Origin of the sequence: Shewanella sp. 4_MG-2023 (assembly GCF_030548015.1) — a bacterium.
Classification (GTDB): domain Bacteria; phylum Pseudomonadota; class Gammaproteobacteria; order Enterobacterales; family Shewanellaceae; genus Shewanella.
Map to the genome: position 1 here is coordinate 1 of NZ_JAUORL010000005.1, position 115,343 is coordinate 115,343.

Genomic DNA, 115,343 nt, shown 5'->3' on the forward strand with positions numbered 1-115,343 from the left:
TTTATTATTGAGTTCGAAGACAGAATTGTGAAGCATATTAACTAAATTGCAGTTACACAGAATCTGTTACACCCTCACATTGATCGCAAATAATAAAGACTATCATCCCCTTAATGCGTCCGAACAAATGAATACTTTCGCGCGTTTTAAAGGAGTTATTAAGAATTAAAAGGCGGCACTTCAGAGTTTAATTCGGCCTAAATCTAGTCAAGTGTATATTCTCATCTATCGCAATCAGTCAATACCACCGATGCTGATCACTTTTAGGTCAAAAAATTATCGTGAGTGATCGGCATCATGATATTACTCAGTTAAGGCCTTTATAATTAAAGCTACTGCTCTTGATATCTTTTTTTTATTTCGATTATATTTTTGGGCGTAATCCCAAGCATTTTAGCCGCAGATTTGATGTCGCCACTGTGAAACTCAGCTGCTTGGACAAGTTTTGCTTTAAACTCATTAGTCATTGCTTTAATTGATAGATGATTATTCTCGTTAAAAAAGTTTTCTATAGTATCTTCTTTTTCATTCAATTTTTCACGCCAGTTAGCTTGGATATAGTTAACTAACGAAGTTCCTTTATGTATAAGATCTGAATTGTTTTTGCATCGCTGATAATCCGCACATAAAATTGAAATTTTTTGCAAATCTCGATAATTACCACTAAATACTCGATTCCTGTCAGTTAACCAATTTTTAAATTCTAAACCCATGTCTTCCAGAGGATTATTGTGCACCCCTTTAAAATCCATTTCATTCCAAACATGTGTAAATCTGTCAGCAATTGCCGGCCCTGCTATAAGCGGGCTAAAGGTTAGTAAACGCTGGCTGATACGATCTAGTAGGTCGTTAAGAATATTCCCTTTTAATTTATTTTCTTCTAGGTTACTGGCTACAATAAGTTGGAACTTTGATGCCTTTGGCCTGTCCGCGCCTAAAGGTGTGTAATGAAAATATCCTTTATTATCAGTTTGTAAGGCGGTTAATAACATTGATTGAGTTGCTTTATCTAGATGATGGATTTCGTCTAAGAAAAGCACTTTTCCATTTGCTTGTGTAAATGCCCCATCTTTTGTTGTATTCGCTCCCGTAAAAGAGCCTTCCACATGTCCAAATAGTTCACTACGTGCGAGTTCAGGGTTGCTTTGAAATTGAGCACAGTTGACCGAGATAATACAATCAAGCTCACTACCGTAAACTTCTTTTACAACTTTAGTTTTACCTATTCCTCGAGGGCCAAGCAGCATAATCGTAAAGTTGTCTTCAAATTCTTTATATTGCTTTAACCACTTAAATGTATCTTGTTGCTGAGTAGAAAGGCCAGTTAACTTGTGATTCATTGATTCTAAATCAGCTAATAAATCTTTATTTACGGGAACAATGTTAAGAGGAGTAAACCGCTGCTCGATATTAGATATTTTATGCGTACAACATTTTAAAAAGTGGACGTTCTTTAATCGGGTTGTTGACCAAGACAAGCAGTAAAGTGCAATTTGAAAAGATGTAGCGACTCCCCATAAATTAACATAAGTATGAATATCAAGATCTTGATGACTTAACCATTTCTTTAATGCAGAGGTCGTTTCAACTTCCTCTTGAAGCTGATTGTATTGAATATCTAACTCAACGAATTCAAATTTTATTGATGCATTATTCTTGTATATAGGGGAGCATTTTTTATACCAATCAATTTGGGTCTTAAGACTGAACTCATTGATGATGTGCAATAGATCTTGGTGGTTACCCCAATTTGTTTCTAGCCATTCATAATTGGGGAAGTGTTTATCTTTACTTTCATTTAAATAAGTCACTAATTTGCGTAAATCCGCAATACTTTCATTAGGTCTAATAGACGTCTTAATGATGCTTTCTTCAATAGCAGCCAGTTTTGCTTCTGACGTAAATTCTTTCCATAAAGAGACAATATTGTTGCTGTCTAGATAATTACCTGGAAGTAAGTAGATTACTCTTTCTAGATTATTAAGTTGGCCATGCTTTAAGGTTTTACACATTAACTCATATTGTTCAATTTGAGATAACTGTTGACTAACAATCCCATTATTGTCATCAATCGCTTGTAATATTACATCTAAAAATCCAATTCCATGTCTTTGAAAAAATGGGGTAATAAAAGTGAATTTTGATGACATGGTCTGAGTACGCCCATTTATGTTTAAATGTATATACTATCATTTGTTAACAAAAAGGTTAACTGTAATTAACCTAAAGGTTTGCGTTTAATTTCCCTTTGACTTTTCTTATTTATTAAATATTCTCAAATGCGCGTATAATGTTGTTTTTTAAGGGATTTAGTTAAATGGCGGTTGTTTTTTGTCTTGGCATGCTCATTGCTAGATTAACATCATATAACCAATAAAGAGAGGGAACTTGAAATGAATGAACAACATAGGATGAGCTTTCATTATCCTGAAGGCGTGGCGGCAATATCCGATTCTTCTGGTGCTTACCATATAACGACAGATGAAGTTCAAGTGTATTCACATCGGTTTATTAAAACATTTGGGTTTTATGATGGTGTAGCTACAGTTGTTGATGCTTTGGGATATTTGCATATTAATCTGAGTGGCGAAGCATTAAACAATAATCGGTTTATTTGGTCTGGTAATTTTCAAGATGGTTTATGTGTTGTTGAAGATCCATCAGGCTTCTATCATGTGAATAAAAAAGGCTTAGAGGTTTATCGTAGTCGGTTCACATATGTGGGAGATTTCCGTTATGGATTAGCTGTTGCATATCAAGGGGAGTCTGCGTTCCATATAAATCAGAAGGGTGAAAGAGTTTACTCATGTACCTTTACTTATGCAGAACCATTTCATAAGGGGTTTGCAGTTGTTAGAGATCGCAATGGTTTTTATCATATTGACCAAACAGGTCACCCTATTCATAACTTAAGGTTGAAGAGAGCCGAGCCTTTCTATAACAACTTTGCTTTTTGTGAAAACACATCAAACAAGGGGATTAGACTACAAGAGAATGGCCATTATACATATTTATGCCATAACAAAAATGCTATTACCTTTGATGAAATAGCTGAGAAAGTTGAAGGTGGAAGCCAAGTTGCATTTCTTATTAGGCATTCAGACCGCCATGCTATAACTGAAGATACGCCTAATTGGGGGAATGAGATTACTCTAAGTAAACTCGGTAAACAAAGAGCTGAGTTGTTTGGGAGAAAGCTTGCAGGCTTAGGGCGTATACAGCTATTTTCAAGTCCTTTAATTCGATGTCTTCAGACGTGTGAGAATATTCAACAAGAGACGGATTCAGTAACGTTACCTCTTCAAAAAAACGCTATGTTGGGCGATCCTGGCATCTATTTCGATGGTTCATTTGAACATGAAACTGACATGGCAAAAGACTTCCATGGTTTTGTTGATAAATATTTAGAAACTGGATTTGCGAACGGGATGTTGCCGCTAGCACAAGCATCAGAAGAGCTAAATTCTTTTATTGAAAAACAGATGTCTAATGCAACCATTTCTGTGCTAGTGACACATGATTTACATGCTGCTTGCATGATGCATTTCTTGGGGCTTAAAACATCGAATAAAAGTGATTGGTGCGACTATCTAGAGGGCATCTGCTATATCAAAAATAAAGGGGAGGTAACCGTGAGACGCCTTGCCCCTATTAAAGAGGTATAGCATGTTAACTATAGGTATTTATGGTGATAGTGACCCATTAAAAGAGCATCGTTCACATGACCATGGTGTCGCAGTCTTCAGAAAAGGCAACCTGCTATTTTGCTGTGAATTAGAAAGGTTTACTGGTATCAAACATGATGGTCGGTTGAATCATTATCTAAAGAGCTTGTTGGAGCCATGGCTAAGTTCTGGTGAAAGTATCCAATGGGTGCTCGTTAATTCATTTATGGGCAATCAATTCATAAGTCATGATGGGACACTTATCATCGATGTAAATGTGACTCTACCTGTGGAGGATGTGTTTTATAAAGTTGATGATAACCATAGCATTATGACACATGAAATGGCTCACATAGGTACATGCTTACCATTTTATGGAAATTTCAAGCCAAATAGTCTCCTGATCCATATTGATGGTGGTGCATCAAATTCGTGTGCTTCTGCATGGTATTTCGATGGAAGTAGTATTAAGCACCTTGATCATGCTTGGCATCCAAAACTAAAGGCGTCTGTTAATAATTTCAATGCCAACTCTTTAACTGCCAAAATACTCAATGTTGAGCTTACTGAACATTTATCTATGCCTGGAAAATTAATGGGCCTTGCAAGTTACGGTAAATACTCGAGCGATTTGCATCGCTCTTTAAATGAACATCATTGGTTTTCAGAGGATGCTTCATCTGTAGACCTTTCAGGATCAAAAGGAGCTGATATTGCCAGTTGTATGCAACGAGAGCTCGAAGAGCAGGTTCTTGAATATATTGGTAAGTACCAAGAGGCAACTGGGGCTAAATCGCTTTATTACTCAGGTGGGGCAGCGTTGAACATACATGCTAATGTCAGGATAGAGAACGAGCTTGGTTTTGATGTCGTCAATATTCCGCCCGCACCAAGCGATTGTGGTTTAGCTTTAGGCGCTGCAGCTTATATGGAATGGATGAAAGGGAATGATATAAAGCTTTGCTCGGCATTTATTAATTCACATTCAAAAGAAAACTCACTAACAGAATCTTCTGATGTTGTTTTGTTAGATGATTTTAATCAAGTGGCTAAAACGATTGATGCTGGTGAAGTTGTAGCTGTCTTTTCTGGAGATAGTGAAATTGGACCCCGGGCACTTGGTCATAGAAGTTTACTAGCAAGACCTGATTCTATTTCAATTAGGAAAAAGCTTAGTGAAGATATGAAAAAGCGTGAATGGTATAGGCCAGTAGCACCAATGATACTTTCGAGTATTGCTCAGTCAGCTTTGATTAATTATAACCCTAACTCAAACTTATCGCGCTATATGTTGGGGGCTTGGGGTGTAAAAAAAGAATGGCTAGAATCATTTCAAGGTAGCATTCATGCAGATAACACCTTACGTGCTCAGGTTATTGATGAGGACTCTGGTATAAACCACATTTACCAACTTCTATTAATACTCAATAAAAAATATCAAATATCCGGACTAATAAACACATCGTTTAATAGTCGAGGTGTACCGATTGTTCATACCTATGATCAAGCACTTGTACAGGCTAGAGAGCTTGGCATTAAATACCTTTGGTGTCCAAAGCCGATTTAGGTTTTCGAGTGACAATAATAAAAATTTCATCTAGGAATTAATGTGAAAAAAATACTTATTACAGGTCATCAGGGCCTGGTTGGGCGACATTTATGGCCTCGACTTAAACAAGCGGGTTTTAATCCAGTGGGATTAGATCTACGTTCTGAAAATATTCAGTTTATTGGAGATATTGTTAATACTCAACGCTTAAAGCTGGCTATGAGTGATTGTGACGGAGTTATACACCTTGCTGCTGTATCGAGGGTCGTTTGGGGACAAAATAATCCTGAGCTATGTAAGTTAACAAACTCTACAGCAAGTAAACAATTATTAAAATTAGCAATTGAAAGTAAGAAGCGACCTTGGGTATTAGTATCAAGTAGTCGAGAGGTATACGGTGAGTCAGCAATAAAACCTGTAGCAGAAGACGCAAATTTACAACCAGTTAATGTATATGGAGAATCTAAACTTGAAATGGAACAAGCTGCTATGGTTGCTCGTAAAACTGGATTACAGACTGCTATCGTCAGACTTGCAAATGTATATGGCTGTATAGAAGACCATCATGATCGAGTGCTCCCAGCTTTTTGTCGTGCGGCAGTGCTTGGAGAAGACTTAAGGGTTGATGGTTTAGCTAATACGTTTGATTTTACACATATATCAGACACCGTCGATGGCCTTATGAAAATAATCGCCAAATTAGATGCGGGTGTAGCTGATTTACCTCCTATTCATTTATTACCAGGGCTCCCCACAACATTAGAAGAGGCTGCGATTCTGGCAATCCAAGCTGCAGGAAGTAAGTCGAAGATCCTGCTGGCTCCAAGTCGAAATTATGATGTCGCTAATTTTGTTGGAGATGCAAGTCGAGCGAGATCTCTATTAGGTTGGGCTGCTAAAGTGACACCAAAGCAAGGTATCTGCCAGTTAGTTACTGATTTTGAACGCGAATTAAACAATAAAAAGGTTACTGTATGAAAATCCTAAAAGTCATTCATGGCTATCCAATGCGTTACAACGCAGGTTCTGAAGTCTATTCTCAAACACTATGCCTTGGGCTTGCAGCGCGGGGCCATGAAGTTCATGTTTTTACTAGAGAAGAAGATCCATTTCGTCCTGACGGTGAATTACGATATGAAACGGATATCGATGATGAACGCATCAAGTTGTATATTGCGAATAACCCTAGACATAAGGACCGCTATCGCTTAGAAGTTATCGATCAACAATTTGCTAAGGTACTCGAGCAATTTAATCCTGATATTGTACATATTGGCCATCTGAATCACTTATCAACATCCTTGGTATTTGAAGCGAAAAAAAGAAATATTCCGATTGTTTATACCTTGCATGATTATTGGTTGATGTGCCCAAGAGGGCAGTTTATGCAAATGCATTCTGATGACAGCAACTTATGGGCTGCATGTGATGGTCAGGAGAATAGGAAGTGTGCAACGCGCTGTTATGCTCGCTATTTTTCCGGAGCAGCTGAAGAGTTAGAACATGATATTGCTTATTGGGAAAATTGGGTAGAGAGAAGGATGACGCATATTCGTGAGGTAGTTAAACAAGTCGATTTATTTATTTCGCCCGCCAAGTACCTTAAAGAAAGGTATGAGAAAGATTTTGGATTACCAAAAGATAAAAGTATTTATTTAGATTATGGGTTTGACCGCAAAAGAATGAATAGTCGCAGTCGAATAAAAGAACAATCTTTTTCATTCGGTTATATAGGCACACATATTCCCGCTAAAGGGATCCATCAGTTAATTGAAGCCTTTGGTATGGTTCAGGGAAATGCAACGTTACGTGTATGGGGTCGTAATAGAGGTCAAGAGACGAAGGCATTGAAAGATATTGCGAATAGCTTACCTCAAGGGAAATCTGCACAAATCGAATGGATGGCAGAATATAAAAATCAAGAAATTGTTGATGATGTATTTAATCATGTTGATGCGATAGTGGTTCCTTCTGTGTGGGTAGAGAATTCGCCTTTGGTTATACATGAAGCTCAACAAGCAAAAGTGCCAGTTATTACTGCTAATACAGGTGGAATGGCTGAGTATGTTCATCATGAAGTCAATGGCTTGCTATTTGAACATCGCTCTGTTGAAGATTTGGCAAAACAGATGCAACGGATGGTAGACAATCATGCATGGGCAACCAGTTTAGGTGAGCGAGGTTACGTATATAGTGATGATGGTAATATCCCTGATATATCTAAACAGATACTGGATATTGAAGAAATTTACAAGGGACTTCTGTGATGAAAAGCAATGAGAAATCCCTTTGGCGGATCACCATTGATACTAATCCAGACACTTGTAATCTTAACTGCATTATGTGTGAGGATCACTCCATCTTTGCTGAGCCGCAAAGTACGAGAAAGCGCAATGGAACACAGCGACCAAATATGTCTCGGACACTACTTGAACGTGTGGTAAGAGAAGCTGCTGAAATGGGAGTAAAAGAGCTCATTCCGTCAACAATGGGGGAGCCTTTGCTGTATCGTCATTTTGATTTGATTTTAGATCTTTGTGAAGAATTAAACCTAAAGATTAATCTCACCACAAATGGCACTTTTCCTAGTCCTGATAAAAGTAAAAATGTCGAGTATTGGGCAAAGCGCATTGTGCCTATCGGGAGTGATGTAAAGATCTCTTGGAATGGTGCGACTAAAGAAACTCAAGAGCAAATAATGCCCAGAGCGAGTTTGGCACAACATATTGAGAATACTAAGAGATTTATCTCCATTCGAGATTTGGTTGCAAAAGAAGGTGGTAACTATTGCAAACTAACAATGCAACTGACTTTCTTAGAATTAAATATTAATGAGATCTCTAAAATGGTTGAGATGGCTATTGAATTAGGGTTCGATCGCGTAAAAGGCCATCATTTATGGGCTCATTTTGATCAAATTAAATCACAATCTTTACGTAAAAATCATGATTCGATAAAGCGTTGGAATGAGGTTGTGAGGCATTGCCATCAAATTGCCAATGATCATAATAAGATTAGCTTGCACAAATTATGCTTAGAGAATTTTTTTGAACTTAATCCTGATAACGTTGATGATATTGCTGATGAAGGAGAGTGTCCTTTCTTAGGTCATGAGATGTGGGTTGATCCTAGTGGACGATTTAATGTGTGCTGTGCCCCTGATCAGCAAAGAAAAAGCCTTGGTGATTTTGGCAATCTTGAAGAAAGGTCAGTGAAAGAAATATGGCAGAGTGATGAATATCAAGCATTGTGCGAAAATTACATGGACCATACTTTATGTCAGGGATGTAATATGCGTAAGCCGAAAGCTATGAATTAACATTGCAAATTGAGTACGATATTTTCGACATGCAAGTCATAAATATCGTACTAATTTTTTGTTAAAGTAATTTGATTTACCTAGGCAATATGAGTGATGATTAAGCGGTGATTTTACTGACTATCAACATAAAGTAGTATAAATATTACACTGCGAATGGTGACCAAAATATGACTCATGGTGACCAAGTAGTCATTAAATGGTGTAAATTGGATATTTTTATAACTCTATTTTGTTTGAGTTATCATTATGTTTTAAAAGGAAAAGTTGATTGATGTTGATGGTGTTCAATTTATGTCGATTAACAACATTTGGTCTTTAAGCGGTCTCCAAAACCGATGGTTTGCGAGTTCGAGTCTTGCTACCCCTGCCAAATTTAGAAGGCCTAGCAGAAATGCTAGGCCTTTGTCTTTTCTGGTTTTTAATTTTTTAGATATAGCCAAATCCCTTTCAAAATCTGTATTGCTTATATTTATCCCTTTGTCTCCTCGCTTATGGCCAATTGTGCCTATACTCATTGATGTTTTTTGTCTAAATTGGTTTGAATAATTAACATGCTAGTGACTGACTGGAATGCTACTAATGTATGACTCCTGTGCATGTGTGGCATGCAAAGTGTGCAGTGTATTCATGGTGGTTTTTACACTATGATAATTTTATCTAAAATGTAAGGAGCGCCACCATGTTCAACGCACTTGTATTAACCCAAAATGATAAGCAGACCCAAGCTGAGGTTCGCCAATTATCTGTTGCAGATCTTCCTGAAGGTGAAGTGTTAGTTGATGTAAGTTATTCATCGCTAAATTACAAAGATGGCTTAGCTGTTACTGGGTTAGGCAAAATTATTCGTCAGTTTCCTATGGTGCCTGGGATTGATTTTGCGGGTGTGGTGAGTGAGTCTGCAGCTCCGCGTTATAAAGCAGGTGATCACGTTATCCTAACGGGTTGGGGCGTTGGTGAAAACCATTGGGGCGGTATGGCCCAGAAGGCTCGTGTTAAAGCTGATTGGTTAGTGCCTATGCCACAAAATGCTGATGCTGCTAAAGCTATGATGATTGGTACAGCAGGGTTAACAGCGATGTTGTGTGTGCAAGCATTACAGCAGGCTGGTGTTACACCTGAGCAAGGTGAAGTGCTAGTAACGGGTGCCAGTGGCGGCGTGGGTTCAGTTGCTGTGACGTTACTGTCAGCGCTTGGCTATCGCGTTGTGGCAAGTTCTGGCCGTGTTGAGTCTAATGGTGAGCTGCTTAAACAGCTTGGTGCCAGTGAAGTGATTGACCGAAGCGAGTTTGAACAAGCGGGTCGTCCTTTAGATAAACAACGCTGGGCTGGGGTGGTTGATACCGTCGGCAATCAAGTGTTGGCTACCGCGTTAACCCAAATCAATTATGGTGGTAGTGCCGCTATTTGTGGTTTAGCCGGTGGCTTTGCTTTACCAACCACTGTGATGCCGTTTATTTTACGTGGAGTTAACTTGTTGGGTGTTGATTCTGTTGCTTGCCCGTTCGAAAAACGCGTGAAGGCATGGGAGCAAGTCATAGCCTTATTGCCAGAAAGCTTTTATCAGCAAGCCTGTCAAACTGTTGCTCTTGAGCAAGTACCAGAATTTGCACAGCAGATTGTTAAAGGTAGGGTGACTGGTCGGGTATTGGTTAATTGCCAATAATTTATTAACTTAAAGCTATTCATGTAAAGAGTATTTTTTAGCTCAAGCATTTATTTAAAAGATCGTAAAGAGGCTTTAATAGCCGCTTTTTTGTGTCTTTTTTTAGTGCTCATTTTTGCCTGTTAGTGATAAGCAAAGGCTTAATTAAGTCGACTATTTTATCCCTTAGCCAGCACTGGCCTTTATCTAACTCACAGCGTGCATGCCAAAATAAATTGTAGTTTAGTGGTGCTATTGCAAATGGCAGTGGCTTTACAATCAAATCGTGTTTGGCTGCGGCGATTTCAGCCATGCCTTCGGGCAAGGTAACAATTAATGGATGCAGCTCAAGCAATGCCAGTGCACTGTCTAAATTCGGCGCCCTTAATAACTCTTTACGTTGTGGGAACTGCGCGATAGATGAGTCGACAATGGCTTTAACACCATCACTAATGGCAATGGTGGCGTGGGGAAAGCGTAGGTAATCTTCTAGTGATAGGGCTTTATTTGCAGCAGGGTGGTGATTGGACACTAAACAGCTAACGCCCACTAAACCTAACCTTGTTTGTTGTAATTGCTCTGTTTGCCCTATGGCGCGGCAAATTGCCATGTCAGCGCCTTGTAAACTCAGTTGCGATAGAAGGTATTGATGCTGCACCGGAATGACCTCAATGCCAATATTGGGTGCCAGTTGATAGAGTTTAGGCAACACCAGCGGCAGCAGACCTTGTGCGGCAAAGTCGGTGGTGGCAATGGTGAATTTCTGCTGACATTCTTTGGCAATAAATTCGCTTGGGGTAAGTAGTTGCAGTAATTGCCCAGTAGGGCCTTGCAGCTGTTGATAGCAATCTAGAGCATATTGGGTTGGTACTAATTGTTGGCCAACGCGTGAAAAGAGTGGGTCGTTGAGCATTTCCCGCAAGCGACTTAAGATTCGACTGGTGGCAGATTGACTCAAGTGCAGCCGTTTTGCCGCTTTTGTAACACTGCACTCTTCGACTAAGATTTGTAATGCGATAAGCAAACTAAGGTCTTGTCGGTAAATTTCTTCAAGTTTCATAAGATTATTAGCAATTATTAGTCGATTTAGGTTTGATGGTTAAGCTATCACGTTAATGATTTACTGGTTTTGAAAGACTTCTATAGATAAGCAAGAAATAGCTTAATTTACGCCTAATGACGGCTTAATACATTGTATTACTATGTTTTGATTCAGCAGGTATTTGTTGAATAGAGTCCCAATGTTCGACTATCTTGCCTTGGTCATCAAATCGAAAGAAATCCATGGTGACATACTGATCGTTACCTGGCCACACTTGATGGGTATGCAGCGCCACTAAATCATCTTCTGCTATGGCCCTGACAAACTCAATTGTTTTTCCTTTATATTCAGCCATCTCAATGAAGTAATCGATGAAAGCCTGTTTACCATCTGCCACAATCGGATTGTGCTGAATGTATTCTGCGCCAACATATTTTTCAACGGCTTTAACTGGATAGCCTAAATAAGCGCTGCGGTAAAATGCGATAGCATTGTGTTTATTGGCTTGAAGATCTTGGGGCATTATTCGCTCCTGAGTTTGAATGGTTTTAAGTATCTTTCATGCATGGTATTAAATCGCCATTGCCAAAGCCTAGTTTGCCGCTGTTGTTATCGCAAGATGACGTCATAGTATTGAAATAGGGTGGCTACTTGTTAACTTGCCACAATGAATCAATGAAATAGTCGCGCGGATCTGAAAAGTGTTTAATGACCTCAAAACCGGTATGTTGGCTAATAAAGTCAATATCACTTTTGAGAAACTTAAAGGAGTACTCTAAATGAATCGGTTCAAAGGCGTCGAAATGAAATTGTCTTTTTAGCGCCGAGATATACACATTTTGAGGCTTTGAGGCGATGACGTAGCTTTCCATAGCGCCCAGAAGGGGGCTGTAAATGCCAAAGTGCTGAAAATTATCCACCACAAAGTTAGCCCCAAGCTCGTTGTTGATCCGTGTTAATAAATTCAGGTTAAAGTCTTTGGTGAGTCCACTGGAGTCGTTATAAGCTCGGGTCAGTACATCGACATCTTTTTTTAGGTCAAAACCCACCAGAGCGTAGTCGCCAGCATTCATGCTCATCCACAAACGACGTAAAAAGCCTTGGTTTTGAACTCGATCAAAATTGCCAATATTGGAGCCTAAAAACAATACCAGTTGTTTGTTGGTCGATTTTTCTCTCACCAGCCTTAAGCCTTCAAAGTATTCCGCTACTATGCCGTGACATTCAACATTAGGGTGATCGCAAATGTTGTCTTCTAACATCAGCATGGCTTCTTCTGAAATGTCGATGGGGTAGTAATTGACTTTGCAGTTGTGATCCACGAACCCATCAATGATTAATTGGCTTTTATGACCGTCGCCTGCTCCGAGTTCGATAATATCAATTTCCTGTTCACCTATAAGCTCCGCCAGTTCATGTTTGATGGTGTTTAAAATTTCAAACTCAGTGCGAGTGGGGTAGTAATCTTCATGTTGGGTAATTTGCTGAAAAATCTTACTGCCAGTATCGTCGTAGAAGTATTTAGCTTGTAAGGTTTTTGGGCTAGCGCTGAGGCCAGTTAATACATCAATCGCAAATTGCTCTTTATTTATTGCGTCAATATTGTCACTTTTATAATCAATTTTAGAAATTTTCACACGATATCCTTTGCTAATCTGATCCCTGAAAACATCCATTGCTGGTGTGGTTGATAAAAATTTCTATAACTATGTCGATAGTGATGTGGCGGTGTGGCAATACAGCCGCCTCTAAGCACAAACTGATTACACATAAACTTGCCATTGTATTCTTCTAACTTGCCTTCAAAGGGCTTATAGCCGGGGTAGGCTGAATAATGGCTTTGGCTCCAACACCAGACTTGACCTGAAGTATCACCTGCATTGATGGGGTGTAACTGAGGTTGATGATAACTTGCTGGTGGCAGGCCTTGGGCTGAGATTAAGGCTTGATTGTCGCTACTGCGTAAATAATGCTCTAGCTCTTGCTCTGTGGGTAAGCGGCATTGGCGCCAATTGGCAAAGGCGTTGGCCTCAAAATAACTGACATGAACCACAGGGGCACTTAAGTCTAAAGGTGTTAGGCCATGAAGGGTGTATTCAAACCATTTTCCATCGAGATTTCGCCAATACAAAGGCGATGTAATACCGTTCTCGTTAAGCCAATCCCAGCCCATGCTTAACCAGTATTTTGGCGTTTGATAGCCTGCTGACTCAATAAACGCTAAATACTCACCATTAGTGATAAGAGTGTCAGAGATTGAGAAATCTGTCAGGTAAGTTTTATGAGGCGGTGATTCATTATCAAATGCGTAGCCTTCGCCACAATGACCAATTTCCACCAGTTGCTGAGTATAAGTGTGCCATGAGCCAGTGACCGCTTGTGCGCTCATTAACGGTGTTTTGCTGTAGCGAGGACTGCTGGGATTGCAATGCAGAATATACTTAATGTCCATATACAGAAGCTCTTGATGCTGCTGCTCATGATGAATACCAATTTCAATAATGGTAGCAATTTCTTCTGATATCCCAGCATTGAGTAAGCTTAGAATTAGCTCATCAATTTGCTGACGGTATTGGGCTATTTGCGCTACCGTAGGCCTAGACAAGTTACCGCGATCTTTTTGGGTCCAATGCAGGCCTGCTGATTTATAGTAAGAGTTAAAAATTAAGCTAAAATGCTCATCAAAGCGCTGATAACCTGCAACAAACTGGCGTAATATTAGCTCTTCAAAAAACCAAGTAGTATGTCCCAAATGCCATTTAGGTGGACTGACGTCGGCGCAGGGCTGAATACACAGATCTTCTATTTCTAACGGGGCGCATATTTCGGTTGTGGCGGCTCTGGTGGCAATATAGCGTTTAATTAGCTGGTTACACTCTAAGCTCCCCTTGATATCCATCTATAAATCCCTTTCTGCAACGATATACTTAGAAGCACTATGACAATAATTTCTTTCAAGCTGATGACAGGCAACAGCAATAGGCATCTATAATTCATCTTTTGGCTTTTATGTGTCTTTTAAGACTTATCAACTGAGCTGGTTGTTTTTAATTTTTTCTAATTGGTTAAAATAACTACTAATGTTAAGCCTAGTCAAAATAAACCAAGATGAAAGTTTTTTATCATAAAATCATCTAGGTAGCATTTTACTAAGTGGTTAAGTTAAATCTGAAAATATTGGCTATAGGCTGTTGACGCGTGCACATTAAAAACTAAGGCTGAAGTTTTGCTACTAACACGACAAAGGTTTACTCCCTAATTAAAATAGCCTTAGCAATGGCTACTTTGCGATCTTATTCAGTGTAAAATAAGTCATCATATTTTTTTAAGGTTGTTGCATGCAGTTAATGAAGGTTGATAAGGCGCTATATCGTCAACGTTTGAATGTGGTTCTAGTGTCATTAGTGGCGAGTTTAACCCTATTATCCCTCGGTTTTGGTACCGTGCTAATTGAATTTTTTGGTAATAAAACGGTGGCCAGTGGTGAATCTACTGGGCACTTTCACCTAAACTTGTTAGGCGTTATCCTCGCGGTACTCACCTGCAGCTTAGTAATGAACTTTTATAAGAAGCATGAATACCTAAAAGAGATTTACTGGGTATGGAAGTTAAAACAACTGCATAATCGAATTTATCGCAAACTGGCTAAAATCAAACTGGCCGCTAGGGACAATGATCCAGATGCGTTAACGGTTTTATTGTTTTATTTGACGACTCAAAAGCAAGTGTTTGAGTTAGACAATAACACCCTGACACTGGCCACACTTCAAGCTGATATCAGTGCTATCGAATCAAAACTTGCCGATTTAAACCTTGAAATAACGACAGCGGACTTCTCTGAAAATTTACTCGAAAAGTTCTAAATCATTTAAACAAAAAGCCCCTAATTACGCTATAAATGAGTAATTTGGGGGCTTTTTGATCAGTGTTTAGAGCAATAGTCTCAACAGCTGTTTATGCTTAAACCAGTGACAGCTCAACGCGAATGTTACCGCGAGTTGCATTGGAATAAGGGCAAACTTGATGAGCTTTTTCGATTAAGGCTTGCGCTGCTACTTTATCCATTGCTGGTAAATCAATGCGAAGTGCCACCTCAATGGCAAACCCAGCGCCTTGGGTATTTGCGCCAATGCCCACGGTTGCTTCTACTGACAAATCAGCACTGAGTATTTTCTTATCTTGGGCCGCAACAAATTTCATCGCGCCAATAAAACAGGCTGAATAACCAGCAGCAAAAAGTTGTTCAGGGTTGGTTCCTTCTCCGCCTGCGCCACCTAATTCTTTTGGCGTGCTTAACTCAACAGAAAGTTTGTTGTCTGAAGATACTGAGCGTCCATCACGCCCGCCGGTAGTTTTTGCTGATGCTGAATAAATGATGTCCATTATTACTCCAAATTACATAATTAAAATCATTATCTTGATACGCACACTTGAATTTAGGTTGTGCGCAACTTAACTGGGAGTAACAATAAACCTAAATTATATTGCGCGCAACCTAATTGTGGTTTATTTATTTTTCCCAAGATTATTTTGAAAATGATATGGCGCTAAATAGCTGGCGCTAGATTTACTCACAGTGGGTGGATGACTTGAGTATGCTTGAGATAATTGATTCGAAAGTCGTTGAATCACGAGCTGGTTTCAAGTAGGTGGCTAACTCTTTCTAGGTATAGGGTAAATGTTGAAAGCCTATAATTTTATTGGTTTTTATTAAAACTGAACATTTCTACATGTTTGAATAAATGTAGCTTGCGTGTTAATGTTTTTAGGCTATCTTAAAGTATAAACATCAGGGAGGATTGACAATGACTTCAACATTAACCAAAGAAGAGTTAGCCTGTTTCAGTGAACTTTTTGCCAAGCAGTCTCCTATTGTTAGTAAAAGTGATACTGATTCCGTTGCTGTGACCACTGAAATGCCCGAGGCTTTAGCCAGCCTGTTAGGGAAAACTCAGATGACGTTACTAGCTGAAATTGGTCACTACCGTTTATGGTTTCCTTTCTCTTTAAAAATGGATGAACTGGGCCAATTTGTGTCTCAACTGGGGATCCCTGAAGTCGTGGATACCCGAGGTGCAGATAGAAGCTGGCGCATGAAAGAGTTAGATAATGTCAGAATTATTGATTTTGATACAAATTTAGCCATTGATGTGTTGTCGCTTTCAAGCACTGGCGTCACTTTAGATGCACCGCAGATTATCGAGTCAAGCAAACCTAGGCGTGGCACCTTGGTGCTTACCCATGAAATTAGTTTTGATATTGAATATAAAAAAGTTCGCTCAGACAATGGCGTTATTGCAGCAACAATTATTGTCGGAGAAGACTCAAGAGAAACCCTCAGACAATTTTTATTTTCGATGCATAAAGCTCAGCATTCTTCTCTTTATGAGCATGGTGAGACGCAAGCGGATGTTCAAGCCACAGTCGCCTCAACTAAAGACTTTAAATAGTCTCGCATCTATATAGCTGCTATTAACTTTCTACCTTAAAGTCTCTGCTAAGTAGTGCGGTTAAATCCTTTACAAAAGCACTATCAACCTTAGGATGAACCAATTGGCTGAGTTCATCTCCAATGGGGGTAAAACGGTAATAACTGAATAGTAAGTTATTGCTATTAGGCTCAATAGCTATTTTGTTGTCTATCATATTTAATTGAATTTTAACGCCTTTGTCTAAGGTGCCAGTTTCAAATTCACTGCTGTGAAGTATTCCCGCATCAATTAAGGTCAATATACTCGAATAGGGCAAACCATATTTCGATAGCCCGAAATTCATCAGAGTTGATTTTCTAAAATATTGTTTGATACCGCCATGTATACGGTAGCCACTGAGCAGTTTATAACGGCTTTCGTGATTAAGTTTTACTGACATTCCCAAGGCTTTTTCAAGAATATGGGCTTCTCTTTGGGTCAGTTGTTTAAGGGTTGCCAATGTTCTTAGGCTAAAATTACCCGGTTTAACTATTTCACTGGCTAAAATGCGTGCCCATAAATCTTGCATTCTGCGGCTATTAATTTGCTCAGCCATTTGAAAAAACTGGTAACTCCAATCAGGGTCTAAATCTTCTCCTGTCACATCTGTAGGCGTATAAGTGAGAGCCAATTTAAAGATGGTTTCCAGATTAAGCTGATGCTGAGAGTGTAGTTTTCGTAGTCGAAACTCAGCTCGCTCAGCAATGGATGCACTGGAAGGGCGATAATCTTCTTCACTGGCTAATCCCAGTACTTTACCCAGCAAAAGCGCTTTTTTACTTGCTGAAACCTTAGCGCCGTTGTCGTTTGCCTGTGCTGAGTTTAGCGGCTTAGTCGAAGCTTTAGTTGAGGCCTTAGTTGTGGCCTTAGTTGAGACTTGGGCTTCAGAGATTTGCGGTTGAATGTTTGCCATTTTTTTATTCTTATTGTTTATTCTTATTGTTTATTCTTATTGTTTATTCTTATTGTTTTATGGTGTTTTGAGTTTTGATGTTTTTGTTACAAAACGCCAATTAGTTTCATTGCCAGCAGCAGGAGATGTCGGGATGTTTAATGCCAATATTAACGAGCATATAGCAAAGCCGACTCCAATCATAAATACCCATTGAGGCGAGCTTAACCATAATATGCCTAACAGTGCCGGAATAATCACTGCGGCAATATGATTAATGGTAAAGCTTACCGACATACTAGCGGCAATATCTTTAGGATCGGCAATTTTTTGAAAGTAGGTTTTCATGGCGATAGCCATAGCAAATAATAGATGGTCAAAAACATACAGCGCAGCAGCTATGGTGGCATGTTCAACTACGGCGTAGCTAGCAAAAACAATAATTAATCCAAGGTACTCAATTACTAAGGCGTTACGTTCACCTATGCGGCTAATAAAGCGGCCGATAGCTGGGGCAAATAGCAAATTAACCACGTAATTGATTAAAAACAGTGAGGTGATTTGGGTGACTGAATAGCCAAACTTTTCCACCATCATAAAACCGGCAAAGACCATAAAGATTTGTCTTCTGGCGCCTGATAAAAACGTCAGTGCGTAGTAAAGCCAGTAACGCTGTCTAAAGATAAGCTTTTTGTGCTGCGGCTCAGCAATAGGGAAATGTGGGTAATACAGACTCATCATGATAACCGCAATTAAGCCTAAGCCGCCAATGATGGCATACATCCACACATAATCGAGTTTAAGCCAAGTCATTACCAGCCAAATACTGCCATAACCCAGTAATGCAGCCGCAGATCGCCACGCTAATGCTTTACCTAAAAACTCTGCGGTGTGTTGTTTATCGACCCATTGTAGTGTCAAAGATTGATTAACGGTTTCAAAATAATGAAAGCCAATCGACATTAAAACTGTGGTGATATAAAGCCCTAATACACTGGGGAAAAAGCCAGTTATAGCAATGCCAATGGCTAATACCGCCAGTGACAACAGCGCGAAGGTTTGCTCTCTAATTAGCAGTAATACAAATATAGCGGTAAAGGCTAAAAAGCCGGGTACTTCACGCAAACTTTGCAGCATGCCAATTTCAGCCCCAGTAAATGCCGCTTTCTCGATAACAAAGTTATTGAGTAAGGCTTGCCATACGGCAAACACCATCGACATGATGAAGGTCACCCACAATAATAATTGCTGCGGATTTTTGTCTGAAACTGCGGGCATTAAGGTCACTTTTCCTTGTCTCTCAATCTTAGCCACATAGTTACATAATTTGCCGTTTAGCGCTAAGTGTAAAATGCTCTCTATTAGGAAGCTATCGCTTGGGCTTTAGCGATATGCGTGCCTTAGGTGGTCAGTTTGAATAGGTGTCGTAGTGCTAATAGCAGCTAACTTCGATTTGTATTTTTTACAAATTAAAAAACATAAGTGAGTGAAGCTTAGACTTTATCCCGCATTTTGTGAGCCAGCCAAAAGTCTTGATTATTAATGGGTGTTGCGACTAATTTGTCGTGATCTGATCCATGTAATTGTTGCGCCAATTCAATTAAGATGAAGTTAATGACAGATAACACTTTTTAAAATTGAGGTTAACGTGAGTAGCATTTTAATTATTTATTCAACGGTTCACGGTCAAACCCGTAAGATTTGCGATTACATGCAGCAAAAGCTCATCGCTAAAGGCAACACAGTCACCTTAGCAGCGCTGCAAGATACGCCTGATATCAGTGCATTTGATAAAGTATTTATTGGTGCCAGTATTCGCCATGGTAAGCACCGTCCCGCACTCTATCAATTTGCTGCCGACAATAAAGCAGTCCTTGATAGTAAACCCAATGGTTTTTTCTCTGTGAGTTTAGTTGCTAGGAAACCGGGTAAAAACACCCCAGACACCAATATGTATATGCAAGCTTTTTTAAAGCAAAGTGACTGGCAACCTAAAGTACTGGAAGTGTTTGGTGGTAATTTAGATTATCAAGGTTATGGCCCAATGGATCGTAATATTATTCGCTTTATCATGTGGATGACCAAAGGGCCTACGGATCCTAATACCCAAGTTGAGTACACCGACTGGGAAAAAGTAGATGCCTATGTAGACCAAATTCATAGCGCTTAACGAGCTTAAGACTGAGAATAAGTTAAGTGCTTATCATTGCAAAAGGAAGGTAAATTCATGAGTCAAAAGTCATCTGCTTTGGTTAGTGCTATTGCCGAAAAACTGCATGTCATTGTGATAACCCTAAGCGTATTTTTGGTGGTAACTAGCCCATGGATCCTAATCGGTCGGCAATTAAGAGCCAATGCCAGTATTTGGGACAGTTTGCATGTGTATCTAGGCTTAGTGGCAGCTATATTTGGTTTGTTATTTATGCTGAAGAATCTGTTAAATGGCCACTGGCGTCAGTTCTTTCCGTGGTTAAGATTAGACTTTTCCCAATGTGTAGATGAAGTTAAACAGTTAAAAAAGGGCACTTTACCGAGCTCTGGAGGCAAAGGTATCTTCAGTATTGTTGAAGGAATAGGGCTGATTTTAATGGCGCTAGTGAGTATTACCGGCATCGCATGGTTTGCCACTCAAGGTAGCAGTGATGCATTAATGTGGCGTAAATACCACATTCTTTTTGCCCAAGGCTTTGTGGGTTTCTTGATGGTACATATCGTGTTTGCCATGTTTCATATTATTGATATGGTGAGAAATTCTTAGTCATTAATTCAATCTATATACCATTGGCTAGTGACAATTTTACGTTATAACAAACCTAAAAAAGCCCAAGCATGATTATCATGATTGGGCTTTTTAATACGCTAAAGATTGTACTTAGACAATGATTCTTTGTAGCTTATTTCTTTTCTAATGCTAAGTAATTCATCACGTCAATTAGATCGCCAAGAGTACGCATTTCATTCATGTTGATAGCATACTTATCGTTAACGATGAAAGTCGGTACGCTTTGAACGCGGTACATGATTTGCTGTTGGCGCCATAAAGCTAGCTTTTTGTCAGTTGCTTCGCTGTCAGCAATTTTGTCATAAGCGGCGCTATCGATACCGTGAGCTGCAAACACTTGTTTGATATCGTCACGATTGTTGATTTCTGGCTCGTCATGGCTATGACCTGGAGCACTGTGGTCGTGGTGTCCGCCTTCGCCTTGAATCGCTTGGAACATGGCTTTATTTAATACATCCGCATTACCCACTTCATGAATAACGGCTAAAGCGCGCATGACTTCAGTACCAATATCACTGTTCATAAAGTCAACGTGCTTGGTTTCAAAGTTAATTTCTTTATTCAAGTTACCTTTAATTTCTGGCAGGTACTGGGTTTCCATGTTGTAACAGTTATGGCAGTAGAAAGAGAAAAATTCAGAAATCTTAGGTTCAGTTGATGCTGGTGCATCAGAAACTTGAGTGTAATGTTGACCTTCAACAAACCTAGATGGAGTTACAGCAGTTTTTTCAACAGTTTCTCCAGCCGTTTCAACAGCAGTTTTTTCTGTAGTTGTAACCGTTGTATCAGCAGGTTTGCCACAGCCCGTTAGGGTTAATGTGAATGCAGCAACAGCCAGAGTGAATGCAATATGTTTAATCTTTATCATGTATGCCTCGACAAAGTGGGGTGATTTTGGCGATATATCGCGAGAGATAATTAAGCTTACGCAACTTAAATAACTCAAGCAACTTAAGCACTTGCTTAATTGCCATAAAGTTAGCTGCGATTATGACTGAATCCGTTAGCAGTGTCAGTGCTAAAACTGTGATGGCCTAGTGCTTTTTAGTAAAAAGCACTGCAATTTAAACTAGCTTTTATAACGACTCAGTAAGCAGAATTTGCCAAGCTTCACAAACTTGCCGAAATTGCTCACTGTCGTCACTATTGTCTCTTTGCCACTTTTGTCACTATAGCCCGCTTAATTGTGACTATTTACACTGGCACTTTGATGAGTGGCAGTTGAGACTTATTATATTTTGGTGATTTTATACCAAGTCGTCATTGTGCGGTTTGAGGCTTATTTGATAAATATTTCTCTTCCTCACAGACAAGTTACCTATAATTGGTATAAAATCCGCCGCAATAAAATAATAGGGGCCTTATCCAATGACAGAGAAACATTATATTAGCGCACAGCAGTTGCTTGAAGACTCATTCAAATTAGCAGCACAAGTGTACGATAGTGGCTTTAGACCGCAATTTATTGTGGGGATTTGGCGTGGCGGTGCTCCAATCGGTATTGCAGTGCAAGAATTTTATGATTTTAAGAATGTTGAAACCGATCATATCGCAGTAAGAACGTCATCTTATTACGGTATTGGCACTGATAAGCAAAGCAAGAAAATCAAAGTTCATGGCCTACATTACATCATTGAAAATGCAAATGCTGACGATGGGCTATTAATTGTGGATGATGTATTTGATTCTGGCCGCAGTGTTGATGCATTAATTGATAAATTGCAAAAATTTATGCGCAAAAATATCCCGACAGATATTCGAGTGGCTTGTCCTTATTACAAACCAAAAAATACCGCAGTTGATTTAAAACCGGATTATTTTATCCATGAGTCTGAAGAATGGCTTGTTTTTCCTCATGAAGTGTCAGGTTTAAACCCGCAAGAAATCGCTGAAGGTAAAACAGATTTTAAGAATATTCAGCATTTGTTTAAGTAAAAGCATCGATATTGGTTATTTTTTGCTAAACTAGCAGCTCAACAGTGCGTCAAGAGAGTGCCTGACACGTGGTTATTGTCCGTGTTTAATTCACCTTCTTGATGCATTTTTTATTATTACCCTGAAAAGATACTGCCCATTATGAGCTCTGTTGAGATATTTTCCCCACAACAAACCACTGATAAGCCTCTAGATACTCAATCTTTAGGTTCTCAATCTTTAGCGAGCAAGTCGCAAGAGAAAAAGCAGCTTGAACTACTGGCACCCGCTAAAAATGCTGATTACGGCATTGAAGCTATTCGTCATGGTGCTGATGCTGTATATATTGGCGGACCTGCATTTGGTGCACGCCATAATGCCGGTAATAGTGTGGAAGACATTGCCAGACTGGCAGAGTTTGCTCATCGTTATCATGCTCAAGTGTTTGTAGCGTTAAATACCATTTTAATGGATGACGAAATTGCCAAAGCGCAGGCACTTATTTGGGAATTATACGAAGCAGGTGTGGATGCATTAATTATTCAAGATATGGGCTTGTTGCAGTTAGATTTACCGCCAATTGCACTGCACGCGAGTACCCAAATGGATAATCGCACCCCAGAAAAAGCAGTGTTTTTAGAACAGGTCGGTTTTTCACAGGTGGTATTAGCCCGTGAGCTGAATTTACCGCAAATTAAAGAAATTGCAGCCAGTACGCAACTTAAGCTTGAGTACTTTGTTCATGGCGCATTGTGCGTCAGTTATAGCGGCTTATGTAATATCAGTCATGCGTTTTCTAATCGCAGTGCTAACCGTGGTGAATGTTCACAAATGTGCCGTTTGCCTTGCGATTTATCCACCCGTGATGGTGAAGTGTTAGCTGAAAATCAGCATTTGTTGTCATTAAAAGACAACAACCAAACTGAGAATTTAGAAGCATTAATTGATGCAGGCGTAACATCATTTAAAGTGGAAGGCCGTTTAAAAGATATTAGTTATCTTAAAAACGTCACCGCCCATTATCGCCAGCAGTTAGATGCGATTATTGATCGCCGCAGCGATCTTGAGTCAATGTCTCATGGTCGAAGCGAATTTACTTTTACGCCAGATCCTGAAAAAAGCTTTAACCGCGGTAAGACAGATTACTTTATTAATCAACGTACTGAGCAAATTGAGCATTTTAGCTCGCCAAAGTACATTGGTGAAAAAGTGGGGGTTATCACCAGTGTTGGCCGCGATTTTATTAAAGTCGATAGCAGTAAAGCGGGTAAAGCCGTTGAGTTTAATAACGGTGATGGCTTGTGCTTCTTTATTGATGGTTATCAAAAGCAGCGTTTATCTGATAACAAAACCAAAGGCTTAAGGGTTAACCGCGCTGATGGTAATACTTTATATCTGACCGATGTGTCGAAAGACTTAAAAGTCGGTGTGGAGTTATTTAGAAACTTCGATCATCAATTTGATGCTTTGCTATCAAAAGACTCTGCTAGCCGTAACATTGCGGTTGATATGGTATTGGCTGATACGCCGCAAGGCATTTCACTGACCATCAGTGACAAGCATGCCCATAGCGTTACAGTAGAGCTTGAGTGGGTAAAAGAGCCGGCGAAAGATTACGCTAAAGCAGATGCAAGCCTGCGAACGCAGCTCGGCAAACTGGGTAACAGTGACTATCAGTTACAGCAGTTAACGATTGAATGTGCTAATCGTTGGTTTTTACCAGCGTCAGTGATTAATGGTTTAAGGCGAGATGCCATTGCCGCCTTTGATGACGCCAGAGTAAAAGGCTACCAGCGACCACAGCGAGCTGAGCATGATAAGTCAGCGCGTTTCCCGCAAAAGTATTTAAGTTTTTTATCTAATGTTGCAAACGATAAGTCTCGTGAATTTTATGAGCAACACGGTGTGGTTCAAATTGAAGACACTTACGAGAAAAACAAACTATTAACCGATGCACCATTAATGGTGACTAAGCATTGCTTACGTTACAGCTTTAATTTATGCCCTAAAGAAGTTGAAGGCATTAAAGCTGACCCAATGGTGCTCGATATTGGCAAAGACCGCTTAAAGCTGGTTTTCGATTGCCTAAAATGTGAAATGATGATCGTTGGATCAAATCAATTAGTAAAGTAATCAGGTGATGTCATCTTATTACTCAATAACCATTATCACGCGCGATGCGTGGCGATAAATTTGTAGGAAAAAGCCCAAAATGACTAAAGCAAAAAAATATGATTTTAGAGTAAAACAAGTTGGTACAACTTGGAAAACTGAAATCACTCGTCGTATGACTGCAACTAAGACTATTGTGTCTAAAAGTCATGACGGATTTGCATCAGAAGCCGAGGCTGAAGCTTGGGGTAAGCAAGAGCTTCCCGCTTTTTTAACCACGCAAGCTGAACGCAATAAACGTAAAACAGAAAAACAACTTAAGGCTAAATCAATTGCAGATGCAATTGCTGCAGAAGCATTAACCGATGAAGCAGATGCATTATCAGATGATGCTAAGCAAATAGATGCTGCCGATAGCGCAGATGTTGTTGAAGATTAAGCGTTAAAACATTACAGTAATGCAACAACTTGGTGACAAGGTTTGCCGTATTTATTTTTGAATAAACCAAACTTCACCTTTCAGCACCAATACCAAGGACGAATTAGGTATGAAAGCTTGCTTTACGACAATAATATTTTCAGGGCTGTTGTTATTAGGCCCTGGAAATAAAGTAATGGCCAAAGAGTCACAGTCTTACCTCAATAGCACCACCAATCAATCAGCAGATGCAACTAACGCTGCAAAAAGAGAGTTATCAATATTTTCCAAAAGTGTGTCTTTTGAGCTGCCTATTGGCTGGAATATGGCATTTAATTCTAGCAAAGGGAATATGTATAAAGCTGAGTTTGTTCCTGCTGGGGAAAGTTTAAATAATTGGTCTGATTTATTCTGTATTCAAGGCTTTGAGGGCTTGGCAGAAAATATCGAGCCTGAGCGATTTTTAAATAATTTTGCTAGCACCTACCAAGACAGCTGCCAAGGTGAGGTGGTTTATGAGCAACTTGGAAAAACCCAGATGGGTGGTCAAGAAGCGTATCACGGCATTATCGGCTGTACCGTTATGGCTAACTTTTTACAGCAAGGTGGCTCAGTTAAACAGCAAGGTGAAATAGGTTATTACGCCGTAATTAAAGGCGTTGAAGACTTGTACTTTATGCATAAGTCTATGCGCGGCGATGTTTTTAATAAAAACTCAGCGCCATTAAAATCGACCAATCATCGTCAATTTATGTCGAATTTTAAGCAGTTACGATTCTAGAAATTTTCTTTTTATCAATAATTGGTTTATCAACAATCCGCTTATCAGTAAGCGAGCTATTAATGAGTAATCATATTATTCAGACTATTTTTCAATAAGTTGAATAATATGATTGATTCATTTTCGTTATATCAAAAATCCCCATAAGCACGTTATACTATATCAGCTTGTTATATGGCTGCTTTAAGTCGTAGCAATCAAAAATTTATATAATTTATCGTCAATTTATAGTGGTGCCTGTGTATGACACGGGATAATCGGGAAACTAGTGAAAATCTAGTACTGCCCCCGCAACGGTAATGGTGAGGACTGAGTGCGATAAAGCTTGTAGCTGTGAAATTTAAGCTGCTATTTAACGTTAAAAATTCATGTTCGTCAGTAGCTTTGCTACTTTAACCTAAGTCCGGAGACCGGCCCTATAGATGATTTTGAGATTTCGGTGGGCAGATCTCGAAATGTAGCTCGTTGCTTGTAAATAATCATGGCTTATCGCTAACAGATAAATTTACGAGTACGATGCGCTGCGGCAAATATGCCCCATTTTTCCTTTCAGGAGTTAAAGGTAAATGGGTACAAATCTAACAAAAATCGCATCAGCATTAAGCCTAGTATTTGGTCTAGCTGCTTCAACAACCTCAGTTGTTTACGCTGACACCACAACAGACAATTCTGCCAATGCAGAGGTTGAAAAAATTGTGGTTATTGGTCGTCAAGATGCAAATCCTCTTAATATTGCAGCGAATGTAAATGTGATCGACCAAGCTGATATTCAGCTTAGTGGTGCGGTGAGCTTAACGGAGTTATTACGTTCTCAAGCGGGTATTCAAGTGTCTGATAACAACTCAGGTACGACTTTTGCCATGCGCGGTTTTTCAGCGTCTCAAGCCGCCAGCAATACCTTAATTTTGATTGATGGTCGCCGCTTAAACAATATTGATATTGCGGCTCCTAGCATTAATGCAGTGCCGTTAAATCAAGTTGAGCGGGTGGAAATATTATCAGGTAGTGCTGGGGTACTTTATGGCGATCAAGCTGTTGGCGGGGTGATTAACATCATCACTAAAGCGCCTAATAAAGACGGCGGCGGACTGCAATTAAGTGCTGGCAGCTTTGATACTTATGAAGCTAAAGGGGATATTTCAGGCAAAATTAATGACGCTTGGCATTATTACTTGGCCGGCAGTTACAATCAAAGTGATAACTATCGCGATAATAACGACAGTGAAACCGGCTCAATTCTAGGCCGTTTGCAATATCAAACTGATTTACAAAATTTCTTTGTTGAAGCCAGCTACTTCGATAATGATCGCCAGGCCCCTGGTGCGCTAACACTGGAGCAGTATCTGCAAGATCCAACTCAGGCCGCACCTTTTACCGATGATGATTATGTTCATGAAATGACCACAGCGCTGCGCAGTGGCTATGAGTACCAATTAACTAAAGAATGGGCTTTGGCCACTGATTTAACTTACTCTGATACTCTAACCACTAACTTTATTTGGGGCAGTGCTGGGCGTATCGAGCGAAGTTTATTAAGCTTTTCACCCAAAGCCACAGCAAATTATCAGCTAGATAATGGTGATTTAGACATTATTGCTGGGGTTGATTTAAGTATCGGTGAGGCCGATTTTGATACTGCTTACATTCAACGTAATAATGAACAGAAAGTGACCAGTGCTTATGTGCAAGCCTCAGTGCCATTAACGCAGTCATTATCCTATGTAGTTGGTGGGCGTTACAGTGAAGTGACAGATGACTTAACAGATCAATTATCATACGCAAATGGTGTTGAGCTTGATAATGATGCCCATGCATTTGAGTTAGGGTTAAATTATCGTCCAAGCCTTGCGCATCGTTTTTATATTCGCGCCAATGATAATTTCCGTTTTGCCAAAGTGGATGAGCAAGCCTATACCCCAATTACCACCCTTGGTCTTGATCCACAAACCGGCCGCTCATATGAAGCAGGTTGGGACTGGACCACTACAACACAAACCTTCAAATTAAACCTTTACCGTTTAGATTTGGAAGATGAAATTGTATATGACGCAGGGCGCACTGATGGTCCACAGGGCGGCGGTGCTAACGTTAATGCTGATGCTTCAACTCGTTTTGGCGTTAATGCCGCTTATGATGTGCAAATCGCTGCAGATTGGTTGCTGGGCGCATCATATGATTACATTGATGCTGAATTTACCGAAGGCGAGAACGAAGGCAAAGCGCTTTCTTGGGTTGCGGAGCATAATGCCCGTGCTCACGTCAGTTATGACATAGCCCAACAGTGGCAAATCTTCGCTGAAGGTATTTATACTGGTGAGCGTTATGTGGAAGGCGATAATGCCAATATCGACCCTAAATTATCAAGCTATGTATTGGCTAATTTAGCGATTAACTATACCCGTAATGAGTGGAGTGCCAGTTTACGTGCTGACAACTTGTTAGATAAGCAATATGTCAGTGCTGGCTATTATGTTCCTGAGGAGTGGGGCGGCAGCGGTTATTACTCGGGTAATGGTCGCTCAATTCGCTTAACCTTAGGTTATCGTTTTTAAAATCCCTTTGTAATGAACTAACAGATAATAAGCGAAGCGTCTGATTTTTAGACGATAATAACTTGTTATCTAGCTAATTACACTGAAGATACTAAAGCCGACAAAGCACTTGTCGGCTTTTTGTCTTAATCAGCATTAATCACTTGACCTTTGTAGGGTTTCTATGGATAAATTCGTTAATCGAGAACGAAGAATTATACAGGGAAGCATCGCTTTATGACCTACCTTGAGCAGCAGGTACTCACTCAAGTAAAAGCTATTATTGGCAACGAAGAACAAGTCATTGGGCGCCGTGGTATTTTGATCCCTTTAAAAAAGGCCTTAATTAATGAAGCAGATATCCGCATTATTATCGATATCATTGCCAGCGATCCCGCGCTTGCCGCTCATTTACTTTGGCGCAGTAATACCGCTCAAGCTGGTGGCGTAATCGCGACAAAAAATCGCAGTATAAAAGATGCGCTTATCCGTTTAGGCCAAGTCAATATTTACCGCTATAGCTTCTCATTTTATCTAAAAGAACGCTTAGATGAATTACCTGAACCATATTGTAAATTAGTTAAGGGCTATTGGGCGCTTACTGAAAATATCGCTACCGATGCAGTGCATTATTTACGTGAGCTTGAAGACAATAAACAAGCTATAGATATTGATGCAGATGAACTGCAAACCTTGGCGCTATTTAGTGTATTTGGTCAAGTGATTACCTTAAGTGCGTTTGCATTTTTAAATGCCGCCTCAGAAAAGCCCATAGCATTACAGGTGATAAAAAAGCTCATTGATACCCAGCAGCAAAGTTTATCTATAGAAGCATTTGAGGCTCTTGGGTTAGATGATGAGTTACGCAATGAATTTATGGTGGCCCATAATATTAACCAAACGAGCAATGTAAACTCTGCAGGCTTAGTGCTTAGAGCTGTGCTGAGCAAACGTAATGTATTGATAAACCCAATTAATGAATCTAATTAATGAAGCTAGTATAGCGAGTTGATTTAATCCCATGACATAAAAAATGCCACCTTAATCGTGGCATTTTTTATGGATTTTTCACAACTTGTTTATGCACATTCTAAGAGCGATTGGTGCTTTTGACTTAATCTTTGTAACTTTAGCCCTTCAGCAGCCACTAAGGTTAGCCATTTTTGAATTAAATGGGTATTGGATGTATTAAGGCGGTAGGCTGCAAATAACGGCCTTTTTAAGCCTTCGCTGCCAAGTTTTACAGAACTTAAGTTAAGTCCATGGCCTTCATTAATTGACCAGCTTGGCAGCGCCGCTACGCCATCATTACAAGCAATACGTTGAAGCAGCATCGCTGTTAAGTCACATTGCTTTTGTTCACCCACCTCAACACCAGCAGGTTCTAAAAAGTGCTTATAAATATCAAGGCGCTGCAATGGAACAGGGTAAGTGATCAGTGTTTGCTTGGCGAGCTGCTCAGGTTTAATGAATGGCTGTTTTGACAGCGCATGATCATTTGAAACCACCAGTTTCACTTCAAAATCGAATAAATGTTGATAGGCAAGTGCATGCCCTGGTACTGGATCTGAAGTGAGTACAATATCCAACTCACCAAGCGCTAAGGCATTTAATGAATCAAATAAATGACGGCTAGATAAATCAATACGGCCATCTGGTGCGATTTGTTTAAAGGCCTCGGTCACCGGCATTAACCAGCGAAAGCAGCTATGGCATTCAATCCCCAATTTTAAAGATTGCGCCTCTCCATCAAGGCCTTTTTTCAGATCTGATTCTGTCACCATCACTTTAGGGAGAATTTCCTCCGCCAAATTAAGTAGTCGAGTGCCTTCTTGAGTAAAAGATAATGGTTTGCTCTTTCGAATAAAAATAGACGAATTAATGCGTGTTTCTAATTCTTTTATTTGATGAGATAGCGCTGATTGAGTTACGAAGCGTTTTTTCGCAGCACCAGCAAGGCTACCACTTTCTTTAAGTGCCATCAGAGTTCGAAGGTGTCTCAGCTCTATCATATAATCCTCACATGAATTTTGCTCAACTTACGGGTGAAATCAATTCGGTTGCTTGTATCAAGACTATCACAATAAACTTCTAGACGTCCAGACGCCTGTGTAATTTATTTACGAAAATGTAGTCTCATTGTTAACTTTTGTGATTGTTTTGACGTGAAAATTACAGCTTTTGATTTTATAAAAAGTGACTTTAATAAGTGATCACTAGTTTAAAGGTCATTGAGAGAGGGCTTTTTGAGGTTTTTAATCTGCGACTACGCAGTTTTGCTAGGCTTATCTATACTCTGACTGGTATTGCTTTATTTAATTTCTATGTTGATTGAGTTTAAAATGACTGGAGTCATAAATGAGCCACACTTATAAAATTATTGAGTTAACAGGATCGTCACCTATCAGCTCTGATGATGCGATAAAAAATGCAATTGCAGCAGCTAATGAATCGCTTAAACATTTACGTTGGTTTCAGGTTGTTGAGACCAGAGGTCACCTAGAAGAAGGTTTAATTGCTCACTGGCAAGTCACTATTAAAGTCGGTTTTACTTTAGATCAGAAATCACCTCATTGAAGACGTGGTGTCTGAAAGATGACAATAAGTAAAAGGTTTAAGCGTCTCTAGGTAAGCCTTTTTCAACACTGCGGATCACTCGCAAGGTTTTACGGCTTAAATGACTTTTAGGCGCCGTTTTTGTTTTATCGTCAGGGGTTAAATCTTGCTGTTTAAGTGCTTGTTGCGCTAGTGCCCAATCAATATGTTCTATGACCATTTCATCGACTTCATCGCTACATCTGCGTAGGTTAAGCGCATCAATAATTTGCTGATTAAACGGCGCGTTACCTAAGGCAATCGCAATGTTTCTTAACCAGCTTTTATGGCCAATTCGACGTATAGGGCTGCCTTCTGTAAGTGATAGAAATTGCTTTTCAGTCCAAGCAAACAAGCTTAGTAAATCAGGTTGGATCAGTTGTTTACGAATATGAAAATCAGTTTGCTGAGTTAGCGGCGCTTTACTGTTAACAGGGCACACTAATTGGCAATCATCACAACCATAAATGCGATTGCCAATGGCTTGGCGAAATTCTTCAGGTATCACGCCTTGTAATTCAATGGTGAGGTAAGAGATACAGCGGCGACCATCGACGACATTGTTGTCTAATATGGCATTAGTCGGGCATGATTTTATGCAGGCTACGCAGCTATTACAGCTTTGGTGGATAGGAATATCTACAGGCAAAGGTAAGTTAATTAACACTTCGCCTAAAAAGAACCAACTGCCAGCCTCAGGGTTTAGTAATAATGAATGTTTACCTGTCCAGCCAAGACCTGCTTTTTCCGCTAATGGCCGTTCAAGGATTGGGGCAGAGTCCACAAACGGTCTGAAATCAATGCCATCAAGCCCTAAGTTATGGCAGTGTGACACGATTTTATCACCGAGTTTTTTAAGCTGTTTACGAATCAGTTTATGGTAATCTCTGCCGCCTGCATAACGAGAAATATAACCTAAGTTTGGGTCTGATAAATTAGTGGCAAAGCCCGCTTGTGGCGGTAAATAGTCCATTCTGGTGCTGAGTACGCGAACGGTACCTGGGTGAAGCTCATGGGGGCGAGCGCGCATCATGCCGTGGCTGGCCATATAGCCCATTTCCCCGTGATAACCATTATCGAGCCATTGTTGTAACTTGCTCTCTTCGCTTTTTAAATCGGTATCGGTGATCCCAAGCTGAGAAAACCCTAATTCAAACGCCCAGCTCTTTATTAAGTAAGCTAACTCCGCCATCTCAGTGGCTGAAAGCTTATGCGCTAATGGCTGTAATAGTCCTGAGGGGGTTGTGGCAGACTCCTTTTCCCTAGCATTAAGCGCTGTATTAGTATTAGCCGCTGGATTAGCATTAGGAGGTATATTTGAATTAGGCATGATGACAGCTATTTACGCTAGGTTAGTGATCCACTGTTTTATTATAACCTCTGTGAGTCATCATGGTAGTACGATAGCTGATTTCGGCCATTTCTTTTGGCTTGGTAAAGCGCCATGTCTGATTTTTTTATCAGTTCAGATAATGTTTGTTCATCATAATAAGTGCTCACCCCAGCACTGATGGTGACCTTTAGCTCGGGGTTAATTGCTGAGAAATCATGACTTGATACTTCCTCGATGATCGCTTGTGTTAGTGATATCGCAGCAGTGGAGCGAATTTGCGGTAATAACACTAAGAACTCTTCACCACCTACTCTACCAATGACTGCGTTTGCTGGTAATTTGCTAGTACAGATCTCTGCTAATGTTTTAAGGACAGTATCACCAGCGTCATGACCATAGGTGTCATTTACTTGCTTAAAATGATCGACATCAAAAGACACAATAGCCAAAGTTTGCTGATTGATTAAGGCATTATTAAATAATTGATTTGCCTGTTGATACAAGGCAAGGCGGTTTGGCAACTGGGTTAGTAAATCGGTCAATGCTAACTGTTTAAATTGTTTCGACTTCTTGTTTGAGTAGAGAGTAAATATAAACAGTAATATTAATGACGCACCGCCCAGTATTAGTGCAATAATTTGTAATCTTTTATTGTCTTGTTGGGTGACTAACTGTTGCTCTTTCAGTAATTGGAATGCGATCAATTTAGCATTTTCAGATTCAATTTTTTCACTATCAAACTTGACTAGCATTTCAGTGCTGCTTTGATTTTCCATCGCCTTATCAATTAGCTGATGTATCTCATACAGGCTAATTTGTGCGTCATAGGCTTGCTGCCAATCTTGTAAGGATTCATATATCTCTATTTTTGATTTGAGTAGCATTTCATGGCCGCGCTTATTGTGATTGCGCTCAAACCCTGCGGTGGCCTTGTCTAAGTAAGGTATTGCTTGCTCTTCGAGCCCTAACCCATGTTTAGCTTGGGCAAAGAACAATTGCATAAAACTATAATGAGTATCTACATTAGGGCCGATGACATCTTCATATTCCTTGAGATAATCAAGGGCGAGTTGATATTTGCCTAGTTCAATAAGTGGGTAAGACATATCTACAGCTACCCGTGCAGGGTATGTAGGGTCGGTATAGATAGTCTGAAAATAGTCCAATACGGTTAAATAGTGGTCGGCAGCTTTTTGGTATTGGCGTAAATCTTCATAGGCATAGGCCATGTCCATTTTTACCATCATGGCTAACTCAAGCTGGTTGCTCTTGGTAAAGGCTTGCTCAAGCTGGAGATAATATTTTAGGGCGGTGTCCGTTTCGCCCATACGGCGATAAGTGACCGCTAAATCTAGTAGGCTGAGGTGCTGTCTAGTGGGTAAATCAAACTCTTTATACAGCTCATGAGCCAATAATAAGTTTTTAAGCGCCATCGCGAAATCAGCGGTATAGGAGGCGATTTGACCAAGCTGTGAATAGGCATCAGCCATTAAGCGGCGATTGTTAATCCCTTCTGCTGCTAACAAACTTTCACGAATAAGGGCATTTGCCGCTGAGGTATCGCCGCGGTAACGCATGATAGTTGCTTCACAAAGCTTTAACTCTATTCGAGTGCTTGCTGGCATTGCTGGATAAGTTTTTAAGGTATCAATAATGAACTGATCGGCTAATTTATTTTCATCGCCATGGAAAACATTATGACTAAGACACTGTTTAGGCAGTAACAAGTAAGTGCGTTCGATATCTTCTACATCGAGCAAGCTTTCAAGGTCTTTAACCATTTTCGGAAAACTAGGATCGTTAATATCGGTTTGATCGGCGGCGTTAAAGAGTGTATCAAACTCAGGGTTTTCTATTTTGGCAAAGCTTGAGAAACTCATACTGAGCATAGCTAAACCTAAGCTAATAATGAGCAATGGCTTACGAACTAGCATTTGGATAAACAGGTTTTTATTAATGCCGTGAAAAAGGCTTTTTTGATTGCCGCTGTGCATATATCAATGCTCTCCTTTAATGATGTTTGGGAGATATTGATAATGCCTATAGCAGTCTCTGCCGTCATTTTTTGCCTCATAGAGGGCAATATCAGCTTTTTTCAAAATAGTAGAAATACTGCTTTCATCAATCACGCTTGTAATGCCGATACTGACTGAAAATATCAAGTTATCGTTTAACTGCGGTGAGTTCACAAGTTTCATTTTATGATTAATTCGCTCAGCGAAAATCATCGATTGCTCGATATTTGTCTTTGGCATAATGATCAGAAACTCTTCACCACCAATACGCGCCACAGTATCTTCCTCGCGGCAATTTTGCTGACAAGTTTGAGCAATGAGTTGTAGTGCTATATCACCGATGTCATGGCCGAATCGGTCATTGACACTCTTAAAGTGATCTACGTCGATAAGTAAGATAGAAAATTGCACTTTTTGCTTTAGCAGCTTTTGCATGACCTCGTAGGCATGTAAGCGATTAGGGATGTTGGTGAGTGGATCTTTTAATGCTATTTGTCGATATTGCTGTGACTTTTTTTGCAGCTTAACAATTAAAATAATTAATATTAACAAGAAGATAAATGTCATTGCTAGGGCGGTATATTGTAATTTTTGCTGAGTTTTTACGGCATTAAGCTGAATGTCTTTAAGCGCTTGGAACTCAATTAACTGTGCTTGTTTATCTTCTAGGTTATCTGAGTCAAACTTGAGTCTCATGTCGGAATTATAGGTGTCCAGCCTTAACTGATCGAGTTGTTTATGAATGCTTAAGAACTGATGGTGCCAGTAGTTAGCTGACTTATAATCAGCTTGGATAGCAAATAACTGACTGGCTAACTGATAACTAATAGCTAAACCTTTTTGCATATTATACTTTTGAAAGTTAGCTGTTGCTGCATTGAAATGCTCAAAGGCGCTAGCATAGTTGCCTTGTAACATGCGCAGCTCTAAATAATAACTATGCATGTAACCATAGTGAGAGTACATCTCGGGGGTCATGTAAGGTCGAGCTTGATTTAGCCACTTTTCTGCTTCTGCTAATCGGCCAAGTTTAATCAGCGGCGCTGACATATCAATCGCAACTCTAGCGGTGTAAAGCGGATCATTGATCCCCTCGATGACCTGATAGACTTTTTCAAAGTATTCCAGTGCTTGCTGATATTCACCGCGATCTAATTCTATATAAGCGAGTGAGTTTTCAACATTGGCAAGTAACATTAAGTCTCTGGTTTTATTAAGGTAACCCTTTATTCTGTTGTAGTAATAAAGTGCTTTTTCGTTATCGCCTGAGCGCCGGTAAATACCTGCTAAATTCAGTAAGTCTAAGCTAGCTGCATGCTGTAAGCCTATTTGTTGATTGAGCTCAAAAGACTGAGTGAAGCTATCAATCGCTTTGGAAAACTGACCTTGATAAAGTGCTTGTTTGGCAATGTTATTATGGGCTTTGGCGATGATATGCTTGTCATTTAGTGCTAAGGCTTGTTCAAGTGCAGCCTGATTTAGTTTAATCGCGCTGCTATGTTGGTCAAGGTATCTGAATGCTTTTGAACGACATAAATTCAGCAAAATTGGAATTTGTGGACTAAAAAAAGATTGCTGCTCAATGTTGTTTGTCGTGGTAATAAAGTTGTTGTTTTGCTCACTGTCACTGGAGCTAAAGGTTTTACATTGCTCAGTAAGTAACAGCTGCTGGCGCTCAATATCGTTACTGGCAATAATGTTCTCGAGTTTGAGTAATGTTTGCTCTATGACAAGTAAATCTGTGATCTGTTCTGTTTTTAATTGATGGAACAAGTCATCAGCTGCCTTGTTATCAAAAGTAAAAGCAGTCACTGAAGCACTATTCAGTAAACCGACTAATACCAACAATAACAGCAGCTGATTGATGTAACGACTCACCTTGTGACAGTAAAGGCCGTTAAAAACGCTAATTGTTGAATTATAATTATTATGCAATTTTTTATACTTGCTTTACGCAGTTCCTTCATGCTGTTTTTGTTTGTTAACTAAGGCTGTAAACTGGCTTGTTAACTCGCAACAATCCTTTTAAGCACAACTTTTACAAAAGTGCTAATCAACTTGAGCAAAACAGTGCTCAGTGCTTTTTATTGTTAGGCTACAGGTTAAAAATTGGCCGCTTTGCTTAATATCGGCCATGCAACTTTTCCCTGAATTAATATTTTTGTATTTTATTATTTAGTATTTGATAACAATATAAAAAGTTCAATTAGCCACTAGGATCAATAATATCTTTTTTCTGCAGGTGAGTATCAACAAATTTACTTAACTTTACTAACTTATTGTTATCAGCTTGGTAACTATTGCTGGTGCAGCTATCTAGGTATGTCGAATTACGTAAAGCTGCATAAATCGTTAAGCAGGCATAAAAGTTAATAAAAAAAGAGATAAGATCTATATCAAAGATTGCTAATTTAACTTACTGGCTTCACAACATTATGACAGAAATTTTGGTTTGTTCAATCAAAGCTGAATAAGTAGCGCTGTTATGGCTAAGCTTCTGTTTAAAAGGGTAAATAAATAAGTATGTGTCACGCAAAGAACACTTCAGCCTGTGCTTTTGTTAATATTTACTCGCGTTTTTTTGTTTAAATGCACTGTGAGGTAATCTGATTAATTGTTTATTTCATCTTTTAAAAATAGCTGTTGCTAATATAGTTCGTTAACTGTGTTTACCATAGTGAAAACACCTTAAAAAGAGTCGATAAATGTTAAAAGCATCATCATTCATGAGTTAAGTTGTTTGCATTCATTTTATGTGTTTAACGGGCCACTTTTAATCTAACTGGATAAGATCACATTATTGACTGGGTAGGTATTTGCAGCTTCACAAAAACAACCAATATATATGTCTATAACCTATAAAGGCGTTGATAATATCGTTTATACTAGTCTGTTGCTAAATAACATAAAGCTTAAAGGTTTAATGGCAGTATTTTCTGCGATAGAAACCTTATGCCTGTGCCATTTTAAGTGCTGTTAATGCGACTTAGTTACTCAAACTGCGTTAATCACATGAATTCTTGGCGCTAACTTAATCATTGAAATAGAGAACAAACTAATGAGTCAACTAAGCGAAGAGTATAAAGCAACAGCAAAGCAGATTTCTTTTAATGTCGCTAATAAAGTGCTGCCGATGGATAAATTACCAGAGACTTTACTTGAGGCTTATGAAGGTTTGTTTAATGAGCTAATTGAAGACAAGGCTGAGTTATTTGCTAAAAGCTGGCAAGCAATGCCTGCGAGTGCACAAAAATTACTGCCCAAGGCGGAGTTTCATGGTTTTTATATTGCCAATGCGTGGATGCAGTTAAGCCGTGTTGCCCAAGAAATTGCAGATGAGGCTGAGTCAGAAAAAGAAATTGATGAAAAAGAATATGATGGTGTATTTGGCCGCTTGGCAGAGCAATCATTAAAAGAAAGTATTAGAAAATTAAAAAAAGCACGTACAGATCGCTCAATGCTTAATAGCTTTAAACAAGTTATGTCTGCTTAACGCTTGCTGAAATGTTTGACTGGAGAATAAATGACACTCGCGTTACGTAAACAAATAAACTGGCCCTGTGAATTGAGCGAAAGAACCAAAGCTGAGATCATGGATATTGCTGTCGATGATCAAGGCATTGAGAAATACAGTAACCTACTGGCTGATGACAGTGAACGGGGGTATTTTTACTGTATCGATGGTCTGGGTACATTTGCCACCACCAGTGCTGATAACCGCCCTTTAGCGAGTTTTATATTTGGTAAAGAAATGTGGGTTGGGGCTGTAGCGGTTGAGATTTTCCCTAAAATTAGTCTTTATACCAATGAACTGGAACCGATCAACAGCTTGTTTTTCCCTAAATGTGAACTCACTGAGTTAGCTAACATTAACCCTGAGATTTATAAGTTTATTTATAGCATTATGCGCCGTAATACCCCTAAACTGGTTCAAGGTATGCACTTGTCATTTTATGGTATTGAAGAACGTATCATTCATTTTTTATTAGAATTAGTACGTGCTAAACGCATGATTGATTTGCCCGTTATTGAACTAAAAATCACCCAGCAGCAACTGAGTGAAATTGCCAATGTAAGTCGCCCTCGAGTCAATGAAGTACTCAATAAGTTGGCTGAAGATGGCTATATTGATTTAGTCAGAGGCAAGATGATTATTTTAGATTATACAAGGTTGTCAGAATTATTAGCGCTACGAGTGACAATGTAATACGAGTGATTATGTAAAACGAATGACTATGTTATACGAGTGAATTGTCATAATCTCGACGGGTTTATAGCTGCTATTCGGGTTAGGTTGTGAGCTGGCGTTAAATGAAAAAAAAGAGCCTTCTTTGTAGAAGGCCCAAGCACTAGTTTGGAATGCTATCCTAGTGTAGTTTACGGCGACGTTTAGCGCCTAATGTGCCGAGTAATATCAGACTTAAGATCCCCATGCTAGCGCCTGTAACTGCAGCATGAAGATAAAAACGCTACTTCAATTCGATATTGCCGCTTATGGTATTAACGCTAAATTTACCTGTGGCATCGCCGGTTGTAAATTGGATGCTTTCTCTTGCTGAATACTTAGTTTTTAGCGGTTTATCATCGGTTAATTCGTTATTAATATCGCCACCTGGGCCACCATCAATCTCAAATGTCAGGTTAGGCATTTGAGTGAATTTGACTTCAACATCACCGCTAACCGTATCAAATGATGCCTTAGTGACTTTGGCGCTTAAACTGATGTCGATATCGCCACTGACACTGACAATTTTGATTTTTTCTACCGCGCTAAAGTTGCCTTCAATATCACCTGATACTTGATCGATACTAAGCTTAGTGACTTGGTTATCTTTAGACTCTAACTCGCCACTGACGAGGCGATACTGAGCTTTGCCTGCAGAGCTTTTATCCTTGATATCGCCAGAAACGGTTTCTAATTCAAGCTTGCCATTGAGCTTGTCTGACTCAATATTGCCTGACACTGTTTGTAGTTTTATGTCGCCATCCATGTGGTTAGCTTTTAAGTTACCACTGACTAATGCCAAGTCTATTTCGCCTGACAGATTTTCAATCTTGTAATCTGCTGAAACCCCTTCAGCTTCAAGCATTAGCTTTATGGGTAATTTGATGACTAAATTTGAGCCATCTTCATCATGACCCCGATAGCTGTTGGGTAGCTTATCTTCAATAGTGATTTGATTGCCTTTTTGCTCAAAGATAAACCCTTCAGACAATTCATCTAACTGACCGGATACTGTGATGAGGTCTTTGTCCCAGCCGATGATCTCTACTTTGCCGCGCTGCACTTTTAGCTCAATTTGTGGTTTCGCATTAACCGTCATTTCTTGTTCAACGGATTGTGCTGCAAAGGCCATTGTTGATGTCATGAGTGTTGTTGTGAATAGCAGGCTGCCGCCAATGATAAGTCGGCTGATAAACTGACTAGTTTGATTGTTCATATGGAATTTCCTTGAGTCGATGGAGTCGTGTTAATTGGGGTGCGTTGTTGCTGTTGTAACAGCTGTATTTCGCGCTTCATTACCCATAACCATAAATCCCACACTTGCTTGTTATTGGGATCGCTTTTAAGGGCTTTTTGGATCTCTTTTGATGCAAGCTGCAATTCGCTATAACCCTTATTGAATGGATTAGTAAGGTCATCAAGCTGCATGCCAACAGTATATTTGTTGTCATCAAAGCCATTAATTTGCTGTTGATGGGTCAGGGCTATTTGATCAACCAAGGCAATTAAATCTTCAGTAGACTGATTGCTAAGGGCATTTGTGACGGTGATAGGCTCAAGGCTTGGCTTTTGTGCTGTAGGGCTTGTTAATAGCCAGCCTAATACCAATACAAAACTAATACTGGCGGCAACGGCAAGATGTCGCCAGTATTGCGAGTTAGCGCTGCGGTACTGAGTTGCAGCATCAGTTTGCTTTGCTGGCACTGAAGAATTTGTTGGGGCGCTTATTTTCGCCTCAATGTCTTGCCATAGATCTTTGTTTGGTGAGATCTCTTTTGGCAAGCTATCAATAAGCCTTGTTAATTGTTGCTGCTGATTGCTATTTTTCATGCCAACATCTCCTGTAGCATCTGCTTTGCTCTGTGGTATTGGGCTTTACTGGTGCCAACGGCAATATCCAAAATCTGCGCAACTTCATCATGTTGATAACCTTCAATTGCGCACAGTACAAACACCACGCGGGTGCGTTGTGGCAGTTGCATAATTAATTTATCAAGGCGGTGATACTCTTGATGGCCGTTTTGCGTTTGATGATTTTCGCTGAGACTTTGATGATGCTCACTCAAGCTCGATTCTGGTAAAAATCGATGCCAAAAGCTTTGCTTTGCTTTCATGCTGTTAATAGCTTGGTGGACACACAGCTTATATAACCAAGTCGTAAACTGACTATCGCCATTAAACTGATCTAGCTTTTGCCATAATCTGACAAAGCAGTCTTGGCAAATTTCATCGGCATGATCAGCGCTACCACTTAAACGCAAACAAATTGCATACACACGGCCTTGATGGCGCTGATAAAGTAGCTTAAACGCTGCTTTATCGCCGCCCTTAGCTTTCGCCACTAAAGCGTCATCTAAGCAGGCATTATTGATTTCACCAGCTTCAGCAGCGCGAGTATTACTGCTGAGTTGATTATCAATGTCTGTGATATTGCTTGAGGTTAAGTTCACCAATTATTCCAATGTGATGTGAGTTACTAGATTAGACATTAGCAAGTTGCTAAAAGGTTTACTTGATTAAATAAAATATTTTTTTGATTACTATGGGGAGTCAAAATGCTGAAAAGCATCTGCTTGAGTAAGCTTAGGTGTGAAAGGTTAAAGTGAAAATTTTAAGTGGAAGCAAGTAGGATAGGGGCTTGGCACAACTTTAAGGGCTTTATGGTTATAAAAAAAATGCCCAATGGTGAATTGAGCATTTTATCAGTGCGATTAACTTTAATTACCGGACTTAAGCAACTAGCCTTTAGGACTATTTGGCTACAATCGTGTTAACGCCATCTGGGCTGCCAACCAGCAATACATCAGCACCGCGGTTAGCAAATAAACCATTAGTGACCACACCAACAATATCATTTAATTGCTTTTCTAAGGTTTTAGGATCAAGAATGCGGTAGTTGTACATATCCAAAATTACATTACCATTGTCAGTGACGACACCTTCACGGTAAACCGGATCGCCACCTAATTTTACTAATTCACGAGCAACGTAAGAGCGCGCCATTGGGATCACTTCAATAGGCAGTGGAAACTCACCTAAAATCTCAACTTGCTTGGTATTATCAACAATACAAACAAACTTTTTAGCCACAGCCGCGACAATTTTTTCACGGGTTAATGCCGCGCCGCCGCCTTTAATCATGTCCATATGGTCATTGATTTCATCAGCGCCATCAACGTACACAGATAGATCTGAGACACTATTGAGATCAAATACTTCAATGCCTAAACTTTTTAGTTTTTGGGTTGAGGCTTCAGAGCTTGATACGGCGCCTTCAATGTCATCTTTCATTGTCGCTAACGCATCAATAAAGTGATTAACCGTTGAACCTGTTCCAACACCAACAATTGAACCTTCTTCAACATATTTAAGTGCAGCCCATCCAGCGGCTTTTTTCATTTCGTCTTGGGTCATATCAACATCCTGAGGTGGCAATCTACCAATGGTAAGTAATAAATTTGGTTAAGTATAACAAATGCTAAGCCATAGCAGGTACGTTGTTGGCTGATTTATTAACTGGCAGTTACACGAATCGTTACACTCAAGAGTTATAAGTGTATTGCCATATGCGTCAGTAAATCCCTATATACTTAACTTCGGTAAATAATATAGCTAAGCCATATGGGCGAGAAAATCAGCTTTAAGGAGTGATGGAGCTTAATAGGCAAGAATAAGCTGCATTTTTTATCGCGATATTACACCTGTAAAAAGTCATTTGTATCAATATTGGCGCAGTGTTTGATACAAAAGGATGTGATCTACAGCAATCTTAATCGCTATTGGTGGTGTGCAGGTTTAATTTAATCGAATGGTTCGTTAACCTATCTTATTTTTAAAAATAAACAGTGACTTAAGCCGCATAAATAGAATTTGCGATTGCGATGGACTTAATCGGATTTTACCGTTTTAACCTAAGATATAGAACAATTAAGATGCTTGCCATTAAACCATACTATGAACAAGGTTATTTATTATGACTAAGCTGACCACCGTTGCTGTAATGCTAGCTTCGATTTTTTCTATTTCAACTTCTCAGGCCAGTGAGCCCATTGAAGTCATTAAGCCTGCGGTGATCACCGAGCCTGAAAAAGTTGAGCTAGGTAAAATGCTTTTCTTTGAGCCACGTCTATCAATGTCTGGTTTTATCTCATGTAACTCATGTCATAACTTGTCCCTTGGTGGTGTGGATGCACTGCCGACCTCAATTGGTCATGAGTGGCAACAAGGTCCAATAAACTCGCCTACAGTCTTAAACGCTGATTATATGCTGGCGCAATTTTGGGATGGTCGTGCTGCAACTTTAAAAGATCAAGCTGCAGGTCCTATCGATAATCCAAAAGAAATGGGTTATACCCATGATTTAGCTGTAGATACTATCGCTTCAATGCCTGCATATGTTGCGCGTTTTAATGACATTTATGGTTCAAATGAAGTTAACATCGACCGTATTACAGATGCCATAGCGACATTCGAAAAAACCTTAGTGACCCCAAATAGCCCATTTGATAAATATTTAGAAGGCGATAAAAAAGCCATCTCTGCAGATGCACAAACGGGTTATCAGTTATTTAAAGACAAAGGGTGTGTCGCGTGTCATAACGGCCCAGCGGTTGGCGGCACTATGTACATGAAAATGGGCTTAATTAAACCATTCCACACAGACAATCCAGCGGAAGGGCGTAAAGGGGTTACCGGTAAAGAAGCTGATAAGTTCGTCTTTAAAGTACCAACCTTACGTAACATTGAGCTTACCTACCCATACTTCCATGACGGTAGCGTATGGAACCTAGATGAAGCGGTTAATACCATGGCCGACATTCAACTAGGCCAGAAAATGTCAGCTAAAGAAACAGCGCAAATGGTTGAGTTTTTGAACAGTTTAACCGGTGAACAGCCACAAATAATGTTACCGATTTTACCGCCTTCAAATGCGAATACACCGCGCCCAGTGCCGTTTAAATAATAATGCCGTTTAAATAATAATGCCTTTTAATAATAGCGGCGTTTAAACAGTATTGAAGTCGCGATAACACTTCAGCTTAACTTTACGCCTAGCTGAACATTATCTGCAACTCCCTCAAAACCTGCGCTAGTAATAGTGCGGGTTTTTTATTTCCCCGCGATTTAAGTGTGCGCTATTCATTTAGTTTAAGTCCTATTACACTGATATAAAAAATAGCAGGAACTCATAATGCTTAACATGGATTTTTCTCAGCGGGTTGTAATTGATACCAATAAACTTCAATGGGACAAAAGCCCCGCTCAAGGAGTGTGGCGTAAAGGATTGGCCAGAGAAGAAGCTGAACGTGGTCATGCGACCAGTGTGGTGAAGTATGACGCTGGAGCAAGTTTTTCATCGCACCCGCATCCATTAGGTGAAGAGATATTAGTGTTATCAGGGGTGTTTTCAGATGAAACTGGCGATTATCCTACAGGGACTTATATTCGTAATCCCGAAGGCTTTAGTCATGCGCCCTTTAGCGTTCAAGGCTGTGAATTACTAGTAAAGCTACATCAATTTCAAGCTAGCGATGGCGCTCAAGTTCGTATCGATACTAACAATACACCATGGTCTGCTGGGCAAGGTGATTTAAAGGTGATGCCGCTGCATCAACATCTTACCGAATCGACAGCCTTAGTTTTTTGGCCTGCAGGTTGCCAATTTCAGCCTCATCGTCATTTTGGTGGTGAAGAAATTTACGTTATTAGCGGTGAGTTTATTGATGAATTAGGTCGTTATCCTGCAGGCACTTGGATCCGCAGTCCACATTTAAGTCAGCATAATCCTTATGTTGAACAAGATACGCTTATTTGGGTGAAAGTGGGTCATTTGCTGCTGGATGAGTAAGTTACACATTTTATAAGGACGATGGGTTAATCTTTTTATATGATGTTTATAGGATTTTTCACACTGTTTATGACAGCAATACAGGATTTAACATGACTGAACTGACAAATACCCAAGCTGATGTTGTCAGCTTTATCGAAACACTGTCTCAAACAACTGCTGAACCCGTTCGCTTTGAAGACACGATGGCAATCATCGATGCTCACTATGATTTCACTCCAAGCGCTTTTACTAATGGTAAACAAGCTAATGACGCTGGCGAAAACTCAGGTTCTTGTAAGGTGTTTTCGTTTGCGCAAATTCACCATTTAACCCAGCCTCAAACGCTGCAATTATTTGGTCAATATTATCGGGATGTATTAGCCATGCCTGAGGGAAAAGATCATCAAAACATTCGTCAATTTATGCTTAATGGTTGGCAAGGGATTGAGTTTAGCCAAGTGGCATTAGTGCTGAAAGCTTGATTTTTGCACTTTTTTGCTAATGAATGTCGGCGCAATTGTGGGAAGCATGTAGCAATGATTGCTGAAATTAAAGTGGTTTAATGAATCGAATCATTTAAGGGCTGAAAAGGTATTAGCCCTTAAATGATTTATCTAAGCTTGTAAGTCATTTATTGTTACAAGCTCAAGTTTTGGCAAAATTGTTGATTGATAAAATAAAAGCCTAATTTGAAAGGACTTAATACCCGCCAATTTTTAAATTTACTTATTGAAGATCAAAACTAACAATATTGGTTACGCCGCGCTCTAAAGTCACCATTCCAGAAGCATAAAATTTACCGGTATCGGCCTGTGCCTTGATATAGTAATTACCACTATTGATGGTGACTAATTTTGAATTAAAGTTCACGAATGGTTCTTCACTCAACCACCCTTCGGCTGAAACCTGATAAAGGTATTGATTGCTCTGCATCGGCGCGCCACTATCAAGGTGATAGGCTTCGAATCGAATTTTAGTCATGCCTTGAGGGTTTCTTTCTGTGCGTAATGGACGAATTTGACCAATTTCAGGGTTCATTTTTGTCGGTTTGGTTATACGGAATGTTTGACTTGTTTTTGCGTATTGCTGAGTCGGGTGCGAATAAGCTTGGTTAGTTGGTACACTCGTTGAGTTACCTTGTGCCGCTCCGGCAATGTCTGAAACTGAGTCAGCAATATTACGGATATCAGTAGTTTTACAGGCAGTCATAGCTAATATACATGCACATAGCAGTATTTTTTTCATTGGGCATTCCCTTGTGTGTTTATAATCCATTAAGCAAAATAAGGTTTAAGCATTTGAAACTATGCAATTAAAGCCTCACTTAGTCACTGACAAGTAAATTAACAATATTCCCCATTAGTGTCAATTATTGGTCATTATAAACTGTCGATGGAAGGGATAAATAAGCTTAAGTTTTTAAGCTATTTTCATCATGCCCCTAGGCACTCAGCTTAATGTTATCGCATTGAGCTTTATCATCTTCAATTTGCTTGACTATTTTCGAGTCAGATATGCAGACTCGGATGTAATAGCCTTCATTAATCATATTTGTTATGCAATTGTTGCTTTAATGGCGCCAACTCTTTAGATTTGGTCAAGCTCATTTCTGTTAGGCTTTCCTTTTAAAGGTTTTACAATGCAAAGCGATGTCTCTATAGCCCGTGTTAAGCAGTTTCCATTACTCATGTGGATATTGTTGTTTGGCTCGTTTATTACTCGTGGCAGCTATTATATGGTGTGGCCGTTTCTCGCGATCATTTTATATGACAGGTTTGCGTTAAGTGCCACAGAAGTGGGATTGATTTTATCCAGTGCAGCATTGGTGTCTGTATTCACCAGTTTTATCGGTAGTGCATTGTCAGACCGTATTGGTCGGCACAAATTGATGTACATGACTGGTGTGCTATATATCATTTCTTTTTCATTGCTAGCACAAGTCGACAGCGTTAATGGTTATGTGGTGGTGATGACCTTATGTTCAATCGCGACCTCGATATGGCGACCGCTCACCTCAGCCGTTATCGGTGACATAATACATGATAAGCAAACCCGTGAATTGGCGATGCAATCATGGTATTTCATCGTCAATGTCGGCTGCGCTGTTGGGCCTATGCTTGGCATTTGGTTAGGACTAACGGGTGAGCAATCGAGTTTTTACATCACAGCCGGTGCATTTGTGGTGTTACTGATAATGCTTTATTGGGGGTTTAGTCATCAATCAAATATTGATTCCGCTAAAAATACCGCTGATAAAGAGGCTCATTCGGGTGTAACAAAGCCTGTTGCAAAAGAAACTCGCCAGCAAATTTTTGCCATTTTAAAACAAGATAAATTGTTTCAATGTTTAATATTAGCCAATACCTTATGCATGTTTATTTATGCGCAAATGGACAGTTCGCTCATTCAGTATTTAACCCGAGCACAAGCGCCTCAATTACTGACGTTGATATCGAGTATAATTTTTACCAATGCATTAGTGATCATTTCTACGCAGTTTATCTTATTAAAACTGATGGCTAAATATAGTTTAATTCAGCGAATTCAATTTGGATTGATCTTGCTCATGTGCTCCCAAGTGTGGCTGGCATTAAACCCAGTGGATATATTTTGGGGCTGGATAGGGGCCGTAGTGGTGATGAGTCTTGCTGAGACGATTTTATTTCCGACCATGAATGTGCATATTGATCGCTTAGCCCCGCAACATCTTCGAGGCGCTTATTTTGGCGCAGCTTCATTTAGTGAAATTGGTTTTGCCATGGCGCCGTTAGGAGGAGGGATCATTCTTGACCTACTCGGAGGCCCGTGGCTATTTATGATAGGGGCGGTTTTATGTGTTGTGGTTATCAATCTTTATCGGATATTAACCAGACTTTCTCGACCCAATATTGCCGAAATGAAACTGAGTTAGCCCCCTAAAGTGGGTTTGCTGTTTATCTATTTGTCGAGCATTTGTCGAGCATTTGTCGAGCATTTGTCGAGGTAGTGGCGTCGTGTTTAATTTGCGCTGCTCTATATGATTAACGGCAGTGATCACCTATATCCCAGTGTGTTTGGTGATATACCTTTGGTATACGGTGGTCATACATGTTCATCGTATCGCAATATATAACCGTCTTTGGAGGATAAAGTTACCAGCCTTCTACGCCTTCCATATCTGGTAGTTGATGGGCAATACCTTTGTGGCAATCAATACAGGTTTGTTCGCCGCTCTCTAAATACTTTGAGTGCATATTAGCAGCCCTATCAGATTGGCGAGTGAAGTCCATATAATCGTATTCATGACAATTTCGACATTCAAGTGAATTATTGGCTTTTAATCGACGCCATTCATGTCCAGCAAGCTCACGACGTTTTGCTTCAAATTTTTCAGGGGTATCAATGGTGCCGACTAAGTCTGCCCATATTTCTTTAGACGCTTGCATTTTTCGGGCAATTTTATCGGTCCATTTATGGGGCACATGACAATCATGACAAGTCGCTCTTACACCACTGCGATTGGTGAAATGAATGGTAGGTTTCATTTCTTCGTAAACATTTTGATGACAGCTACTACAGAATTCTTCAGTGCTCGACATTTCTAATGCAGTATTAAATGCCCCCCAAAATATGACACCTGCTATAAAGCCGCCGATAACTAAGAAGCCTAAACTGTAATGAACACTAGGCTTTTTAATTACTCGCCACACGGTACTTAATAATGCTTTTAGCTTTTCCATTGAATCACCTTATTGGAATGTCGGGGCAGAATGAGTGGTGCAGAATCATTTGAGGTAAATGAACTAGAGCTATAAATATAGCTGAATAATACCTAAGTGGTACTTATAATTTGGTTTTTTTGCAGAAGTGAATGACACAAAAATTGGGTGCTTTATAGAGCTTAGTTTATGTGTTTTAAGCTTGCCGTAGTTATGAATCATTGTAAAAATAGATCTTTAGTATTAATACCCTACCACCTAATGGTAGTGTTTATTGCGTGTATTGGACAAAGCAATTACGGCCTTGTTCTTTGGCTTGATAAAGCGCTTTATCTGCTTTTTTGACCATAGAGATTTTGTCTGATAGCTGATTAATTTGCTCTAAATAGAATCCAACTGAGCAAGTGACATAATGCTGCCCTGCTACTTTGCCGTGGGGTTCTTTTAAATCTCGCCATTGGTTAATGATGTTATTGGCAAGTTCAAGGCATTGCTCTTGCGTCACTTGCGTTGAAACCACCACAAACTCCTCACCGCCATATCGGGCGACAATATCAGATGATCTACGGAAGACTTTTTTTAAGTTACTGGCTTGTAACTTAATAATATTGTCTCCTTTTACGTGGCCATAGCCATCGTTGTAACCTTTAAAATAATCAAGGTCGATAATAAATACACAAATACAATTTCCTGATCTGTTTTGCAAACTGAGTTGCTCTGAAAAGCGTGCTTCAAAAGTCCGGCGATTATAAATACCGGTTAAATGGTCTATCTGACTTAATCGATTCAATTTTTTATTAGCTTTTGACAGCTGTTTTAATGCCCGTTCTATTTGTAATACTCCTAGCAGGCCAACAATCAAGCCTACGACAACAAAACCTAAACTGACGGCCGTTTTATTACCATAAATAGGCTCTGTGAGTACGATGCTGGCAAAACCAATCAGCACTATTAATGAATAAGGTACAGAATATTTAAATGACATACGAAATACGAATAGGGTAAATAAGCTATACATAACAGTGCCTTCATAAGGAAAGGCAAAGGCTTCCATTTGCCAACACATTAGTATTAACCAATAGTTGATAAAGGTGAGCAACAGCATGGTGACGGCAAGCGCCATTTGGTAGAACTTCGAAAATTGCGGGTGAAAAGAGGCTAACAAAAAAGTAATACAGACAGGCAACTGCAGGTATAAACGAGAAGTGATGTATATATCGCTTACGGCATCAGGTACTAGGGCTAAATCTGCGACCATAAAGCTGCCAAGTAAAGCAGTGCCAATAATGACTAATAGCCTAAATTGAATAAGGCTTAAAGACGTGTTGCCTATAGAGTTGGTATGTTTGTTAATTAAACAATTTGGCATTTGTGTCATTAATTCGTTTAATATCAATATAAATAGTATGGTCATTTGATGTTAGCACAAATCGTTAATGGCGAAACAAGTCTTTATAGTCTCAATAATATCATCGACATAGCACAACTAGTGTAGCGGCGCTTTTTGTACTGGAGCTTGTTGTTTTAACAAGTCCTTGATTCAGAATTCACTTATCAAGCAATTTGGCAATGTAACGCTTAAGTATCTAAAACGTTACTGACATAATCACAGGGCGAGTATTGCACTATTATTAGTACAGGCCATTAATACAGGCAATTAGTACAGATAATTACTACAGAGAATTAGTTCAGAGATAGGCAGCGCTATTAGTGAGCGCAACCCATTAAGGTCATTATTACTACAATTATCACTGTCATGTTTAAAAGGTGCTTTATTACTAATGAGAAAGCCATTTGACTCATGCAGAATTCATTCAAGCTAAATATCTGAATGGTTGTATAAAATTAAATATATTTTAAAGGATGTTATATGAAACGCATGCTCATCGCTTTGTTAGCGAGTTACGCACCATTTGCAGCTGCCAATGACGTAGTGTTGTGGCAAGACAACAGTTTATCTTACCTTTATGGTGATGATTTTAAAGTCAATCCTGAGATTCAGCAAACGCTGACTTTTGAGCATGCCAGTGGCTGGAGTATTGGTGATTTATTTATGTTTGTCGATTTCACTAAATACAATGGTGAAGAGGACTTCTTAAATGGTAAAACCGCCTATTATGGTGAACTTAGCCCGCGCTTCAGCTTCAGTAAAATGCTTGGTGAACCGGTTGAAATGGGGGTTGTTAAAGATGTACTGCTAGCAACCACCGTTGAGTTTGGCGAAGGCGATGTTGAATCATTTTTAATTGGTGCAGGTATTGATTTAGCCATTCCTGGTTTTGATTTTTTTCAGCTTAATATGTATCGCCGCTTCCCCGATGGCCGCGATGGTGATACTTGGCAAATCACCCCTGCCTGGAAAGTCACCTGGCCTGTAGGCGATTCAAATATCGTATTTGATGGTTTTATTGATTGGGTAGTTGATTCTGATGGCAGTTATGAAAAGAACTTTCATTTCAATCCACAACTTAAATATGATTTAGGTAAGCAAGTCGGTATGCGAGATAGTGCACTTTATGTGGGTATTGAATATGACTATTGGAAAAACAAGTACGGTATTAAGAGCAGCTCGGGCTTTAATACCAATCAAAATGTGACTAGCTTATTGGTAAAGTACCACTTTTAAATATGCGAGTTGAACATTGCTAAGCGATCAGGGGAGTCACAGTCAGATCCCCCTGAGTTTTGTTGTTAATGATTATATTTTAATTATCCAGTGACACTCTAATCATTCATTTTGTCCCCTGACATCCCCTCTAATAGTTGCCCATAAATAAGCCCTAAACATTTTAGTTTTTAACGGACTGCTAAATTGCCATTAATTGCAGGCTTGAGGAAAGTGTTAGCTAACATGTCTATACTCAAAGAGCATGATTTTTTACTAGTGAGTAGATATGGCCTTAACAAACCCCTTAGCTCCACACGATTTATTGGTGTTTTTTAGCGCGGATAACCCTCTTTTGCAGTTTACGATTGATACGCTTCCGGTGCCGATTTTTTACAAAGATGTGAATGGGGTTTATTTGGGCTGTAATCGGGCTTTTGAAGACTTCATAAAAATATCGAGACAACAACTGGTGGGGTTTAGCGTATATCAATTGTTTGATAAAGCCTTGGCGGATAGTTACCAACAAGCGGATCAAGCCTTGTTTGATAATCCTGGGGTGCAAATTTATGAAAAAGAAATTCGCACCAATAGCGGAGATATTGTGTTTGTAAAATTTCACAAAACCAGCTTTTTTGATGCGGAAGGTAATGTGGCTGGTTTAATCGGAGTAATATTCGATATAACCGAACAAAAAGCCTTAGTAGCCAAATTGACTCAACATGCCACTTTTGATGACTTAACAGGCTTTTATAATCGCCGTGAAGGCGCGGCTATCGCGGTAGAAAACATGGTATTAGCGGTAAATGGCGAAATTGAATTTGGGGTGATCATGCTGGATGTTGACCACTTTAAACGTGTAAATGATCAATTCGGTCATGGCGTTGGAGATCTGGCCTTGCAACATATCGCTGCCATTATTAAGCAATCAAATTCGCTTGAAACTACAGTAATTCGATGGGGCGGTGAAGAGTTTCTTCTATTAATCAAAGCGCCTCTTAGCGATACTGTTGCTAGCCGCTCTAATGATGAGCACGATTTTAAACATGACATGCTCGTCATTGCTAACGATATTCGTGAGGCTGTTGCTTCAACGCCAATTAAACTCGACTCGCAACTTGTTCATCTTAGCATTAGCTGTGGGGTGAGTTGTTATACGAAGCAAAGCTTACGCGCACTCATTAATGAAGCTGATGAACTTTTGTATCAAGCTAAAAATAACGGCCGTAATCAAGTTTGCGGTTAATTTAGCGCTATGACCGCAAACTTATAACAAGCAGGACGATAGCGTTTTCTGAGGTATTCTTTTCATACAATCGCTTTCGTATTTCGGGCTGAACAAACTTATTCCTCAATCTTTACTCCATAAACCTTAACCCACACACCTTACGCCATACTCCACATGCCATCGTTTTAGCAGACTAGCTTCAAAATTATTGAGTTCAAGGGAGGGTTACAGACTGTCTCGCAGATTAAGCTTTTTATCAATAACGCTAGTTGTTGCATAAAGGTTAAATGACGTTTACCTTAAAATATGTGATTAAAAAATAATAAAAATTTAGCTTAGCAGTTCTTGTGCTAACGAGAACTCGATAACAAAGTTGAACGTAAGACGGAGAAAGTCAGCTGCAACTGACTCATAAAATAATAATGGACTCAAACATGATTAAGGTAATACAGATTTATTTTATCCCCGCAGCGGTATTTCTGTCAGTGCTTATTGGTGGTGGTTATGGGACGGGCAGAGAGGTTATCGAGTTTTTTACCCAATACGGCCAAATGGGAGGCGTATTAGCCATATGCACGGCAACGGTAATTTTTGCAATAGTATTAGGAATAACCTTTGAATTTGCACGGGTGTTTAAGGTTTATGATTATCGCCATTTCTTTAAGAAATTAATTGGGCCTTTTTGGGTTGTATTTGAAATCTTATACATCTTACTGTTTTTGTTAGTGCTGGGGGTGGTGAGCGCCGCTGCGGGTAACACTTTGCAAGAGCGCTTTGATGTGCCTGCCACAATAGGGCTAATTTTAATGCCAATATTGGTGGCTTTGTTTGTGCTTTTTGGGCGACTGGTGGTTGAGAAGGCGTTAGCCTTGTGGTCAGTGCTGATGTACGGGGTATTTATTACTTATTTCGTCATTGTGGTTGGCCAATCTGATACGGATTTATTAGCCGCTACTGCGCTAACGGATATTGAGCCAAGCTGGTGGTTTGGCGGCGCATTGTATGCGATGTATAACTTGGCGATTGCCCCAGGGTTATTATTTTCTACCCGCGATATTGTAACTCGGCAGCAGGCTTTCGTGTCAGCTGCGATTGCCGCAGTTGCTATTATGATCCCGGCGTTGCTGTTCCACTTAAGTTACAGCGTTGGCTATCCTGATGTATTAGATAAACCGCTGCCCAATTATTGGATGATCCAGCAATTTGCCCCCGATTGGCTGTTAATGCTATTTATCATCGCTTTGTTTGGCACGCTTATCGAAACCGGTGTCGGCTTAGTGCAAAGTGTTATTGAACGTATCCCTGCCACCAGTGATGAGGCTAATGCAAAGCCTTGGTTAAGAGCGCTCATCGCCTTCGGTACAGTGTCATTGGCTGCATTGCTTGGCACCATAGGCATTGTCGATCTCATAGGTAAAGGTTACAGCTTGATGTCTTACGGATTTGCATGTGTTTATGTGCTGCCAATATGTACCCTTGGTGTTTATAAGGTGGTTAAAGCAGGCAATGGTGGGGCGCTAGAAATGCCACTGACTGAGGTTCAATAACAATAAAGTTTATTCTTCATCGCATGTGTCGAGTTAGATGCCTATATCGTCATTTTAGATGGCGTAACAGGCGCTATTAACACAGCGGGAACATTAATCAAAACGGACTGTTAAGCCTATTCAGTGCATCTTTCAGCATGAGGTTAAGAGCGAACTCTGTCGCTCTTGACTCTAGATTCTATCTCTTAACTCTTAATTCTTAATTCTTAATTCTTAACTCCTAGCACCTAACGCCGATATAGACTGTCACTCTAGTATTATTGCTTTATTTGACGAACTTGGGATTAACCTAAGTATCGTTTCATATACCTAAAGCTGGGCTAGCTTAACTGACGGCAGCATTATTGGCTGCAGCGCGAGCGGAGACAATACGCGCTCGAAGTTGGTCATAGCACCAATTGTATATAATCGCGTATATCAAGAAGAATACCACCACGCCAATGTTCATCATAAACACCGTCCAGAAATCTAACTGCAACACCCACATCATAAAGGGCTGTGTGGCAAAAATAAGACCAAACTCAAAACCTAGACCATGACCTAAGCGCATTTTAAGGGTGCGTTTAATACGGTTATGACCAAATATATGGTCAAAGCCTAAGTTGTATGCATAATTCCAACTCATTGCAATTAGCGATAAGCCTACCGCTAAGCCTGTAGCAGACTTTGGGCCCGCATCAGTAAATAAAGTTGCGGCGCCGATAACAAATGCTAAAGCAATCGCTTCAAATAATACGCTGTGAAAAATGCGCTCTTTGGTGTTCATGGTCATTCTCATTTCTGTTGGGTAGTGGTTCTTGGTTGCTAAAGTTATCATTAATGACAAAAGAATAAAGTGAGTGACTACCTTAAAAAGTGATAGATAAAATGTAAAACAGCTTGGAATATTGTTGTAGCAGCCCAGTAAGGGGGATTTTCAGCCTTTTGCAAAAGAAGTTTCACACTAAACCTATGAGAAATCCCCGGCGTTAATGTGGCTTAGCGATGTCATCGTTGACGTCTTAAATCATTAAAGCTCACGAGACTGTGGCATTATTAATAGGAAGCTATTCAATAGGATTTTATAAATCGAGTTTTATAAATAGGGAGCAATATGCAACTCCCTACTCATTTAGGAGGATAAGCTAGTTTTAGTTAAGCGGAGTACTGACTCGCTTTACGTGAGTAACGCTGCTGAAAACTAAATGGACTCATTTTCAAGGTGCGAATCGCATCAACCCAGCCAGCTACCATAGGCACCAGTGTCCAGCTAAACACTAAGTACAAGCTACCCTTGAGATACTGACCTAAATAGAATTTATGCAAACCTAAGCCTCCAAACAGCACACTAAACCATATTGCAAGCTTCTGATTTTTGATGCGAACATCTGGGTCGACGCCACCGAGGGCATCTAAACCTAGCGCGGCATGACATTGTGGGCAAGTCACTTGGTTAAGGTCGATTTTTTGGCTGCACTGTGGGCAATTAATCTGTTGCATCGCAAACTCCAATGGTCAATATCGCTGATAAGGCATTATGGGTACAAGTGTGCGCTGAACAAAGGTGCATAGTTCACAAAACGAAAATAAAGCCAAAATCTAATAAGCTTTTAAGGTATCTAGGCAAAGGCTAGCGGGTTTACAAATGCTTTTTTGATAGGTGATTAACTTGAACACTTCACATCAGTCATCCTCAGTGTATTTTGAAAATAGCGAACAATCTAATCACTCTTCTAGCATTCAAGCAGGGTAGCTGGCTTTGGTTGGCATTTAAATATTAAAAAAGCGACCTTAGGGTCGCCTTTTGTTTTAGGGAACTATGTTTATTCTATATCGACCTATTGATTGGTCACTTTGTGGCTCTCGTTAGAATCTCTCTACTGGGGCTGTGGCGAGTTCTGGGATAACATTTTTTACTTTTCCATCTTTTAAGTAATTAGGGTGGTATTTACCTACAGGAAGAGTTGTTACGGCGTTGGCGTGAACCCGTCTTGCCACTGGTACGTAATCAGTTGCTGCTGTGGCGATTGCTGTAACGATGATGTCGGCAATTAAATTGCCTGAAGAGCCAGAAGTATCTAACACGAATGTGTTTTGGTACGACCATAAAACGTTATTTGTTTCTGCTGAAACTAGTACGTATTCCATACCAACAGTCACATTGCCAGCAATGACCATGTAATTGGTTTCCCATGTTTTCAGCTTAATAAATAGTACAGACTCAGCGCCAAACTTATCTTTGTAAGTAGAAAAAGGGATCCCTTGTAGTTGTGTGCCATCAATGATTCCTGCTTCCTTGAAAATATTGCTTACAATAGGTACAGGTAAAACATAATAGCCTTTATCGGCTAGAGGTTGGGCAACTGTTGCATTTAGAAAATCTGGTGCTTCAGCGGCTGTTGTTTCATTAATAACGGGCACGATTAACATTGTTTGACGATTCACATCAGAATACATTTCGGGAAATGCAGCCTCCTTAGTCGTCGTAGTCGCTGCACAACCAGTCATGAGAAAAACAAGAGTAATTGAAATTAATATGCGCATGTTCATTCCTATTTTTGATCTGTTATTAGACGTTCAATAAAGCCTTTGGATTCTGGGTAAAATTCAGCTTCTTGGCGGTAATAATTGATACTGCTATCCTTGTCTCCTCGCTTAGCAGTAATGTAGCCTATTTCTGCATATATCCCTGGCGGTACCTTTAAGCCTTTTTTCTCTGACACATTAACAATGTCATTGAGTTCATTGAGATGGTTGGTGACACTTTGCTCTGAAGGCGCTTTAATGTATTCATAATAAGTTTCAGAATAGCTTCCCCAGTAGTAGCCACTTTCGGTTACCGAAGCACAGCCTGTAAACATGAATGTTATGGCAATAATGAATAAATATTTTGTTTTAGTTAGCATTTATTGATTTCCTTTTAAAATCTGATGGTTCGTACTTGACCATCTGCAAGGTAGATATCTTTAGAGTAAAGTATGGTTCCAGCTGAGTTCTTAATTAACAACTTATGTGAACCTTTATCTAATTTGATAATGAGGATTTGACGGTTTTCATCTTCAGCGTCAGCAGCACCTACAACACCCGTAGAATATGGGGTTAAATCACTGCCATTAATCATGTGATTATTGATGTTGGCTACCGTGATTGAATTGCCAACTAAAACATCTGCAATAATGACGACCTGCTGTTCATGCTCTAGGCCTGTTTGGCTTCGCTGGACGTTAGAACCACATGCCATTAGAAAAAAACTTAGGAAAATAAATATTAGTGTTCTCATGAAAGCCTCGAGTTATTTATCTGAAAGGTAATATTTTGATAGCTCATCAGTAATGCTACCTTCAACAATATCGACAAAAGAGATCTGTTCAAATTCATCGTTACCATAGGTTGATTGGACTGTTACCTTGCCGATTTTTTTCCCTGGTAAAGTAATCACACCACCGCTTTGAGGATTTTTGACTTGCTTTCCATTTTGGTAAATGACCAATTCCATTCCTGCTGTAAGCCCTTGAGCTTCACCACCAGAAATGATTAACGTGCCATCTTCATTTGATAAGAAAAATGATTTCCATGGTTTAGCCGTCATGTTTTCTACAAGGTTGCTTATCATTTGAGAAATGGCTTGTGACAATGCTTTGTCAGTCAAGCTTTGATCAAATGCAGCTGAAGTACCTGCACCAAGGGTTTTCTTCGTTTCTGTTGTCGCTTCGCCAGCGCCTTCAACAGAGCTTATAATTCTTCCTGTTACAACATCAACTAGGCGTACATTCACTTTGGTATATGCTTTTTGTAATTTTGATTGGGAGAATAAACCCGTAGTGCTTTCTGCTGAACGGCCAAACTCACTGACTGAACCAACGATTAAATAATCAACAGAAACACCGCTGTCGCTTATACCTTTTAATATGTTCTCCGAGTTGACCTCTTCATTATCAAGGCGCTCAAACATGATAAATTTATTTGTATCAGCAAGTCGTGCACTCAGAATATCAGCTGCTTGCTTACCTATTCGATTGTTTGAACTGTCAACTAGGAAACTGTTTGCTGCTTGGGTTTCATTGGAAAATCTTGCTATAGCAACTTTACGTTTTAAGAAGGTTTGTGTGGACTCTATTGAAGTATTTTTAGATGCAGAGGTTGCATCTAACCCTGTTGCAAATGTCGGTGCATGAAAGCAAAACAATGCCATGACCGAAAATGTGAAAATATTCCTTTTTTTCATTTTTTTCTCTTTTAATTTTAATATGTAAATAATGACCCAGAGAGCGATAATTGGGCTTACTATTGAATATTCAATGTTGAATTTTTTAGCATAAAATAGATCGTAATTTATTAATTTTAGCTATTAATTAATATGGTAATTGTAAAATTTATTTTTAAGGTATTTTTGTGAGCGGTGGACATATTTGTTGAGTTATCCCAACTGGGCCACCCTACCTTTGAAACCATTCGCCTACCGATTGCCAACATTGCTTTCAATTCTGAAACAATATCTTATTTAAAGTATTTTTTCCATAACTCAATAAATTCGTTAGGATCTTTCAGGCTCAGAGTGAAATTTTTCGTTGCTTAAAATAAACCTAAATCGAAGAGATAGAATATCAGGTGTAAGCGCGGCGGTGACCGTCCATGAGATGGCGAAGTTTCACTGTGTGAAACGCTCTGGGCGAGAGGTATGGATGTCGAACAGGCCGTTTAACATGATGGATGTTATTTGTTATGGCGTAGCTTTATTGGATGAACTTGCAGCGTATCACAGCTGTGCTTTCATGAAGGCCTGCGGCAGGCAATTGATAACCATGAAGCTGCGATTTTAGAATAATAACCGATACCTAAAAGGCTAAACGTTAGGCATAAAAAGTGTGGCTGGTCAGTGCGGGTTGCCCAAGGTAAATAGTTAGTTATTCTGATTTTGTTTATGTCTTTCAGTGTCACCTTGAATTTATGAGCTCCGATTTAGACCTTTTAATTGAGCACAGTGCTAATGATTTTATAAACTGTGAAAGCTCAAGTTTATACAGGATGAATTAACAATTACAAGCACGTCAACAAGGCGTATGAACCTGCTATTAAGTGATTTTTAGACAAAATGGTTGTTACATATTTACGAAATTATTATTAGATTTAGGCTGTCATCTGCTTTTAAACACTTTTCTACATCAGTTAAGTTCATGCTGTTTCTCCCGCCATCTCCAGTGAAACAAACTCTTTGGAAATAGCATTGATGCTTCTAAATTGGTACCACTGCAACCCGCATATCAACAACGAACACACAATAAAGCTGATAACGGGAAGCAGAAGCATTGTGGTTAATGGGTCTGCTAAATTAACTAACATCATTAAATCCATTCATTAGTCCTCATTACTTACTAATGCTGTATCTGGCTCTGTTACTGATTCAGTCAACTCAAGAGAGGTACTTAGCTCAAATAGTTGCTCTGCGATTTTACTATGCAGATTCAAAGTAATTTCTTGTTTCGCAGTTTGTAGCATTTCTGTGGTTGCTTCAGTAAAACGTGTTTCTAATGCACTCACGACATCAGCACTACTCAATTCATTTGCTTGAGCGCCAATACTTGCTGTTGCAATAATGGCAATTAACGCTAATTTTTTAAATGTACGGTTAGTTTTTGTAGATGCTGAACGAGCTACTAAATTTGTATTTGAGCTTGAGTTAAACATGGTGTCTTCCTTTTCAATTATGGGGTACACCTAGGTTATTACAAGCTGCGTGCCAAGTTTTGAGGTGATCACTTAAGCAACTGATTTAAATTGATTTTAAATAGTTTTAATCAAAAGGGAATCAAAAACAAATCAAAACATATTTAATTTACACCTGTGTAATAAATAAACAGTTAGTCATTTTAACCACCTAAATAGTGAGTTTAGCTAACTCTTAATTAGCAAACCGCAAATACAAAAATAGCTTAAGAAGTGGTGATATTATTAGGGTGGAAAGTGACATCTGAAATATGTTGGATCAGAGTAAACTAAATCCAAACACGTAGCAGTCTCCAATACTTTTTAATAATGGGTGGCATGTTTAGTTTTGCTGCTAATTCTAAGCCCAGCCCTAATCCTAACCCTGAACATTAGAAATTTAGCCTGAGTCGTTATGGTCAGGCTCTGATCCATTTATTCTCAAATTTTTACGGTATTAATGGCGGAGAAAGCCGTAGCGCTTTGCCCATACTAAACGAAAGGAAACCAAAAGCATTTCCCTTTTCGCTTCTTGCATCAAACGTCTTGCAGTCCCCATTGATACAGCATTCACCTCATGGGGTTAGACCTAATTTAAACTGATGAGTTTTAGATTAAGTTACTCTTGCCACTGACTCTACACACTGACTCTACACACTTACTTTCAACTTATTTACTTTAAAGTTTTCTTTATTAATTGGAAATAAAATCATTGCTTTAGGAGTTATTTTAGGTGCGGTAGTTAGCATTGGTTAGATTGAGAAACAAGGATTTAAAGGCTTTTGACTTGAATTAAGCCTTTCCACAACCAATATATATTTTAAGCATAAACAAACAGGTGGAAGTATGTTTAAAAGGGTTATGGAAAAACTGCAAAGGTCATCGATTGAATCCGACCTTAAACCGTTTAAGAAAACGTTGACACAAATAAACTCCTTTAGCGAGACATTGAAATCGCTTTGTGATGATGAACTCAAAGCACAGCTACAATCACTGTGTGCTTCTATTTCCCCGCCAATGAATATATCCACTCAAGTTAAAATTTTTGCTTCTGTGTCAGAAATATCAAACAGACTATTAGGCATGAGGCCCTTCGATAGCCAAATGTTGGCCGGGTTAGCATTACATGACGGTTATATTGTCGATATGAAAACCGGGGAAGGTAAAACATTGGCCGCAGCTGCCCCCGTTATTGTTAACGCATTAGCTGGCCGCAAAGTTCACGTACTCACCTTTAATGACTATCTGGCTAAACGAGACAGTCACTTTTTACAGCCCCTCTATCAATTTTTTGGTTTGAGCGTGGGAATGATCCAAGCTGACATGTCGTGTAAACAACGCAAAAAAGCTCATGCCTGCGACATTGTTTATGCCACAGCCCGAGAAGTTGGCTTTGATTATTTACGTGATCAATTGGTGCATTATAAACAGCAAAAAGTATTGTCGGGATTAGATGTTGCCATTGTTGATGAAGCCGATTCGATTCTAATTGACGAAGCCCGTATTCCTCTGGTTATTTCAGGTGATATCCACCAAAACAATGATCAACTGACGCACATTGCGACGGTAATTAAACAATTAGACAAAACAAACGATTATGCGGTCGATGAATTTAGCACCTCTGTTCACTTGACGGACAGCGGCAGTCGTAAAATAGAGCAACAATTTGGCTGTGAAAACCTATTTGATATCGATAATTTGCCCTTGCTGACCAGCGTCAATCTAGCACTGCACGTCGAGGCTTTGCTGGTCAAAGACATAGATTACATAGTTAAAGACAAGAGCATCAAACTGGTTGATGAATTCACAGGTAGAATTGCCGAAAAGCACCGCTGGCCAGATGGTATGCAATCGGCATTGGAATCCAAAGAAGGTCTGCCAGTCAAAAAGGAAGGTCAAACCCTAGGTTCAATCACCTTGCAACATTTGATGTGTTTGTTTAAGAAAGTGAGCGGCATGACCGGCACCGCGGTGTTGGCAGCGCAAGAGTTTGAGCAGTTATACCAATTAAAAACCTGTGTTATTCCACCGCGTAAACCCTGCATTAGAATAGACAAGCCAGATCGGGTGTTCAGTACAAAAGCCGAAAAAACCATTGCCATTTGCAATGAAATATCCTTGATTCAACGTACAGGGCAACCTGTTTTGGTGGGCACGCCCAATGTCCGCGAGTCTGAAAACTTATATGCTTTGTTAGTTGAAAAAGGGATTGAGTGTTGTCTGCTCAATGCTAAAAATGATGAGCAGGAAGCCCAAATAATTGCTCAGGCAGGTGCTTGGGGGGCCGTCACCATCTGTACCAACTTGGCCGGACGCGGTACAGATATTTTACTGGGGGCAAAAGACACTGCAAGCAATATACAAGTAAAAAAGGCAGGTGGCCTGCATATTATCGGCACTAGCCGATTTGAGTCGAGACGGATAGATGATCAATTACGTGGACGGGCGGCAAGGCAAGGCGAGCCTGGGTCTTCGCAATATTTTGTCAGCCTTGAAGACAAATTGTTTAATCACTTGGGGCAGGATGGCTTGTTGTCTGGCAAAAGTGACACTGGGGAGTTGCTATCCAATGCCCGTATCAGCAAAAAAATTGCGCACGGCCAGCGAGTGCTAGAAGGCGCGAATCTTGATAGACGCAAAGCGTTATACAAATACAGTGATTTGGTTGAACAGCAAAGGCAAATGATCCACCAACTACGGAATGACATTTTACAGGGGGAAGGGGCTGAAGAGTTTAAAAGCAAAGTCACATCGCGTTGGCAAAATCTCAGTACAGTCGTGAGTGATGAAAAGCTCAATGAAGCCCTGAATATTGTAGTTATGCACTCCATCGACAAACTATGGGTCCAGCATTTGTCTGAGATTGACTATATCAAAGAAGGCATTAATTTAGTGGGGACAGCGGGCTCCAGTTTTATGTTAAGTGGTAACGAGCCTTACCATGTGTTTATCCAGCAGGTGCAGCAAGTTTTTGAACAATTATTGGCAGAATTAAAAACTGCGGTGGTTGATTTGTTCAATAACCTTGCCATAGACGAAAACGGGATTAATCCCAACAGTGAATTATTTGCAATGACAAAATCGACCTCATCATATGTGGTCGCTGATAATCCATTTGACGCTGTAGACAGACAGTTTATAGCCAGTATATGGAAGAAGTTGAAGTTAGAATAAAATTTATTGGAGGTAGAGAAACTAACTTCGATTGTAGGAACATGTTGGGGAAAATGAATATTTTGCGTCAGAGTATACAAACTCAAACACCGCCGCAGTCTCCAATACTTTTTAATAATGGGTGGCATGTTAAGTATTGTTGTAGATAATAATAAAAGTATATCCCAATGAAAGGTAAGTTATTAAAAATTGTAATGTTTTTCTATTATGGTATGTTCTTTTTTCATTATTAGAGTGAGTCGAAGGTTAAGGATAACAGAATGATAAGAGTCATTTTTGCAGCTCTGGTTTTATTACCTAGCTTGGTAAATGCACAGCAAGGTATACAAAGTCTAAATGCACGTGTTAAACAGAAGACTGAGGTAATGGTCTTAGGAACGATGCATTTAAAAAGTATTAAAGAAGAGATCGACCTGTCTGAAATTAGAGGTTATTTAGGTAAATTTAAACCAACAGCTATTGCAGTCGAATCACTTCGAGGTGAAGATATTTTTACAATGCTTAATGGCTCTGTTGAATATCATGAAACTTTAACAAGCTTTGTGGGTGATGAACTACTTAGTATCGCAAAAAAAGAACAATCATCATTAGGACTTTCTGCCACTGAAGCAATACAGAAAATGAAACAGTTTGAAATAGTAAATAATTTGTCCGATGAAAAGCGAATCGAACTTATAAGACTATCTATTGCAGGCTACTACCCTGATACAGCAACACTACACTGGTTAAAATTAACAGAAAATGACACTTCTCAATTGTCCTCAGATTTAAAAGCCTATCTTAATGCGCGTGCTACAAAAAATAATGAAACACTCAATATCGCAATTAACTTAGCTTTAAGTGAGGGCATAAATACGATCTACCCTATTGATGACCATCTTGATAAAGATATGTATCAAGACATGGTTAAAAGGTTAATGCCATCTTATAGTAAATCCCAAGCAGGAAATGAACTTCAAAAAAGTACGTTTATAACTAAATCTCAAGCTTTGCAAAAAAACGCAATACAAACAGGGGATTGGCTGCCTTTATACCTTTGGTTGAATAGCCCTGAACAAAGCTCTCAAGTTATTGGGCAAGAGTGGAGTATGTTTGTTGATAAAGATTTAGATGTTGAACCTGCGTTAGCTAGAGTTGCTTTATGGGAAGTTAGAAACCTAAATATGGTGTCTCACATCATGAGAGTGGTTGCGAGTGAGATTGGCGGACGAATTGTCATTATTGTAGGTGCATCTCATCGGGTATTTTTCGAAGAATACCTTTCAAAAATGATAGGTGTTGAAGTAATACCGTTTTCTGACTACGTAACTGAATATGTTGGGTCAGAGTAAACAAACTCAAACACCGCTGCATTCTCCAATATTACCCATTCCAATTTGCGATTAAGTTTACTCTGACCCACTTATTTCGTGTAAAAGTTACGAATCTGATGAACAGATGGTCAACTGTGTAAATCACAAAGCAGATGCTAAAGGAAAGTTTGAAAAGGCTTATGCTTCTGGAGATTTAATCTTACTGCGGTAATAGTAAAAATAATGTTGTTTTATATGGCCTATCGGCCAAGGTAAGTCGTGGCGCTTCGCCCACACCAGACCAAAAGGGTGTGAACTGCGACACCCTCTTGGAACACCCCGCAGCCCCGACGAAGTTGTCATCCTCAGTGTATATTGAAAATAGCTAACGCTTCCGATGGGGCATCCATGCCCCGCGAAAGCTAACCTGACATCCATGTCAGGTTTACGCGATTTATCTGCATACACTTCGGCAACTTCCAACGGGGAATCCTCCAGCGTCTGACTTCATTTGAATTGATGGGGTTTAGTATTAAGTTTACTCTGACCCCACTTATTACGGCCAATGTAAGTCGTGGCGCTTCGCCCCATACTGTGCAAAGAGTGCGACCCAAAGGGTGTGAACTGCGACACCCTCATACTCTCTGTAAACATTGGCCCCGCAGCCCCGTCGAAGTGGCTCTTGGTAAATATTAGGCTCATGCTAATTTAAGCGAATTGACTACCGCCTTAGATTCGCCATCGCTTATAAACGGATTTACTGATATCACGATGGCAGGGATGCCAAAGAGTGACCATTGCTCAATCTAAGGCTATGTCGGCGTCCTGCCTCCATCACGTCAATTCACTTAACGCACTCGGACACTTCCAACGGGGGGGACTTAGCGTCTGACTTTATTTGAATTGATCGGGTTTAGATTGAATTTACTCTCCCACTCACATTTTTATTCGATTAACTAACTGTTAATAATAATGTTTAATAGACAAAGGTACAGATAAAAGGTTATTTTAAATCAGCAAAAAAGGATGAAGTATTAGCTTTACTAGAGCGTTTAAATGGACTGCTTCATCTTCTTACGGTATTTCTTTTGTCTTATAAATATGGAAATAAAGATGAAATCAGTTTTACAAATTACTTTGGGAATCCTGTTAGCCGGATTAGTTATGTTGTTAGTGAGAATTGCCTACAGTGGCTACATAGAATACCGAGTGACTCAAGGGCTTAATGAAATTGCATTGAAGCAAAAGCAAGCAGAAGCAACTCGTCTGGAAGCAATAAAAATTCGCCAGAAAGCAGAGTTGCAATTACGACAACAAGCGAAACAGGAAGCTGCAAGGAAATCTCTTTTAGCTAAACAAAAAGCCAAAGAACTAAAACGTAAAAACGATGCGTGGCGCGCGTATTACACAGTGCCTGACATATGTAAAAGTTACGAATCTGATGAACAGATGGTCAACTGTGTAAATCACAAAGCAGATGCTAAAGGAAAGTTTGAAAAGGCTTATGCTTCTGGAGATTTAATCTTACTGCGGTAATAGTAAAAATAATGTTGTTTTATATGGCCTATCGGCCAAGGTAAGTCGTGGCGCTTCGCCCACACCAGACCAAGAGGGGGGAACAACAGCAATCCCCCCTCTTAGATCACCCATGCCGCCCCGACGAAGTGTTATTCCTTGTGCTAATTTAAGTTAATTGACTACCGCCTCAGATTCGCCATCGCTTGTAAACGGATTTACTGATGTCACGATGGCAGGGATGCCAAAGAGTGACCATGGCTCAACTGAGGCTATCTCGGCATCCATGCCGAGCTCACGTCAATTCACTTAACGCACTCGGACACTTCCAACGGGGAATCATTCAGCGTCTGACTTCATTTTAATTGAGTTAGGGTTAAGTGAACTCTGCCTGACTTATTTTGTTGTTTTTTGGAGAAGTATTAAACTTTTTAATTTCATTAACGTGTAATTTGACCTAGCAGGTTAGCTCTCACTAACATTGTTGTTTATACAGAAAATACCCACAGACTATTCATTAATTTGCTGCTTGCAAAAACAAAGTAACCACACTATCTTGTATTGGTGGTGTATATTAATACTACATAATGTGTTTTTTTAATTTGATATAGGAAAAATTAGTATGGCTAAAACTCAAGGCGGAAAAAAGAAAGTACATGTACCTGCTCATACAAAAAAAGACGGAAGTAAGGTAAAAGAGCATTACCGCTCTACACCAAACTAATGTCAAAATTGAAAACCCGAAGGTTGTTTATTACTTCGGGTTTTCTTTTATTATTGTACTTAAGCAATTGAATAATCCGGGTCACAGTAAATTGAAATGTTGCAGAATATGAATAACGATTATGAATAATAAATTTACAGTATTTGGAGTTCTATTTGGGGTTGTAGCTTTAACGTTAGTGTGGGCATTTTGCAATCCAACAGATAAAATCATACCGACAGTATTAATTTCTGGTGCAGTACTATTAGCGGCTCAATCTCGGCATGATGAAAAAGTTAGTTTAGAAAAACGCAAAGAAGTCTGCTTAGATTTTATTGGTAACCTCACTTCCTATCGTAGTTTGATGTTCAGAAATTTATTACATGATATTGATGCTCGTGAATTTGAAATTAAACTAAGCGAACTATCTGAGTTGTCAGCTAGTTCACTTGAAAAAATTTACGCTGTTTGTTCAGATAAAACCTCTGCAAGAACTGAAATAATGCATAGGAAGCTATTAGAATTAATGATTGAATCTGTGACCCTCAAGAAGAAAAATGGAGGTAATCGTTCAAATATATATACCTCTAATTGGTTCGAACGAATTGCAGAACATCGTAAAGAAGTTATATGCACATTTAGAATTGAGTTGGGTGAGCCAAAAGCAAACTCTTTAATGAAAGAGATTGATATTACAAAAGATATTTATAGTAAGTTGTTTACTAATATATTTTCTGAAGACGAAAAAAAATCCTATCATGATCCTTATACATATAAATAACTAAATTATTTAGGATAAGAATAACCTTTTTCAAACACCGCCGCAGTCTCCAATATTCCCCATTCTAAGTTGCTGAAATACGCAGATAAAAATACCGTGTAGCCATCAGGATGATGGCTAAGGCTCGGCGGGACATGGATGTCCCATCTGAGTCGTTAGGTATTTTTATTGGAGTATGAAGAAGCACAACTTGGTTGGGGCGGCAAGGGATATCGAAAAGGGAAATGCTGTTGTTTCCCTTTCGTCTGGTGTGGGCGAAGCGCCACGACCTTAACCAGCCGTTAGGCTGAAAATGGCAGCGCCATAATCCAAACGAAGTTTGGAATCCTAATAAAGAGTAATCAGTGATTACTCAACATCACTCTCTATTCAACATCATAATCCAACACTGGTGATAACCACTTCTCTGATTCTGCCAATGTCATTCCCTTACGCTCAGCATAATCCTCAACTTGATCGCGGCCAATATTGGTCACCCCAAAGTAACGTGATTTCGGGTGAGCAAAGTACCAACCTGATACCGCAGCGGTTGGGAACATGGCATAACTTTCAGTGATATTAAGGTCAATCGTTTCATCGGGTTTTAGTAAATCCCATAACAAGCCTTTTTCAGTATGATCAGGACAGGCTGGGTAACCAGGTGCTGGGCGAATACCTTTGTATTTTTCACGAATAAGGGCTTCGTTATCCAATACTTCATCTGCAGCGTAACCCCAAAACTCTTTTCGTACCCGTTCATGCATACGCTCTGCAAAGGCTTCAGCTAAACGGTCGGCTAGGCACTTAAGCATAATGGCGTTGTAGTCATCATGGTTGGCTTCAAAACGTGCCACATGTTCATCAATGCCGTGGCCTGCGGTAACAGCAAAGCCGCCCATGTAGTCGGCGACGCCTGAGTCTTTTGGCGCGACAAAATCAGATAAACAGAAGTTGTCATTGCCCACACGTTCAAGCTGCATCCGCAAGTGATGGGTGGTCATTTCAACCGTGGTGCGTGTTTCATCTGTGTATAGCTCAATGTCGTCATGGTTGACGGTATTGGCAGGGAATAAGCCAATGACCGCTTTGGCAGTAAGCCATTTTTCACTGATGATGGTTGCAAGCATGGCTTTACCATCGGCATAGAGCTTACGGGCTTCTTCACCGACAATTTTATCATCTAAAATTTCAGGGAAGTGACCATGCAGCTCCCAGCTTCTGAAAAACGGCGTCCAATCGATGCGATCCACTAGATCTTCTAGTGGGTAATCATCAAATACTTGGCGGCCCAATTTGTTCGGTTTAAATGGGGTGTAGTTATCCCAATCGTGTTTACAGCGGTTTTCACGGGCAGCGTCAATTGACACTATGGTTTTGCGTTTGGTTTGTGATAACCGCTTTTCACGCATGATGTCGTATTCAGCATAGGTTGCATCAATGGTGGGCTGGCGAGTGTCGTTATTAACCAGTTTTGACACCATAGGCACTGCGCGCGAGGCATCGGCAATGTAAATTGCACCATGTGGATAATGTGGGGCAATTTTTACTGCGGTATGAATTTTCGAGCAGGTTGCACCGCCAATAATCGCCGGAATGGTTAACCCTTCTCGGTGGAAGGTTTTGACGTTATGTACCATTTCATCAAGGCTTGGGGTAATAAGCCCTGACATACCAATAATATCAATATTGTGCTCTTTTACGGCTTCAAGGATTTTTTCAACTGACACCATGACGCCTAGGTCGAACACTTCAAAGCCATTACAGGCTAGCACCACGCCGACAATATTTTTACCAATATCGTGCACGTCACCTTTTACGGTAACCATTAAAATTTTACCGTTTGATTGACCTTCAACTTTTTCCGCTTCAATGTATGGGTTTAAATAAGCCACGGCTTTTTTCATTACCCGGGCTGATTTAACGACTTGCGGCAGAAACATTTTGCCTGAGCCAAATAAGTCGCCAACCACATTCATGCCGTTCATTAACGAGCCTTCAATTACATCCAGTGGTCTGGTGGCTAACAGGCGTGCTTCTTCGGTGTCTTGGTCAATAAATTCGGTAATGCCTTTCACTAATGCGTGGGATAAGCGCTCATTAACTGGCAGGCTGCGCCAAGCTAAGTCTTCCTTTTTAGCCACTTGTTTGCCGTCACCACGAAAACGCTCAGCAACATCTAGTAGTTGCTCAGTATTGCTTGAGTCGGCAACGGGGCAAGGTAAATTCAGTACCACATTTTCGACTTTTTCTTTTAAGTCTTTGTCGATGTCATCAAATATGGCTAACTGACCTGCGTTAACAATGCCCATGTCCATGCCCGCTTGTATCGCATGATATAAAAATACCGCATGAATGGCTTCGCGGACTGGGTTGTTACCACGAAACGAGAACGAGACGTTTGACACACCGCCAGAAATCATTGCATGGGGTAGAGTGGCTTTAATGTCTTTAATGGACTCAATAAAATCGACGGCGTAGTTATCGTGCTCGTCAATGCCGGTGGCAATGGCAAATATATTCGGGTCGAAGATGATGTCTTCTGGGGCAAAGCCCACCACATCAACCAGTATGCGATAGGCGCGGGTACAGATTTCGGTTTTACGGGCGCGGGTATCGGCTTGGCCATCTTCATCAAATGCCATCACAATAGCGGCTGCGCCATAGCGTTTCACTAAGGTGGCTTGCTGAATAAAGGCTTGTTCACCTTCTTTCATCGAAATGGAGTTAACAATCGACTTGCCTTGAACGCATTTAAGGCCAGCTTCAATCACGTCCCATTTTGATGAGTCGATCATGATAGGCACGCGGGAAATATCAGGCTCTGAGGCGATTAAGTTCAAGAACTTTTTCATCGACTCGACGCCATCAAGCATACCTTCATCCATGTTGACATCGATGATTTGTGCGCCGTTTTCAACTTGCTCACGCACGACATCTAGGGCCTCTTCAAACTTTTCTTCTTTGATTAACCGCAGGAACTTGGCTGAACCTGTAACGTTGGCACGCTCGCCGACGTTAACAAATAATGAGTTGCCATCAATGGTTAATGGCTCAAGCCCTGATAAGCGACAGGCAACGGGAATATCAGGTATGACACGTGGCTCATGGCTGATAACGGCATCGCGAATAACACTAATGTGCGCTGGTGTACTACCACAACAGCCACCCACAATATTGAGCATGCCTTCCCGTGCCCAATCACTGATCACTTCGGCCATTTCTTCTGGGGTTTCATCGTAACCACCAAACTCATTAGGTAAGCCAGCGTTAGGGTGGGCAGAAACATAACATTCTGCAATCCGTGATAACTCTTCAACGTAGGGACGCAACTCTTTTGGGCCAAGGGCGCAGTTAAGGCCAATGGATAATGGTTTGATATGGCGCAGTGAGTTGTAAAAGCCTTCGGTGGTTTGCCCAGTTAGGGTACGACCTGAAGCATCAGTAATGGTGCCTGAAATCATCACAGGTAGCCGATCATCAATTTGATCAAACACTAATTCGATGGCAAATAATGCGGCTTTGGCGTTGAGGGTATCAAAGATGGTTTCGACCATGATGATATCTGCGCCGCCATCAATTAATGCACGGGTTGATTCAACATAGGCTTCGACTAACTCATCAAAGCTGATATTACGAAAACTGGGGTCGTTCACATCTGGGCTGATAGAGCAAGTGCGGTTGGTTGGCCCAAGCACTCCTGCAACATAGCGTTTAATACCCGTTTGCGCAGTAACGTCATCAGCGGCTTCACGGGCAACTTTGGCGCCTTCAAGGTTAATTTCTGCTGACAACGACTGCATGTCGTAATCGGCCATAGCAATCGTGGTGGCATTAAAGGTATTGGTTTCAATAATGTCAGCACCCGCTAACAGGTATTCAGTGTGGATATCTTTAATGATTTGGCGTTGGCTTAGCACCAACATGTCGTTGTTGCCTTTTACGTCACAGTGCCAGTCTTTAAAACGCTCACCACGGTAGTCTTCTTCTTCCAGTTTGTAGTCTTGAATCATTGTGCCCATGGCACCATCGAGGATAACTATGCGCTGTTTTAGCGTATTTGTAAGTTGTTCAAGTACCTGACTGTAGGAAGTCGACTTCGCCATAACGTATTACCTTAATTGCTTTTATGCTAATCACTTAATCGAGCGTTAAATAACACGCTAACTTAAGTAGTTAGTGGATTGTGTTAACGGTTTTAGATGAAATAAGCATACCTTTATTTATGCTTTTATAGGGCAGAATAATGCGAAATCCCCTGTAATAAAATTCATCTTAAAATATTTTGTTTGGACATTTAAACGTATAGACGTCCATAATACGTTTAAATAGATTGTAAGAGCAAGCCCATTGCTCACACTAAAAACATAAGCCAATTGAAACGGCCGATGGAGTCTCCTTAGATGAAGCAAGCTAAGATAATATTGTTACGCCATGGCCAATGTGAGGGCGGCAGTATTTTGCGGGGTAAAACCGATGTGGCGCTAACTGATTTGGGGCTAACGAACATGCACCAGAGTGCGGCTAAGCTAGGGCTACTAGGTTGTTTGCCATCACTGCAGCTATACAGTTCGCCTTTGGTGCGTTGCCATGAATTTGCCGCTGAATTAGTGCAGCAGTTAAACCAAGTGAGTGCTGATTTAGCTTTAAAGGTTGAGATAATGTCTCAATTACAGGAAATTGATTTTGGCTTGTGGGACGGAAAAAGCTTTGCAGAGCTTTATCAGCATAGCGCTAAAGCGTTAGACGCCTATTGGGATAACCCTTGGGAGCATGGCGCGCCCCAAGCTGAGCCCATGGCTGAATTTGAACAAAGGGTGGCGCAGGCTTTTGCGCAAATAACCTTGCAAGCTTACAACTTGGCTGAAGCTCATACTGCTGAGGCTAATAGTGCTAAGGCAACAGCATCAGCCACTGCTCTGGTAGTGACTCACGGTGGAGTTATCCGTCATATTATCGCTTTGGTGTTAGGACTTGAACGCTGTAAAGGGCTATATGGACAACTGAATATAGATTATGCCGCGACGGTAACCATTGATGTGTTTTGGCCTGAAGCTGATGATAAATCGACTAAACCCGTCTATCGTTTAAACTGGAATAATTAGTTTTAGCCTAAAATTAGCAGAAAAAACTAACTTCACTTAGGCAGATATACCGTACAATATAAGCCGCATTTATTAAGTGCAATAAAATTTCAAATTAAGTCAATTTAGCTGCAGTTGAGTGCTTGTGTGAAATGCTTTAAGCAACACCAGTATCAAGCGGTTCGCTAAATGAGTAGGGAATCGAGAACTAGCCTAAATGCTGTTTAGCTCGAACTGTACCCGCAACTGTAAAATAGCATCTCATCACTTGTAAGATAAGTGATTAATGAATGCCATTAAGTCAGATACCTAGCTTAGTTTTTCTTGCTGAATTAGCAGCACCTAACAACAACTTGAGCGGGTAACTCAGGCGGAGTTTGTATCGTGATCAGTATTAAAACCCCAGATGTGGCTAAACATGCCTCTTGGATAACCGCAGGGGTAGTATCTTGACTACTGCGGCATTAACAGTTGATCAGCTAAGCTGGTCAGTTGCAGACAATGAGATCCTTTCTCAAGTCAGTTTTGCCTTGCAACGTGGTGAAATGCTAGGGCTTATTGGCCCTAATGGTGCGGGTAAATCCAGCTTACTGCGCTGCTTGTATCGCTATATCACCCCTGATGCTGGCAAAATCAGCTTATTTGGCGACAATATTAATGGTTTTTCTCATAAACAATTGGCCACTAAGGTTGCCGTAGTGCAGCAAGAGTCACCCCATTATTTTGATATGACCACCCATCAACTGGTTTCTATGGGCTTAACGCCCCATAAAGGACTTTTTGAAACCAATACCCAAGCAGATGCAGATGATATTGCCAAGGCACTGGCTAAAGTGGGTCTTGAGCACAAAGCCTTGCAGCAATATGAGCAGTTATCTGGCGGTGAAAAACAGCGGGCATTAATTGCACGGGCTATCGTGCAAAAGCCGCAGTTATTGATCCTTGATGAGCCGACTAATCATTTAGATATTCGCTATCAAATCCAAATTCTTGAGTTGGTTAGGCAACTTGGCATTAGCGTGATTGCCTCTATTCACGATCTTAATTTAGCCAGCGCAATGTGCGATAGATTGCTGTTACTTGATCAAGGAAAGTGCATCGCTCAAGGTTTACCTGATGAAGTATTAACAGAAACCATTTTGGGGAACGTGTTTGATGTTTGCTGCCAAATATCAAGTCACCCACAGCACGGTAAACCGTTAATTACCTACTTTTATGGTTATCAAAGTCATTATGACAATGCTAATCAAAACACTTGTCAAAGCTCGCAGCAAAACGCATATCCAAGCTCTGAACAAAAACATGGCCAATCAAACCACGGGCAGGGCGATAAATGACAGCCATTGATGCCACACAATCAGTGAAGCTAGCAAAGCAGATGAGTTTAAGTTTTAAGCATAAGCTACTGCTGTTTGTTACTGCCATAGTGACCTTAGTTACTCCAATCGCCGCGGCAAGTTTCGGCGCAGCCAATATCAGTTTTGAACAAGTCGTTAGCTTGTTTGCTAATCTGGCATTAGGTACAGGTGAAACAGATTCACTAACGCAGCGGATTGTGTTTGAGCTGCGTTTTCCAAGAATTATTTTAGCCTTTGTGGCAGGCGCAGGTTTGGCGCTTGCGGGCAGTGTATTGCAAACGGTGACACGTAACCCGTTGGCGGATCCCTATTTATTTGGTATTAGCTCTGGGGCGTCATTTGGGGCGGTATTAGTGCTGAGCTTTTTTGGCAGCCAAGGCGTAGTGCTGCAATGGTTAGGAGAGTCTTCTGGTCATCTTGCCAATGCCATTTTACGTTCAGGCTTATTCAGTAATGATGCCTGGTGGTCTTGGTCATCCATTAGTTTACCAATTGGCGCTTTTATTGGTTCGAGTTTATCTGTGCTGTTGGTATTAGGTTTATCTGGTTTTGGTCGTGCTAGCCAAGTTGAGCGGATGCTATTGTCTGGGGTGGCCACCTCTTTCATGTTCGGCGCGCTAACCAGTTTGGTACTGTATTTTTCAAGCCCTCAAGCGGCGGCTTCAGTATTATTTTGGAGTTTGGGCAGCTTTGCTAAAGCTAGCTGGGCAGGGCTGGTTATCCCATCTGTGGTGGTAGTTTGCAGCATATTAATTATTTTAGCTTTTAAGCGTCAGGTGTTAGCCATTCAAGCGGGGGATGAAACGGCGCACTCCTTAGGGGTTAACGTCGCCAAAATTCGCTTAGCTATGCTTATTTTGTGTTCATTAATCACCGCCACGCTGGTGGCAAGTTGCGGCGGCATTGGCTTTGTTGGCTTGATGATCCCTCATACCGTGCGGCTGCTCTATCCTGGGCAACAACCTATTATGATGACGGCATTAGTCGGCGGCATATTTATGGTATGGATTGATGTATTAGCCCGTTGTTTATTAGGCAACCAAGAGTTGCCGGTAGGTATTATCACTGCCGCAATTGGTAGTGTATTTTTTCTTTTTGTATTACGTCATCGTCGATGAGATTGCAGTTTTGGAGAGTAAGGGATGTTTGCGGTAGATCCAGTTAGTCATAAATTTGATGATCAAATACAGCATAAAATTAATCAGAAAACTAAGCCGCTAGGGGCGCTAGGGTTACTCGAAACGCTAGCAATGCAGATTGCGCAAGTGCAACTAACGCCACAAGCTAATATGAAACCAAAGTACAATATTAGGCATAAGCTGAGTATTAATAAGCCCGCTATGTTGGTGTTTGCTGGCGATCATGGTATTGCTGCTCATGGGGTATCGATTGCCCCCAGTGAAGTTACTCAACAAATGGTGGCTAACTTTGCCAATGGCGGCGCTGCGATTAATGTCTTTTGCCGTCAAATGGGTTTAAACCTTGAAGTGATTGATTGCGGCATGTTGCAGCCAGTTGATGACCCTCGTATTACTCAGCATCGTTTAGGCAATGGCACTCAAGCCATTCATCAAAAAGCGGCCATGAGTTTATTAGCGGTTAAAGATGGCTTTAGCTATGCAAGTGAAGTGGTTAATCGTCACTATGATTCAGGTTGTAACCTGATTGCGCTTGGTGAAATGGGCATTGGCAATACCTCGTCAGCTGCGGCGATTATGGCCGCATTATTAGGCTTAGATATTAAAGAGTGTGTCGGCCGAGGTACGGGGATTGATGATAGTGCCTTTGCCCTTAAAACCGAGTTATTGGGGGTAGCGCTTAACCTGCATAGAAGTAAATTTACCGATCCGGTTAATGTACTTGCCTGTGTTGGCGGCTTTGAAATTGTGCAAATGACAGGCGCTATTTTAGCGGCCGCTGAGAAAAAGATGCTGGTGGTTATTGATGGCTTTATTGCAACCGCAGCGGCATTAGCCGCAGTTAAATTACACCCTGATGTAAAAGATTACTTAATTTTTGCTCACCAATCAGATGAGCAAGGCCATATTAAAATGCTCGCCGCAATGGATGCTAAACCACTATTGCAATTAGGGTTTAGACTAGGTGAAGGTACAGGCGCTGCGCTATCACTGCCAATCATTGAAGCGGCGGTGAACTTCTACAATGATATGGCTAGTTTTGAAAATGCCGGCGTAAAGTCAGTGGTGTAATTGCGCTGCGAATCGAGAAGTAAATCGAGAAGTAAATAACGCAGTAAATATTAACGCTGTGATAGCCAATTAGCTGTGATAGGCAATTAAAGGAAACGTCATGGAGCAACAGTCGTCATCTGAGGGGGCAAAAAATCAGTCTGATGAAACTGATTATCAAGCGCCTAAAAGTGGAAGTACACTAAAAAAACAACTGAATTTATTGCTTATTGCGTTAAGTTTCTTCACTCGAATCCCTGTGCCAGCTTGGGTTGAGTTTGACAGTGAAAAGCTTAATCAAGCTAGCCGTTATTTTGGCGTAATTGGGTTATTTGTTGGCAGCATAAGTGCAGCGGTGTTTTGGGTGAGTCAGTTTGTGTTGCCTAATGGGGTTGCGGTGATCTTGGCGATGATAACCGGCGTATTAGTCACAGGAGGCTTTCATGAAGATGGCCTTGCTGATACCGCTGATGGTTTTGGTGGTGGCTGGAAAGTTGCTGACAAGCTGCGCATCATGAAAGATTCAAGAATAGGCACTTATGGCACCTTAGCCTTAGTGCTTTGCCTATTATTAAAGTGGCAATTGTTAGTCGAAATTGCCCTTTATAGCCCGATTAATGCGGTCGTCGCCATTGTTGTTGCCCATGGTTTAAGCCGCGTGTTAGCAGGGAGCATTATCTTTTCAGGCCAATATGTTACTGAAGATGATGGCAGCAAATCAAAACCTCTGGCGCAGCATCAGCACATCAATGATTTATTGATTTTATGCTTAAGTGGCTTTGTGGTACTAGCCTGTTTAAACGGCGTAGTCGCCTTTGGCTTGTTATTGCTATTAGTGTTATTACGACAAGCCTTGATATGGGGCGGTAATCGTCAAATTGGCGGCTATACCGGTGACACGTTAGGCGCTGCACAACAGATTGCTGAACTACTGTGTTATGGCGCAATTTTAGTCATAGGGCTAAATTAAATTTTTGAAGTAAAAATTTTAGCTTAGATGAATGTTAATAAAGGAAAAACTGCATGATCCATCTGGTGCTTGGTGGTGCCCGTTCAGGTAAAAGCCGTTATGGTGAATCCCTTGCTGAGCCTTTCGCTTTGCAAGGGCATCGTTGCGTCTATATCGCCACCGCCACCGCACTTGATGATGAGATGAAGCAGCGAATTTTACGTCACCAACAAGACAGAGATAACTCAAATATTGATTGGCAGCTGGTTGAAACGCCGCTAGCCATTGCCCATACCTTAGTTAAATATGACTCCCCGAATACGGTATTGTTTGTCGATTGCCTCACGCTGTATTTAACTAATCATCTTGTGGCCAGTGAAGAGACCCACCGTGATGGTGTTGATGAATTATGGCAACAGCAAAAGCAGGCGTTATTGGCATGTTTACCCACTCTTGAAGCGCAGGTGATATTAATCAGCAATGAAGTGGGCTCAGGCATTGTGCCACTTGGAGAATTAAGCCGTCGTTTTGCTGATGAAGCCGGTTGGTTAAACCAAGCTATTGCTAAAATCGCTGACAAGGTCACCTTAGTGGTTGCAGGCTTACCCGTTGAGCTTAAACGCTAAACCTATGGCTAAGCTATATTCTTACAACAGCGATTGTATAAGCATGGTTAACACTGCCAATACCTCATTCACTTTCTCTAATGTCACGCCATAGCAGCTTAAATGACAGATAAAAATCAACCATGATGCAAATTAAAAACCAAACTAAAACTAGCACAAGCAATACGGGCAGTTCTGGCCATAGCTATCAAGCTGGAGCGGCTAAAACCTTAATGGTGCAAGGCACCACATCAGATGCGGGTAAAAGCACCCTAGTTGCGGGTCTTTGTCGGGTCTTTGCTCGCCAAGGTACTAAGGTGGCGCCATTTAAACCACAAAATATGGCATTAAATAGCGCAGTTACCGCAGATGGCGGCGAAATTGGCCGCGCCCAAGCATTGCAAGCCGTGGCGTGTAAGCTTGCGCTGCATACGGATTTTAATCCAGTATTATTAAAGCCAAGTAGTGATACTGGCTCCCAAGTGATTATTCACGGTAAAGCCTTGACTACATTAGAGGCAAAAGCTTTTTTTGGCCCGGAAAGCCGTAACTATAAAACCCTCGCTATGGATGCGGTATTACAGTCTTTTGAGCGCTTGACCCAGCAATATCAGCTGGTGGTAGTTGAAGGGGCAGGTAGCCCTGCAGAAATCAATTTGCGCGAAGGGGATATCGCCAATATGGGCTTTGCTGAAGCGGTCGATTGCCCTGTCATTATTATTGCTGATATTGATAAAGGCGGCGTATTTGCCCACCTTGTGGGCACCTTGGCACTGCTCAGTGGATCTGAGCAACAAAGAGTTAAAGGCTTTGTGATTAATCGCTTTCGTGGCGATATTAGCCTATTACAATCTGGCATCGGCTGGCTGGAAAACTACACCCAAAAACCGGTATTTGGGGTTTTGCCTTACTTACATGATTTACATTTAGATGCTGAAGATGCGCTGATTGACTCCCATGGGAAAGTCACAGGTTCGGAAAAGGACTTAGCCATTATCAATCATAAGCTCAAAGTGCTGGTGTTAGTTTTTCCAAGGATCAGTAATCATACCGACTTTGACCCTTTACGGTTGAATCCTTACATTGAGTTTCATTATCTTAGCCTGCAAACCCAATCCAGTAATCCAGATTTCCCCAAAGTGGATTTAATCATATTACCAGGCAGTAAAAATGTCAGAGCAGATTTAGAATTTATGCTTCAACAAGGCTGGGATCTTGAGGTTAATAAGCACTTACGTTATGGCGGTAAAGTCATAGGCATTTGTGGTGGTTATCAAATGTTAGGCCAATATATTCATGACCCCGATGCCATTGAAGATGTGGCAGGTAGCAGTAAAGGCTTAAGCTTACTGCCCATTGAAACCACACTGACGGCAGATAAAACCCTGTGTAAAGTAAGTGGTCACTTAGCGCTTAATGAAGCTAAAACAAGCATTGAAGGTTATGAAATTCACTGCGGGGTGACTCAAAAGCTAACTTCTGCAGATTTGCTAGCGCCTATCAGTCTCACATCACAGCAGGGTGATACGCAGTACGCAGAAGGCCTACTCAGTGATGATAACCAAATTTTGGCAACCTATGTTCATGGTTTATTTGATAGCCCAGATGCCTGTGAGCTTATATTGCAGTGGGCAGGGCTTGCTCAAGCCAAAAGCATTGATATAAACCAAATACGTGAACAACAATTAGAACGATTAGCTGATGTGCTTGAAGCGCATTTAGATATGGATAAATTAACAGGAAGTCTCTCATGAGTGATAACGAAAACCAGAACGAAAGCCAGAGCCAAACCAGTAATATCGATGCCACTAAAGCCGATCGCCATAAAGCGCGTCAGCAAAAAGTAAAACAAGGTGTCGATGCTAAAATTGCTGCCGCCCAAGATGAAAAAGGCATTTTGCTGGTACTGACGGGCAACGGTAAAGGTAAATCGACTTCAGGTTTTGGCTCTGTTGCTCGCGCCGTCGGCCATGGACACAAAGCCGCAGTAGTGCAATTTATCAAAGGCACTTGGGCCTGTGGCGAGCGCAATCTGTTAGAAGGCGCAGGGGTTGAGTTTCATGTCATGGGCACAGGCTTTACTTGGGAAACCCAAGATAAAGAAAAAGACACTCAAGCGGCGATGGAAGCCTGGCTTGAAGCTGAAAAACTCTTACAAGATGAGTCAGTTAATTTAGTGCTATTAGATGAGTTAACTTATATGGTGAGCTATCACTACATAGAGGTTGAGCGGGTACTGAATGCGTTAAAAAATCGCCCAGCCATGCAACATGTTATCATTACCGGCCGTGCCTGCCATCGTGAAATCATTGAACTTGCCGATACAGTGTCCGAAGTTCAACCGATAAAACACGCTTTTAATGATGGCATTAAAGCGCAGCTAGGGTTTGATTATTAATCAAATTTATTTGTTGCTTTACCCTTGGTAACATTATGCAAGCCAAAGTGCTTAATACAACAGAATTTTAATAATTTAAAAAGAGAGATAATGATGAAAACAATGACCTGTAAACAGCTTGGTGGCGCTTGTGATGAAGTATTTCGCGCAGAGACATTCGAGCAAATGGTCGCGCAAAGTAAAATGCACGCTATGGCGATGTTTCAGCAGCAAGATGCCCCACACATGTTAGTGATGTCGCAAATGGCGCATTTGATGCAAGATCCTGCAGCGATGCAGCAGTTTATGGACGAGAAAAGACAGCAGTTTGATGCTTTAGCAGACGACTAAGCAGTCTAGCTATTCGGCAAAATGTGACATAAATGCAAAACAGTAAACGGACTTACAAGATCAATGAAATTAGCATTATTAAGTGATGCAACATCAATAGCATCCCAGCAAGCGATAGCAGCTATGGTGGCGACATTGTCGATTGCAGAAAAGCAAGCTGGCGTAGTTTATATAGCATCTGAGCCAGATGCTCAGCGAAGCTATTTTGCGCCAGTAGCTGCCATGTTTAAGGGCCTTGGCTTTGACAAGGTTAACTATATTGATCTTGAAGATGGCTATACCACCGAGTCGGAACGTATTTTACGCCAAGCAGGGCTAATATATTTATCCGGTGGCGATACTTATCGTTTCCTATACTGGTTAAAGCAGCGTGGGCTAGATAAGTTACTCTATCAACTGGCACTGGGTGATATAAGTCAAGATAGCCCGGAAATTGATCGCCTTAGAATTGATCGTCCTGTAAAACACTGTGCAGGAACTAGTACTGCGATTATTGGGATCAGTGCTGGGGCGATGATAATGACGCCATCAATTGATACAGCGCCTTTATGTGGTGATAGTAATCAAGTGGGATTAATTGATACCAGCGCTTTAGCCTTAGTGCCATTTTTATTTGTGCCGCACCTATCGGCCACAGAGATTAATGACGCACAAACGCAATCACTGTTTAAGTCGCTGCCATTAGCTAAACAGCAAGAATTGCTGTGTTGTTCAGATGATGATGCAATTGTGCTAGTCGATAAGCAATTGACTGAGTTTGGTGCACCAACGTGGATTAATCGGAGTTAATATGTCTGTTTCTAATGAGCCAAAACTCAGTCAAACTGGCCCTAAACTGACTCGGGTTGACCATATTCATATTTATGTCAGGGATAGGGCAAAGGCATTCGCTTGGTATCAACAAGTGCTGGGTTTTAGGCTGGTCGAAGCGTTAGCCTTTTGGAGTCAAGGCGACGGCCCGCTAACTATCGAGCATGGTGATATTCATTTAGCGCTTTTTGAAAGTATTAAGCCTAAATTTACCACAGTCGCTTTTGGGGTGGATGCTAATAATTACCAGATGTGGAAACAAAAACTTGCTGAGAATAAGATAAAATATACTGAAAGCGATCATGAAATTACCTGGTCAATTTACTTTGCAGATCCCGATGGCAATCCTTTTGAAATTACCAGTTTTGAATATCAACAAATCACAGATACTAACAGCTAAAAGATCACAGCATTAGGTGGTCTTATTTACGGATTTATTACAGACACTATGACCCCAGCGATTAACACCCTCAAAAAACATAAAACTCCTCACACTATCTATGAATATGAGCATGATAGTAATGCCCTGTCCTATGGTGATGAAGCGGTAGAAAAACTTGGCGTGTCAGCGAGCCAAGTGTTTAAGACTTTAGTGGTTACAATAGACAGCAAGGAATTGGCCGTTGCGGTTGTGCCCATGACATCAATGTTGAGCCTTAAATTACTTGCTAAAGCTCTTGGTGGTAAAAAAGCGGTCATGGCGGATAAAGGGCTAGCGGAAAAAACCACCGGTTATGTATTTGGTGGAGTGAGCCCATTAGGACAAAAACGGCGTTTAAAAACCGTGATAAATAGCTCTGCCAAGGAGCTTAATACCATGTACGTGAGCGCGGGTCGCAGGGGCTTAGAAATCTCATTGGCGCCAGCAGATTTGCAAACGCTAACTCAAGCAACCTTTGCCAACATATGCAGTGAGTAATATCCAAGCGACATTTACAAGGTGATTGCAGCAGTGAGCGGACATTTTTGTATTCGATTACAGTGGTAATCATTGCAAATGTTCAACTCGGAAAGTTGAGTCGCTGAATACTGCATTGAGTCACCCCTGTTAAGACTATTCCAACGAACTCGATTCAATAAAAAACGGCCTATTTAATAAATAGGCCGTTTTGATATTCAATTCGGTGCAACTATCAGCAGTTAAGTATCATTACCTCAGTAGCTGTAAATGTTAAGAAGCAATGTAATGTGTACGTCTTCTACGACGTCTCATTCTGGCTTCTTTTTCATCTTCAGTTTCTACAACTTCTTCTTTTTTATCAGTAGCTTTCTTATCATTGCTGTTAGCATTCGTTGATTTCACCAGCTGATCTGCATCATCCGGCGTTTCTGACTTTTTTGGCGGTGTCTTAGGATCCCCCTTGAAGACAGATTTGAAGATATTACTCACGCCAGATAGACCAGCCGCTTTTTCTTCAGCTTCAGATTGAGTATCTTCAGCGATGTCTTCAGAGAATTCTATTTTATCAATTTTTGCTTTAGCTTTTTTAGGTGCTACGGCAACAGGATCTAACGATTTCTTCGCTGTCAGTTCTGAGTTGTTGACGTCTTCTACTGCTGACATCATGCTTTCAGCAAGTGCTTTTTGAATTTGATCACTGATTGCAGAGACATTATCAACAGATAAAGCTGCCGAACTTACTGCAGCATCTTTAGCTACAGGAGCTGCGGTAACGGCTTTAGTATCGGTGCCGCTTTCAGCAAGCCGTTTGTTGACTCGTTGATTAAATTCAGTAACAGCTTCATTAACTTCAGTTTTAGCAATTGATAACGCACTAACTAATTCGTCAAATGAGTTTTGTAGCGAATTATATTTGTTTTCAAAAGGACTAATATTATTTTTAACTTCATCATTTAGATTATTCGTTAATTTTTTATAATTAGTAATTTCTTGCTCAAACTCAAGCAGGTAGGCCTTGGTAGAAATAACGCTTTCTTCCATGCTAAGTATTTTTGCTTGTAATGCTTTATCTTTAGCTGCAAATTCGGCGATTAATGCTTGAGGTATTTCAGCTGGTGGTGTCACTGCTGGAACAAAGGCGGCAAATTCGGGAATGCTGCTTGCAGGTTTCCATTGAGTGAATGATGGGTGCCATCCATAACAGTTACCATCACTGAGTAAAAATTCTTTTGCTTCAACTTCTGTAAATGGCCCAGTTATTTTGCCATTTTTGGAAAAAAACCATTTTTTCATAATCGTATTCTTAATGTTTTAGTTATAAACAAATGTTATATGCAAATCAGAGTAATAAGGTTTCTTTACTCAATCAGTTAACACCAGCAAGAGTCTTCTGTAATGCAGCATATTGCTCATTAACGCTTTTTAACGTTGCTTCTACTTTATCGTTTAAATCTTTGGTGGTTTGTTTAAAGCGATTGGTGTCGCGATCAATATCTGCCATTGAACTACTGATAGTTTGAATCGTATTATCTATTCGGCCTAGCGCAGCATTTAGCTCACGCTCTTTAGCTGTGAAATGCTCTATCAGTTGTTGCGGGATTTCCGCCGGTGCAGGTGGTGGAGAGCCAATAACATCGAACTCTTCTATATCACTTACAGGAACCCACTGCGCATAAGAAGGATGCCAAGCATAAACATTTGGATTTGACGCAATAAACTTATTTGATTCTGCCAGCCTTAATGGTCCGCTGATCTCACCATTATTTGAGAAATACCACTCTTTCATAGTCCACTTTTTTCCTTAAATAGTGCAGTAAGCCAAAGTTTTATTAATTTAATCAACAGCTTGTAGGAAGGCTAAAATTTATAACGTAGAAAACGTTAGCTTATTGGGTTGTTATCAATTAAATCGCATATCGTACGAACTTATTACATTAACTGATATTGATTAACATTTCCACTTGGAAATGGGGATTTTTAAGAGTTTTTATCAGTGCCAAATAGACAGAAAATTGACACTAATTCATTCAGTTGTTTAAAACTATTGTTTTATATTGTGATTATTCGAAGTCAGCATTAACTTCAAAGGTTATTCTGTGATTTGTATTAGGGTGAATAATCGACAGCAATTGAGCATGTAAATGCAGTCTTTGTGCATTTTTTCCATATAAATCATCGCCTAAAATTGGCATGTTCAAGCCTTTGGCGTGGGCGCAATGGACTCTTAATTGATGAGTTCTGCCTGTCTTGGGGAATAAGTGAATTAAGCAAGAGTTGTTTAATTCCTGTACTTTTTGCCAATGGGTTTGTGCATTTTTTCCGTGTAAATAACAGACAAGTTGCTTTGGTCTATCGTCTAAATCTACTCTTAATGGCAGTGTAATATCGCCGCGATCAAGCTGTGGGACCCCATCGATCTTAGCGATATAACGCTTGGTGACAGTACGACTGATAAATTGCTGCACTAAATGCTTATTGGCTTCTTTAGACAGCGCAATAACCATTAATCCTGAGGTCGACATATCTAGGCGATGTACTATGAGTGGCCCAGTGGCGTGGGGAAAAGCTTGCTTCATTCTGCTATATACTGAGTCGGTGATATTTTTACCAGGCACAGATAAAAACTCCGCTGGTTTATTCACGATCACAATATGATCGTCTTGGTAAACGATGGGAAGCTCGACCCCTTCAGCAGGGTTGCTAAGTAGTGGATTTTCATCAACCAGTAGGCCTTTAAGCATATGCCCTAAAATTGGGCGGCATTTTCCATGGCATGCAGGGTAATAGTTTTTATGCTGTTTAATTTCAGATTTGGGCGACATGCCCCACCAAAACTCAGCCATAGTGATAGGAGTGAAATTATGTTTAAAGGCATATTGTAGCAGTTTAGGCGCGGCGCACTCACCAGCTCCAGCAGGTGGTAAATGATTGGGCGCATCATTAAAAATCTTATTAAGATCACTACTCTCACCTAGGGCATTTAAAAACTGATAGTGGCTAAATAACTTATGCTGTAGCCCATTAGATAGCTGCTTTCTTTGTTGTTTAATAGCACTAATAGCTTGTTCTAATTCAGCTAATGGCTCAGCAACCAGTTTAGTTTGCCGCTCCCAATGCTCTTTAAGCTCTGCTAAGCAATATTTATCATTAACGCTTTGTCTGCTCATTTCAATTGATAAGGTTTTAAAGTCAGTTTCATTGAGACTTTGCGCTTGAGCTCGCTGAGCTTTGCGATACTTTCTGTTTTCGATCATTTGCGATCGCTGCGCCGCGATGGCATTTTCAGCTTGCTGCTGCGTTAACGCTAGTTTAGTGGTCAACTGCTGTAATAATGGATCGTTTTCTAACTCAACCAGCTGGGCATTGAGTTGATTGATTTCGATATTTTCTTGTTTGAAAAAACTATCTTTACTGAGCATATCAAATACTGGCGGCACGAATTGTGGCCATAGGTTTTTATCAGCTAATTTACCTGAAAAAGCAGCTAAAAAACCCAGTTGTCCCTGAGTATTTTTGACCACTAATACCCCAAACATTTTACCTATGGCAGGAAGGTGTTTTGATGCTTCTCTTCTAAGCAATGCTTCAGTTGGTGCTGACTGATCATGTTCTTTATCGGTAATGCCAAAATTATGCAGCCAATCTGTTTGCTGTTGTAAATGCTCTTGTAGCTGCTCGGCGGCGATAATCGCTAATGGGTGTGGCTGATAATAAAAGGGGAAAGTAAATTTTTCCGGCAATGTATATCCATCTACATTGGTGTTAAATGGCACAAAGCAGTGCTGGTTTGTAGTGGAATGGGTTGCGTTATTATCAGTTGGCATCTTCTACAGCTTCTTTTTCAATAAATTACTTTAAATGGTTACTAATCAGCTCTTGGGTGTGCTTGAGTAGTTCTAATCCGCCATTGTTGCCATGACCTGGTACCACAATGATTGCATCATTATAACGGCTTTTGGCTTTATCTAGGGTATTTGGCCACTCAGAAAGTGACGCTTGTGCAATATAGCCCATAGTTTTGCTAGCTTGACTTTTTATTAGGCATCCGCCGAATAGTAATTTCGACTCAGGCAGCCACACCACGAGGTTATCTTCTGTATGGCCTGCACCGAGATATTTTACTTCAATCTGCTTGTGGGCTAATTGCAACTTGTCGCCTGTAAAAGCCTGTTTTGCTAAAGGCTTATTATTGGCTTTTAAGTATGAATTGGTTAATTCAGAGGCGTTAGTATCAACCCCTATGGTATTTAAGTAGCCAATTCCGGCTGCGCGATCATCATGGGAATGAGTTGAAATACTCGCCCGTAGCGTAAAGCCTTGTTGCTTAATCCATCGCACCAGTTGAATGGTATCTTTTTCTGTCCATGGGGTATCAATCAAGTAGGCCTCTGAGCCATCGATAACCACTAAGCCATTAGCTGATACAAAGCCGTAATCTTGAGTTTGGAAGTAAGAGGTAAACTGAAATACATTGTCGATTAACGGCTTGACTGATAATTGGCCTTTTGTTGGTTCAAGCTGATTAGTGGCGCTTTTAAACTGTTCTTGGCTAGCGTGGGTGCTGGGCACTAACAGTAAAATATAAGCGAGGAATAATGCAATGGCCAATTTCATCATGCAGTCTCTGTCCAAGTGGTTACAGGCTAGAGTTTACCCTATTGCTATTAAGATGGTGCAGTCTATTAAGATAGTGTAGCCGCTTACTATTGTGGCTAATTTTACACAGGTAGCGCTTGAGGTTGATAGGCTTCAGTATGAGGGCCTTTGTTGAGCGGCATTATGAGCTATTTTGAGTGAGAGACGCTATTTGAGTTGCTGATGTCAGCCTTTGACAATTTAACAATCACATAGCGAGTATCAAGGCTATGTGATTGTTGGACTTTAAGTCATTTTTCAGTGTTTATCGTGCGGTAGAAATAACTTCAGTCGTTACTATTTTGTATTTACGACTGCGATTATTTTGGAAGTCGATGCAGTACACAAATTTTATTGCCATCAGGGTCGCGTAAATAGGCAAGGTACAAATTCATCGCAGGGTTTGAACGTACTCCAGGCGGTTCTTCACAAGGTGTGCCGCCATGAGCGGCGCCGACTTCATGCCATTTATCGCCCTGAGCAGCATCTTTAACACTAAAACCGATAGTGGTGCCGTTGCCGTGGGTTGCAGGTTCGCCATCGATGGGTTTAGTGATGGCAAAAATACCGCTTTCAGTGAAGTAAAAACAACGACCTTTATCATCGATGACCCCAGGTTCGTAACCTAAAACGGCGAAGGTGGCATCGTAAAATGCTTTTGATTTTTGTATATCGTTACTGCCGATCATGATGTGGCTGAACATGTCACTCTCCTTGTTGAATTATAAGGCGTTTATAAATTTTTTAATAAACGTCACTTTCTTATATGGGACTGTTTTATTATTAAACAAGCCTTTTGGCAATAAACGTCAGCGTTAAGTGCGAATGCTAGATGTTGTTTTGATGGCTTAAAAACAGCTGCCTGACATCAATTTTTGCTTTTATGCGAGAGGCAAGTAAGTAGATACCGGCTAACTTGCGATGGATAAAAATCGCATCGGTTGGCGGTGTGTGCCATTCATCTTGTTTGGTGCTCATGGCCTTGGCTGAGTCGGTAATGCGTTTAGCGAGATTACTATTGGCAAAATCATATTCCCCTTCACATCGTAATGGCTCACAGGCTTGATGGAAAATATCGACAATGACTTGTTGCTGCTCTGGGGTAATGTGTTTTTGAAAAAAACCAATTTGCGCTGCAGCCTGGGTCATGAGTGCGCTATCACTGGTCATAGCGCCTTGCATTAACATGTTATAGCCGCTGGATAAATCATCAGAAATGCTGCGGGTAGCACCAAAATCTAACAGCACAATTTTGTCAGAATCTGCTTGGTACATAAAGTTGGCAAAGTTGGGATCTGTTTGTACTAACTTAAAGGTAAACAGCTCATCTAAAAAAAGACTGAGTAACCGGGTGGCGACCTTATCGCGAATGCTTTGCGCCATATTGAGCACAGATTCTATTGGCACGCCTTCGATAAACTGCATCGCTAAAATACTGTCGGTGCTAAGCTGCGAATAAACTCTTGGTACCACAAAGTGTGGCGTATCAGCGACCCAAGTGTAGTATTGCTGCAGTAAATTAGCTTCGTAGTGATAATCAGCTTCGTGGTGTAATTGTGCTTTAGCTTCAGTGAGTAACTTATCAAATTGCACATGGTCGGGCACTAACTGCGCCATTTTTAGCAGGCTCGCAACATTATCAATATCGCTGTCGATACTGTCTTTAATACCGGGATATTGAATTTTAACTGCTAGTTTTTCACCACTGTCTAGATAGGCTAAATGTACCTGACCAATAGAGGCGGCTGCAAAAGGGCGTAATTCAAATTGGGCAAAAGGAGCTAACCAATCTTGTCCCCATTGTTGTTTGAGGATCGCAACCAGTTGTTTATGGGGCATGGCTTTAGCATCATCGCGGAGTTTCGCTAAGATGTCACTGATTTCTGGAGGCAGTAAATCACCACTATCCATAGAGATCATCTGACCCACTTTCATGGCCGCGCCACGAAGTTGAGCGAGCTTTTCAGCCACTTGAGTCATATTCTTGGGAGTAAGTACCAACTGTTGCAACTGAGGTGATTGACCTTTACTGAGCTGTTTGGCGCCTTCAAACAGTACGTTGCCAGCAACCCTTGATGCTAATGAGCCCATTTTACCTAAACGAGATAAACGACTACTGGGGATCTTGGCTACACTGCTCGCGCTATTTCTGTCAGTAACATCTCTATTCATGGGCAACTCCGGTACTTGCTCGCGTTATACTGAGTTAGATAATACGTTGGAAATTTATATTTAGATCAGAAGTTTAAAGCATAAAAAAAGGGTAATGTTATTACCCTTTAATATTGCGCTATTTAGTGTCTTTGGTGTCACTAAAACTCAAAGGTGTCTTGCCAACCGAGTAACACACTTTGTAGGCCATGTTTTTGCTCGTAACGCTCAAGCTTTTCAGGACTGGCATCACCAAGGGCAAGTTCACGGTATTTTTTGGCAAACTTAAGCGTTCGCAATAACTCTTGGTAAAAATGCTTACCTAAGTCTTGGCGAATGGTGTCTGCGAGTGGTTCTGGCAAGAGTGACAGCGCTCGGTCAGTGTGAATTTGGAGCACTTCAACACTAAACCACTTATCGTCTAACGCAATTTTACGCAGGCGCTTTTTCATGTCTTCACGTACACGAGCATCATCAAACATCATGCGATAAAGCACGGCTTCAGCCAGCACGCTTTCAAGCCCAAGACTAAATAATGGATCGAGTTCAGTTTTAGCGTAAAAGGTTTCAAGCAATACTTTCGTGGCTTCTTGACTTCTGTGGTCAGTAAGCGCTTTTTGATAATCTTGCCAACCTAGCCACTCATCTGTATCTGGCGGGGTCGAGATTTTTTCCATGAGTATTGGATTGATATCACCATAGAGTGATTTTTCACTGCCATGCATATGCTTACTCACAGTGGTCAACATGCTCCAGCCTTTTTGAAAGCATTTCATTATGCCATCAGGGGTTTTCAGCAAGTTGATTGAGCCAACGGGTTCGTGACCGGTTAGTGCAATAAGCCCTAGGCTAACCACGCCAATGACATCATGGGCTGCTTGCTCCAGCAAATGCATTTTGTGCTTGTTATAAAACTTATCAGCAAGTTTAAGACTCATTAAAATCGCTTTCGATTTTATTTGGGTGACATGCTCATCGGTTAATAGTGCTTCACGGCGGCCATACTCAAGTACCCGACTAAAGTATGGGCCTTGATTGTTATCACGTAATGCTAACTGCATTAACTGGTTTCCTTAATCAAGAAAAGTAAACATATCATCGACTTCAGCGTACTCATCAGCCACTTGGTTTTTATCTTTTGCTTGTAACACCAGCTCATTAACGAATTTACCGATGATTTGTTCCCAACCAGAACTTTCATTACGCAGCAGATTTTTAATCGACTTGGCCACTTCAGGCGCAATTTGTTGAATTAATGCCAATAGGCTGCGGGGATCATCCATCGCTAGGCTATGGGCTTCTTCATCTGCTTGCCAGTTGCTATAACCCACTGTTTCACCATCATCTTCGTCATCATATGAGTCAAAAATAGTGTTGTGGTCTTGCTCGGCTGATGGCGCCAAAATCAACTCAATAAACGGAATTGATAAATAAAACAGCCCAGCAGGATCTTCTGCAATACACTCTAAAATGGCGGCTTGTTTTTCTTCAGTGCCCTGAATACGAATAAGGTAGGTTAAAAACTCAAAGGTATGATGCATTAATTCATCAACATTGGTTTTAATTTGCTCTTCCCAATACAAAGGTTGCTGACACACTATGTCGCGGATTTGCTCTGGGGTCATCAGCTCAGACATGATCGACGGACAAGAAATATCATGATGACTGTTGATTTGAGTTAAGGTAACGATATCCATATGCTCAATGACATCAACAAGCTGCTCATCATTCATTGTGTTAGCAATGATTTCGAAGCGCTTACTGGCTTGTTGTGGCTCAACATCAGCGAGATCTTTAATCTCAGCAGCAGTGATTTCAATAAGATTGTTCATTAACGCTCCTCTTCATCATATTGGTCGTAATAGCCTTCTTCATCTTCGCTTTGGCTGTCGTCATCATTATTATATGGGTCATAACCATCGTCGCTATTGCCACCTTCAGATGAAGCAAAAGACTTACTTGGTGCAACCACGTTATCTTGAGTATTAAGCAGATAAACCACGGCGCAGCTTTCAATTAACAGTTCTTCAGAATATTTACGTACTGCAAGGACTAATGGCACATCGGCATTGTTGAACTGCACCGTGACTTTAAACTCGTCCCATGTTGGCAATACCGCATTATCAATCCAGCCTGCCCATTTCATTTTGGCTTCGTCAGAAAAACGAATGCGATTAAATAAGGCAACCGGTAAATACTCGGGTACCGCAGCTAGCATCGACGGATCGGCTAATAAAATCTCTTTCATTGAGTTGGTGAATTTTGCTAATGCATCAGGGGTATCGGGGTCGTTGTACGATTCGATATTGTCATAGGCATTATTTTTTAACTCATTGATGCGTGAGATATTAAGTGTTTGGCTCATGGGTTTCTCAAGAATAAAATTGGTCCCACAGCTCGGTCATTGCCGCTGTAGGATTGGTCACGATGACATTATTAAAATCTTTAATAAATGCAGTTCTTAATTTTTTATCAGATAAAACATCATAGGCATTTTTAACCCTTTGTAGCTGCTCTGCAGCTTGATGCTTTTCTTCTTCAGATGCGTTAAGCAGTTTATCGGGGTGCAGCTTATTTGATAAACGTTTATAGGCTTTTTTTATTTCGTCTTCTTTGGCACTGGCTTTAACACCGAGGACGGTGAAGTGGTTAATCATATTTTTACCTGTGGCGAATGAACTTGGATAGCGAGTGCTAATCCATTAAATTATGATTATTTGGTTGCAAATAATAACAGAAATACTGTGTTTCCCATAAAACTATCAGTAAGTTTAGCTTAATACAAAATACACAGGTTAGATTTACAGCAATTTATTGACAATCTTGGGAGGATAAATCGAGAAACTATGTTTGCATGCAGCAGTGTTTAGCGCAAGAAATGCGATTATTTAAGCCCAAATCATGCCCAATGATAAAGGTTACATGGGATTAAATATGACATCTAAAAAGCCATTTGCTTGGTATTCAAAGCGCCGTAATAGCGCTTATTTGCTAAGCGCTAACAATCATCCATAAGGCTTTAATTTAGAATTGCTATTTGATCAACTTAAGTAATGATTTAAAGCGCTCGCCTGTCGCTTGATGTTGCAATTCAAATAAACAAGATTCAATGTTAGTGAGTTTAGCGCCTAGGGCTTGCATCATTTCAATGCCTAAGGCTCTATTGGCCTCAATGCGCGATGACACCGCATCGGCAACTAAATGCACATGGTAGCGATTAGCCAACAAATCCTGACAGGTTTGATAAACACATACATGGGTTTCAATGCCCGCGAGAATAATCTGATTGCGATTTAAGCGCGTTATCTGCTGCTGAAACTCCTGGCACTGCCATGCGCTAAAGTGAGATTTAGCAATCACTTGGGTAGTTTTAGATAAATGCTCGCTCAATTGCGCTGAGGTCGGACCTAATTTATCGGGCAGTTGTTCTAGCCATAAAATTGGAATATCAAATAATTGTGCCCCTTGGATCAAGATAGCGAGCTGATGATGCAGCGCCGAAGATTGCTGCATTACCTGTGCAAGTTTACCTTGCACATCCACAATCACCAGTACAGATTGATCCGCAGTTAACATAAAAACTCCTTTGTTTATGGCTCAATAGCTGAGTTAGAGTAAACCCTGTTAGGGCGGGCTGACTATAGTCTAAAGGTCGAAGCTTTATCTGCTAGCAAGGATTGATACTATTTTATTACTTAGCACTTATTGCTGTAATTCAAGGAAGATATAATGAAAAAACGTATTGTTATTTGTGCCGATGGCACCTGGAACCGCCCAGAGAAAGACCTTAAAAAAGACTTTCCCACCAATGTGCTACGTATTGCCAGAGGCATTAAGCCCATTGCCGATGATGGAGTGGCGCAACAGGTGTTTTACGATTGGGGCGTCGGCTCATATTATGACTCAGTATCTGGTGGCATAACCGGCAGTGGTGTTCAAAAGAACATTATGGATTGTTATCGCTATATCGTACAAAACTACCACGAAGGCGATGAAATATATCTGTTTGGTTTTAGCCGCGGCGCTTATACCGTGCGCAGTTTATGCGGCTTAATTAATAACTGCGGCATTCTAAAGCGCCCCGATGCCAATCAAATTCAAGCGGCGTTTGAGCACTATAAATCCAAATCAAAACCTTATAAGCCTGATGGCGCAAAATCCATCGCTTTTCGTGAGCAATACAGTTACCCATCAAGGCAGGTCAAATTTGTTGGGGTGTGGGATACCGTCGGCGCCATGGGAATTCCATTCTCATTTTTAGGCTTATTTGAAGATAAAGATGAGTTTTACGACACTAAGCTTGGGCGTAATGTTAGCGTAGCGCGCCATGCGCTAGCCATTGATGAAGTGCGTGACGACTTTAGACCCACCATTTGGCAGCCTCGCAGCAACATGAATATTCAACAAGTGTGGTTTGCAGGGGTGCACAGTAATATAGGCGGCAGTTATAAGCCTGATGATGATCAGAGCTGTTTATCGGATATCGCGCTTAAATGGATGATGCAACAAGCCAGTGAATTTGACTTAGCATTTGAGACCCATTTGCATGACAGTTTGCGCCCTAATCCTATGGCGACCAAGCATAAGTCTAAAAAGCATGTGTATCGTATTCGTGGTGAATATCATCGCCCGCTAACTGACTGCGAGAAACCTATTTGGATACATCAATCAGTGAAACAAAGATGGGATGCTGACATGAAATATAGACCTAAAAACTTACAAGCTTACATCGATACTCACGGTTGGCCTGATACACTCATTGAGTAGCTCATTGACTGAGTTGTTTGAAGTAATAGTCGGTTGCAGATAGAGTCTGGGATAGCATTGACCCAATAACCCCAGTGTAATTTTTCAAAGGAAAAGCATGTTGTCACGAATTTCCATCAGTATCTTTTTTATCATCACCACTGTGGTAAGTCCTTTTTTAGACGCTAAGACAAAAGAAGCCGAACCCGCTAAACGTATCATAGCGCTTTCGCCCCACGCGGTTGAAATGCTCTATGCCATCGGTGCTGGCGAGTCTATTGTTGCCACTACTGATCATACTGATTTTCCAGAGGCAGCAAAGTCTATTCCCAGTATCGGTGGTTACTACGGTATTCAAATTGAGCGAGTGTTAGAGCTAAACCCTGACTTAATCGTGGTGTGGAATAGCGGCAATAAAATGGACGATATCACCCAGCTAACTCAGCTAGGCTTTAAGGTGTTTAATAGCGATCCTAAAAGCCTTGATGATGTAGCCAATGAATTAGAACAATTGGGTGAGCTTACGGGTAATCAAGATAAAGCGGCTAAAGTCGCAGCAAACTATCGTCAGCAGCTAACGGATATCCGCGCTGAAAATCAATTAAAGTCGCCAGTAAAAGTGTTTTACCAGTTGTGGTCAACGCCGTTAATGACAGTATCTAAAGGCAGTTGGATAGAGCATATTATCGAAGCTTGTCATGGTGAAAATGTTTTTATCGATGCAGCCAGTGAATACCCGCAAGTAAGCGTTGAGAATGTATTGCTCACCATGGCAGAAGTGATTTTACAAAGCCAAGATGAGGGCAACGTTATTGGTGTTGATTGGTCACAGTGGCCAGAATTACCCGCAGTTAAAAATCAGCACATTTATCAACTCAATGCAGATGTACTGCATCGCGCCTCACCACGGGCTATTTTAGGTGTTGAAGCCTTGTGTAGTGCATTGGATAAGGTGCGTCAGCCCTAAAGCGGCTTGAATTAAGCAGTTCAATATAGATTGCCCAAAAGTGTCCGCGCGGACACTTTTTTTGTTTTCGGACACTTCTCATTTTAATGCGGACACTTTACAGGGTGTCCGCGGACACTTTCGATTGTTGGTCGTATAATTAAAATATCTTAAGTATCTAATTAATATCATTATTTAATTTATGGCACAGCCTGTGCTATATCCAATGCAATATGATTGATAAATGCAGCAGCATTGAGCGCATTCTAGGATTAATGATGATTAAAGATACCAGCGGACAAGATAAGGTTATTCAGCCAAAGCTAACCAATAAGCTAAAAATGCCATTAGTGATTGGTACCCTTGGCTTGTTGATGAGTGCGTTGGTGTGGGCAAGCTTAGGACATGACAATAATATTCGCTCAATTGATGCAACTGACTTAAGGCTAGCGACACTGACTCGCGGCACTTTGGTTCGTGATATTGCCACCACCGGTAAAATCGTTGCTGCTAATGCACCTGTTTTATATAGCACTGAACAAGGTGTGGTGACTATGCTGAGCCAACCTGGCGATATCGTTGAACTTGGTCAAGTGGTTGCTCAAATAGAAAGCCCTAAGTTACAAAATTCTTATGAGCAGCAGCAATCATTGTATGGGGCAATGGAAAGTAATTTAGAACGGGCCAAGTTAGATGCTCGCCGAGAACAACTCAGAGTTAGCCAAGTGTTAGACATGGCCAAAGTGGACTTAGAGGCGGCAGATCGTGAAAGTCGCCGCGGCGATCAACTGATTGAAAGCCGTTTGATTAGTCGAATCGATTTTGAAAAGGGTAAGGATGATCTGCACAAAGCAAAATTGCTGCATCAACATGCCATTGCCGAAGTTGACTTAATGGGCGATACCTTAGCATTTGAGCTTAAAAATCGTGCCGAAGAAGTGTCTAGACAAGCGTTAGTGGTCAAGGAGTTAGCCCGTCAACTTGGTGCGCTTAACATTAAAGCCCCAGTGAAAGGCATTATTGGTAACTGGCTGGTGGAGCAAAAAGCCCGTATTGGTGCCAGCCAACCTATTTTAACCGTGGTGGATTTAAGTGCCTTTGAAGCAGAGCTCGCCGTACCTGAATCTTATGCTGATGACTTAGGTATCGGCATGGATGTAGAGCTGAGCTTTGGCAATATCAATGTCATGGGGCAATTGTCCTCAATCTCACCAGAAGTGCGTAACCGTGAAGTCACTGCCAGAGTTCGCTTTGATGCTGATGAGCAATTGTCATTACGTCAAAATCAGCGCTTATCGGCTCGAGTATTACTGGAAAACCGCCCCAATGTATTAATGGTTAAGCGCGGCGACTTTTTAAATCGCGGTGGCTCAACAGCTTATTTATTGACTGATGATATAGCCCAAAAGACGGCCGTGACTTTAGGTGTGAGAAGTATGAGTCAGGTGGAAGTGATTGAAGGCGGTAAAGAAGGTGATGTGTGGGTTATTTCAGGCACCGAAGCTTTTAGTAACGATGACACTATTCAGCTTAGATAAGCTCAAATTAGATAATCAGAATTTATAAAAACTTAAATTTTATCCAACAAATTTAATCCAAGCTCGGTAAGGATACGACCATGAAAAAATTACAAACTAGACCCTTTATTAGCGTGATGGCTTTGATGCTTTTAAGTTTAGCGGTGAGTTATCGTATAGATGCCAGCCTAGACTGGTTGTCATTCACTTTTCAGCTCATTGATTTAACCGCTCAAGTGTCAGATAGCGCGACTGAAGCGGTTCAGAATGACTTAGTTAACGCCTTCATCAAGCTCGACATCTCCTCAGTATTACAGATAGTGGTGATTTTTTAACGCCTATTCAATCATGCCATATCGATCATATATGGAAGGTTAAACAAATTAATTGAACTTGAAGTGGTATGAAATACCGCCGAGTTAAACAAGGAAATACAACAATGTTATCAATGAAAAATATTAGCAAAGTATTTAAAACGGACTTAGTCGAAACCCATGCATTACGGGAGTTTAACCTTGAAGTGGCAGAAGGTGAGTTTGTTGCTGTAACAGGGCCATCAGGTTCAGGTAAAACCACCTTTTTGAATATTGCAGGTTTGCTTGAAGGTTTTACTGACGGCGAATATCACCTTGATGGCGTCAATGTATCAAACCTTAATGACAATAAAAGTGCCCAAGTTCGCAATGAAAAAATTGGTTTCATTTTCCAAGGTTTTAACCTTATTCCAGATTTGAATTTAGCTGAAAATGTTGAAGTGCCACTGCGCTATCGTGGCTTTAATAAGGCTGAGCGCAAGCGCCGTGTGGAATCAGCATTAGAACAAGTCGGTCTTGCTGCCAGAATGAAGCATTTACCGACGCAACTATCCGGCGGGCAACAGCAACGAGTTGCTATTGCTCGAGCGCTGGCTGGTGAACCTCGTTTTTTACTTGCCGATGAGCCAACGGGTAATTTAGACAGCTTAATGGCGCGCCAAGTGATGGAATTATTAGAAAATATTAATCAGTCAGGGACCACCATTATTATGGTAACCCATGATGCCGAACTTGCTCGCCGCGCTCAGCGCAATATCCAAATTGTCGATGGTCAGGTTTGTGACTTTTCCATGTATCAACAAGCTGACCACAGTGTGGTAGCCGACTTACAAAAAGTCGCTAACGGCGCTTAATGACCGAGTAGGAGAGTCACTATGTTTTTATACTATTGCGATCTTGCTTGGCGCAGCATCAAGAAAACACCCATGTTGTCATTGCTAATGATATTAGCCATATCCATAGGTATTGGCATTACTATCACCACCTTAAATGTTTATAAAACCATGTCTTATAACCCGGCGGGTGATCGTAGTGATCAAATCAATTCGGTGCAGTTGTGGAGCCAAGGATTAGATTCATGGGATGAGTTCATGTCAAACATCACCTACACGGATGTAATTAACCTTAGAAATCATAATGATCTAAAGCTTAAAGCCGCTTCTTATCGAACGGGACTGGCCATGCAGTCTGATGATCCTAAAAAAGAGCCGACTTTAGAAAGTGTTCGAGTGATTGATGGCGATTTTTTTACCATTTTTGAAGTGCCATTCCTATACGGTGAGCGATGGGATAAAAGTGTTGATTCTCTGCCAGCGTATCAAGTGGTGATTAGTGAAAAACTTAATACTACTTTTTTTGATGGTGAGAATAGTATTGGTAAAACAATTTATTTAAACCGTAAACCATATCAAATTGTTGGGGTGATAAAGGATTGGAATCCACAACCTAAATACTATGATCCTACCAATGGTGGTTTTAATGATGCAGAGAATATATTTATTCCCTTCTCATTAACCGAACAAGAAGAATTTGATGTTTGGGGTAATACCCAAGGATGGCAGTTTGAACCGATGTTGACCCACCAAGATAGATTGAATTCTGAGAAAGTTTGGATTCAATTCTGGACACTATTAGATACAGAAGCTGATAAGCAACAGTTACAAACGTGGTTAACGCAATATGTTGAACAGCAACGCAGCTTTGGCCGCTTTACTGATACGGCTAAAACAGCCAAAGAAGCTGTACAGATAAGTCATGTGGAGAAGTGGCTTGAGGACAATAATGTCGTACCGAGGGATAACAAAATCTTAGTGGGATTGAGTGTATTGTTTCTGACGGTGTGCTTAGTCAATATTCTTGGATTATTGCTGACAAAGTTTTTAAAGCGTGCGCCAGAAGTCGGTGTTCGCCGTGCTATTGGTGCTAGCCGTGGGCAAATATTCAGTCAATATATGGTTGAAGTTGGCATTATCGGTTTTATTGGTGGCGTGGTCGGGTTGTTATGGGCTTGGGGGGCACTAATCCTGCTTGAATCACAATTTAATGTCGATGCCAGCGTGGCAGGGCTTGATAGCAGTATGTGGATTATTACCCCATTAATTGCCATTTCAACCGCTGTGTTAGCGGGTGTTTATCCTGCTTGGGTCGTGTGCCGCACTAAACCAAGTGTGTATTTGAAAGCACAATAGCTAACCAGAAAAAGGAATTCGACATGTTACATATCAAACCGATTATTTCGAGTTTATTGCGCAGTAAGAGCGCGCCAGTTCTGTTGTTACTGCAAATCATGCTTTCAGTAGCGATTGTGGCTAATGCCAGTTTTATTATTCATGAACGCTTAACCATGATGCAGCGCGACTCAGGTTACGCTGAAGAGCAAATCTTTAGCTTTAATGTTTATAACTTTGACCCCGCAATTAATAATATTGAGCAGAACAAAATTGACCAGCAAATATTGCGCAGTTTGCCTAATGTGATTGATGCGTCATCAACGAATATGATGCCGTTAAGTGATAGTGGTTGGATGGACATATATAACGATGGACCAGATAGTGATACTGCTAAAACAACGCCTGGTTTTGCCTTTTATTTAGGTAGCGTTCATCTGTTAAACACCATGGGAGCTAAACTCATAGAAGGGCGTAATTTTAGGCCTGAAGAAATGAATACCAGCTTAGATGACAGCGGTATGTTAGCCATGGTGTCTCAGCCTTTAGCTAAAGAGTTTTGGGGCGATGAATCACCCGTGGGTAAAGTCATGTATCAAGGTGAGACGCCCATTGAAATAATCGGGGTGATTGAAAAGCTGCAAGGGGCTTGGGTAGATAACCCAAATTTTGAATACAGTGTGATGCAAAATATTGATTTTGGTGGTCAGAGTACTAATAAGACCTACATGGTAAGAGCACTACCTGAGCACATAGCTGATTTGGAAGCGATCATTAAAAAGGCGTTCCATGCAGAAAACCCTAATCGGGTTATTGATAACTTTTCATCGCTGTCAGACCTTAAAAAACAGACCTATAGTAATCACCGTTTAATGGCGACAGTGCTGAGTATGATGGTGGTGCTATTGCTATTGATTACTGCATTAGGCTTGACGGGAATGGTGATGTTTAACATTCAGCGCCGCACTAAACAGATTGGTACTCGCCGTGCATTAGGGGCTAAAAAGCGCGATATAGTCAGTTATTTTATGGTTGAAAATTATTTAATTTGTATTGCTGGCGGCATTATCGGGGGCTTACTGGCGATGCAGTTAGGCCAACAATTAATGACGCTATATAGCCTGCCTATGCTGCCCAGTGTTTATCCAATTTCTGCAGCCTTGGGTTTATTGGTGGTGACGACTCTCGCGGTTATTATTCCTGCCGTTCGCGCCTCAAGTATTTCACCTGCAATGGCCACCCGCAGCGTGTAGAGCAAATGTACCGTAAGATACCCTCGTAAACGAGGCTATTTTACGGTAGTTTGAACCCCATAAGGGTATCCCTAAAAAAGAGAACAATGAACACACATGGATAGTATTTTAGTCGTTGATGATAATCATGCCATTTGTAGCGCTCTGACATTAATGTTGGATATTCATGGCTATAAATCATTAAGCTGCGAAACCCCAGAGCAAGCTTTACAGATTGTGGCAGAGCAAGATATCAGCCTGGTTATTCAGGATATGAACTTCACCCAGGACACCACCTCTGGTGAAGAAGGCCGCCAGCTGTTCTATACCTTACGTGAACAACAACCCAATTTACCTATCATCTTAATGACCGCCTGGACTCAGCTAGAAACCGCGGTTGAGCTGGTTAAAGCTGGGGCTGCCGATTACATGGGTAAACCTTGGGATGATGCCAAGCTGCTAAATAGCATCAGTAATTTGTTATCGATATATCACTTATCTAAGCAAAATAACCAATTGTCACGGCTGGATTCAGAACGCATGAGCGCCATTAAAGACGCTAATTTATGCGGTATGGTATTTGGCAGCGGCGCCATGCAGCGTTGCATTGACTTAGCACTGCAAGTGGCGCGCTCTGATGTGTCGGTGATGATCACTGGCCCCAATGGCGCAGGTAAAGATAAAATTGCTGATATCGTCCAAGCAAATTCATTGTTAAAAAGTAAACCGTTTATAAAAGTGAACATTGGCGCACTGCCAATGGACTTGTTGGAGGCTGAGCTGTTTGGCGCTGAAGCGGGGGCTTTTACTGGCGCAAATAAAGCACGTATTGGCCGTTTTGAAGCGGCGGATGGCGGCACTTTATTTTTAGATGAAATTGGTAACTTGCCTTTATCTGGGCAAGTGAAGTTATTGCGGGTTTTACAAACGGGTGAGTTTGAGCGCTTAGGCAGTCATCAAACTCGAAAAGTGAATGTACGTGTCATCAGTGCTACCAATGCCGACTTAGCCGAAGACATTGCTAATGGTCAGTTTAGAGAAGATTTATTTTATCGCTTAAATGTTATTGAACTAGCGTTAGCGCCGCTTAATCAGCGCATTGATGACATATTACCCTTAGCGAGTTTCTTTGTCGGGGAGACATTTAGTTTTGATAAACAGGCGCAGCAAGCGCTGTTAAATCATCCTTGGTCGGGCAATGTACGTGAGCTTGAAAATGTCTGTAAAAGGGCGGTATTACTGGCTAAATCATCACAACTAAGCTGTGCTGATTTAGGGTTGTCAATGTTGCAAACGCTGACAGAGCAGAATGCACTAACAAAGACTTCATCGCACAACGTACCTCTTACTAAAGAGTTTCCTACTCAAGACCACACAGTTACGTCGACAAACACCACTGTAGAGCCTGATAAGCAACAAATTGAACAAGCGTTAGTGGCGCACAGTGGGGTTATTTCCAGAGTCGCTAAAGCACTGGGGTTAAGCCGCCAAGCACTGTATCGGCGGATGGAAAAGTATGGCTTGTCAGTGAATAAGTAATTTTTGCTCAGCAACGTGGTTATGGAAAACCAGTATGAAAATCAACTTAGAGAACAAACCTTAAATGAGCCTACGGAACAAACTGGTACTGTCAAATTTAGTCTGCACCCTAGTGTCGTTGTTGCTGGCTTACGGTCTGTGGCAATGGCTTGGGGATGAGTCAGTATGGGCCGCGGTGGTTGTGAGCTTGGGCCTGTGTTTTCTCATCAGTATGTACCTGACTCGTCAACTGGGCGAAAGCTTACAAGCATTAGAAGTCGGCTTACTCAACTTTAAAGATAATGAATTTAGTGTGTCATTACCTGAATATGCTGAGCCGCAACTGAATGAACTGGCTGGTTTATACAATCAAGCCTCGGCCAAGCTGCGAAAAGAGCGGCAGTTTATTTATCAGCGTGAATTAATGCTCGATAAAGTGATACAAAACTCGCCTAACATCATGTTGCTGGTGGATGATAATCAGCGAATTATTTATGCTAACGATGCTGCCAGACACTTATTTAATCAGGGGATTAGAATTGAAGGCGTGTTGCTTTCAGAGCTGATTGCAGTGTTACCAAGCGCGTTAAAGCAGGCATTAGAGAGTGAACATGAAGGCTTGTTTTCCATTGATGCCAATGGCGAAGGGTTAAGCGATGATAGCGCGGGTGAAATCGAAACATGGCATATCTCCCGTGGGCAATTTAATCAAAATAATCAACGTCACCATTTAATTTTACTTAAACAATTAACCAAAGAACTTAATCGCCAAGAAGTAGCGGTGTGGAAAAAAGTCATCCGCATTATCAGTCATGAGTTGAATAACTCTGTGGCGCCTATTGCTTCAATGGTCAATTCTGGCAGAGTACTCACTAAAGATTTTGATAATGAAAGATTAGCGCTGATATTCGATACCATTGAAAATCGCACCGCCCATTTAAGCCAATTTATTTCCCATTATGCCCAATTCGCTAAGCTGCCTTTACCTAAAAGATCGCCAGTTAATTGGGACAATTTAATCGAGCAGTTAGCCCAGCAGTATCGGTTCAGTTTAACCTCAGCATTGCCGCAACAAGCCATTGCCTTAGACTGTGTGCAATTAGAGCAAGTGTTAATCAATCTGCTTAAAAATGCCCATGAATCTGGGACTGATAAAGACGGAGTCACTATGGCGTTTCTAGAGGTCAGTCATCCGCTTACTGGGGTGATGATCACCATTGAAGATAACGGTTTAGGCATGTCTAGCGAGGTGTTATCTCAAGCCTTATTACCGTTTTATTCAACTAAACAATCGGGCACTGGCATTGGCTTACCCTTATGCCGCGAAATAGTTGAAGCTCATGGTGGCCATATCACCATGCAAAATCGTAAAGAGAAAGGCTTAAGCGTTAAATTGTGGCTGCCAAATGAGTAGTCGTACTTAGTTAATAACGGTAAGAATAAAGAAAGCCCAATAGATAGTCTCTATTGGGCTTTTTTGAAGTGTTAATCATAGTATTAATAACAATATCACTGTTTAAGCGAGTGATGATTGTTATTGATAAGTGCTACGTATAAGAGCTGTTTATAAATACTCAACTTCCAATGAAATCAACATCGCATCATCATCTTCAGAGGTGAACTCGGCTTTTAATACAAAGTCATCACTTTCGACATTAATGATCTCATACCATGCACTGGCTTGATCGCTAAAGTGTGCCAACATAGCTTCACGGGTGGCTGGGATATTAATGGATTTTAAATAAGCCATAAACTGCTCATCAGACTCAATAGGGTAGTTAATACTCTCAGAGAGTTTTACTTTTTGAATGACATTATTGTAATGCTTAACCTGCACATTTTTTGACAGTAAACTCCAAACGCCGTTGTTTGAAAATTGAATAACATTAGGCACAAAACGGTTAACTAGCGCATCGAGCGTGCTGGGTTGATTGTTCTCAGTAGGTAAAAGTACTTCAGTTAACTTTTGGCTATTGAGCTCCGAAAATAATATCTCATCATTATCACGGCTGTATTTTCTTGATTTAAAGGTGAAACCTGTGAGCAGTAATTCAGGCTCATCGCTGGTGATAGAAGAAAACTCATCAAACTCTAACGTCAGTAAGTTTTTATGATTGGAGACGATATATTCTTCAGTACTGGTTTGCTTTAAATAATCAAGCTTATTGCGCACTTGCAGTACTTCATCACGGTATCCGGCTTTATCATCAATCAGCCAGTTATTATCAAACCTTTCGTTGTAGCTAATTAAATTTTTGCCATTGTAGTTAAGTAATGAGCGATCTTTATAGGATATTTGCTGAATTTTATTGTTGTCGATAATAAACCACAGCTCGCGGCCATATAGCCATGCTTGGGATTGATCTTTTAGGGTAAATAAAGCGCTGGCAGGACCTAGTAATTCAATCAGACGTTGGGTTGAATCATCAATGCTAACCCCGTAGGCGCTAGATAGAGTCACATTAGTTGAAGGAAAGCTTGCTTCTCTTGCAAGGCTAGATAATTCTTTTTCTGACAGTATTGTAATCGCAGGGCTAATTTGTGACTGCGCTAAAGTGACTTGTGGCGCAGTGGTCGTTTTGGGTTTAGCTGCAATGCGATTGGTCGTTGCTGCTGTTGAAACCTTAGTGGCTGGCGCCGGTTTTTTAAAGCTAATGGGTTTACGACTAAGTTGATTATAAGCAGTTTTCACCGAAGATAACCGGTCATCTTCGTCGCAAAAATCAATTAAGTCAGCAGTGATAATAATTTTATTGGCTTCAATTAAATTAGTAATAATGACGGCATCGACCCGCTTTTGTTTGGCTTTTTTCTGGATCAGGCGAAAGCTGGTTTCTATTAATTTATCATTTGAGCTATTTTTAAGGGTATTTTCCACATAGATGCCATCGATCACTGTTGGCGTGCACACAGGCAGATGATCGAGTATCGGTGGTAACGATTTAGCTGAAACTTGTAAACTGACAAAGAGTAAAATGAGAACCAGTAATCTGTTCATAATTTAGCGCTTCCTTGTGGGTGTTTTTATTATTATCCATCACGAAATAAACGTCATTACATACACGATGGTTAAAAGTAATTAATCAATTAGCCTTCTTTTTCATGAGGTTATTTTTGTCACTCCAATTCATTATCAGCTGGAGTACAAGCTCTAACTTAACAATTCATTAACAAAGGTGTCAAAAGGTTTTTAGGAATAAGTAGTTAAAAAGTGTGCATAAAAACAACTGTTATTGTTTGATAATGATACAGCTAGGGTGGCGAGTATTAGAGTCATAATCTGCCAATGGTTTATCTATTTATTAGCAATGACTGACAAACCCTGAACGCGTGAAGGGTTGCGATCGTGACAGTGGCTCAAATTGCAGTGAACAGAGCACTCAGCTAAAGCTTTGATCTAAAGCTTTGAGCTAAAGAATTTAGCTAAAGTATAACTTATCGATATTGTGCATAAAATGGTTAGATTTATGCTGTCAGTAGGCTGGGGTTCATTGCTGGAGGATTACCTTTAGTAACCTCAATCAGGGCGCTGTATCAGTTGCATTGGTGAAGCTGTTACTAGGCTGTTATGACTGACAGCTAATTTAACCAAGGTGTGTTTCTGATTTTAAAGGCTTAATAATGAATCACTTTGTTTAAAATAAATTCTGATGACTGTGCATAAGTTAGTAGTAACGGTTTTACAGGGTGGAATGGTCCATGGGTAATCAATTATTTATAAAACATTAGCTGAATAAAACATTGGGCTTAAAAAGTAATTAATGATTTACTAGTAATTAATGACCTTAACTTACTCGGGCTGCTTTTATGCAAACGTTACTGATTTGTCTGTTTATCACAATCTTATTACCCTATTTAGCCAAGGGGCCAGTTGCTGTGGCAATGGCAAAACTCGGCGGTTATGACAATGCACATCCGCGTGCACAGCAAGCAAAGTTAACCGGTTTTGGCGCAAGAGCACTAGCAGGGCATCAAAACGCCTTTGAATCTTTGATCGTTTTTGGTTTATGCAGTTTAACCGCGATCGCAACTGATAATGTTAATGCTACTGTTTCGACGTTAGCTATGGTGCATGTGGTTGCTAGAGTGAGCTATCACTTGCTGTACTTAAAGGGCTTATCAACTATGCGCTCACTGGCTTGGTTTGTGGCAATTTTCTGTTCATTTGGCATTTTTTGGCAAGCTTTTTAAGCTTGGAAAATTTTAAACTTCTTTAATCGATATAAACCTTTCTACAATTACCTTTAAGGTCAAATACTGGCATTGTAAAAATTTCATCATATAATTCTTATACCTATTGCTATCAATTAGGTTTATTAGAGGCGCTGCTATGTATACCGAGCAATTAATGATGTTAATCGCCGTATTTGAACGGGCAGCCTTAATGCTGATGCTGCTGTTTTTGCTCACTCGCACCCGCAGCTTTCAAAAAATCATCACCAAACCAAATCGAAAACCGATTGAGATGGCGATGATGTCGCTGTTATTTACTTTATTTGCGGTTATGAGCACCTACACCGGCATTGAGGTCGATGGCTCCTTGGTTAATGTGCGTATTATTGCAGTGTTATCTGGCGGTATCCTTTTTGGCCCTTGGGTGGGGATCCCAGCAGGTATCATCTCAGGGCTGCATCGTTACTTAATTGATCTTGATGGCGCGACTTCAACCGCCTGTTTAATATCGAGTATTTTTGCAGGCTTTCTGGCAAGTTGGATACATGTCGGTGTCGATAAAAAACACTATACCTGGTATGGCATTTTAGCGGGGGTTATCTGCGAGGTGCTGACCATGGTGCTGATTGTGGTGTTTTCAGATGATTATGAGCAGGCAATGGTGATTGTGCGTCACATTGGTTTGCCGATGATATTGGGCACTGTGTCCATCGGGCTGATTATCAAGTTAGTGCAAGATATTGACGATGAAAAAGATTGGATTGCTGCGCAGCAGGCAAAATTGGCCTTAGATATTGCCAATAAAACCTTACCTTATTTTCGTCAAAATGATCGTCAGTCGTTAATTGCGGTTTGCCAGATCATCCGCCTTGATACGCAAGCGGATGTGGTGGCGATAACTGATACCACCTCAGTACTGGCTTATGTGGGTATAGGTCAAGAAAACTACCTAGAGCCCCACAATAAAATTAACGAGATGACCGAGCAAGCCGTTGCCACAGGCAAACAAATTATTAGCAATAACCTTGATGCCCATGACTTTCATTCATTGTTAATCATTCCATTAATGGAGAACAATGTCGTTACTGGTACCTTAAAAATATTTTACCGTGAGCCTTATCAAATTAAGTCTTCACTGCGGGAAATGGCGGTGGGATTATCGCAGCTGATTTCTACCCAAATGGAAGTGTCGCGCATCGAACAGTTAAAAACCATGGCCTCAAAAGCAGAGTTTTCGGCGCTGCAAAGTAAAATTAATCCGCATTTTTTATTTAACGCCCTCAATGCTATCTCTACGTTAATACGTATTCGGCCTCAGCAAGCTCGAGAATTGATCGCCAAACTAGCGGATTTTTTGCGCTTTAATTTAGATCACACTGATGAGCTGATAGATATCCAAGAAGAGCTGCAACAGGTGCGGGATTATGCCGCGATTGAGCAGGCGAGATTTGGGCCTAAATTAACCGTCAGCTTTGATATTGATGATGTACACACTTGTGTGCCAAGCTTACTGATACAGCCGCTGGTGGAAAATGCCATTTTACATGGCATTCAGCCTGCGTCTTATCCTGGTGAGGTGCTGATTACGGTTAAAAAGCAGCAAGATGATCGGGTGAAAATTACCATTCGTGATACTGGGGTTGGCATCGATCCGGCTTTGATTGATAAGTTGCACCAAGGAACCATAGACAGCACGAGCATCGGCTTGATGAATGTACACCAAAGGTTAAAGCTACTCTATGGTGCTGGCTTAGAGATTACTGCATTGACAAAAGGCACTGAGATGTCTTTTTTCATTCATTAGAAGACTATAGGGGGAGCTATGTTAAAAGCCTTGATTGTAGAAGATGAATACCTAGCACGAGAAGAGCTGATTTATTTGATCGCAACCCATAGTCAGATTGAAGTGGTAGCGACCTTCGATGATGGTCTTGAAGCTTTTAAATACCTGCAAAGCAATAAAGTGGATGTGATATTTCTTGATATTAATATTCCATCCATTGACGGTATGTTATTGGCGAGAAACATTCATCAATTTTCTGAAAAGCCGCATATCGTGTTTGTGACTGCCTATAAAGAGCACGCCGCAGATGCCTTTGAGTTAGAAGCATTTGATTATTTGCTCAAGCCTTTTAATGAGCAGCGGGCTATTGGGGTGTTGCAAAAACTTGAGCAAGCTCAAAAACACCTACCAGCGGCAGATATCAATGTCGAGTCTTTGCGAGTGAATACCGACAAGCCCAAGCCTAAGGCCAGCAGCCTTAATCAGACCATTAATTTAACCCAAAATAACCGCATTGTGGTCAGCTATATTAATGATATTTATTATGCGGTTGCCAACGAAAAAATCACTGAGGTATATACTCGCGAAGGGGTGTTTCATGTGCCTTATACCATTACTGATTTGATGGAACGTTTACCGAGCGAATCGTTTTTTCGCTGCCATCGATCCTATTGCATTAATATCGATAAAATTCGTGAGATCATCCCTTGGACCAATAGCACCTATCTGTTAAAACTGCGCGATATTGACGGTGAAGTGCTGGTGAGTCGCAGTAACATAAAAACCTTTCGAGCACTGATGAACTTATAACCGCTGCTGTCATTGGCTAGCTAACGAACTATTCAACACCGCCTACCCATAAAGACGACTCAAAAAACGATACAACCACCCTTGCTACTGCAGATAAGCTCACTCAGCATTTAACCCCCATAAATGCATTTCATGCCGATATATTGCATTTGATGCCGCTATTTTACAGCTCATGTTTTAGTTAATTCAGACTCTTGTCTTCCTCTCAAAAAGCCGTATTTTGACCACCATATTGTTAAATTAATCATTAATTATTGCTGTGGAGAGTGACACTATGTCAGCACAAATATCAAACCGAGCGCGTATTATGACGCTTATTGGTACCATTTTGGCGCAGTTCGCCTTGGGTTCGGTATACACATGGAGCTTATTCAATGCCCCGTTAGCTGAGAAACTGTCGCTTCCAGTGAGTAATGTGGCGTTTACTTTCGGTATTTTAAGTTTATCACTAGCCGTGGCTTCGTCAGTGTCAGGCAAGTTACAAGAGCGCTTTGGGGTTCGTAATGTCACCATTGGTGCTGGGCTATTAATCGGCGCGAGCTTATTTCTTACTGCGCATGCAGATAGCCTATTAATGCTATATGTATGTGGCGGCCTGTTAGTGGGTTTTGCTGATGGTACCGGTTACCTAATGAGCCTATCTAACTGCGTTAAATTATTCCCTGAACGTAAAGGTTTAGTGTCTGCTTGTGCTATTGGTGCTTATGGCCTTGGCAGTTTAGGCTTTAAATACATCAACATGTATATGCTGACCCATTCAGGTTTGGCGATGACATTTGATACATGGGCTGTGATTGCCATGGTGCTAGTCATTGCGGGTGGATTAATGATGAAAGATGCCCCCCTTCAAGAAGTCTCAACCGCAGAAAACAGCGTTGCAAACAGAGACTTTACACTGGCGCAAGCAATGAAATCATCACAGTTTTGGGTACTAGCATTAATCTTTTTAACCATCTGTATGAGTGGCTTATACGTGATTGGTGTGGCAAAAGACATTGGCGAAGGTTATGTACATTTAAGTATGGCAACAGCAGCATCTGCAGTGGCAGTGATTGCGGTGGCTAACCTTTCAGGTCGTTTAGTTCTTGGTGTGTTATCTGACAAAATGGATCGCATGAAAGTCATCAGCATTGCGCTTATTGTATGTTTAGCGGGTGTCGGTTCACTGTTATTTGTTCACTTAAATGCGTGGAGCTTTTACTTAGCCGTTGCCTGTATCGCCTTTAGTTTTGGTGGCACCATTACTGTGTTCCCATCGCTAGTGAGTGACTTCTTTGGCCTTAACAACTTAACCAAAATTTATGGCTTTATTTATCTTGGCTTTGGTATCGGCAGCATCATTGGCTCTATTGTCGCTTCGTTATTTGGTGGCTTTGTTCCGACTTTCTACTTAATGCTAGGACTTATCGTATTATCAACCGTCATCTCTTTCATGGTGAAGTTACCAGAAAACAAGCCTTCTTTAGCCATGGCTAGCTAGTTTTAATTACGCTATTGGGCCAAGAGGTCTGAATATTGCGTTAAGCTTTTTTCGTTCCAACCTCCTTTTCGCCGCAGCAATGCGGCGTTTTTTTATCTGAACTTAAACAGGTCAGCTTAAGTCTTTGAAAAAGTAGTGCACTTTAACTCGCCAAGCTGCTTTCTCATGTTTAGATTGGTGTTATTGGGGTATGATTCATTATTAATGAAAGGCCCTGAATGAGTATTAACCAATCCTCCTATGAATGAAGATATCACCATTGCACTGCCTTCGCTTATTCATCGCATCGGTGGCAGCGCCGCCAAGCAGGCTAAAGATATGGCTACGCAATATGGTTGTGAGCTTAAGCGAGTGCGTCGTTCTCGCAATTGGCAACTCGTGGGAGATGCCATTAATATTCAGTCTTTTGCCGCACAGTTATCAGGGCAAACTAATAATGAGTTTGCCTACCTGATTAAAAAGCTAAACATCGCACTGCTTGAACATAGTGACAAGTTAGAACCATTAGCCGTAAAACTGGTGCGCCTGCTCACTGAACGCCCGAGTACCACCTTAGCTGAGTTGATACAAAGCACCGGCTGCACAGAGGCTGAAGCCAGAGTGGCTCGTTTTGAGGCTGACTCTTGGTGATGATGCTTTAAGGTGTTATAAGCAGGGCAATGTTGCTGTTTAGATGAAGTATTACAATTTGAATTGGCTTCCATGCCAAGCTCACGAGTTCTCGGAATAAAGAGTCTCGATGACCTCAATTCAAATTGAGTCTTTTAGACTTTTAATGTTATAGATTTCTAACGTTAGCTCTTTTATTGCCACGAATGCAGTCAAATCGAAGAGATAATAACCCCTGTGTAGATGCAGCAGCGAGCTTCTGACTGCCAAGGATGGCGGGAATAGTCATTATTTGTCGGGAACAAATATGACCAAAACAGGCATTTGTTGTGGCAAAGTTTATGGGCCTTTTGACTTATATAAAGAGTGCAGCGTCTCGCAGTTGTATCTGCACATAAGGTCGCTGTTTCACATCTAACCCATAGGGATATGGGTTAGATGTCATTATGATGTAGGGAACATCATTGACTATGTGATCGCGACATTCGTATATCCTATATAGCACCTGCGGCAGGCAATAGATTAAACTGAAGTAATGGACTACTGAAAAAGAGCCAATATAAACGAAGTATAAAGTTGGTGGCTGTAACGCATTTATGCCCCAAAACAAGCTAGAGCAGGATTGAGGCTAATTTCAAGACACGCGATTAGACTTACTTTTCCTTATGTCTAGAGTTCTGACTATGTGGCCAAATTTACTGATCCACTACAGTTGATGCTTCTTCGTAAGAAAGGTGATCTGGAAAAGTTATAAAGCGATCTTCATGACCAACCACTTCCTGAGCTAACATACCATCAGTACTGCCTCCGCCTCTGGCCACATCGTTGCTACCTTGATTGATCGCGACAGTGTCCCAAGTCGGAAAAAACAGACCAACCACGCGGTTCCAACCTGAAGATGTGTAACCTTGCTACCGTCAGCAATCACATCACCTCCGCCAACAGCAGATGAGGCAAATTCAGACATCTGGATAAGGTCTCGACTCGGTTTTATCGTGAATTTTTCATGATGGGCTCGCTATTGAATTGAAAAATAAGGACAGGAGAGAATGACTCCCGCCATAAAGACCATCAATTAGTTAAGTTTGATTCGAAGCACATGGTATGGCTTGGTTGAACCTTCTTCGCCTTCGTTGAAAGCAGGGTGGAAGTGAAGAGAGTTTTGAGTGACGTACAAGTAATCACCCTGGATAGAGAAACCATCTGCCCATGACAATAACTTGTCATCTTGTGCAAAGATTTTGTAGCCGTCTTTATTCACCACACCAACAGCATTTTTCTCAATATCACCGACATAGATATCACCGTTATCTGCGATAATCATGCCATCACTTGGACGTTTTTCACTGAAAAATTCAATCTGCTCGGCCAATGCATCTTCACTAAGCGCTGTGTTAGCAAGAGCAGCGGCAGGAATACGGTAGATAGCACTACCATTGACTGTACCAAAATATAGCCATTCATTATTTGCATCAATAGTGATTGGATTCACACCAAGATAAAGCGCATCAACGCTACCATCTTCACGCTTTGTCGCCATACGAGAACTATCAATCACAACTTCATGCTCAGGTGAAAGCAGTGCTTTATTTGATTGCAAAACGCGGCGAGATTTACCTGTATTTAAATCTACAACAACAAAGGCAGGCGCAGCTTCGCCATACAGATTACCTAAACTCGTATCGGCAATGTACATCTGGTTACGCAGTGTATCTAATGCAAAATCCTGTAAAAAAGAGTTACCGACCTGTACGTCTTTTCCAATTTCAATGCGTTTAAATAGCTTATCGTTGACGGTATCCCATGCAACAATTTGCGAAGGCGAAGTTTCACTGCCCATATCTAACACCCACACAACACCATCATCGGTACTATCAATACCGATTACTGAAGCCAAACCAACCTCACCTTTATCTGGACCATCTGCCCAGTCTTGGGTTGGAAATGCTTTGGTTGAGCCATCCTTCATCAATTCAACAACACGAAGTTCAGGTGCATCAAGGGGTTGCATAGAAAGGAAAGTACGCCCCTGCTTCGTTACTGTAATGTTCCCTGGTCGTGTGCCATCAAGCTTGGCAACCACTTCGATATCAGCCGCTTGCGCTGTGTTAACTATCATCGCAGTCGCAAGTGTTAGTAAGATTTTGATATTTTTCATGTCGAGCCTCATTGGTGTTCTTTGATGCCCTAACCGTTTTAGTCAGGGCATAGTGCTATAATAAGCTTGTTTTATGTTGTCGTTACGCGATCTTAGTCATTTCGTTGACTGTGAAGCTTGCGACAGAGCCTTCGGTTGCTGTCATGTAGTCCGCAAGGTGCTGGTTGCCCATATGAGCCTGCCAAAGTTCACGTGATACCCAGTTTTCATAAAAAGTAAAATGCGCTGGGTTTTCGTTGTCTTGATGAAGGTCATAGTTGATGCAACCTTCTTCAGCGCGAGTAATGTCGATAAGCTTTAGTAGCTCGGCTTTCACCAGTTCAATTTTGTCGTCATTAGCTTTGATGTTTGCAACAATCGTTAATGTAGTCATGGGATGTTCCTTTTAAATTTGATACCGAAATCGTCGGTAATTTTGATGTCTTTAATGTTTTAGTGATAGGGCAACTCGTCATGTCATATTGAGTTAGTCACTAAATGTAGTACAGGTACTACACTCAATTACTGACTTATATTGTAAATACTTTCAAATCTATTTTGATAATTGAATGTTTAAATACGTTAATTTTTAACTAAGCGATCTTGGTCATTTCGTTGACAGTGAAACTTGCGACAGAGCCTTCGGTTGCTGTCATGTAGTCAGCAAGGTGCTGGTTGCCCATATGAGCTTGCCAAAGTTCACGTGATACCCAGTTTTCATAAAAAGTAAAATGCGCTGGGTTGTCGTTGTCTTGATGAAGGTCATAGTTGATGCAACCTTCTTCAGCACGAGTTATCTCGATAAGTTTTAGTAGCTCAGCTTTCACAAGTTCAATTTTGTCGTCATTGGCTTTGATGTTTGCAACAATCGTTAATGTAGTCATAGGAGTTTCCTTCGTTCTGAGTTAGTGCCGTGCTTAGCGCACTGCGTTGTTGGTATGGAGGTATAATAGTGCGAACATTACCAATGAAAAACAGCCCATCAATTGAATAATTACCAATTAAAATTTGATAATAATCTTTTAATATTTCATGTGGTGCGATATAAAGGGATAGTCATTTTCAGATTTTGTTAACACACTGATTAAAAGGTAACGGTTATGCTCTTAGAGGATTTTCAGGTCATTTTAAAAGTCGCAGAGTTTCGCAGCATCACTGCTGCTGCGACAAATCTGGATATGCGCACGGCAACGGCAAGTGCGGCGGTGAAACGTGTTGAGGCATCATTAGGGGCTGAATTATTTGTACGAACGACTCGTCATTTACGCTTATCTTCTGCCGGCGAGCGTTATTTGCCTCTGTGTGAAGAGGCGTTGCAGATGCTTGAAAAAGCCAAAATGAACATGCGTGAAGAGCTAGGGATTATTGATGGAGAGATCCGCATCGCCCTTTCGTCTGATTTGGGCCGAAATGTGGTCACACCTTGGCTTGATGAATTTTTGTTGGACTACCCAGACGTTTCACTTCGCTCCAGTATCAGTGACAGCAACATCGATTTTTATCGAGATTCTGTTGATATGGCGCTGCGCTATGGCTCACCAACCGATGCGAGTATGTACGGTTTTAAAATTTGTGATGTGCCAAGGCTGTTGTGCGCCAGCCCGGAGTATTTAGCAAAATACGGTACTCCATCCGAGCCAGATGATCTGCTTGAACATAATGCCCTGTTTTACCAGTTACATGATATTTTGCAAAATGAGTGGTTGTTTAATGATGGAAAAGAGGACATTAAGGTAAAACTGAAAGGTAACAGAGCATCTAATGATGGCGATCTTGTTCGGCGCTGGTGTGTGGCGGGGAAAGGGGTAGCAATCAAGTCTTGCCTCGATATGGCCGATGACTTGCTAACAGGGAAAGTGGTCAATGTAATGGCAGACTATAAACCGACTTCCACTGAGCTTTGGTTAATATGCCCAAGCCGACAATCTATTACCCCAACCGTCCGCCTATTAAGGGATATGCTTAGAGAAAAGACCGAACAGATTCTAATCCAAATGAAGGACAAAGGGATTCTATTGGGTTAACTGTTGAGGTTGTGAGGGCGTGGAAATTGCCAGCCCTCAGTAAAGCGGTGATGGTCTTAACTACTGATGGTTGTCCAACCACTCACGAGTCACATCATCAACCGCTAATCCCGCTCGGCAAACCTTGTAATCCAATTCTGCGATGATTTCATTTGAAAAGCGCAATTGATCTAGCTGTGCCAACTGTGCTGGGGTAAATACGATTGATCTTTCTTGTCGAAGTAATAATATGGCGCGATCAACGCTACCCAATAATCCTTTGGGCTCTTTTAATTCACGGATAGTAAATAGGTGGTGCAAGAACTGTGGTTTCCACAATGGCACAATAACCCACTCATTATTTTCAACCGCACGTTCGTAGGCACCAAAGCAATCCTCTTCAGAACCAGAGTGAAAATGATAACCCACATCGCTTAATCCATATTGGTCCATCATTTCAATAGAGAATCGGGTAATGCCAGCACCTGGGTTAATACCTTGAATGTGTTTGTTGGTGCGCTTAACGACTTCTGGTTTTAATAGGTCACTGATTTGTGAAACAACCTCCTCAGGTACATAATCGGGCACCCCCCATAGAGCGTACGGTTTATAGTGCAAACCTAACTCTAACAAAGGCTCTACCGTTTCAACATCGGATTTATAGATACCGTGGCTTGAAGGTAACCAGGCAGAAGAGAGCATGTCGATACGGCCCACTTTTAGATTTTGGAAATTTTCTTGATGTGGTGCGTAGACACGTTCCACCTGAAAACCCATATCAGTTAAGACATGGCTAACTATCGATGCAGTAACGCGATGAAAAGATAAATCGGTAATCCCGAGATTGATAATGTTAGACATAACGTGACCTTATGATAAAAGAAAAAGAGGTTTTAAAATCGCATTTAAAGTGCCGTGAGGCCGGAATAGAGCATCTTTGTTCCCGTAAGAAACAGAACGCTATAACTTATCTTGTAAATCAACTCTTGAGAGATGATATTCACCATCCACACACCGGCTCTAACCCCTAAAAACGCAATCGGCACCAAAACTAACGAGGTCATCAAGTTTTGCATATCGAGCAGCCCCATATAGCTGTATGGGATCAACTTAATAAAATTAAGCACCGTGAAAAATACTACGCTGGTGCCGATTAATTGTTCTTTCGGCAGATTTTTTGGCAGTAGATGCATGCTTGCAGGCGGGCCACCGGCATGGGCAATTGTACTGGAAAACCCAGACAACATACTTAAGGCATAGCCCTTTATCGGGTGGCTAAATTGAACCTGCTTTAGCAGAAACTTTTGTGTTAAAAAGACCAAAGCCAGCCCCCCAATGATAAGTTCAACTACAGATGTTGACAGACTACCCATAAAATAAGCAGCACTCATCACCCCCAAAATAGCGAAGGGCATCATACTTTTTAGCTCGACGTAATTGCAGTTCTTGCGGTGGTAAAACAGCGCCATTAAATCCATACCACACAATAATGGTAATAAAATCGCAGCGGCTTGAACTGGCGATACGCTCATCGCCATCAAAGGTACCGATAGCATCCCCAAAATACCGCCGACCCCTCCCTTGCCCATGCCATAGAAAAAAACGGCAGGTATCGCTGCAACATAAAACCAAAGGTCTGTGATCATGATATGTAAACCAAGAAAATACGTAGATGAAAACAAGTGTATTTGAGCAAAAAACTTTTAAAGCCATTGACTCAAATAAGGGGGAATACAAAGTTGGCTTAAGCGATTTGGGTCATTTCGTTTACAACGAAGCTAGCCACACAGCCTTCAGTTGCTGCCATATAATCGGCAAGGTGTTGATTACCCATATGTGCTTGCCAAAGTTCACGTGATACCCAGTTTTCGTAGAAAGTGAAGTGTGCTGGGTTTTCGTTGTCTTGGTGGAGGTCATAGTTGATGCAACCGTCTTCGGCACGAGTGACGTCGATTAATTTCAACAGCTCTGCTTTTACCAGTTCGATTTTGTCTTCATTGGCCACGATGTTTGCAACGATAGTTAGCTTAGTCATAGTGTGTTCCTTTGTATGGAGTTGAAGCAGCTGATGGTGTGCTGCGTTGTTGGTTTGGGTGTATATTACGGTGATTATTGCAAAGTAAAAACAGTCTAGAAATTGATTTATTATCAAATTTAGTTTGAGAATTGATTTTTAA

General features: G+C 40.8%; 104 protein-coding genes, 1 pseudogene and 2 riboswitches. Of the genes and pseudogenes, 57 read left to right on the plus strand and 48 right to left on the minus strand.

Annotation, left to right across the window (positions count from 1 at the left end; translation table 11 throughout):
* Positions 1-332: 332 nt before the first annotated feature.
* Entirely contained in the window at positions 333-2,150 is a 1,818-nt protein-coding gene (locus Q4546_RS03710; protein WP_303445712.1) for a sigma 54-interacting transcriptional regulator, read from the minus strand.
* A gap of 243 nt (positions 2,151-2,393) precedes the next feature.
* Here Q4546_RS03710 and Q4546_RS03715 point away from each other — a divergent pair, with 243 nt between their 5' ends.
* The 6 genes from Q4546_RS03715 to Q4546_RS03740 all read left to right on the plus strand — a co-directional run bounded on the left by Q4546_RS03715 (position 2,394) and on the right by Q4546_RS03740 (position 10,199).
* Positions 2,394-3,665: a histidine phosphatase family protein gene (locus tag Q4546_RS03715; protein WP_303445713.1), complete on the plus strand. Its 1,272-nt coding sequence runs from the start codon at positions 2,394-2,396 to the stop codon at positions 3,663-3,665.
* A 1-nt stretch (position 3,666) separates the two neighbouring features.
* Positions 3,667-5,232: a carbamoyltransferase C-terminal domain-containing protein gene (locus tag Q4546_RS03720; RefSeq protein WP_303445714.1), complete on the plus strand. Its 1,566-nt coding sequence runs from the start codon at positions 3,667-3,669 to the stop codon at positions 5,230-5,232.
* Between the two features lie 42 nt (positions 5,233-5,274).
* Positions 5,275-6,192, plus strand: coding sequence for an NAD(P)-dependent oxidoreductase (locus tag Q4546_RS03725; RefSeq protein WP_303445715.1), 918 nt, complete (start codon positions 5,275-5,277; stop codon positions 6,190-6,192).
* The gene (locus tag Q4546_RS03730) at positions 6,189-7,481 is read left to right on the plus strand and encodes a glycosyltransferase (protein WP_303445716.1); all 1,293 of its coding nucleotides are present in this window, start codon (positions 6,189-6,191) and stop codon (positions 7,479-7,481) included. The genes Q4546_RS03725 and Q4546_RS03730 overlap by 4 nt, the downstream gene beginning before the upstream one ends.
* The gene (locus Q4546_RS03735) at positions 7,481-8,533 is read left to right on the plus strand and encodes a radical SAM protein (RefSeq protein WP_303445717.1); all 1,053 of its coding nucleotides are present in this window, start codon (positions 7,481-7,483) and stop codon (positions 8,531-8,533) included. The genes Q4546_RS03730 and Q4546_RS03735 overlap by 1 nt, the downstream gene beginning before the upstream one ends.
* A gap of 682 nt (positions 8,534-9,215) precedes the next feature.
* Positions 9,216-10,199, plus strand: a complete 984-nt coding sequence (locus tag Q4546_RS03740) for an MDR family oxidoreductase (RefSeq protein ID WP_303445718.1) — start codon at positions 9,216-9,218, stop codon at positions 10,197-10,199.
* A gap of 109 nt (positions 10,200-10,308) precedes the next feature.
* Here Q4546_RS03740 and Q4546_RS03745 read toward each other — a convergent pair whose 3' ends face one another.
* The 4 genes from Q4546_RS03745 to egtB form a co-directional block, all read right to left on the minus strand.
* Positions 10,309-11,238 carry a LysR family transcriptional regulator gene (locus tag Q4546_RS03745; protein ID WP_303445719.1) on the minus strand — a complete coding sequence of 310 codons (930 nt, stop codon included), beginning with the start codon at positions 11,236-11,238 and terminating at the stop codon, positions 10,309-10,311.
* Positions 11,239-11,362: 124 nt separating this feature from the next.
* Entirely contained in the window at positions 11,363-11,743 is a 381-nt protein-coding gene (locus Q4546_RS03750) for a nuclear transport factor 2 family protein (RefSeq protein ID WP_303445720.1), read from the minus strand.
* A 124-nt stretch (positions 11,744-11,867) separates the two neighbouring features.
* Positions 11,868-12,857, minus strand: coding sequence for an L-histidine N(alpha)-methyltransferase (locus Q4546_RS03755; protein WP_303445721.1), 990 nt, complete (start codon positions 12,855-12,857; stop codon positions 11,868-11,870).
* Positions 12,854-14,119, minus strand: a complete 1,266-nt coding sequence (gene egtB / locus Q4546_RS03760; protein WP_303411677.1) for an ergothioneine biosynthesis protein EgtB — start codon at positions 14,117-14,119, stop codon at positions 12,854-12,856. The genes Q4546_RS03755 and egtB overlap by 4 nt, the downstream gene beginning before the upstream one ends.
* 439 nt (positions 14,120-14,558) lie before the next feature.
* Here egtB and Q4546_RS03765 point away from each other — a divergent pair, with 439 nt between their 5' ends.
* On the plus strand, positions 14,559-15,083 hold the full coding sequence (locus tag Q4546_RS03765) for a DUF3087 domain-containing protein (RefSeq protein WP_102436152.1): 525 nt from the start codon (positions 14,559-14,561) through the stop codon (positions 15,081-15,083).
* Positions 15,084-15,180: 97 nt separating this feature from the next.
* Here the strand turns inward: Q4546_RS03765 and Q4546_RS03770 are convergent, their stop codons facing one another.
* Positions 15,181-15,603 (minus strand): organic hydroperoxide resistance protein, encoded by a 423-nt coding sequence (locus tag Q4546_RS03770; RefSeq protein WP_102436154.1) that lies wholly within the window; start codon positions 15,601-15,603, stop codon positions 15,181-15,183.
* Positions 15,604-16,025: 422 nt separating this feature from the next.
* Between Q4546_RS03770 and Q4546_RS03775 the strand changes: the two genes are divergently transcribed.
* Positions 16,026-16,670, plus strand: a complete 645-nt coding sequence (locus Q4546_RS03775) for a hypothetical protein (RefSeq protein WP_102436156.1) — start codon at positions 16,026-16,028, stop codon at positions 16,668-16,670.
* A 22-nt stretch (positions 16,671-16,692) separates the two neighbouring features.
* Here Q4546_RS03775 and Q4546_RS03780 read toward each other — a convergent pair whose 3' ends face one another.
* Positions 16,693-17,604 (minus strand): TIGR03899 family protein, encoded by a 912-nt coding sequence (locus Q4546_RS03780; RefSeq protein ID WP_303445722.1) that lies wholly within the window; start codon positions 17,602-17,604, stop codon positions 16,693-16,695.
* A gap of 57 nt (positions 17,605-17,661) precedes the next feature.
* Complete coding sequence (locus tag Q4546_RS03785; protein ID WP_303445723.1) at positions 17,662-18,861, minus strand: MFS transporter; 1,200 nt, start codon at positions 18,859-18,861, stop codon at positions 17,662-17,664.
* A gap of 370 nt (positions 18,862-19,231) precedes the next feature.
* Between Q4546_RS03785 and hemG the strand changes: the two genes are divergently transcribed.
* Positions 19,232-19,753: a menaquinone-dependent protoporphyrinogen IX dehydrogenase gene (hemG, locus tag Q4546_RS03790; protein ID WP_303445724.1), complete on the plus strand. Its 522-nt coding sequence runs from the start codon at positions 19,232-19,234 to the stop codon at positions 19,751-19,753.
* Between the two features lie 57 nt (positions 19,754-19,810).
* The gene (locus Q4546_RS03795; protein ID WP_303445725.1) at positions 19,811-20,341 is read left to right on the plus strand and encodes a cytochrome b/b6 domain-containing protein; all 531 of its coding nucleotides are present in this window, start codon (positions 19,811-19,813) and stop codon (positions 20,339-20,341) included.
* A 136-nt stretch (positions 20,342-20,477) separates the two neighbouring features.
* On the opposite strand, the gene Q4546_RS03800 is transcribed toward Q4546_RS03795, so the two are convergent.
* Positions 20,478-21,233, minus strand: a complete 756-nt coding sequence (locus Q4546_RS03800; protein WP_303445726.1) for a thiol:disulfide interchange protein DsbA/DsbL — start codon at positions 21,231-21,233, stop codon at positions 20,478-20,480.
* A gap of 500 nt (positions 21,234-21,733) precedes the next feature.
* On the opposite strand from Q4546_RS03800, the gene Q4546_RS03805 reads away from it, so the two are divergent.
* From Q4546_RS03805 to Q4546_RS03830, 6 genes are all read left to right on the plus strand, one after another.
* Positions 21,734-22,300: a phosphoribosyltransferase gene (locus Q4546_RS03805; RefSeq protein WP_076541549.1), complete on the plus strand. Its 567-nt coding sequence runs from the start codon at positions 21,734-21,736 to the stop codon at positions 22,298-22,300.
* Positions 22,301-22,441: 141 nt separating this feature from the next.
* The gene (locus Q4546_RS03810; RefSeq protein WP_102476283.1) at positions 22,442-24,412 is read left to right on the plus strand and encodes a U32 family peptidase; all 1,971 of its coding nucleotides are present in this window, start codon (positions 22,442-22,444) and stop codon (positions 24,410-24,412) included.
* A 79-nt stretch (positions 24,413-24,491) separates the two neighbouring features.
* Positions 24,492-24,830, plus strand: a complete 339-nt coding sequence (locus Q4546_RS03815; RefSeq protein ID WP_102440458.1) for a DUF3622 domain-containing protein — start codon at positions 24,492-24,494, stop codon at positions 24,828-24,830.
* Positions 24,831-25,005: 175 nt separating this feature from the next.
* Positions 25,006-25,590 (plus strand): hypothetical protein, encoded by a 585-nt coding sequence (locus Q4546_RS03820; RefSeq protein ID WP_133126429.1) that lies wholly within the window; start codon positions 25,006-25,008, stop codon positions 25,588-25,590.
* A 214-nt stretch (positions 25,591-25,804) separates the two neighbouring features.
* Positions 25,805-26,024, plus strand: a riboswitch (cobalamin riboswitch).
* Between the two features lie 132 nt (positions 26,025-26,156).
* Positions 26,157-28,142 (plus strand): TonB-dependent receptor, encoded by a 1,986-nt coding sequence (locus tag Q4546_RS03825; RefSeq protein ID WP_303445727.1) that lies wholly within the window; start codon positions 26,157-26,159, stop codon positions 28,140-28,142.
* A 216-nt stretch (positions 28,143-28,358) separates the two neighbouring features.
* On the plus strand, positions 28,359-29,111 hold the full coding sequence (locus Q4546_RS03830; RefSeq protein WP_102476285.1) for an HDOD domain-containing protein: 753 nt from the start codon (positions 28,359-28,361) through the stop codon (positions 29,109-29,111).
* Between the two features lie 89 nt (positions 29,112-29,200).
* Here the strand turns inward: Q4546_RS03830 and Q4546_RS03835 are convergent, their stop codons facing one another.
* A complete protein-coding gene (locus Q4546_RS03835) occupies positions 29,201-30,133 on the minus strand; it encodes a LysR family transcriptional regulator (RefSeq protein WP_303445728.1) in 933 nt (310 codons plus the stop codon).
* Positions 30,134-30,479: 346 nt separating this feature from the next.
* Here Q4546_RS03835 and Q4546_RS03840 point away from each other — a divergent pair, with 346 nt between their 5' ends.
* Complete coding sequence (locus Q4546_RS03840; RefSeq protein ID WP_076541563.1) at positions 30,480-30,698, plus strand: dodecin; 219 nt, start codon at positions 30,480-30,482, stop codon at positions 30,696-30,698.
* A 37-nt stretch (positions 30,699-30,735) separates the two neighbouring features.
* Here Q4546_RS03840 and queG read toward each other — a convergent pair whose 3' ends face one another.
* The 3 genes from queG to Q4546_RS03855 form a co-directional block, all read right to left on the minus strand.
* Positions 30,736-31,908 (minus strand): tRNA epoxyqueuosine(34) reductase QueG, encoded by a 1,173-nt coding sequence (queG, locus tag Q4546_RS03845; RefSeq protein ID WP_241901051.1) that lies wholly within the window; start codon positions 31,906-31,908, stop codon positions 30,736-30,738.
* Between the two features lie 179 nt (positions 31,909-32,087).
* A complete protein-coding gene (locus Q4546_RS03850; RefSeq protein ID WP_303445729.1) occupies positions 32,088-34,043 on the minus strand; it encodes a tetratricopeptide repeat-containing diguanylate cyclase in 1,956 nt (651 codons plus the stop codon).
* A gap of 3 nt (positions 34,044-34,046) precedes the next feature.
* Positions 34,047-35,942 carry a tetratricopeptide repeat-containing diguanylate cyclase gene (locus Q4546_RS03855; protein WP_303445730.1) on the minus strand — a complete coding sequence of 632 codons (1,896 nt, stop codon included), beginning with the start codon at positions 35,940-35,942 and terminating at the stop codon, positions 34,047-34,049.
* A gap of 1,180 nt (positions 35,943-37,122) precedes the next feature.
* Here Q4546_RS03855 and Q4546_RS03860 point away from each other — a divergent pair.
* Positions 37,123-37,557: a DUF3069 domain-containing protein gene (locus Q4546_RS03860; RefSeq protein ID WP_102440466.1), complete on the plus strand. Its 435-nt coding sequence runs from the start codon at positions 37,123-37,125 to the stop codon at positions 37,555-37,557.
* Between the two features lie 30 nt (positions 37,558-37,587).
* Positions 37,588-38,271, plus strand: coding sequence for a Crp/Fnr family transcriptional regulator (locus Q4546_RS03865; RefSeq protein WP_102440467.1), 684 nt, complete (start codon positions 37,588-37,590; stop codon positions 38,269-38,271).
* Positions 38,272-38,431: 160 nt separating this feature from the next.
* Here the strand turns inward: Q4546_RS03865 and Q4546_RS19185 are convergent.
* From Q4546_RS19185 to rpiA, 5 genes and pseudogenes are all read right to left on the minus strand, one after another.
* Positions 38,432-38,503: pseudogene (locus Q4546_RS19185) on the minus strand (GlyGly-CTERM sorting domain-containing protein); the annotation flags it as partial.
* Between the two features lie 30 nt (positions 38,504-38,533).
* On the minus strand, positions 38,534-39,505 hold the full coding sequence (locus Q4546_RS03870; protein WP_241903591.1) for a DUF4097 family beta strand repeat-containing protein: 972 nt from the start codon (positions 39,503-39,505) through the stop codon (positions 38,534-38,536).
* A complete protein-coding gene (locus tag Q4546_RS03875; protein ID WP_102440468.1) occupies positions 39,502-40,119 on the minus strand; it encodes an anti-sigma factor in 618 nt (205 codons plus the stop codon). Before Q4546_RS03875 ends, Q4546_RS03870 begins: the two co-directional genes overlap by 4 nt.
* Positions 40,116-40,661 (minus strand): RNA polymerase sigma factor, encoded by a 546-nt coding sequence (locus tag Q4546_RS03880; RefSeq protein ID WP_102520180.1) that lies wholly within the window; start codon positions 40,659-40,661, stop codon positions 40,116-40,118. The genes Q4546_RS03875 and Q4546_RS03880 overlap by 4 nt, the downstream gene beginning before the upstream one ends.
* 379 nt (positions 40,662-41,040) lie before the next feature.
* Positions 41,041-41,703 carry a ribose-5-phosphate isomerase RpiA gene (rpiA, locus tag Q4546_RS03885; RefSeq protein ID WP_102440469.1) on the minus strand — a complete coding sequence of 221 codons (663 nt, stop codon included), beginning with the start codon at positions 41,701-41,703 and terminating at the stop codon, positions 41,041-41,043.
* Between the two features lie 559 nt (positions 41,704-42,262).
* On the opposite strand from rpiA, the gene Q4546_RS03890 reads away from it, so the two are divergent.
* The 3 genes from Q4546_RS03890 (at position 42,263) to Q4546_RS03900 (ending at position 44,601) form a co-directional block, all read left to right on the plus strand.
* Complete coding sequence (locus Q4546_RS03890; protein ID WP_303445731.1) at positions 42,263-43,252, plus strand: cytochrome-c peroxidase; 990 nt, start codon at positions 42,263-42,265, stop codon at positions 43,250-43,252.
* A gap of 228 nt (positions 43,253-43,480) precedes the next feature.
* Positions 43,481-44,137: a cupin domain-containing protein gene (locus Q4546_RS03895; RefSeq protein WP_303445732.1), complete on the plus strand. Its 657-nt coding sequence runs from the start codon at positions 43,481-43,483 to the stop codon at positions 44,135-44,137.
* A gap of 92 nt (positions 44,138-44,229) precedes the next feature.
* Positions 44,230-44,601, plus strand: coding sequence for a HopJ type III effector protein (locus Q4546_RS03900; protein WP_102476290.1), 372 nt, complete (start codon positions 44,230-44,232; stop codon positions 44,599-44,601).
* 244 nt (positions 44,602-44,845) lie between these two features.
* On the opposite strand, the gene Q4546_RS03905 is transcribed toward Q4546_RS03900, so the two are convergent.
* A complete protein-coding gene (locus tag Q4546_RS03905; RefSeq protein ID WP_303445733.1) occupies positions 44,846-45,364 on the minus strand; it encodes a hypothetical protein in 519 nt (172 codons plus the stop codon).
* Positions 45,365-45,758: 394 nt separating this feature from the next.
* Between Q4546_RS03905 and Q4546_RS03910 the strand changes: the two genes are divergently transcribed.
* A complete protein-coding gene (locus Q4546_RS03910; protein ID WP_102531036.1) occupies positions 45,759-47,030 on the plus strand; it encodes an MFS transporter in 1,272 nt (423 codons plus the stop codon).
* Between the two features lie 220 nt (positions 47,031-47,250).
* Here the strand turns inward: Q4546_RS03910 and Q4546_RS03915 are convergent, their stop codons facing one another.
* Positions 47,251-47,838 carry a NapC/NirT family cytochrome c gene (locus tag Q4546_RS03915; protein WP_144210697.1) on the minus strand — a complete coding sequence of 196 codons (588 nt, stop codon included), beginning with the start codon at positions 47,836-47,838 and terminating at the stop codon, positions 47,251-47,253.
* Between the two features lie 250 nt (positions 47,839-48,088).
* Entirely contained in the window at positions 48,089-49,186 is a 1,098-nt protein-coding gene (locus Q4546_RS03920) for a GGDEF domain-containing protein (RefSeq protein ID WP_303445734.1), read from the minus strand.
* 501 nt (positions 49,187-49,687) lie between these two features.
* Between Q4546_RS03920 and Q4546_RS03925 the strand changes: the two genes are divergently transcribed.
* From Q4546_RS03925 to Q4546_RS03935, 3 genes are all read left to right on the plus strand, one after another.
* On the plus strand, positions 49,688-50,443 hold the full coding sequence (locus Q4546_RS03925; RefSeq protein ID WP_303445735.1) for an outer membrane protein OmpK: 756 nt from the start codon (positions 49,688-49,690) through the stop codon (positions 50,441-50,443).
* A 268-nt stretch (positions 50,444-50,711) separates the two neighbouring features.
* Positions 50,712-51,668 carry a GGDEF domain-containing protein gene (locus tag Q4546_RS03930; RefSeq protein WP_303445736.1) on the plus strand — a complete coding sequence of 319 codons (957 nt, stop codon included), beginning with the start codon at positions 50,712-50,714 and terminating at the stop codon, positions 51,666-51,668.
* A 416-nt stretch (positions 51,669-52,084) separates the two neighbouring features.
* Entirely contained in the window at positions 52,085-53,197 is a 1,113-nt protein-coding gene (locus Q4546_RS03935; protein ID WP_102440479.1) for a hypothetical protein, read from the plus strand.
* 325 nt (positions 53,198-53,522) lie between these two features.
* Here the strand turns inward: Q4546_RS03935 and Q4546_RS03940 are convergent, their stop codons facing one another.
* The 7 genes from Q4546_RS03940 to Q4546_RS03970 form a co-directional block, all read right to left on the minus strand.
* A complete protein-coding gene (locus Q4546_RS03940) occupies positions 53,523-53,963 on the minus strand; it encodes a PACE efflux transporter (RefSeq protein WP_102440480.1) in 441 nt (146 codons plus the stop codon).
* Between the two features lie 368 nt (positions 53,964-54,331).
* The gene (locus Q4546_RS03945) at positions 54,332-54,676 is read right to left on the minus strand and encodes a TM2 domain-containing protein (protein WP_102440481.1); all 345 of its coding nucleotides are present in this window, start codon (positions 54,674-54,676) and stop codon (positions 54,332-54,334) included.
* A gap of 366 nt (positions 54,677-55,042) precedes the next feature.
* Positions 55,043-55,720 carry a GNA1162 family protein gene (locus Q4546_RS03950; protein WP_198589318.1) on the minus strand — a complete coding sequence of 226 codons (678 nt, stop codon included), beginning with the start codon at positions 55,718-55,720 and terminating at the stop codon, positions 55,043-55,045.
* 8 nt (positions 55,721-55,728) lie between these two features.
* The gene (locus tag Q4546_RS03955; RefSeq protein WP_303445737.1) at positions 55,729-56,082 is read right to left on the minus strand and encodes a DUF4810 domain-containing protein; all 354 of its coding nucleotides are present in this window, start codon (positions 56,080-56,082) and stop codon (positions 55,729-55,731) included.
* 14 nt (positions 56,083-56,096) lie between these two features.
* Positions 56,097-56,456 (minus strand): hypothetical protein, encoded by a 360-nt coding sequence (locus Q4546_RS03960; protein ID WP_133149399.1) that lies wholly within the window; start codon positions 56,454-56,456, stop codon positions 56,097-56,099.
* Positions 56,457-56,468: 12 nt separating this feature from the next.
* On the minus strand, positions 56,469-57,401 hold the full coding sequence (locus Q4546_RS03965) for a CsgG/HfaB family protein (RefSeq protein WP_102440485.1): 933 nt from the start codon (positions 57,399-57,401) through the stop codon (positions 56,469-56,471).
* A gap of 1,130 nt (positions 57,402-58,531) precedes the next feature.
* Positions 58,532-58,861, minus strand: a complete 330-nt coding sequence (locus Q4546_RS03970) for a hypothetical protein (RefSeq protein ID WP_303445738.1) — start codon at positions 58,859-58,861, stop codon at positions 58,532-58,534.
* An 879-nt stretch (positions 58,862-59,740) separates the two neighbouring features.
* On the opposite strand from Q4546_RS03970, the gene secA2 reads away from it, so the two are divergent.
* The 4 genes from secA2 to Q4546_RS03990 all read left to right on the plus strand — a co-directional run bounded on the left by secA2 (position 59,741) and on the right by Q4546_RS03990 (position 66,344).
* Positions 59,741-62,053, plus strand: a complete 2,313-nt coding sequence (gene secA2 / locus Q4546_RS03975) for an accessory Sec system translocase SecA2 (protein ID WP_303445777.1) — start codon at positions 59,741-59,743, stop codon at positions 62,051-62,053.
* A 260-nt stretch (positions 62,054-62,313) separates the two neighbouring features.
* Positions 62,314-63,384, plus strand: a complete 1,071-nt coding sequence (locus Q4546_RS03980) for a DUF5694 domain-containing protein (protein ID WP_303445739.1) — start codon at positions 62,314-62,316, stop codon at positions 63,382-63,384.
* Positions 63,385-64,458: 1,074 nt separating this feature from the next.
* Positions 64,459-64,881: a hypothetical protein gene (locus Q4546_RS03985; RefSeq protein WP_303445740.1), complete on the plus strand. Its 423-nt coding sequence runs from the start codon at positions 64,459-64,461 to the stop codon at positions 64,879-64,881.
* Positions 64,882-65,705: 824 nt separating this feature from the next.
* On the plus strand, positions 65,706-66,344 hold the full coding sequence (locus tag Q4546_RS03990) for a hypothetical protein (RefSeq protein WP_303445741.1): 639 nt from the start codon (positions 65,706-65,708) through the stop codon (positions 66,342-66,344).
* Between the two features lie 365 nt (positions 66,345-66,709).
* Here the strand turns inward: Q4546_RS03990 and metH are convergent, their stop codons facing one another.
* Positions 66,710-70,426: a methionine synthase gene (metH, locus tag Q4546_RS03995; RefSeq protein ID WP_303445742.1), complete on the minus strand. Its 3,717-nt coding sequence runs from the start codon at positions 70,424-70,426 to the stop codon at positions 66,710-66,712.
* Positions 70,427-70,723: 297 nt separating this feature from the next.
* Here metH and Q4546_RS04000 point away from each other — a divergent pair, with 297 nt between their 5' ends.
* From Q4546_RS04000 to ybaK, 12 genes are all read left to right on the plus strand, one after another.
* Positions 70,724-71,425 (plus strand): histidine phosphatase family protein, encoded by a 702-nt coding sequence (locus Q4546_RS04000; protein WP_303445743.1) that lies wholly within the window; start codon positions 70,724-70,726, stop codon positions 71,423-71,425.
* A gap of 138 nt (positions 71,426-71,563) precedes the next feature.
* Positions 71,564-71,736: riboswitch (cobalamin riboswitch) on the plus strand.
* A 117-nt stretch (positions 71,737-71,853) separates the two neighbouring features.
* Positions 71,854-72,741, plus strand: coding sequence for an ABC transporter ATP-binding protein (locus tag Q4546_RS04005; protein WP_102438676.1), 888 nt, complete (start codon positions 71,854-71,856; stop codon positions 72,739-72,741).
* A gap of 41 nt (positions 72,742-72,782) precedes the next feature.
* On the plus strand, positions 72,783-73,880 hold the full coding sequence (locus tag Q4546_RS04010; protein ID WP_303445778.1) for an iron ABC transporter permease: 1,098 nt from the start codon (positions 72,783-72,785) through the stop codon (positions 73,878-73,880).
* 24 nt (positions 73,881-73,904) lie between these two features.
* Positions 73,905-74,972, plus strand: coding sequence for a nicotinate-nucleotide--dimethylbenzimidazole phosphoribosyltransferase (cobT, locus tag Q4546_RS04015; RefSeq protein WP_303445744.1), 1,068 nt, complete (start codon positions 73,905-73,907; stop codon positions 74,970-74,972).
* 100 nt (positions 74,973-75,072) lie between these two features.
* A complete protein-coding gene (locus Q4546_RS04020; protein WP_102476302.1) occupies positions 75,073-75,921 on the plus strand; it encodes an adenosylcobinamide-GDP ribazoletransferase in 849 nt (282 codons plus the stop codon).
* 53 nt (positions 75,922-75,974) lie between these two features.
* Entirely contained in the window at positions 75,975-76,526 is a 552-nt protein-coding gene (gene cobU, locus Q4546_RS04025) for a bifunctional adenosylcobinamide kinase/adenosylcobinamide-phosphate guanylyltransferase (RefSeq protein WP_102438667.1), read from the plus strand.
* A 212-nt stretch (positions 76,527-76,738) separates the two neighbouring features.
* Positions 76,739-78,259, plus strand: coding sequence for a cobyric acid synthase (locus Q4546_RS04030; protein WP_303445779.1), 1,521 nt, complete (start codon positions 76,739-76,741; stop codon positions 78,257-78,259).
* Positions 78,256-78,903 (plus strand): cob(I)yrinic acid a,c-diamide adenosyltransferase, encoded by a 648-nt coding sequence (gene cobO, locus Q4546_RS04035; protein ID WP_102476304.1) that lies wholly within the window; start codon positions 78,256-78,258, stop codon positions 78,901-78,903. Before Q4546_RS04030 ends, cobO begins: the two co-directional genes overlap by 4 nt.
* Positions 78,904-78,993: 90 nt before the next feature.
* Positions 78,994-79,233, plus strand: coding sequence for a hypothetical protein (locus Q4546_RS04040; RefSeq protein ID WP_198589317.1), 240 nt, complete (start codon positions 78,994-78,996; stop codon positions 79,231-79,233).
* A 63-nt stretch (positions 79,234-79,296) separates the two neighbouring features.
* The gene (locus Q4546_RS04045) at positions 79,297-80,022 is read left to right on the plus strand and encodes a Type 1 glutamine amidotransferase-like domain-containing protein (protein WP_303445745.1); all 726 of its coding nucleotides are present in this window, start codon (positions 79,297-79,299) and stop codon (positions 80,020-80,022) included.
* A 1-nt stretch (position 80,023) separates the two neighbouring features.
* Positions 80,024-80,443, plus strand: a complete 420-nt coding sequence (locus tag Q4546_RS04050; protein ID WP_102438662.1) for a VOC family protein — start codon at positions 80,024-80,026, stop codon at positions 80,441-80,443.
* Positions 80,444-80,491: 48 nt separating this feature from the next.
* The gene (ybaK, locus tag Q4546_RS04055) at positions 80,492-80,962 is read left to right on the plus strand and encodes a Cys-tRNA(Pro) deacylase (RefSeq protein WP_303445746.1); all 471 of its coding nucleotides are present in this window, start codon (positions 80,492-80,494) and stop codon (positions 80,960-80,962) included.
* 252 nt (positions 80,963-81,214) lie between these two features.
* On the opposite strand, the gene Q4546_RS04060 is transcribed toward ybaK, so the two are convergent.
* The 11 genes from Q4546_RS04060 to Q4546_RS04110 form a co-directional block, all read right to left on the minus strand.
* A complete protein-coding gene (locus tag Q4546_RS04060) occupies positions 81,215-82,237 on the minus strand; it encodes a DUF4339 domain-containing protein (protein WP_102476307.1) in 1,023 nt (340 codons plus the stop codon).
* Positions 82,238-82,310: 73 nt separating this feature from the next.
* On the minus strand, positions 82,311-82,730 hold the full coding sequence (locus Q4546_RS04065) for a DUF4339 domain-containing protein (protein WP_102438656.1): 420 nt from the start codon (positions 82,728-82,730) through the stop codon (positions 82,311-82,313).
* Between the two features lie 274 nt (positions 82,731-83,004).
* A complete protein-coding gene (locus Q4546_RS04070; RefSeq protein ID WP_303445747.1) occupies positions 83,005-84,768 on the minus strand; it encodes a pseudouridine synthase in 1,764 nt (587 codons plus the stop codon).
* Between the two features lie 25 nt (positions 84,769-84,793).
* The gene (gene bla / locus Q4546_RS04075) at positions 84,794-85,561 is read right to left on the minus strand and encodes a subclass B1 metallo-beta-lactamase (protein WP_102438651.1); all 768 of its coding nucleotides are present in this window, start codon (positions 85,559-85,561) and stop codon (positions 84,794-84,796) included.
* Between the two features lie 338 nt (positions 85,562-85,899).
* Positions 85,900-86,283, minus strand: coding sequence for a VOC family protein (locus Q4546_RS04080; protein WP_102438649.1), 384 nt, complete (start codon positions 86,281-86,283; stop codon positions 85,900-85,902).
* A gap of 124 nt (positions 86,284-86,407) precedes the next feature.
* Positions 86,408-87,751: an AarF/ABC1/UbiB kinase family protein gene (locus Q4546_RS04085; RefSeq protein ID WP_303445748.1), complete on the minus strand. Its 1,344-nt coding sequence runs from the start codon at positions 87,749-87,751 to the stop codon at positions 86,408-86,410.
* A 140-nt stretch (positions 87,752-87,891) separates the two neighbouring features.
* A complete protein-coding gene (locus Q4546_RS04090; protein ID WP_102520135.1) occupies positions 87,892-88,791 on the minus strand; it encodes a hypothetical protein in 900 nt (299 codons plus the stop codon).
* A gap of 12 nt (positions 88,792-88,803) precedes the next feature.
* Positions 88,804-89,562, minus strand: a complete 759-nt coding sequence (locus Q4546_RS04095) for a hypothetical protein (protein WP_076541638.1) — start codon at positions 89,560-89,562, stop codon at positions 88,804-88,806.
* Positions 89,562-90,095, minus strand: a complete 534-nt coding sequence (locus Q4546_RS04100; protein ID WP_076541640.1) for a hypothetical protein — start codon at positions 90,093-90,095, stop codon at positions 89,562-89,564. The genes Q4546_RS04095 and Q4546_RS04100 overlap by 1 nt, the downstream gene beginning before the upstream one ends.
* Positions 90,096-90,102: 7 nt before the next feature.
* The gene (locus tag Q4546_RS04105) at positions 90,103-90,387 is read right to left on the minus strand and encodes a J domain-containing protein (RefSeq protein ID WP_076541642.1); all 285 of its coding nucleotides are present in this window, start codon (positions 90,385-90,387) and stop codon (positions 90,103-90,105) included.
* A gap of 376 nt (positions 90,388-90,763) precedes the next feature.
* On the minus strand, positions 90,764-91,306 hold the full coding sequence (locus Q4546_RS04110) for a hydrolase (protein ID WP_303445749.1): 543 nt from the start codon (positions 91,304-91,306) through the stop codon (positions 90,764-90,766).
* A gap of 153 nt (positions 91,307-91,459) precedes the next feature.
* Here Q4546_RS04110 and Q4546_RS04115 point away from each other — a divergent pair, with 153 nt between their 5' ends.
* From Q4546_RS04115 to Q4546_RS04155, 9 genes are all read left to right on the plus strand, one after another.
* The gene (locus Q4546_RS04115) at positions 91,460-92,497 is read left to right on the plus strand and encodes a DUF2235 domain-containing protein (RefSeq protein ID WP_102438640.1); all 1,038 of its coding nucleotides are present in this window, start codon (positions 91,460-91,462) and stop codon (positions 92,495-92,497) included.
* Positions 92,498-92,594: 97 nt separating this feature from the next.
* On the plus strand, positions 92,595-93,443 hold the full coding sequence (locus Q4546_RS04120) for a cobalamin-binding protein (protein WP_102520134.1): 849 nt from the start codon (positions 92,595-92,597) through the stop codon (positions 93,441-93,443).
* A 257-nt stretch (positions 93,444-93,700) separates the two neighbouring features.
* Positions 93,701-94,960: an efflux RND transporter periplasmic adaptor subunit gene (locus Q4546_RS04125; RefSeq protein ID WP_102476311.1), complete on the plus strand. Its 1,260-nt coding sequence runs from the start codon at positions 93,701-93,703 to the stop codon at positions 94,958-94,960.
* A gap of 80 nt (positions 94,961-95,040) precedes the next feature.
* Entirely contained in the window at positions 95,041-95,274 is a 234-nt protein-coding gene (locus Q4546_RS04130) for a hypothetical protein (protein WP_102476312.1), read from the plus strand.
* Positions 95,275-95,378: 104 nt separating this feature from the next.
* On the plus strand, positions 95,379-96,107 hold the full coding sequence (locus Q4546_RS04135) for an ABC transporter ATP-binding protein (protein ID WP_102476313.1): 729 nt from the start codon (positions 95,379-95,381) through the stop codon (positions 96,105-96,107).
* A 21-nt stretch (positions 96,108-96,128) separates the two neighbouring features.
* Positions 96,129-97,442, plus strand: coding sequence for an ABC transporter permease (locus tag Q4546_RS04140; RefSeq protein WP_102531963.1), 1,314 nt, complete (start codon positions 96,129-96,131; stop codon positions 97,440-97,442).
* A 23-nt stretch (positions 97,443-97,465) separates the two neighbouring features.
* Entirely contained in the window at positions 97,466-98,674 is a 1,209-nt protein-coding gene (locus Q4546_RS04145) for an FtsX-like permease family protein (protein ID WP_303445750.1), read from the plus strand.
* A 96-nt stretch (positions 98,675-98,770) separates the two neighbouring features.
* Entirely contained in the window at positions 98,771-100,192 is a 1,422-nt protein-coding gene (locus Q4546_RS04150; protein ID WP_303445751.1) for a sigma-54 dependent transcriptional regulator, read from the plus strand.
* 64 nt (positions 100,193-100,256) lie between these two features.
* Positions 100,257-101,585 carry a PAS domain-containing sensor histidine kinase gene (locus tag Q4546_RS04155; RefSeq protein ID WP_303445752.1) on the plus strand — a complete coding sequence of 443 codons (1,329 nt, stop codon included), beginning with the start codon at positions 100,257-100,259 and terminating at the stop codon, positions 101,583-101,585.
* A gap of 150 nt (positions 101,586-101,735) precedes the next feature.
* Here Q4546_RS04155 and Q4546_RS04160 read toward each other — a convergent pair whose 3' ends face one another.
* A complete protein-coding gene (locus Q4546_RS04160; RefSeq protein WP_303445753.1) occupies positions 101,736-103,169 on the minus strand; it encodes a hypothetical protein in 1,434 nt (477 codons plus the stop codon).
* 809 nt (positions 103,170-103,978) lie between these two features.
* Between Q4546_RS04160 and Q4546_RS04165 the strand changes: the two genes are divergently transcribed.
* The 5 genes from Q4546_RS04165 (at position 103,979) to Q4546_RS04185 (ending at position 109,047) form a co-directional block, all read left to right on the plus strand.
* Positions 103,979-104,362, plus strand: coding sequence for an MAPEG family protein (locus Q4546_RS04165; RefSeq protein ID WP_102438632.1), 384 nt, complete (start codon positions 103,979-103,981; stop codon positions 104,360-104,362).
* A 139-nt stretch (positions 104,363-104,501) separates the two neighbouring features.
* Positions 104,502-106,148 carry a LytS/YhcK type 5TM receptor domain-containing protein gene (locus Q4546_RS04170; protein ID WP_198589937.1) on the plus strand — a complete coding sequence of 549 codons (1,647 nt, stop codon included), beginning with the start codon at positions 104,502-104,504 and terminating at the stop codon, positions 106,146-106,148.
* A gap of 18 nt (positions 106,149-106,166) precedes the next feature.
* A complete protein-coding gene (locus Q4546_RS04175) occupies positions 106,167-106,937 on the plus strand; it encodes a LytTR family DNA-binding domain-containing protein (RefSeq protein ID WP_303445754.1) in 771 nt (256 codons plus the stop codon).
* Positions 106,938-107,211: 274 nt separating this feature from the next.
* The gene (locus Q4546_RS04180) at positions 107,212-108,417 is read left to right on the plus strand and encodes an OFA family MFS transporter (protein ID WP_102438629.1); all 1,206 of its coding nucleotides are present in this window, start codon (positions 107,212-107,214) and stop codon (positions 108,415-108,417) included.
* A 240-nt stretch (positions 108,418-108,657) separates the two neighbouring features.
* Positions 108,658-109,047, plus strand: coding sequence for a ribosome recycling factor family protein (locus tag Q4546_RS04185; RefSeq protein ID WP_303445755.1), 390 nt, complete (start codon positions 108,658-108,660; stop codon positions 109,045-109,047).
* A gap of 674 nt (positions 109,048-109,721) precedes the next feature.
* Here Q4546_RS04185 and Q4546_RS04190 read toward each other — a convergent pair.
* From Q4546_RS04190 to Q4546_RS04205, 4 genes are all read right to left on the minus strand, one after another.
* Positions 109,722-109,907, minus strand: a complete 186-nt coding sequence (locus Q4546_RS04190; protein ID WP_102530869.1) for a hypothetical protein — start codon at positions 109,905-109,907, stop codon at positions 109,722-109,724.
* Positions 109,908-110,101: 194 nt separating this feature from the next.
* A complete protein-coding gene (locus tag Q4546_RS04195; RefSeq protein WP_102475381.1) occupies positions 110,102-111,184 on the minus strand; it encodes an L-dopachrome tautomerase-related protein in 1,083 nt (360 codons plus the stop codon).
* Between the two features lie 82 nt (positions 111,185-111,266).
* Positions 111,267-111,557, minus strand: coding sequence for a putative quinol monooxygenase (locus Q4546_RS04200; protein ID WP_055026561.1), 291 nt, complete (start codon positions 111,555-111,557; stop codon positions 111,267-111,269).
* A gap of 199 nt (positions 111,558-111,756) precedes the next feature.
* The gene (locus Q4546_RS04205; RefSeq protein WP_102322248.1) at positions 111,757-112,047 is read right to left on the minus strand and encodes a putative quinol monooxygenase; all 291 of its coding nucleotides are present in this window, start codon (positions 112,045-112,047) and stop codon (positions 111,757-111,759) included.
* 216 nt (positions 112,048-112,263) lie between these two features.
* On the opposite strand from Q4546_RS04205, the gene Q4546_RS04210 reads away from it, so the two are divergent.
* Positions 112,264-113,187, plus strand: a complete 924-nt coding sequence (locus Q4546_RS04210) for a LysR family transcriptional regulator (protein ID WP_303445756.1) — start codon at positions 112,264-112,266, stop codon at positions 113,185-113,187.
* 60 nt (positions 113,188-113,247) lie between these two features.
* On the opposite strand, the gene Q4546_RS04215 is transcribed toward Q4546_RS04210, so the two are convergent.
* The 3 genes from Q4546_RS04215 to Q4546_RS04225 form a co-directional block, all read right to left on the minus strand.
* On the minus strand, positions 113,248-114,027 hold the full coding sequence (locus tag Q4546_RS04215; RefSeq protein ID WP_102322250.1) for a glycine betaine ABC transporter substrate-binding protein: 780 nt from the start codon (positions 114,025-114,027) through the stop codon (positions 113,248-113,250).
* A 44-nt stretch (positions 114,028-114,071) separates the two neighbouring features.
* A complete protein-coding gene (locus Q4546_RS04220; protein ID WP_055026565.1) occupies positions 114,072-114,812 on the minus strand; it encodes a sulfite exporter TauE/SafE family protein in 741 nt (246 codons plus the stop codon).
* A gap of 98 nt (positions 114,813-114,910) precedes the next feature.
* Entirely contained in the window at positions 114,911-115,201 is a 291-nt protein-coding gene (locus Q4546_RS04225; RefSeq protein WP_102475384.1) for a putative quinol monooxygenase, read from the minus strand.
* Positions 115,202-115,343 lie beyond the last annotated feature (142 nt).

What these genes read in the sequence shown, in the direction of transcription:
- Q4546_RS03710 (WP_303445712.1), bottom strand. Translation starts at nt 2,150, where the DNA reads ATGTCATCAAAATTCACTTTTATTACCCCATTTTTTCAAAGACATGGA.
- Q4546_RS03715 (WP_303445713.1), top strand. Translation starts at nt 2,394, where the DNA reads ATGAATGAACAACATAGGATGAGCTTTCATTATCCTGAAGGCGTGGCG.
- Q4546_RS03720 (WP_303445714.1), top strand. Translation starts at nt 3,667, where the DNA reads ATGTTAACTATAGGTATTTATGGTGATAGTGACCCATTAAAAGAGCAT.
- Q4546_RS03730 (WP_303445716.1), top strand. Translation starts at nt 6,189, where the DNA reads ATGAAAATCCTAAAAGTCATTCATGGCTATCCAATGCGTTACAACGCA.
- Q4546_RS03735 (WP_303445717.1), top strand. Translation starts at nt 7,481, where the DNA reads ATGAAAAGCAATGAGAAATCCCTTTGGCGGATCACCATTGATACTAAT.
- Q4546_RS03740 (WP_303445718.1), top strand. Translation starts at nt 9,216, where the DNA reads ATGTTCAACGCACTTGTATTAACCCAAAATGATAAGCAGACCCAAGCT.
- Q4546_RS03745 (WP_303445719.1), bottom strand. Translation starts at nt 11,238, where the DNA reads ATGAAACTTGAAGAAATTTACCGACAAGACCTTAGTTTGCTTATCGCA.
- Q4546_RS03750 (WP_303445720.1), bottom strand. Translation starts at nt 11,743, where the DNA reads ATGCCCCAAGATCTTCAAGCCAATAAACACAATGCTATCGCATTTTAC.
- egtB (WP_303411677.1), bottom strand. Translation starts at nt 14,119, where the DNA reads ATGGATATCAAGGGGAGCTTAGAGTGTAACCAGCTAATTAAACGCTAT.
- Q4546_RS03765 (WP_102436152.1), top strand. Translation starts at nt 14,559, where the DNA reads ATGCAGTTAATGAAGGTTGATAAGGCGCTATATCGTCAACGTTTGAAT.
- Q4546_RS03770 (WP_102436154.1), bottom strand. Translation starts at nt 15,603, where the DNA reads ATGGACATCATTTATTCAGCATCAGCAAAAACTACCGGCGGGCGTGAT.
- Q4546_RS03775 (WP_102436156.1), top strand. Translation starts at nt 16,026, where the DNA reads ATGACTTCAACATTAACCAAAGAAGAGTTAGCCTGTTTCAGTGAACTT.
- Q4546_RS03780 (WP_303445722.1), bottom strand. Translation starts at nt 17,604, where the DNA reads ATGGCAAACATTCAACCGCAAATCTCTGAAGCCCAAGTCTCAACTAAG.
- Q4546_RS03785 (WP_303445723.1), bottom strand. Translation starts at nt 18,861, where the DNA reads ATGCCCGCAGTTTCAGACAAAAATCCGCAGCAATTATTATTGTGGGTG.
- Q4546_RS03795 (WP_303445725.1), top strand. Translation starts at nt 19,811, where the DNA reads ATGAGTCAAAAGTCATCTGCTTTGGTTAGTGCTATTGCCGAAAAACTG.
- Q4546_RS03800 (WP_303445726.1), bottom strand. Translation starts at nt 21,233, where the DNA reads ATGATAAAGATTAAACATATTGCATTCACTCTGGCTGTTGCTGCATTC.
- Q4546_RS03805 (WP_076541549.1), top strand. Translation starts at nt 21,734, where the DNA reads ATGACAGAGAAACATTATATTAGCGCACAGCAGTTGCTTGAAGACTCA.
- Q4546_RS03810 (WP_102476283.1), top strand. Translation starts at nt 22,442, where the DNA reads ATGAGCTCTGTTGAGATATTTTCCCCACAACAAACCACTGATAAGCCT.
- Q4546_RS03815 (WP_102440458.1), top strand. Translation starts at nt 24,492, where the DNA reads ATGACTAAAGCAAAAAAATATGATTTTAGAGTAAAACAAGTTGGTACA.
- Q4546_RS03820 (WP_133126429.1), top strand. Translation starts at nt 25,006, where the DNA reads ATGGCCAAAGAGTCACAGTCTTACCTCAATAGCACCACCAATCAATCA.
- Q4546_RS03825 (WP_303445727.1), top strand. Translation starts at nt 26,157, where the DNA reads ATGGGTACAAATCTAACAAAAATCGCATCAGCATTAAGCCTAGTATTT.
- Q4546_RS03830 (WP_102476285.1), top strand. Translation starts at nt 28,359, where the DNA reads ATGACCTACCTTGAGCAGCAGGTACTCACTCAAGTAAAAGCTATTATT.
- Q4546_RS03835 (WP_303445728.1), bottom strand. Translation starts at nt 30,133, where the DNA reads ATGATAGAGCTGAGACACCTTCGAACTCTGATGGCACTTAAAGAAAGT.
- Q4546_RS03840 (WP_076541563.1), top strand. Translation starts at nt 30,480, where the DNA reads ATGAGCCACACTTATAAAATTATTGAGTTAACAGGATCGTCACCTATC.
- queG (WP_241901051.1), bottom strand. Translation starts at nt 31,908, where the DNA reads ATGGCGGAGTTAGCTTACTTAATAAAGAGCTGGGCGTTTGAATTAGGG.
- Q4546_RS03850 (WP_303445729.1), bottom strand. Translation starts at nt 34,043, where the DNA reads ATGCACAGCGGCAATCAAAAAAGCCTTTTTCACGGCATTAATAAAAAC.
- Q4546_RS03860 (WP_102440466.1), top strand. Translation starts at nt 37,123, where the DNA reads ATGAGTCAACTAAGCGAAGAGTATAAAGCAACAGCAAAGCAGATTTCT.
- Q4546_RS03865 (WP_102440467.1), top strand. Translation starts at nt 37,588, where the DNA reads ATGACACTCGCGTTACGTAAACAAATAAACTGGCCCTGTGAATTGAGC.
- Q4546_RS03870 (WP_241903591.1), bottom strand. Translation starts at nt 39,505, where the DNA reads ATGAACAATCAAACTAGTCAGTTTATCAGCCGACTTATCATTGGCGGC.
- Q4546_RS03875 (WP_102440468.1), bottom strand. Translation starts at nt 40,119, where the DNA reads ATGAAAAATAGCAATCAGCAGCAACAATTAACAAGGCTTATTGATAGC.
- rpiA (WP_102440469.1), bottom strand. Translation starts at nt 41,703, where the DNA reads ATGACCCAAGACGAAATGAAAAAAGCCGCTGGATGGGCTGCACTTAAA.
- Q4546_RS03890 (WP_303445731.1), top strand. Translation starts at nt 42,263, where the DNA reads ATGACTAAGCTGACCACCGTTGCTGTAATGCTAGCTTCGATTTTTTCT.
- Q4546_RS03895 (WP_303445732.1), top strand. Translation starts at nt 43,481, where the DNA reads ATGCTTAACATGGATTTTTCTCAGCGGGTTGTAATTGATACCAATAAA.
- Q4546_RS03900 (WP_102476290.1), top strand. Translation starts at nt 44,230, where the DNA reads ATGACTGAACTGACAAATACCCAAGCTGATGTTGTCAGCTTTATCGAA.
- Q4546_RS03905 (WP_303445733.1), bottom strand. Translation starts at nt 45,364, where the DNA reads ATGAAAAAAATACTGCTATGTGCATGTATATTAGCTATGACTGCCTGT.
- Q4546_RS03910 (WP_102531036.1), top strand. Translation starts at nt 45,759, where the DNA reads ATGCAAAGCGATGTCTCTATAGCCCGTGTTAAGCAGTTTCCATTACTC.
- Q4546_RS03915 (WP_144210697.1), bottom strand. Translation starts at nt 47,838, where the DNA reads ATGGAAAAGCTAAAAGCATTATTAAGTACCGTGTGGCGAGTAATTAAA.
- Q4546_RS03920 (WP_303445734.1), bottom strand. Translation starts at nt 49,186, where the DNA reads ATGCCAAATTGTTTAATTAACAAACATACCAACTCTATAGGCAACACG.
- Q4546_RS03925 (WP_303445735.1), top strand. Translation starts at nt 49,688, where the DNA reads ATGAAACGCATGCTCATCGCTTTGTTAGCGAGTTACGCACCATTTGCA.
- Q4546_RS03930 (WP_303445736.1), top strand. Translation starts at nt 50,712, where the DNA reads ATGGCCTTAACAAACCCCTTAGCTCCACACGATTTATTGGTGTTTTTT.
- Q4546_RS03935 (WP_102440479.1), top strand. Translation starts at nt 52,085, where the DNA reads ATGATTAAGGTAATACAGATTTATTTTATCCCCGCAGCGGTATTTCTG.
- Q4546_RS03940 (WP_102440480.1), bottom strand. Translation starts at nt 53,963, where the DNA reads ATGAACACCAAAGAGCGCATTTTTCACAGCGTATTATTTGAAGCGATT.
- Q4546_RS03945 (WP_102440481.1), bottom strand. Translation starts at nt 54,676, where the DNA reads ATGCAACAGATTAATTGCCCACAGTGCAGCCAAAAAATCGACCTTAAC.
- Q4546_RS03950 (WP_198589318.1), bottom strand. Translation starts at nt 55,720, where the DNA reads ATGCGCATATTAATTTCAATTACTCTTGTTTTTCTCATGACTGGTTGT.
- Q4546_RS03955 (WP_303445737.1), bottom strand. Translation starts at nt 56,082, where the DNA reads ATGCTAACTAAAACAAAATATTTATTCATTATTGCCATAACATTCATG.
- Q4546_RS03960 (WP_133149399.1), bottom strand. Translation starts at nt 56,456, where the DNA reads ATGAGAACACTAATATTTATTTTCCTAAGTTTTTTTCTAATGGCATGT.
- Q4546_RS03965 (WP_102440485.1), bottom strand. Translation starts at nt 57,401, where the DNA reads ATGAAAAAAAGGAATATTTTCACATTTTCGGTCATGGCATTGTTTTGC.
- Q4546_RS03970 (WP_303445738.1), bottom strand. Translation starts at nt 58,861, where the DNA reads ATGTTTAACTCAAGCTCAAATACAAATTTAGTAGCTCGTTCAGCATCT.
- secA2 (WP_303445777.1), top strand. Translation starts at nt 59,741, where the DNA reads ATGGAAAAACTGCAAAGGTCATCGATTGAATCCGACCTTAAACCGTTT.
- Q4546_RS03980 (WP_303445739.1), top strand. Translation starts at nt 62,314, where the DNA reads ATGATAAGAGTCATTTTTGCAGCTCTGGTTTTATTACCTAGCTTGGTA.
- Q4546_RS03985 (WP_303445740.1), top strand. Translation starts at nt 64,459, where the DNA reads ATGAAATCAGTTTTACAAATTACTTTGGGAATCCTGTTAGCCGGATTA.
- Q4546_RS03990 (WP_303445741.1), top strand. Translation starts at nt 65,706, where the DNA reads ATGAATAATAAATTTACAGTATTTGGAGTTCTATTTGGGGTTGTAGCT.
- metH (WP_303445742.1), bottom strand. Translation starts at nt 70,426, where the DNA reads ATGGCGAAGTCGACTTCCTACAGTCAGGTACTTGAACAACTTACAAAT.
- Q4546_RS04000 (WP_303445743.1), top strand. Translation starts at nt 70,724, where the DNA reads ATGAAGCAAGCTAAGATAATATTGTTACGCCATGGCCAATGTGAGGGC.
- Q4546_RS04010 (WP_303445778.1), top strand. Translation starts at nt 72,783, where the DNA reads ATGAGTTTAAGTTTTAAGCATAAGCTACTGCTGTTTGTTACTGCCATA.
- cobT (WP_303445744.1), top strand. Translation starts at nt 73,905, where the DNA reads ATGTTTGCGGTAGATCCAGTTAGTCATAAATTTGATGATCAAATACAG.
- Q4546_RS04020 (WP_102476302.1), top strand. Translation starts at nt 75,073, where the DNA reads ATGGAGCAACAGTCGTCATCTGAGGGGGCAAAAAATCAGTCTGATGAA.
- cobU (WP_102438667.1), top strand. Translation starts at nt 75,975, where the DNA reads ATGATCCATCTGGTGCTTGGTGGTGCCCGTTCAGGTAAAAGCCGTTAT.
- Q4546_RS04030 (WP_303445779.1), top strand. Translation starts at nt 76,739, where the DNA reads ATGGTGCAAGGCACCACATCAGATGCGGGTAAAAGCACCCTAGTTGCG.
- cobO (WP_102476304.1), top strand. Translation starts at nt 78,256, where the DNA reads ATGAGTGATAACGAAAACCAGAACGAAAGCCAGAGCCAAACCAGTAAT.
- Q4546_RS04040 (WP_198589317.1), top strand. Translation starts at nt 78,994, where the DNA reads ATGATGAAAACAATGACCTGTAAACAGCTTGGTGGCGCTTGTGATGAA.
- Q4546_RS04045 (WP_303445745.1), top strand. Translation starts at nt 79,297, where the DNA reads ATGAAATTAGCATTATTAAGTGATGCAACATCAATAGCATCCCAGCAA.
- Q4546_RS04050 (WP_102438662.1), top strand. Translation starts at nt 80,024, where the DNA reads ATGTCTGTTTCTAATGAGCCAAAACTCAGTCAAACTGGCCCTAAACTG.
- ybaK (WP_303445746.1), top strand. Translation starts at nt 80,492, where the DNA reads ATGACCCCAGCGATTAACACCCTCAAAAAACATAAAACTCCTCACACT.
- Q4546_RS04060 (WP_102476307.1), bottom strand. Translation starts at nt 82,237, where the DNA reads ATGAAAAAATGGTTTTTTTCCAAAAATGGCAAAATAACTGGGCCATTT.
- Q4546_RS04065 (WP_102438656.1), bottom strand. Translation starts at nt 82,730, where the DNA reads ATGAAAGAGTGGTATTTCTCAAATAATGGTGAGATCAGCGGACCATTA.
- Q4546_RS04070 (WP_303445747.1), bottom strand. Translation starts at nt 84,768, where the DNA reads ATGCCAACTGATAATAACGCAACCCATTCCACTACAAACCAGCACTGC.
- bla (WP_102438651.1), bottom strand. Translation starts at nt 85,561, where the DNA reads ATGATGAAATTGGCCATTGCATTATTCCTCGCTTATATTTTACTGTTA.
- Q4546_RS04080 (WP_102438649.1), bottom strand. Translation starts at nt 86,283, where the DNA reads ATGTTCAGCCACATCATGATCGGCAGTAACGATATACAAAAATCAAAA.
- Q4546_RS04085 (WP_303445748.1), bottom strand. Translation starts at nt 87,751, where the DNA reads ATGAATAGAGATGTTACTGACAGAAATAGCGCGAGCAGTGTAGCCAAG.
- Q4546_RS04090 (WP_102520135.1), bottom strand. Translation starts at nt 88,791, where the DNA reads ATGCAGTTAGCATTACGTGATAACAATCAAGGCCCATACTTTAGTCGG.
- Q4546_RS04095 (WP_076541638.1), bottom strand. Translation starts at nt 89,562, where the DNA reads ATGAACAATCTTATTGAAATCACTGCTGCTGAGATTAAAGATCTCGCT.
- Q4546_RS04100 (WP_076541640.1), bottom strand. Translation starts at nt 90,095, where the DNA reads ATGAGCCAAACACTTAATATCTCACGCATCAATGAGTTAAAAAATAAT.
- Q4546_RS04105 (WP_076541642.1), bottom strand. Translation starts at nt 90,387, where the DNA reads ATGATTAACCACTTCACCGTCCTCGGTGTTAAAGCCAGTGCCAAAGAA.
- Q4546_RS04110 (WP_303445749.1), bottom strand. Translation starts at nt 91,306, where the DNA reads ATGTTAACTGCGGATCAATCTGTACTGGTGATTGTGGATGTGCAAGGT.
- Q4546_RS04115 (WP_102438640.1), top strand. Translation starts at nt 91,460, where the DNA reads ATGAAAAAACGTATTGTTATTTGTGCCGATGGCACCTGGAACCGCCCA.
- Q4546_RS04120 (WP_102520134.1), top strand. Translation starts at nt 92,595, where the DNA reads ATGTTGTCACGAATTTCCATCAGTATCTTTTTTATCATCACCACTGTG.
- Q4546_RS04125 (WP_102476311.1), top strand. Translation starts at nt 93,701, where the DNA reads ATGATTAAAGATACCAGCGGACAAGATAAGGTTATTCAGCCAAAGCTA.
- Q4546_RS04130 (WP_102476312.1), top strand. Translation starts at nt 95,041, where the DNA reads ATGAAAAAATTACAAACTAGACCCTTTATTAGCGTGATGGCTTTGATG.
- Q4546_RS04135 (WP_102476313.1), top strand. Translation starts at nt 95,379, where the DNA reads ATGTTATCAATGAAAAATATTAGCAAAGTATTTAAAACGGACTTAGTC.
- Q4546_RS04140 (WP_102531963.1), top strand. Translation starts at nt 96,129, where the DNA reads ATGTTTTTATACTATTGCGATCTTGCTTGGCGCAGCATCAAGAAAACA.
- Q4546_RS04145 (WP_303445750.1), top strand. Translation starts at nt 97,466, where the DNA reads ATGTTACATATCAAACCGATTATTTCGAGTTTATTGCGCAGTAAGAGC.
- Q4546_RS04150 (WP_303445751.1), top strand. Translation starts at nt 98,771, where the DNA reads ATGGATAGTATTTTAGTCGTTGATGATAATCATGCCATTTGTAGCGCT.
- Q4546_RS04155 (WP_303445752.1), top strand. Translation starts at nt 100,257, where the DNA reads ATGAGCCTACGGAACAAACTGGTACTGTCAAATTTAGTCTGCACCCTA.
- Q4546_RS04160 (WP_303445753.1), bottom strand. Translation starts at nt 103,169, where the DNA reads ATGAACAGATTACTGGTTCTCATTTTACTCTTTGTCAGTTTACAAGTT.
- Q4546_RS04165 (WP_102438632.1), top strand. Translation starts at nt 103,979, where the DNA reads ATGCAAACGTTACTGATTTGTCTGTTTATCACAATCTTATTACCCTAT.
- Q4546_RS04170 (WP_198589937.1), top strand. Translation starts at nt 104,502, where the DNA reads ATGTATACCGAGCAATTAATGATGTTAATCGCCGTATTTGAACGGGCA.
- Q4546_RS04175 (WP_303445754.1), top strand. Translation starts at nt 106,167, where the DNA reads ATGTTAAAAGCCTTGATTGTAGAAGATGAATACCTAGCACGAGAAGAG.
- Q4546_RS04180 (WP_102438629.1), top strand. Translation starts at nt 107,212, where the DNA reads ATGTCAGCACAAATATCAAACCGAGCGCGTATTATGACGCTTATTGGT.
- Q4546_RS04185 (WP_303445755.1), top strand. Translation starts at nt 108,658, where the DNA reads ATGAATGAAGATATCACCATTGCACTGCCTTCGCTTATTCATCGCATC.
- Q4546_RS04195 (WP_102475381.1), bottom strand. Translation starts at nt 111,184, where the DNA reads ATGAAAAATATCAAAATCTTACTAACACTTGCGACTGCGATGATAGTT.
- Q4546_RS04200 (WP_055026561.1), bottom strand. Translation starts at nt 111,557, where the DNA reads ATGACTACATTAACGATTGTTGCAAACATCAAAGCTAATGACGACAAA.
- Q4546_RS04205 (WP_102322248.1), bottom strand. Translation starts at nt 112,047, where the DNA reads ATGACTACATTAACGATTGTTGCAAACATCAAAGCCAATGACGACAAA.
- Q4546_RS04210 (WP_303445756.1), top strand. Translation starts at nt 112,264, where the DNA reads ATGCTCTTAGAGGATTTTCAGGTCATTTTAAAAGTCGCAGAGTTTCGC.
- Q4546_RS04215 (WP_102322250.1), bottom strand. Translation starts at nt 114,027, where the DNA reads ATGTCTAACATTATCAATCTCGGGATTACCGATTTATCTTTTCATCGC.
- Q4546_RS04220 (WP_055026565.1), bottom strand. Translation starts at nt 114,812, where the DNA reads ATGATCACAGACCTTTGGTTTTATGTTGCAGCGATACCTGCCGTTTTT.
- Q4546_RS04225 (WP_102475384.1), bottom strand. Translation starts at nt 115,201, where the DNA reads ATGACTAAGCTAACTATCGTTGCAAACATCGTGGCCAATGAAGACAAA.